Raw genomic sequence first — 113,968 nt, forward strand, 5'->3', positions numbered from 1 at the left:
CCGGTCACGTTCGATCCCGACTGGCTATTGATCCCCGGTGTCGCCTACCTGTGGCTGTTCACGCTTCTGACCTGCGTCTACGCGGCGCGGCATTACGTGTTCAGTCTCGACCGTCTGTTCAAGCCGCAGCACGCACCTTATCAGGCGGTTACCCATGGCGAATGGCCGCGGCTCACGGTGTTCGTCGCCGCGCACAACGAAGAAGCCGTCGTCGTCGATTGCCTGATGGCGCTGCTCGCGACGACCTATCCGCACGACCGGCTGACGATCATTCCGGTCAACGACCGCTCGACCGACAACACGCGCGCGCTGATCGACGAGGTGCAGGCGCTGGCGCCCGAGCTCATCAAGCCGTTTCACCGCGAGAGCGGCAAGCCGGGCAAGGCGGCCGCGCTGAAGGACGCGCTGCGCTTCATCCGCGGCGACATCATGGTGGTGTTCGATGCCGACTACCTGCCGCGTCCCGGGTTGTTGAAGGAACTCGTCGCGCCGTTCTTCGATCCGGAAGTCGGCGCGGTAATGGGCCGCGTCGTGCCGCAGAACGCCGACAGCAACCTGCTCGCGCGGCTGCTCGATCTCGAGCGCGCGGGCGGCTATCAGGTCAACCAGCAGGCGCGCAACAACCTGAACCTGGTGCCGCAGTACGGCGGCACGGTCGGCGGCATCCGCAAGGGTGCGCTCGATGCGGTCGGCGGATGGTGCGACGACATGCTCGCCGAGGATACCGACATGACCTATCGCCTGTTGCTGAGCGACTGGCGCACGGTCTACCTGAATCACGCCGAATGCTATGAGGAAGTGCCCGAGCGCTGGGCAGTGCGCGCGCGGCAACTGACGCGCTGGGCGAAGGGGCACAACCAGACGCTGCTGCGCTATTTCGGTCCGGTGTTGCGCAATCCGCTGATCTCGCGGCGCTGCCGGCTGGACGGCGTGCTGCTGCTCGGCGTGTTCCTGATGCCCGCGCTGCTCGCGATCGCGTGGGGCACCGCGATCACGCTTTATCTGCTCAATGGCGTCAACTCGACCGCGCTCGGCCTGCTCGTGTCGTTGTTCGCGCTGTTCGCGTTCAGCACCTTCGGCAACTTCGGCGTGTTCTTCGAGATCGTCGTCGCCGCGCGGCTCGACGGTCGCGCGACGCGCCTGCGGCTCGTGCCGGTCAACGTGGTCGGTTTTTGCGTGACGATCGCGGCCGTGGTCTCCGCGCTATGGGGGCTCGTGCTCGATGCCGCGTTGCGGCGCGAACTGAAATGGGACAAGACCGAGCGTTTTCGCCGGCAACTGAAACCGGGGCGGTGAACGATGACGACCTTCAATGTGATGGTGCCGGTGGCAGGCGTGCTGAGCCTGCCGTTCCTGCCGCTGCTGCACGAGCTGATCCGGCGCAGCGACGTGGCGGCACTGCCGATCGGCGACGGGCCGTTCGTCGACCAGGCGCTGCTCGCCGCGCGCTGGCGCGATGCGCTGCGCGTGCATGTGGGCGGTGCGCGGCCGGCCGATTCGTCCGTGACGGCGCCGTGGCACGCGCTCGGGCTCCTGGTCCGGCATGACGACGAGATCCGCGTCGTGCACGACGAGCATTGCGAGGACGTGCTCTACGCCGATCGCGCGATCACGCTCGACCGCGGCGCGCGGGCCACGTATGCGTTCGCCGAGCAGCGCATCGACGTTCATGCCGGCGCGACGATCGGCATGCTCGCACACGCGCCGCATATCGACGTCGATAGCGCGGTGCTGCGCGGCGTCGTGGTGGGCGGGACGGTATACCTGCATGGTGCCGGCGGCTTCGCGTGCCTGTACGGCGAGCCGATCGTCTTCGGCAAGGTGTCGGTGCTACCGGCCGACGATACGGCCGTCGCGCCGCGCCGTGCGGTCTCGCTGACGCGCCACTTTTCCAGGCTGCCGCATCGCTACGTGCACGGCCGCTACCTGCTCTCCTGCGACGTGCGTCTGCCCGCACATACGGTCGTGCAGGGCAACCTCGTCGTGGAGGGCACGCTGGTGCTCGGTGACGGCTGCGTGCTGCGCGGCAGCGTCAAGGCGCATCGCGTCGAGCTCGAGCGCCATGCATTCCTGCACGGCTCGGTGTTCGCGCGGGACGACGTGCTGCTCGCCAGCGGCAGCTGCATCGACGGCGTCGTGTCGGCTGGTGGGCTGCTGCGTCTGACCGGCGCGCGCATCGGCGTCACCGGTCATCCTGTCAGCGCCTGTGCGCGCGACGTCTCGGTCGTCGGCCATGCATGCGTGCACGGCGACCTCGTCGCATGCCGCAGCGGCTGGTTCCATGCATCCCGTTAAGGAGCACCTCCATGTCCGATCGATCCCGCCGTCGCCGCTCGCGCGCACCGGTCGCCGCACTGGCGGTGCTGTGCGGCGTTGCCGTCGGCCCGCTGCCGGTGCTCGCGGCGCAGCCGGATGATGCCGGCGCGCCGGCACCCGCGCAGTCGCCCGACGCCGCCGTGCCCGTCATCGTGCCGCGCATGCTCGACACGCCCGCGTTCGTGCGCGTGTCCGCCGATGGCCTGCCGGACGGCACGTCGCTCGCGGAATTCTCGCCTGACGATACGAACCGGCCGCCGTTGCCAGACGCCGTGATCGCGCACGTGCAGGCGCCGAGCGAACGGCATGCCGAGATGTCGCTCGGCGTGTCCAGCGCACACCTGACGCACGGGTATGGCGACTGGTACGGCGTGCACGTGCGCGGCGTCTATCAGGACGGTGGTCGCACGATACTCGGCGAGCTGGCGCAGCTGCATCGCTTCGGCGAGAGCACGCAGCTGGGCGCATTGACGTATGTGCAGGACCTCGGACCGGACTGGTTCGGCGGCATCGGTTTTTCCGGCACCACGTCCGGGACGATCCTGCCGAGCGCGCGCGTCGACCTCTCGATCAACCGCAAGCTGCTGTCCAACCGGTCGCTGATCGTGTCGCTGGGCGCGGGCTATGCATGGAACCGCAGCGGCCACAGGGATCAGCTGTATCACGCGGGCCTGATCTGGTATGCGCTGCCGAAGTGGATCTTCGAGGCGGGTACCAACTACACGGTCGATTCGCCGGGGTCGGTGAAGGCGCCGCAATACTACGGCGCGGTCACCTACGGCGAGGTCGGCAAGAGCGTGATCGTGCTGCGTGGCGGGTTCGGGCGCGAGGCTTACCAGGTCACCGGATCCGGTTCGCAGATCGCCGATTTCCGCAGTCATGAAGTGAGCGCGAAATGGCGCTACTGGTTCACGCGCAAGTGGGGTACGCAAGTCGAGTTCGACTACTACCATAACCCCTACTATTCACGGATCGGCGGCGAGCTGAGCGTGTTCTATCGCTGGTAGCGGGAGCGGACGCCATGCAGACGCATCCCGTCCGTCCTTCCGTCGACCGTTCGCTGCGGATCCACCCGCATCCGCAGCGCTGGCTGATGTCGATCGTGCTGCTGACCCCGACGCTCTATGCGTTGCTGTGGCTCGGTCTGCCGTTCGCGTGGCGCTACTGGCGCGCGGTCATGACGTGGGGGGCGCACGAGATCGATCCGGCATTGCACGTGATCGTGATCGGCTACCCGCCCGATGCGCCGCGCGTACTGCTGCTGTCGATCGATCTCGCCGCGCGAATGCCGAGCGGCACGCAGCTTGCCGTGACCGCCGTGCTATGCGCGATCGGCTTCGGCGCGTCGTTCTTCCGGCGTGCGAACTGGTTGCCCGTTGCATATCTGTTACGTATCGCGAGCTTCACGCAGCTGCTGATCTGCGCGTATTTCTGGTTCGCACCGGGCGCGTTCCCGTATGTGCCGATGCTGCATCTGCGTGACATGTTCGTGCTGCACGGCGCGGCGATCACGCTGATTCCGCTGGTGATGGCGGCGCTGTACTATCCGCTCGATTTCACGCCGCTGCAGAAGATCGCCGCATCGCTTCTCGTGGTCGGCTACTTCGTGTTTGCGCTGCCGTTCGTGATGCTGCTGCACGCGGTCGTCATCCACCATGGCTCGTTGCTGTTCCTGCCGTTCTGCTATTTCCTCCTCGGCGGCCCGCTGCTGATCGGCCTGCTCGTCACGCTCTACACCTACTGCGCGAGCTGGCCCGGCTCGCTGACGAATCCGTCCGATGATTCGCGCTGATGGGGCGTGAAAACGCCGCCGTATCAGTGGTGAAACGAATCGGCCGCGTTTTTTGCCGCACCGCACGGCACGCGACGCACGGAGCGAGCACGACAGGGCTTCCGGAGCCAATGGCACGTTGTTCGCTTCTCTTCCTGCGTCGCATCGATTCGTTTCCAACGGAAAAGACGGCTCGGCCGCCGATGGCCGACGTCTCTCGATGTTCGACGAACTGGGCAACCGCACACATCTACCGGGCAAGGTGGGCCGAGCTGGCGGCACGCTCATCGCTGCTGTGGCGCCACCCATTCCTTGAGCGAGGAGCACACCATGTTGGCAAAGTCAGGCAAGTTCTTGCGGATACTATTCGCGCTGTTCGCGCTGGCGTTCGCGTTCGGTCCGGGCGGCGTTCGGGCGGCCACCAACCAGCTTCTCCTGTTGGTGCCCGACACGCTGACGCTGCCTGATCCTCGCGTGTCCGCGTGGCTCGATACCGCGCAGGAGGAAGGGTTGCAGATCAAGGTGATGACCGACAGCCAGTTCATGGCCGCCGGGTCGTCGCTGTCGCAGTATCCCGGCCTGATCCTGCCGGACCAGGTTCATACGACGGCCGACGACACGCTCGTGACGGCGATCCAGAACTACGCGCTGAACGGCGGCAAGGTGATGCTCGTCTACGATTTCGGCGTACTGAATTCGGCCGGATTCTACGTGAGCCCGAAGTCTCGTTTCAGCAACATGGTCGGCGTCGACTACGTGTTGTATGACCAATACGGCGGCAACATGATCGGCCTCGGCAACGTGACCGGCATGAGCAGCTGGCTGCGCACGCTGCAGGTGCCCCCCGGCAAGTCGATGGCATGGACGACGACGAATTCGGCGACCACGGCCGCCAGCCCCACGACGTCGTTCGCATCGACGAGCAGCTCCGGCTCGTCGAAGACGTCTGCGTCGACGTCGGGCACCAACGCGCTGTTCCTGCCCGCCAGCCCGTCGAACCCGGGCGGCCTCGCCAATTACAACCACCAGGCATGGTTCCAGTACACGACGCCGCCCACCGGCAGCGGCGTGCTGACCCAGACGCTGCCGAAGCTGACCGGCACCGTGACCGGCAAGCTGAAGAAGACCACCACGTATAGCGCCGGTTCGCTGCTGAGCACCTCGACCGGCACGACGTCGACCGCGCTTGCGTCCACGCTGGCCACCACCGACACGCTCGAAGGCATCTCCGGCTACGTGTACGGCTTTCTGACCTATCCGAGCTTCGTGACGCAGGGCACGTATTCGGGCACGACGATCCTGACGTCGCCGAACTTCGGGCTGGTGTCCGGCTACAACCCGTACGGCAACGGCGGCGTGCTGTTCGTCAACCTTCCGCTCGCCTACCTCGACGGCCAGACCGACGGGATGCTGATCCACGGTTACCTGCATTATTTCGGCACGCAGATGCTGAACCTGCCGTCGCTGTCGCCGCTGCCGAAGGCGCAGGCCGGGCTCGTGTTCAACTGGCACTTCTGCGCGGGCGACCAGATCCAGCCGGCGCTCTATCTGAAGAGCCTCGGCGTGTGGAACAACGGACCGTTCTCGATCGTGGTCACTGCCGGGCCCGACGAAGCGACTTTCGGCGACGGCGACGGCATCAATCTCGCCAACAACCCGACGGCGCAGAATCTCCTCAAGTACTTCACCAGCAGGGGGCATCGCGTCGGCAGCCACGGCGGCTGGATTCACGACTACTGGGGGGCGAATGCGAGCGAAACGAACGCGAGCACGTTCACGCAGTACCTCGTGATGAACCACCAGGCCGTTCAGGCCGCGACGGCCCTGCCCGATGTCGAGTACGCGGCGCCGGAAGGCAACACGCCGACCTGGTCGGTGAACTGGCTCGAAAGCAATGGCTTCAACGGGTACTACTTCACCGGTCACACCGGTTCGGCACCGACCCGCGCATATCGCAACGGTGCGCTGCTGAACCCGGGCCTGTGGGCTTACCCCGTGATGCCGTTCGGCAAGTACGCGACGTTCGAGGAATTCCAGCAGTACGCGGTGCCGACGACCGACGTGAACAACTGGTACGCCGCGCTGATGAACTTCGTCGTCGCGAACCACACGAGCCGGCTGATCTATGCGCACCCGTACGGCGCGTCGTTCTACCCGTCGACGTTGTCCGCGATCTTCACGCAAGCCAATATGCTGAAGCTCGCGGGACAGTTCCGCTGGTACACGATGAGCGACATTACGATCTTCGACCGGGCGCGCCTGAACGTCACGTGGTCGGCCACCGACACGGGCAGCGGCTGGGCATTCTCGGCCAGCCACCCGACGAGCCTGACGAACATGACGTGGCTGCTGCCGAAGGCTGCGTATGCGTTACCGATCATCACGCAAGGTAGCGGCAGCGTGAATATCACCGACTCGACGTACTGGCTCGTGACGGCGAATAGCGGCACCAGCCTCAAGTTCACCAGCGCCAAGGTGCACTGAGCCGCAACATCGATACACTCGCCGGCGCGCGACGCGGCCAACGCCGCGCCCGGCGAATTGCGCAGGACTACCGCGCAGGAGCCCCCCCATCATGAACCGGCCCGCGCTTTTCCCGGCCGCACGCGCGTGCGTGGCGGCCTTCGTCAGGCAGTGCCATGCGTGGCGCGTTGCCTGTTGCGTCGCCGCGTGCTGCTCCGTGCTGCACGCCGGCGCCGCCGAACTTCAGCTGAACGGGCTGTATCAACGCCCGGACGGTGCGATCACCGTGCGCCTGAACGGCGCCGGCATCGATCCATATTTCGCGGCGAAGGCGCTGCTTGCCGCCGCCGACACCCGCATGGATGCCCGCCAGGCGGCACTCGCATGGATCGCATGGGTGTTGCCACGCCAGCGTCTGGACGGGGGATTCGACCGCTTCTGCGTGAAGAGCGGACTGACCAGCCCGTGCGCGGAAGCCGACGCGGACGACGCGATGATGGCGACCTGGATCGAGCTGCTCGCGCGCTTTGCGCCGCCCGACGGGATGCCGGCGGCCTGGGAACTCAGCCTGAACCGCGCGGGCGCGCACCTGGACACGCTGCTCGACAAGGCGAGCGGCGTCTATCAGATTTCGTCGTCGCTGCATGTCGCGCTGCTGATGGATAACGTCGAGGTGCACAGCGCGTTCCAGGCACTCGCCGCGTATTACGTGCGCCGCGCCGATTACGTGCATGCGGGGCCGTGGAGCCAGCGTGCCGACCGGCTGTCGTCCGCGATCGTCAAGGTGTTCTGGCGCGGCACGCAATCCGGCTTTCGCGCGAGCACGCAGAAGATCAGCGACACGAGCTTCTATCCGGCGAAAGTCGCGCAGATCTTTCCTATCCTGTCCGGCATCCAGGTGCCTGACCAGTCGAACGAGACGATCTATGCGCAGTGGATGCAGAAGTACGGCAAGACCTGGATGCAACTCGCCGGCTCCGATTTTCCGTGGGGGCTGATCGCGCTGGTCGCCTACAAGATGAACGACTGGAGCACCGTCGCCTGCTGGTATGCGCGCTCGGGCCCGTACCGTCATGGCGCGCACTGGAACGTACTGGAGGAAGCGCTGTACCTGGCATTCGAAAGCCGGATGACCGATCCGCTCGCACCCGCCAAATGCGGGTTCACGACGGCGGAGGTAACGGTGACCGGATCGCGCTGACACGACGGCGCACGGTCGATGAACGGAAACAGGGAAGGAGACGTGTCATGTGTGGCATCGTCGGCGCGGTCGCGCAACGGAACATCGTTCCGATTCTGATTGAAGGTTTGCGCCGCCTCGAATATCGCGGCTACGATTCATGCGGCGTGGCGACCGTCGTCGACGGGCAGGCGCGCCGAGAGCGCAGCGTGTCGCGCGTCGCCGATCTCGACGCGCACGTGCGCAGCGCCGGGCTGTCCGGCAGCACCGGCATCGCGCACACCCGGTGGGCGACGCATGGCGCGCCCGCGACCTGCAATGCGCATCCGATCTTCTCGCGCGACGAAATCGCGCTCGTGCACAACGGCATCATCGAGAATCATGAAACGTTGCGCAGGCAACTGTCTGACGAGAACTACCAGTTCGATGGCCAGACCGATACGGAGGTCGTTGCCCATCTGATCCACAGCAAGTATCGCGGCGATCTGCTCGCCGCCGTGCGCGATGCGACGTCGCAACTGCACGGCGCCTACGCGATCGCGGTGTTCAGCAAGCATGAGCCGCAGCGGCTGATCGGCGCGCGGGTGGGATCGCCGCTCGTCGTCGGTCTGAAGGATGACGAATGCTTTCTCGCGTCCGACGCGCTCGCGCTCGCCGGCATCACCGATCGCTTCATCTTTCTCGAGGAAGGCGACATCGTCGAACTGACGCCGGGCGGTGTGCGAATCCTCGAGCGCGGCGGCACGCCGGTCGATCGCCCGATCCAGACCGTCTCGTCGGCGCAGGCCGCGGTCGAGCTCGGGCCGTACCGGCATTTCATGCAGAAGGAAATTTTCGAGCAACCTCAGGCCGTGGCCGCGACGATTCCCGATGCGGGGCTGTTCGATCCGGCGATATTCGGCCCGGATGCCGCGCGCGCGTTCGAACAGATCGACAACGTGCTGATTCTCGCGTGCGGCACGAGTCACTATTCCGGCTTGACCGCGCGCCGCTGGCTCGAGACGATCGCGCGGCTGCCCGCGCAGGTCGAGATCGCGAGCGAATACCGTTACAGCGACGCGCTCGCGCTGCCGAATACGCTGGTGGTCAGCGTGTCGCAATCCGGCGAGACTGCCGACACGCTCGCCGCGCTCAAGTATGCGCAGGCGCTCGGCCACATCGATACGCTGGCGATCTGCAACGTGCCGACCAGCGCGATGATGCGTCAGACCGGCCTGCGGTTCCTCACGCGCGCGGGCCCGGAAATCGGCGTCGCGTCGACCAAGGCGTTCACGACGCAGCTCGTCGCGCTGTTCATACTCGCGGTGACGCTCGGTCGGCTGCGCGGCTACGTCGACGATGCGCAGCTCGCGCGTTATACGACGCAGTTGAGACGGCTGCCGAGCGCGCTCGAGGATGTGCTCACGCTCGAACAGCAAATCGAGCGCTGGGCCGCGGAATTCTCGCGGCACGAGAACGCGTTGTTCCTCGGGCGTGGGCTGCATTACCCGATTGCGCTCGAAGGGGCGCTGAAGCTGAAGGAGATTTCGTACATCCACGCGGAAGCGTATCCGGCCGGCGAGCTGAAGCACGGGCCGCTTGCGCTCGTGACGCACGCAATGCCGGTCGCGACGATTGCGCCGAACGACGCGCTGCTCGAGAAGCTCAAGTCGAACATGCAGGAAGTGCGGGCGAGGGGCGGGCAGCTTTACGTATTCGCCGATGCCGATACGCGGATCGATAACAGCGAAGGCGTGTCGGTGCTGCGAATGCCGGATTACTACGGGCTGCTGTCGCCGATCCTGCACGTCGTGCCGCTTCAGCTGCTCGCGTATCACGCCGCTTGCCTGCGCGGCGCGGATATCGACAAGCCGAGGAACCTGGCGAAATCGGTGACGGTGGAGTAGCGGGCGGTGCGACGTCGACGAGACTGCTGAGTTGCATCAATTTCGGTTACGGGGCCTCGTTTCGGTTTCGGTTACAGAGGCTCCTGCCTGGCGATGAGCGTTGCCCGACAAGGCGTAACCAGAACTAATGTCAACGGGTTAGCCAGCGACGTCGCTGGCGAAGGCCCAACCGTCAAGGTGCGGTTCACAAAGAAACAAGGCGCTCCCGTACGCGTTGTTTCAGGCGATGCATCCCGATGCGGCGGCAGCCATTCGCGAAGGCGACTTTCAGAAGAAATACTACCTAAGTCATCAACACGTGGCAGAGAATCTAAAGCTTGCCGCCCCAAAAGTGTAAGGCTCTACGGGACTACGTCGATGTGGATCCGAACCCGGCAAACATGCTGGTGTTCGAGTGTGGTAGTCAGCGACATCCGAGGTACTCGGACAATGCGTTACGCAAGCTGCAGGAAGCGAATACAGCAGAAAGCGTCGAAAACGCTTGGCACAAAAAAAGCGATAGTCAGCCACCTCGGCGGACGGCAATCCGTTGCACTCTCCTTTACACCTTACTGGCAAAGGGGTTTGGCCCGAATTGACGGACAGGACAACGCGCGATCGGGAAGGCAACAAGACATCTCTTGGGCGCTGATGCTGCCGATTTCCGCCCGAGAAGAGAACCGATGTCAAGCGTCGGAACTCACATCACGACGGGCGCACTCGAAAGATCATCGAGCCGCGGGCCGTGACGTGGAAAGTGTTTTTGCAGCAGCTCGGTCACCTGCTCGATACCTCGCAGAACACCGGACCGATAACGGCCTTGCCGGAAGTGCGCCTCCATGGCCTGGCAAATCGCTTCCCATTCGCGGCCATCCACCTTGGCGTGGATGCCTCGGTCCGCGACGATTTCGACGTCGCGGTCCGCAAGAAGCAGGTAGATAAGAATGCCGTTGTTGTGCTCGGTGTCCCAAACCCGGAGGTCCGAGAAAACCTCGATGGCACGGTCCCTCGCAGATGTGCCCTTCAACAATGCGCGGATGTGCAGCGCACCCTCTACAGCAAACCTGACTTGACCTACGTGCGCGCGATGACTCATACGTACAGCCTCTTCAATAGCGATAAGCTCCCGCCGTGAGAATGCGCTGTTGACCCGCCAGTGGGTCGTGAAAAGATGCCGAAACAGGCGTTTCAGGTCCATGCTCACCACCGTCCCGATGCGCCACCGCCGCCGAAGCCTCCGCCGCCTCCGCGAAAAATGTCGCGATTCGAATCACGACCGAAACGGCCACCGCTACCGCCAATGAAGCGCCCACCCGCCGCTCCCATCCCGCCGCCCAGCAACGTGAAGAGCAGCGCCATCAGTCCTGCCGCGATGGCGATAAAGAGCGCCCCCGATAAAACCCATGCGAGCACTCCGACGACTCCGCCCGTAACGGCTGCACCCGGCAGTCTCCCGAGCATGGCGCGCAGAAGGCCGCCCGCCATGACCGTCAGGAGGAAGAGGACCGGAAGCAACCGTCCGGCGCCGTCGCTCGTCTGATGTCGCCGCTGCGGCGGAGGTAACTGCTCGCCGCTGGTGACGCGCATCATGTCGTCGACGCCGGCAGTGATGCCGCCGTAGAAATCTCCGTTTCGGAACCGCGGAACTATCGCCTCGTTGATGATGCGATTGCTCGTCGCGTCGGTGAGCACGCCTTCGAGGCCGTATCCGACCTCGATTCGAAGCGTTCGGTCGTTCTTGGCGACAATCAGGAGCGCGCCGTCGTCGACATTCTTGCGCCCAAGCTTCCATTGCTCGACGACTCGCATCGAATACTGTTCGATGGTTTCGGGCTCCGTGGTCGGAACGACGAGAACTGAAATCTGCGCTCCTCTTTTCGCCTCGAACTCTCTCAACGTCTTCTCAAGGCTGGCCATCTGGTCGCTGGTCAGGGTTCCAGTCTCGTCGGTTACTCTCGATGTCAGCGGCGGGACAACGACGTCGGCATGGGCGCAGGCAGCCCCCAAGACAAAGAAAGCCAAGACGACGGCCGTCGCCAGCCGGAACACGTTCAATTGGAACCCCTGCCTGCAGATGCCGGCGTCGAACCGAAGTCGACCCGCGGCGGTTTGGAAATCTCGGCTTCGTTGCTCACCGAGAAGTTGGGACGTTCCAGATAGCCGAATGCCTTTGCAGTCAAATTGTTCGGGAAGGAGCGTACCGTCGTGTTGTACGTCTGGACGGCGCGAATGTATCGATTGCGGGCCACGGCAATGCGATTTTCCGTACCCTCGAGCTGCGCCTGCAGGTCGCGGAAGTTCGCATCCGACTTCAATTGCGGATAGTTCTCCGATACCGCCAGCAGACGTGACAGAGACGACGTGAGCTGCCCCTGTGCCGCTTCAAACTTTGCGAAAGCCTGCGGGTCGGCAATGAGTTCGGGCGTGGCGCGAATCGAACCCACTTGCGCCCGGGCCTCAGTCACACGGACCAGCACTTCCTTTTCCTGGTCCGCGTACCCCTTCACTGTGTTGACGAGGTTGGGAACAAGGTCGGCACGCCGTTGATACTGATTTAGAACTTCTGACCAACTGGCCTTCACCTGTTCGTCTTCGCTCTGGATGGCGTTATAGCCACACCCTGAGAGAGACAGCAGGCTCAGCGCCAATGCGCCTGTCAGAAGTGCGCGGGCCAGACGGCGCCGTGTGGAGATTGCTGCGAAATTTGTCGACATGGACGCGCCTCTGTCCTGTATTCCCCGGCATTCCGCCGCTCACCGGTGCACTGCCTATCGTATGTAGCTCGGCGGTCGCAGGGTTGATGCACGTCAATGCTGCATTGTCGAGCGTGCCCGGAGTGATGCACCGTCTCGGTCGCATGTCGGCTCCACGGCCCCGATACATATGAAGAATTCGGTGCGTGATCCGTTGAGCCACGTCAAGCCATCGAAGGGGCGTCGGCATAGAGTGATTCTAGGGTTCGACCAGCGCTCGAGAACCATGCTCGCGGAGAACAAGGCGGCATTCCCGCAAAAACTCGCAATTGCAATTGCGACCGTTAGCATGGTCAGTGCCGTTGCAATCGCTGGTACGCCGGCGGCTGCCGACGATGCCCATCATCCGAACAAAGCAGCCGAAAAAGCGCCGATCAAGTCAAACCGCGAAGCGGACGACCAAATGCAGGTCATGCGCGTCATGCACGAAAAGATGACGAACGCCAAGACGCCTCAAGAACGCGTTGCCCTGATGGACGAGCAAATGAAAGTCATGCAAAACGGCATGTGCATGATGGAAATGACGAGTGCTTACTCGTCCAGTATGCCGATGTCATCGCGGCAGGGGAGTATGGAAATGCGCATGGATATGATGCAGATGATGATGCCCGACACATTGCTCCGTCGTCGGTGGCACCCTCTGATGATTTGACAATATAGTACGCACTGTACGCAACCGAGGTACCGGCTAGCCTCGGTAAAGGTAACTCACGTCGTAGCACGGCCGTCACGTCAATATCGAACGCGCAGGGCGAAGAGCCTCGATGGAAGCGGAACGGGTGAGCAAAGGAGCGTCAAATGAGCGGCCAACCCGGCGAAGACAAGCTTGATCACCCACGGATTTCTGAGCACTTGTCATCGGGCGAGCATCACGCACGCGAGACGGACAAGCACGACCAATCCGCCGGCCACGGACACGACGCGCATGCGCCTCACCAACATGGCCAGGATGAGCACGTTCGACCCGCAGATTCGCTTCGCGACCCCGTCTGTGGAATGACGGTGGCCGATGAGTCAAGCTTGCGCTGCGAACACGATGGCAAGTGGTACGCGTTCTGCAGCCAGGCTTGCTTGACGAAATTCCAGGCTGCGCCGTCCAGGTACGTCGAGCCCTCGACCATTGAGCAGCCACGAGCAGTGCCTGAGGGCACCATCTACACGTGCCCGATGCACCCGGAAATTCGCCGGGACCATCCTGGGCAATGTCCGAAGTGCGGCATGACGCTGGAGCCGGTTCTGCCCGGTATCGACGAAGGCGAGAATCCGGAACTGGTCGATTTTCGACGCCGATTCTGGTGGACGTTGCCACTGACAGTCATCGTTTTCGTGCTGGCGATGTTTGGCCATCGCCTGCGATTGATGGGAGCCGGCACCGAAAGCTGGGTTGAGTTCCTCATCTCCACGCCAGTCGTCCTGTGGGCGGGCCTTCCGTTTTTCGAGCGGTGCATGCGCTCATTCGTGAACCGCAGCCCCAACATGTGGACGCTCATCGGGCTCGGGACGGGGGCGGCCTATATCTACAGTGTCATCGCCACCATCTTCCCCGGCGTGTTTCCTGAAACGTACCGTGCGCACGGCCGGGTCAGCGTGTATTTCGAAGCAGCGGCAGTCATCATTTCGTTGACGCTTCTCGGGCAGTTGCTCGAACTGAAGGCCCGCTCGCAAACATCCGCGGCCATCAAGGCGCTGCTCGGGCTCGCACCCAGGACGGCCCGACGCATCAACCCGGATGGTTCCGAGGAAGACATTCCGTTGTCCCATGTGCATGTGGGAGACCTGCTTCGCGTGCGGCCAGGCGAGAAAGTCCCCGTGGACGGCGTGGTGACGGATGGCTCGAGTTCGCTCGACGAGTCCATGATTACCGGCGAACCCATTCCCGTCACGAAGCGCGTTGGCGACCACGTCATCGGCGCAACGATGAACGCGACAGGCAGTCTCGTCATTCGCTCGGAAAAGGTCGGCTCCCAGACTGTCCTGTCGCAAATCGTGCAGATGGTCGCGCAGGCGCAGCGGTCCCGTGCCCCGCTGCAGCGTATGGCCGACAAGGTGGCCGGCGTGTTTGTCGTCGGCGTCGTCAGTGCCGCTCTTCTGACATTCTTCGTGTGGGGCATCTTTGGGCCGGAGCCCAGCTGGGTGTTCGGTCTCATCAATGCGGTGGCGGTGCTCATCATTGCTTGCCCCTGCGCGCTGGGGCTTGCGACGCCAATGTCCATCATGGTAGCAAGCGGCAAAGGAGCCACAACCGGGATTCTCTTTCGAGATGCGGCCGCGATCGAAAATCTGCGCAAGGTCGATGTGCTCATCGTCGACAAGACGGGGACGTTGACAGAGGGGCGTCCAGCGTTCGAGCGAGCCGTGGGCACAAACGGATACACAACCGACGAAGTACTTCGTCTGGCGGCGAGTCTCGACCAAGGTAGTGAGCATCCGCTTGCTGCGGCCATCGTTGCGGCTGCCCGTGAGAAGAAGCTGACTTTGGACCGCACGGAAAATTTTGAATCCGCTACGGGTATCGGCGTGAGGGGACTTGTCGCCGGCAGGAAACTTGCGCTTGGCAACACCGCGCTGATGCAGACTGACGCGGTATCCGTCGAATCGCTGGCGAGGGAGGCGGACGGCATGCGCGCGCAAGGCGCCAGTGTCATGTACTTGGCGGTCGATGGCAGTTTGGCCGGACTGCTGGCAGTCGCGGACCCGATAAAGACGACAACGCCAGAAGCGCTTTTGACGTTGAAGGAAAACGGCATTCGAGTCGTGATGGCGACCGGTGATGGTGTAGTCACTGCCAAGGCCGTGGCCGGGAAGCTCGGCATCGACGAATTCCATGGCGAGGTGAAGCCTGCAGACAAGCTCAACCTGGTGACACGGCTTCAGCAAGCCCGGCACGTTGTCGCAATGGCCGGAGACGGCATCAACGACGCCCCCGCGCTTGCCAAGGCCGATGTCGGCGTGGCCATGGGAACAGGCACGGATGTGGCGATGAGCAGCGCTCAGGTGACCCTCGTCAAGGGCGACTTGCGCGGTATCGCGCGTGCTCGAGAGCTGTCCGAGGCAACCGTCGCGAACATGAAGCAAAATCTTGGCTTCGCGTTCGTATACAACGCACTTGGGGTTCCGCTGGCGGCAGGGGTACTTTATCCATTCACCGGTTTGCTGCTTTCGCCGATGATTGCCGCACTTGCAATGAGTCTAAGCTCCGCTTCGGTCATTTCGAACGCACTGCGACTGCGCAACGCGAAGATTTAGCTTGTCACGCAGCTTGCGGCGGTCGCATAACGACAGCACACCTTTCGTCGCAGTGGGCTGCCCGCGCAGTTCCCACTAGTATCGTATGCAACCCGAACTATTGGAAAAGCGAGTGTTCGGATGTTCGCGGTGCACACGCAAGCATGCGTTGGATTGGACGTCTTCGGGCCCGGTCACGCAGGTCATTGATTTGCCTAGAGCGCTCGGGCGCAATCAGAACCAGCGGTGACGCGTAACCAGAATTAATGTACCTCGGGAGATCACTCGGCGCGAGGCTGAGCGGTCCCGTGACGGCAGCGGCGAACGAAGGCGATTCATGCGCGATCGCCCGCGCCGTTACGATTCCGGGTTGAAGGCAGACGTGTCGCCGTCGATCCGGAACACAATCGGATCGCGTGGATAGTGCTTGATGTCCGGAGAGAAATCGTACTTGCCCTCGGTCCAGTAGTACGCGAAGGAGACGAGCAGAATCGCCAGCGAAAATGGCAGCGACAGGCGCCCCCATGTCCAGAAGGCACTCAGCCCGAGTGCGGCGACGACCGCAAAATAGATCATGGCCGGGCGTCGCGCCTTTGCGAGCGGCTGCCACGTTTCGGGATGAATTCCGGCGGCAATGAATGCGCTCGGATTGAAACGCAACCCCTGATGTGCGAGGCCGCACAGCAGTGCGACAAGCAATTCGTGACGATTCTTGAAGCGAACGCAGCGAATGGCGTCGTCGGCGTCGTAATCCATGAGGCTCGTGCGCAGTGTGTATCGCTTCGCCGGTTCGCGCTTCCCACTTTGTCGCCAGAACTGGAAGTTCGCCGGGCTCATGGTCACTCGGGAAGGCGGGTTGAAGTCAACGTCGCAGCACATGTCCTCGTTCCGCACGACTTCACGCCATTCGATGCACCGTTCCTGCTGCAGGGCCGCCTGGTCCGAGTGCTTGCCGACGCCATATCGGAAGCCGGTTGCGTCGACTTGAAACCAGCCGCCGATATTCATCGTCGCGCGAATCACGATCACTACCGCCCAGGCGAGGCAGGCCAGAATGCAAAGCCATAGAACGAAACCGATGAACCCGACACGCGAGGAGGACGCATCGTCGAACGGCGCAACGAGCAATCCAGCGAACATCGTGCCGAAAAACAGCATGAAACCGATATTCAGCAGATAGGTATTGAACCGATCTGGAATTCCTTTGCATGTCGGTATCTGTCGAAGGTGTGCAGGCAGCGTGATGACTCGCGGTTTTGCGCTTGTGTCCGGGGCGGATTGCTTCGACGCGTCGTCAGTGCGGGGCGGCAACGCGTCGTCTGAGCGGGTAGTCATGGCGCGTGGCCCCTTGTTCGTAGGATGTGTTTTGGAAATCGGCGAATCGTTCGGATGGTAATCGATCTGGCGGAACGGCTCGCACCGGAATCAGGGTTCCCTGCACGAATGCAAAAGAATCCGGCCGATTGTTTTCTTCCGTGTCGGAAATCCGGAAAGTCGACGGCGTTCGTAGTGACGGCGGAACCCCAATGCTCGACCGGTACGCTCGGGGCGGCCCGAACCGACACCGCCATACCCACGCCTTCGTGCGAAGATTGAGCGATATTCCACCCGCATTCCATCGAGACCGTCGTGATCCGATCGAACCCCGAGGGCAACCCGCAAGCCGGCCATCCGCCGTGGATGGCCGTCGCACTGGCCGAGCTGGGCATTCGCCGCTTCCCGCCCGGCAGCATCAATCCGCGCATCGTCGAGTACAACAACCACACGAACCTCGTCGGCTACGACGACAAGATTTCGTGGTGCTCGTCGTTCGTCAACTGGTGCATGACGCATGCCGGCATCCGCGGCACGGGGTCGGCGCTCGCGCGTTCGTGGCTCGAATGGGGGCGGCCGCTGGAGCGCCCGGTGTACGGTTGCATCGCGATTCTGACGCGCGACGACCCGTTGAGCTGGAAGGGGCACGTCGGATTCTATCTGCGTCACGACGACGAGCGTGTCCACCTGTTCGGCGGCAATCAGCTCGAAGAGGTGCGCGAACTTGCGTATCCGGTGAGCGAGGTGATCGGTTACCGGTGGCCGGACGCGGGCTGATCGCGCCGCACGCCCGGCCTCCCGCGCACGGACGACGGCGCCGGCGTCGCACGGCGGCCGTGGTCAATCCTGCGCGGCGGTGGCGGCCACGGCCTGCGCTTCACCCGCCGCCTCGTTCCTGCTCCACCCGCCGCCGAGCGATCGATACAACGCGACCGCCGCCAGCGCATGCTCTCGCCGGACCTGATTGAGTGCATCCGAATCCCGCAGATACACTTCCTGCGCCGACAGCACGTCCAGAAAATCCGTCGCGCCGCCCTTATAGAGCTGGTTCGCCAGCCCGAGCGCCTTGTCCGACGCCGAGAGCGCGCTGTCGAGGCGCCGCGTCGCTTCATCGCTGCTGACGAGGTTCGCACGCGCGTCCTCGACTTCCCGCAGCGCCTGCAGCATCGTCTGCCGCAACCCGAGTTCCGACTCGCGCATTCGGCTTTCGCTTTGCGTGATGTCGGCGGTGATTCGCCCCGCGTTGAAGATCGGGCTCGTCGCGCTCAACGCCGCGCTGAACAGGTTATCGGTCAGCGTCGGCAACCCGAGATACGACGCGGCCAGAATCCCGTCCGTCAGGTTCAGCGAGAACTTCGGATACCGCTCGGCCTTCGCGACACCGACCTGCGCCGCGCGCCGCTCGACCTGTGCGTAGGCGGTGAGCACGTCCGGCCGGCGCAGCAGCGCCTGCGATGGCAGCGTGGCGGGCGACCCGGCAGGCGGCGCCGGAATCGCGCCGGCCTGCGCGAGCATGATCCGGTCGTTCGACTCGGGCGTGCGGCCCGAATACACGGCAATCAGGTTGAGCTGATGCGCGATCTGCGCGCGCGTCGGCGGAATCCGCGCTTCGAGCGCATCGAGCTGGTTCTGCGCGCGCGTGACGTCGAGCTCCGTCGACAGCCCGAACGCCTGCCGCTTGCGCGTGAGTTCTAGCGCATGCCGGCGGATCGCCGCGTTGTCCTGAAGGATCTTCAGTTCCTGCTGCGCCCAGCGCAGGTCGACATAGGCCGAGGCCGCATCGGCCGCGAGCGCGAGCCGCATCGCGTCTTCCGCGTGCTTTTGCCCGACCAGCTCGGCCTGCGCGGCCAGCAGGTCGAGCCGTTCGCCGCCGAACACGTCCGGCGACCAGCTCAGCGCGAGTCCCGCGCCGGCCTGCCGCACGTAACCGAGCGGCGGCGGCGTGTTCTGGCGCGCGTCGGCCGCACGCGCGGTCGCGTCGAGTTCGGGCAGCAGCACCGCGCGCTTCTGCACGGTCAGCGCCTGCGCCTGCTTCACGCGTTCGGCCGCGGCCTGCAGATCGAGGTTGCCGTCGAGCACGGTCGCGATCAGCCGGTCGAGCACGGGATCGTTGAACTGCGCCCACCATGCGGCGGCGTCGATGTCCGCACGCGGCACGTCGGTGTCCCACGCGGCGGGCGCGAGCGATTGCACGGAATCGTGCAGCGCCGGGTGCTGCGCGGGCTGCACCGCACACCCCGCGGCGAATGCGCTGACGGCCAGCGCGACGAGTAGCTTTTTCATGATGACGACCTTGGCTTCAGTGCGCGTCCGGCGGCGGCGCGTTCAGGGTGATGGGACGGGAAAACGCGACGGCAACCAGAGCGACCACGAAGCACAGCGACAGCGCGTAGTACGCATCCGCATAGGTGAGCGTCAGCGCTTCGCGATAGATCAGGCGATGCAGGTTCGCGAGGCCGGCCTGCGCGGTATCGAGCGTGTTGCCGGCCACCGAGGTCCAGTACGCGGCCTGGCGGTCGAGCAGCGACGCGACCTGCGGCTCGCCCGCGCTCACGTGTTCGTTCAGGCGCAGGTAGTGGAAGTTGAGCCGGTCGTTGAGCATCGTCGCGCTCACCGCGATGCCGATCGCACCGCCGAGGTTGCGCATCAGGTTGAACAGGCCGCTCGCCGACTTCAGCCGCGACTGCGGCAGCGAGCCCAGTGCCATCGTGACGATCGGCGGCACGCTGAATTGCTGGCCGATGCCGCGCAGCGCCTGCGGCAGCAGCAGCTCCCGCCAGCCCCAGTCATGCGTGATCGGCGTATACAGGTAGCAGCCGAGGCCGAAGCAGATCAGCCCGAACACGAGCAGCACGCGCATGCTGAGGTAGCGTGCGGCGAATGCATACGCGCAGAGCGCGAGCAGCTGGAACGCACCGACCGACAGCAGCGCGATGCCGATCTGCAGCGAACTGAACGCGCGCACCTGCGCGAGAAACAGCGGTGTCAGGAACACCGTGACGAAGATCCCGATGCCCGTCACGAACGACAGCAGGCTGCCGATCCCGAAGTTGCGCACGGCGAGCGCGCGCAGGTCGACGATCGGGTCTTCCGCGGTCAGTGCGTGCACGATGAACAGGAGGCCGCAGATGCCGGAGATCCACGCGCAGATGACGATCGCATCGTCGCTGAACCAGTTCTTGCGCGGGCCTTCTTCCAGCACGTATTCGAGGCAGCCGAGGAAGCCCGACATCAGTGCGATGCCGAGATAGTCGCCGCGCTTGATGAGGCTGAAATCGGGTTCGTCGATATGCACGTAGCGCGGCACCAGCGCGGCCACCGCGATGCCCGGCACGAGATTCAGGTAGAACAGCCAGTGCCACGACCATTGATCGGTGATCCAGCCGCCGATCACCGGCCCGATCGCCGGCGCGAGCGACGCGAGCGCGCCGATCGTCGTCGACGCGATCAGCCGCTGCTTGCCCGGAAACAGCACGAACGCGGTCGTGAACACGGTCGGGATCATCGCGGCGCCGAGCGCGCCCTGCAGCCCGCGGAACAGGATCATCGAGTTGATGTCCCACGCGAGCCCGCACAGCATGCTCGTGATCGTGAAGCCGACGGCCGACGCAACGAACAGCCAGCGCGTCGACATCACCCTCGACAGCCAGCCCGACATCGGGATCACGATGATTTCGGCGATCAGGTAGGCCGTCTGCACCCAGGACAACTCGTCCTGGCTCGCGGACAGGCCGCCGCCGATGTCGCGCAGCGACGACGCGACGATCTGGATGTCGAGCGTCGCCATGAAGAAGCCGACGCACATCAGCGCGAACGCGAAGACGCGCTGCTTCGTCGGTTGCGACGCGGGGTCGCCGGAAAAGGCGGTGGTCATCGCAGGCTCCCGTTCAGTTCGCGTGGTCGGTATGCACGGTCACGACCGCGGAGAGGCCTGGACGCAGCACATGCTCGATGCCCGGCTGCGGATCGAGATGCACGCGTACCGGCACGCGCTGGACGATCTTCGTGAAGTTGCCGGTCGCGTTCTCGGGCGGCAGCACGCTGAAGGTCGCACCGGTCGCGGGCGCCAGGCTGTCGACGCGGCCGTGCAGACGCGTGCCCGACGCGTCGAGCGCGACGTCGACGCGATCGCCGGCGCGCATCTTGCGCAGCTGGTCTTCCTTGAAGTTCGCGTCGATCCACAGCCCGGACACGGGCACGACCGTCAGCAGCGGCACGCCGACGTTCGCGAGCATCCCGACGCGGCCCGTGCGGTTGCCGACGTAACCGTCGACGGGCGAGCGGATCGTCGTGTACTCGACGTTGAGCGCCGCGACCCGTTGCGCGGCGAGTGCCGTGTTCACGCGGGCCCGCGCATCGACGAGCTGCGCGCCGAGCACGTCCAGCTGCCGCTTCGATGCGAGCAGCGCGGCGTCGCTGCGCGCGACGGCCGCATCCGCCTTCGAATAATCGGCGTCCGCGCGTTCGACGATCTGATTCGACACCGCATCGGATTTCACGAGCTCGCGGTAGCGCACACGGTCGGACGACGCACGCGTGAGCTCTGCCGACGACGCATTCCTGTCCGCGGCATGCTGGCCGATCACCGCGTATTGAAGTTGTTGCTTCGCTTCGAGTTCGGCCACCGCGGCGCGCGCGCTGTCGACTTCGGCAGTCGCCTGCGCGAGCTTCGCATCGTAGTCGCGCGCATCGAGCTGCACGAGCACGTCGCCGGCCTTCACGCGCTGGTTGTCGGTCACGAGAATCCTGTCGACGAAGCCGTTTACCTTCGGCGCGAGCACGGTGACGTCGCCGCCGACGTACGCATCGTCGGTGCTTTCCTGGAAGCGCAGCACGAACAGCCAGTCGAGCGTCGCGGCCGCGACCGCGACGACGACGGCGGCCACCGCGATGCGCATCCACGGCACGCGGCGCTGCTGCCTTGCCGGCCGGTCGGTTGTGGCTGCCTCGCGGGAGGCGGCGGCTTGGGTCGTTTCCATCGAATCACCTATGTATATGCACTTACTGAAGCGACCGACGATGCGTCGCCGATCGGGGAGGGGGTTAGCGTTCCGGGAGGTTGTGCGTGATCCGGAACAATTCGTCTCTGAGGCGGGCGGCCTGCGCCGACCCGAACCGCTGCTCGAACGCCTCCTGCGCGGCGAGCCAGTGCACCTGCGCTTCGGCGATCTTCGTTTCGCCTTGCGCGGTCAGCGCGAACGTCTGGCGGCGGCAACGCGGCTCGATCCTGCCGGTGACCAGCGCCGCGCCGACCAGCGGCTTGAGCGCGCGCAACAGCGCGGTGCGCTCGATCACCAGCACCGCCGACAGCATCGCCATCGTTACGCCCGGGCGCTCCCTCAGCAGCGCGAGAATGCTGTACTGCGACGGCGTGACGCCCGCCCGCGACAGGTAGCGCTCGTAGAACTGCGAGATCCGCCGGGCGGCTTGACGGACCGCGAAGCAATCGTCATCGGTAAGCGTGGTCTTGTGCATGTGCACATGTTAGGTGGCAGAGCGGGCGGAAGCGAGTGGCGGTGCGGGATCAGATTGGTGCCGTGGCTGTACCAATCGACGATGGAACGGCGCGTTTTTGCGCCGGATCAGGCAGCGGCCGGAACAATCCCGCCTTGGCGGTCGCAGTACGCGGCCGTGTAGTCGATGAACGCCTTGACCTTCGCCGGCAGCAGCGCGCGGTTCGCGTAAGCGAGCTTGATTTCGACGAACGCGTCGACGAGGTCGGCATCGTCGAGCAACTGCACGAGCGCGCCCGACGCGAGCTCTGCTTCGACGAGCGTTCTCGGCACGACGCCGATACCGAAGTCGTGCATCACCATTTCGCGGTTGAAGACGGGGCTGTTCGACGAGATGTCGAAGCTCAACGGCACGACCAGCGTGTCACCGTCGACGCGGAACGACAGCGCGGGCCGGCGCAGCGACGGCGACATCGGGATGAACGCATGACCGGCGAGGTCGGTCGGCGTTTCGGGACGCGGATGCGTGCGCAGATACGCGGGCGTCGCGACGATCACGACGGGTATGCGTTCGACCAGCCGCACGACGGTCGTCTCGCTCGTCAGCATGTACGGCACGACGATGCCTATGTCGTAGCCTTCGCCGACGAGGTCGACCGGGCGCTCGGTCAGCGTGACGTCGAGGCGCACCTTCGGATGCGCGGCCTTGAAGCCGGCGATCAGCGGCACGAGCCGGTTGAGCGCGGCCGTCGTGTGCGCGACGAGGCGCAGCAGCCCCTCGGGCTCGCGCGTGTGCGACTGCGCCTGCGCTTCCAGCGAATCGAGTTCGTCGAGCACGGCCGCGCAGCGTTCGTAGATGCGCTCGGCGGTCTCGGTCAGCGAGACCTGGCGCGTGGTCCGGTGCAGCAGGCGACTGCCGAAGCGCGCCTCCAGATCCGCGACCGCCCGCGACACGACCGGCCGCGCGAGGCCGTGCATGTCGGCGGCGCGCGTGAAGCTGCGCATTTCCACCACCGACCGGAAGATCCGCAGCTTGTCGATGTAGTCCATGTCCGTCTCCTCGAGGCGATGGCGGGGCGCCTGATGCACGCGGCCGGCCCGGCCATGTTACGGCGGAGTGTACATTGACTTTATGCATATGCACATATAAATTGCCGTTCATGAACGATATCCAGATCGCCCAGGCCTGCAATTGCCTCGCGCTGCGTCAGGCGGCGCGCTTCGTCACGCAACTTTACGAGCGACATCTGGCCCCGGTCGGCGTCACGCCCGCGCAGTTCTCGATCATGGCGAATCTGTCGCACCGACCCGGTCTGGTGATGAGCGAACTCGCCGACACGCTGGTGATGGATCGCACGACGCTGTTGCGCGCGCTGAAGCCGCTGCAGCGCGACGGCTTCGTTGCCGCGGCCGCATCCGAGCATGACGCGCGCGCGCACGCGCTCAGCCTGACGAAGCTCGGCGAGCGCACCTACGCGCAGGCGAAAGTCGCGTGGCAGGCCGCGCAGGACGAGTTCGAGACGCAGTTCGGCCGCGGCCGCGCCAAGGCGCTGCGCGACGAGCTGTTCAGCCTGACGGCGCAGCGATAGGCGCAACGCGCGCGGTAGTATGACAAAAGCGATCCGGATCCACCGGACGAGACACGAGGAGTCCCCCATGCTGCAGTTGAGCGAGCGCGACGACGCGATGTTGCGCGGCGCATTCGGCGACGGCGTCGCGCGCGCGATGCGGATCGTCGCGCGCACGGCCGACGTCATGTCGGCGCCGCACCTGATCGACATCACGTCCGCGCATATCGACGGCTGTCTTTACCACGGCCAGACCAGCCTCGACTTCGTCGAATATTTCGTCGACACGGGCGCGCGGGTCGCGGTGCCGACCACGCTGAACGTCGGGTCGCTGGACCTGATCCATCCCGAGCTGTATCACGGCGACCGCACGATCCAGCGCGACGCGCAACGCCTGATGGACGCGCATCTCCAGCTCGGCTGCGAGTCGAGCTTCACGTGCGCGCCGTATCAACTGAAGAATCGTCCGCGCCTGGGCGAGCAGATCGCGTGGGCCGAATCCAATGCGATCGTGTTCGCCAACTCGGTGCTCGGCGCGCGCACCAGCCGCTACGGCGACTTTCTCGATCTGGCCGCCGCGATCACCGGGCGCGCGCCGTATGCGGGGCTGCACGTCGAATCGAATCGCGCGGCACGGATCGTGTTCAACGCGCCGGACTTCGGCAACCGGCCGTCGCGCGACATCTACTTCGCGGCGCTCGGATTGCTGATCGGCCGGATCGCCGGTGCAACCGTGCCGGCGATCGTCGGGCTGCCGGCCGACACCACCGAAGACGAACTCAAGGCGCTCGGCGCGGCCGCCGCATCGAGCGGCGCGGTCGCGCTGTTCCATGCGGTGGGCGTCACGCCCGAGGCGCCGACGCTCGACGCCGCGCTGCACGGGCAGGCGTCGCAGCGGACCGTCGATGTCGCGATGGCCGATCTCGACGAGATCCGCCGCACGCTGAACCACGGTGCGGCCGGCGATGCGCTCGTCGCGGTCGCGCTCGGCACGCCGCACTTCTCGCTGGCCGAATTCCGCACGCTCGACGCGCTGCTCGACCAGTTCGACGGCAAGCCGAAGTGCGATTTCTACGTGAACACCAGCCGCTTCATCCTGTGGGAACTGGACGAGCTCGGGCTTGCCGGCAAGTTCGACGCGCGCGGCATCCAGATCGTCGTCGACACCTGCACGTACATCACGCCGGTGATGAAACAGCTGTCGGGCCTGGTGATGACGAACTCGGGGAAGTGGGCGTCGTACGCGCCCGCGAACATTGGCGTCACGGTGGCGTACGGCAGCATGCGCGAGTGCGTGCGCTCCGCGTTCGAGGGAAAGGTGCGATTCGATGACTGAAGCAATGGTTCGGAAACTGACGGGCGATACGCTCGTGCCGGGCAGCGCATGCGCGAAGCCGATCGTGCTCGACAAGCCGCTCAGCTTCTGGGGCGGCTACGACTCGGGCGCGGGGCGGATCGTCGATCGCGGGCATCCGCAGGCGGGCGCCAGCCTGGCCGGCCGGATCATGGTGATGCCGCACGCGAAGGGATCGAGTTCGAGCAGCAGCGTGCTCGCGGAAGCGGTGCGCAATGGCACGGGGCCGGTCGGGATCGTGCTGAAGGAGCGCGACCTGATCATCTCGATCGGCGCGATCGTCGCCGCCGAACTGTATGCGATCGCGGTGCCGGTGGTGTGCGTGACCGATGCGGTGTACGACGCGATCGTCGCCGCGACGGGCGACGTGCGGATCGAGGCAGGCGAGGGTGACGGCTGCGCGCGGATCGACGTCGGCAGCTGACGCGTCACGCGCTCGCCGGCTTGGAGGAAGCGGGTGTGCGGCGTGTCTTCCCGCACGAGCGACAGCGCATTTCTTGCCGGCCGGTCGTGCGGGCCGCCGGATTTCGGACCATACAATCAGGCTGAACGCTGAACGCCGAACGCAGGATCGTGCTCGGCACGAAGCGGCCGATTGCCGTTCGACCGAACGATGAAATCCCGACCGGGCGCGTGGTGCCGCCTGCGTTCGCCGGTCATTCGCGCGTGGTCGCGGCGGCGGCTTCCCGATAGGCGCTCGGCGTCTGCCCGGCCCAGCGCCGGAATGCCCGCGTGAAATTCGCCGGATCGGTGAACTGCAGCCGCTCGGCGATCGTCTTCAGGTCGAGATCCGACGCGGACAGCAACTGCTTCGCGTCGCGAAACCGCGCTTCGTCGAGCAGTTGCCGGTAGCTCGACCCGGCTTCCTCGAGCCGGCGCCGCAACGTGCGCGTCGACACGAGCAGCGCGTCGGCGAGCGCCTCCGGACTTGAATAGTTGCCGGCCGTTCGGGCCAGTTCCGCGCGCACGCGCCCGACGAGATCGCCTTCCTCCTGACGCACCTGCGCATACTCGCGCTCGACCTGCACGAGCGCTTGCCGGTGCGCGACTTCGTCGGCGAGCGGCAGCGGCCAGTCGAGTACGTCGCGGGCGATCCACAGCGCGTTCGCCGCACAGCCGAATTCGACCGGCGGCAGCTGGTCGCGATAGCGTGCGAAGTAATCGGGCTGCGGCCATGCGAAGCGCAGCGCGATCGGCGGCGATGCGCGCCCGGACCACTGCGAGATGTTCTGCGCGAGCCCCGTCAGCACGAACTCGAACATCACGTGATGTTGCAGCACCGGGCTTGCCTGCACGCCGTGCAGTTCGAGCGTCGCGCCGTGTTCGTCCTCCGCATAGGTCAGCCGATACTGGCGGTTGCGCATCCGGAAGTAGCGCTGCGTGACGACCAGCGCTTCGCGGATGTCCCGCGCGGTCAGCGTCGCATAACCGAGGAAGCCGTGCACGGTCGGCTTCAGCAGCAGCCCGAACGCGAGCCCGATGCCCGGATCGCCGCCGATCTCGATCGCGTTGAGCACGAGCCGGCCCCATTGCGACGGCGCGACGCGCGCGTCCGGTTCGGCCAGCACGGCGTCGCGCAGCCCGGTTCCCGCGCGCACGGCGGCCGGATCGACGCCGCGCTCGGCGAGCGCCTGCAGCAGCAGGCGCGTATAGGCGACCGGAATCGTCGGCCGGCGTAGCCCGAGGTGGTCCTTGCGTGACGGGGAGGTCATGTCGATTTGGCCGGAAATGACAAGCATTATGGCTGTTTGCCCCCTCACGTTCAAGGCGGCGCGCGGCCTACGATGGCACGTATCGATTATTGGCAGACTCACCATGACGACTTCCTTTCCCCACCTGCTCGCGCCGCTCGACCTCGGCTTCACCACGCTGAAGAATCGGGTGCTGATGGGCTCGATGCACACGGGCCTCGAGGACAGCCGCAAGACGCTGCCGCGGCTCGCCGACTATTTCGCCGAACGCGCGCGCGGCGGCGTCGGCCTGATCGTGACCGGCGGCTTCGCGCCGAACGTGGCCGGCTGGACCAAGCCGTTCGGCGGCACGCTGATGACGTCGGCCGGCGCGCGGCGCCATCGCGTGATCACCGATGCCGTGCATGCGGACGACGGCAAGATCGCGCTGCAGATCCTGCATACCGGCCGCTACGGCTACCACCCGTTCGCGGTCGCGCCGTCGAAGATCAAGTCGCCGATCTCGCCGTTCGCGCCGCACGAACTCAGCGCGCGCGGCGTGGAGCGGCAGATCCGCGCGTTCGTCCGCTGCGCGCAGCTTGCGCGCGAGGGCGGCTACGACGGCGTCGAGATCATGGGCTCCGAGGGCTACCTGATCAACCAGTTCATCTCGATGCATACGAACAAGCGCAGCGACCAGTGGGGCGGTTCGTACGAGAACCGGATCCGGTTGCCGATCGAGATCGTCGAGCGCACGCGCGAGGCGGTCGGCCGCGACTTCATCCTGATCTACCGGCTGTCGATGCTCGACCTGATTCCGGACGGCAGCGACTGGAGCGAGACCGTGCAGCTCGCGAAGGCCGTCGAGCGCGCGGGCGCGACCATCATCAATACCGGGATCGGCTGGCACGAGGCGCGCGTGCCGACGATCGCGACCTCCGTGCCGCGCGGCGCGTTCGCGTGGGTGACGAAGAAGATGAAGGGCGAGGTCGGCATTCCGCTCGTGACGACCAACCGGATCAACCGGCCCGAGGTGGCCGAGCAGATTCTCGCGGACGGCTGCGCGGACATGGTGTCGATGGCGCGCCCGCTGCTCGCCGATGCCGAGTTCGTCGTCAAGGCTGCGCAAGGCCGGGCAGACGAGATCAACACCTGCATCGGCTGCAACCAGGCGTGCCTCGATCACGCGTTCAAGAACAAGATCGCGTCATGCCTGCTGAACCCGCGCGCATGCCACGAGACCGAGCTGGTTTATACGCGCGTGCAGCAGCCCAAGCGTATCGCGGTGGTCGGCGCCGGGCCGGCCGGGCTCGCGTGCTCGACCGTGCTCGCGCAGCGCGGCCACCACGTCGATCTGTTCGACGCGGCGCCGGAGATCGGCGGCCAGTTCAACATGGCGAAGCGGATTCCGGGCAAGGAGGAGTTCGACGAAGCGCTGCGTTACTTCGGCCGTCAGGTCGAGCTGACCGGCGTGAACCTGCATCTGAATCGCCGCGTCGACGCGCGCGACCTGATCGCCGGCGGCTACGACGAGATCGTGCTCGCGACCGGCGTGGCGCCGCGCGACCCGAAGATTCCCGGCCAGGATGGGCCGAACGTGCTCAGCTACATCGACGTGCTGGCCGGCGGGCAGCCGGTCGGCCGGCGTGTCGCGGTGGTCGGCGCCGGCGGCATCGGCTTCGACGTCGCCGAATATCTGGTGCAAGGCGGCGAGTCGCCGACGCTCGATCTGGAAGAGTGGAAAGCGGAGTGGGGCGTGACCGATCCGGCCGCGACGCGCGGCGGCGTGACGCGCGCGCAGGTCGCGGCGCCGGCTCGCGAAGTGACGCTGCTGCAGCGCAAGGCCGCGCCGCTCGGCAAGGGGCTCGGCAAGACGACCGGCTGGATTCACCGCGCGACGCTGAAGATGAAGCAGGTGAAGATGATCGGCGGCGTGAACTACGAACTGATCGATGCGCGCGGGCTGCACGTGTCGTACGGCGAGCAGCGCACCGATCATGAACTGATCGAAGCCGACACGATCGTGCTGTGCACGGGGCAGGAACCGCAGCGCGCGCTGCTTGCGCCGTTGCAGGCGGCCGGACGCTCGGTGCATCTGATCGGTGGTGCGGAACTGGCCGCCGAGCTCGATGCGAAGCGGGCGATCGATCAGGGCTCGCGGCTCGCGGCGCGGCTGTAACGGGTGTCGTTCCGGGTTGCGAAGCGGCGGAGTGCGTCACGCGGCGATGGCCCGCCTGCGCGACGCCTCGCGACTTCCCGCGCGGTGATTCATTCGACGTGCCGGGGCATGCGGACGACCTGGAAAGGATGCACCGCGTCGCCATGCAACGTGGCGACGCGATTCTGGCAGAACACCATTCGCCACTGGCCGGCGGACGTCAGGCCGCTTCGGCCCGCTCTTCCTCTTCCGCTTCCAGCATCGCCTTGACGATCAGGTAGACGGCCGGCAGGTCGTCATCGTCGCGACGCCAGTCGACCGGCTCCTCGACATCCGCTGCGACCAGCCGGCTATCGCGTAGGCGGATGAACGCATCGACGACGGTCGGATCGTTGCGGCTCAGGAAACCGGTATTCGAGAACGCGAGTTCCTCGACGTTCAGCAGCGCCTGCCAGCTCATTGTGCGGACGGCGGCCGGATGCGTGCGGCGTCGCAGGCCGAGCGCGCGTTGCGCGGGCCCGCCGACGACACGCTGCAGGTCGACGACTGCCCGCTGCGCGGCACGCTCGAAGTGCGCGGGGTTGAAGCCGGGTTGCTCGGGATCGAATGCGGATGACTGGAACATGGTCGCCTCACAAAAGTCCGTCCGTCATGGATGACGGAATTCGGGTCAAATGGTGCAAAAGCACTGTAAATATATACAGTGTTCGAGGCGGTTTCAAGTCCTGAATGCATGTCTGTTTGGCGGCACGGGGGCGAGCGCGGCGGCGACGCTGCCCGACGCGCGTACCGCGCGGCTTTCGCGAACGATTTACACCGACGCCGCGATCGTCTCCCGCAACCACCGATGAGCGGGATCGCGATGCACGCGCTCGTGCCAGAGCATCGACATTTCGTAGCCGGGCACCTCGACCGGCGCTTCCACCACGCGCAGCGCGGGCACGTCGCGGACCAGCCGCTCGGGCAGCATCGCGACGAGATCCGTGCTGGCGACGGCCGACATCACGAACAGGAAATGCGGAACGGACAGCACGACACGCCGTGCGGCGCCCGCCTTCGCGAGCGTTTCGTCGGTCACGCCGAAGAAGCCGCCCCCGTCGGGCGACACGATCACGTGTTCCAGTGCGCCGAACTGCGCGAGCGTGGGGCGCCGCTTCAGCTTCGGATGACCGGCGCGTCCGACGAGCACGTAGCGCTCGACGAACAGCGGCAGGCGCCGCATCCCCTCCGGCGAACCTTCTGTCGTGTGGAAGGCCAGGTCGATGCCGTTTCGCTCCGCGTCCTGCTCGATGCGCGGCGGCACGAGTTCGACGACGGCGAGTCGCGTCGCGGGGGCGGCCGATCGCAGCGTGTTCAGCGCGGGCAGGACGATCGTCGATTCGCCATAGTCGGTCGCGGCCACGCGCCACGTGTTCGTCGCGGTCGCGGGATCGAACGGCGTGGCCGTCAGCACCGCGCGTTCGACGGCTTCGAGTGCATCCCGTAGCGGCGCGCGCAGCGTTTCCGCGCGCGCGGTCGGCCGCATCCCGCGCGGCCCCGGCAGCAGCAGCGGATCGCCGAACAGATCGCGCAGTTTCTGCAACTGCACGCTGACCGACGGCTGCGACATGTTCAGTTTCTTGGCCGCTCGCGTGACGTTGTGCTCGGCGAGCAGCACGTCGAGCGTGACCAGCAGGTTCAGATCCAGTCGTCTGAGATTGTTCATGGCTATACCTGGAATATCGGGAATTCATTTCTAATATACCGTCGGCGACGGCATCCTGCAGTCATTCAATCAACGGAGTGACGAACATGAATGTGCTGATCGTTTATGCCCATCCGGAACCGCGTTCGCTGAACGGCGCGTTGCGCGACTTCGCGGTCGAGCATCTCGAAGCCGCGGGCCATGCCGTGCAGGTGACCGATCTGTACGCGATGAACTGGAAGGCCGCGTTCGATGCGCATGACGTGACCGACCGTGCGCCCGACGCGCGCTTCGATCCCGCGCTCGATTCGAAGCGCGCGTTCGAAACGGGCACGCAGCGCGACGACATCGCGCGCGAACAGGCCAAGCTGAAGTGGGCCGACGCGGTGATCCTGCAGTTTCCGCTGTGGTGGTTCTCGATGCCGGCGATCATGAAGGGCTGGGTCGAGCGGGTGTATGCGTATGGTTTTGCATACGGCGTCGGCGAGCATTCCGACCAGCATTGGGGCGACCGTTACGGCGAGGGCTCGCTGGCGGGCAAGCGGGCGATGGTGATCGTCACGACGGGCGGCTGGGAGTCGCACTACAGCGCACGCGGCATCAACGGGCCGATCGACGACGTGCTGTTTCCGATCCAGCACGGGATCCTGTATTACCCGGGATTCGACGTGCTGCCGCCGTTCGTGATTTACCGGACGGGGCGGATGAACGACGTGCGCTTCGACGAAACGCGTGCTGCGCTCGGCAAGCGTCTGGACGAACTGTGGACTGCGCAGCCGATTCCGTTCCGGCGGCAGAATGCGGGCGACTACGAGATTCCGGCGCTGACGCTGAAGGCGGAGATCGCGCCGGGTAAAGAGGGATTTGCCGCTCATCTTGCGCACGCGTATTGATTGCGCTTGAGAGGCCGTCGCGGGAAGTGCGGTGTGGGCATATCGACACCTGCAGTCAAATCGAGTAGTTTCCGGAGATCGACGCGATTCGTCTGCACAATAGGCCCGCACGGGCCGCGCAGCGAATCCGTCTCGACGGAGAACAACAATCATGACTTTCGAACAAGCGGGCGGGACGGAACCGACTGGAAACGACGCTCTCGCCAGCCTGCTGATGGCACTCGAAGCCGGCGGCTATCTGACGGAGGAACAGGCGGCGCGTGTCGCGCAGCGCCTGAAGGACGCACCGGCCGAGCTTCCCGACACGAACTACGCCCGTACGCTGCTCGACTGGTTGATCGCCGAGGGCTACACGACACGGGAAGCAGAGACGAAGGCGACGCAGGAGCTGCTGGATGGTCACTTCGCCGACATCCGCGCGAAACTCGTGCTGATGCAAATGCTGAAGACACTCGATCCGTTGCGATTCGAACGGCGTCTGAGCGAAACGGTCGCATCGATCCAGCGCGAACACAAGAAGAAGCAGATGCTGATCGGCTTCGGTGGCCTGGCCGCCGCGCTGGCGGTGGGCACTTACCTGTTGTGGCCCGCGCAGGCGCCCGCGTGCACCGCGTCGAGCACGATCAAAACACTGAATTCGTTGATGTTCGATGCGCGCATGGACATGATGCGCAAGAATCCGATGCAGATGCTTGAACAGGGCAACACGTCCTTTCCGACCGTCAGCAACCATCGCGAAGTCGGTTACGACGAGGCGACTCGCGCGCGTGGCTGCCTGGCGGACCTGAGTGTCGCCGACGAGCACACGACGCTCGGCTATGTGATCCGTCGCGACGACAAGGACAAGAGCGATTTCGTCGTGCAGACGCTACCCTCCGAATACGTGGCGGCCCGCTATAGCATACGGGGCCTCGATCCGAAGCTCGGCGCGCCGCTCGGGCGGGACGTCATCGGCACGACATTCATGGCGGGTGTCGCGCAGATCGACAAGAACGTGTCGGCGCGCTCGCCCAGTCAGGACTGGGCGCCTCCTGGTGACGACGACCCGACGAAGCTGACGAACGGCGTGTTGGGTGTGATGCCGGCCGCCGATTGCAAGCAGCTGGGCGGCGACCGTGTGTCGTGCCCGTTGCTGATCGACTATCGCGATCCGTTGCTCGGCGCGATCGGCGCACCGTCGATGCTGCAGCTGAAGGGTGACTTCACGTTCGTCAAGGACGGCAGCGGCTGGAAAACCACCGACGATTTCACTGAAACGCTGCTGCAGGCGATCGTCGCGCGACGCATCGCGAAGGTGTATGGCGACAACGTCGCCGACAAGATGGGGGCGCAGAAGTAGCCGTGCGGCAACCTGATCCGACGCTGCGGATGCCGAAATGAAACGGGCGGCCCGCAATGCGATCGCAGGCCGCCCGTTTTGTCCGTGCTCGACCGCCTGGTTACCGATCATCCTCCCGCACCGAAGAAGGATGCCGGCACAGCGCCCGCACCTCCATCTCCATATACGGAAACAACGGCAGCTGGCTCAACAGGTCATGCAGCTGCTGCACGCTTTCCACATCGAAAATACTCACGTTCGCATACTGCCCCGCGATACGCCACAGATGCCGCCAGGTCCCTTCGTTCATGAGCCGCTGGCACATCGCCTTCTCTTCGGCCTTCAGCGTGGCCGCCTTGACCGGATCCATGTCCGTCGGCAGACGGACGGTCATTTCCACATGAAACAGCATCCTGTGCTCCTTGCGTTGTCGATTCGTCGAACGGGACGGCCGCTCAGGCCTGCGCCCGTGCCCGCGCGACTTCGCTCGCCGGCACGTCCTGCTTGTCCTTGAGCAGCGAGAAATCGAAGTCGATCAGCGCGAACGGCCCGTCGATGCCATACGGCTTGCCTTGCGCGCCCTCGGCCTGCTTGACCTTCGGGATCAGCCCTTCGCGGGTCGCGAATGCGAAGTCGTCCCAGATGTGCGGGTCGCCTTCGATGTTGATCTGCGTCGTCAGCTTACGATATCCGTCCGCGGAAACGAAGAAGTGGATGTGCGCCGGACGATGGCCGTGGCGGCCGAGCTGGTCGAGCAGCTGTTCGGTCTTGCTGCCCGGCGGCACGCTGTAGCCGACCGGCAGCACGCTGCGGAAGCTGTAGCGGCCCTCGGCATCGGTGCGGATCGAGCGGCGCAGGTTGAACGCCGGCTGCGACTGATCGAAGTACGAATAGTTGCCCAGATGGTTCGCGTGCCACACCTCGACGAGCGCATTCGGGATCGGCGCGCCGTCCTGACCGAGTACCTGACCGCGCATGATCAGCGTCTGGCCCGGATCGGTGCCGTCGTCGAGACGCGCATGGCCGACCGATTCCGGCGCGCCCGCGACGTACAGCGGCCCTTCGATCGTGCGCGGCGTGCCGCCCTGGAAGCCGGCCTTCTCCTCGGCCTCGTCCATCCGCACGTCGAGGAAGCGCTCGAGGCCGAGGCCCGCGGCGATCAGCCCGAATTCACGGCCGGCTTCGTTCAGGTAGTTGAGCGCGGTCCAGAACTCGCTCGGCTGCACGTCGAAGTCCTCGATCGTGTAGCAGATGTCCTTCACGATCCGGTTGACGATCGCGCGCACGCGCGGGTTGCCGGGCTTTTCCGCGGCGTCGTCGAAGGTTTTCAGCAGGGCGTCGATGGCTTGCTTGTTCATCTGTGTCTCCGGTTTCGGTTGTCGTGTCATGCGGGATCAGCGGGCGTCGCGTCGCATCCGTTCGATGCGGGCCCAGTCGAAGGTGATGCCGAGGCCGGGCGTCGCCGGCAGGTGCAGCTTGAAATCCTGGTAGCGCAGCGGCTCGACGAGGATTTCCTCGGTGAGCAGCAGCGGGCCGAACAGCTCGGTGCCCCATTTCAGCGAGCCGAACGTGCTGAACAGTTGCGCGGACGCCATCGTGCCGGCCGCGCCTTCGAGCATCGTGCCGCCGTACAGGTCGATGCCGGCGGCCGACGCGATCGATGCGACACTCGCCGCACCGAGCAGGCCGCCCGATTGCGCGATCTTCACCGCGAACACGTCGGCCGCGCGGTCCTGCGCGAGCGCGAATGCATCGACGGGGCCGTGCAGCGCCTCGTCGGCCATGATCGGAATCTGCGCGAGCTGCGTGAGGCGTTTCAGCCCCGCACGGTTGGTCGCCGCGATCGGTTGTTCGACGAGGCTCACGCCGGCCTCCGCAAGTCGGGCGCCCGCGCGGATCGCGTCGGTTTCGGTCCATGCCTGGTTCACGTCGACGCGCACGTCGCCGCGCTCGCCGAGCGCGCGCTTGATCGCGATCACGTGCGCGACGTCGTCGTCGACCGCGTTCGAGCCGATCTTCAGCTTGAACGCGCGATGGCGGCGCGCGTCGAGCATCGCCTCGGCTTCCGCGATGTCGCGCTGCGTGTCGCCGCTCGCGAGCGTCCACGCAACGTCGACCGCATCGGTCGTGCGGCCGCCGAACAGCTCGGACAGCGGCACGCCGAGGCGGCGCGCCTGCGCGTCGAACAGTGCGGTCTCGAGCGCGCATTTCGCGAACCGGTTGCCCTGGAACAGCTTGCGCGCACGCGCCATCGCGGCGCCGGGGCGCGTCGCGTCCATGCCCTGCAGCAGCGGCGCGAAGTAGGTGTCGATGTTGACCTTGATGCTCTCGGGGCTTTCCTCGCCATACGCGAGACCGCCGATCGTGGTCGCCTCGCCGACGCCCTCGATACCGTCCGTGCATCGAACGCGGACCAGCACGAGGGTCTGGCAATTCATCGTGGCGACCGACAGTTTGTGGGGCCTGATCGTCGGCACGTCGACGAGCAGCGTCTCGACGCGTTCGATGGTGGCGGTAGTTGCTATCATGCGATTCCTCCTGTTGGTGCACATGGTAGGAATTTCCGCCGAGCGGCGTCCAACACTCTTTCCGACTACTTCCATACCTTTGAGGCATGAAATGGAATTGCGCCAGCTCCGGTATTTCATCGCCGTCGCGGAGGAAATGAACATCACGCGGGCGGCGGAGCGCCTGCACATGACGCAGCCGCCGCTGAGCCGTCAGCTCCAGGCGATCGAGGACGAGGTCGGGCTGCCGCTGTTCGAGCGCGGCGCGCGGCCGCTGAAGCTGACCGACGCGGGCCGCGTATTCTATGCGCAGGCGACGCGCGTCGTCGAACAGGCCGACGAGCTCGGCCCGCTGACGCGGCGGCTCGCGCAGTTGTCGGAGCGGATCGTGATCGGCTTCGTGCCGTCTACGCTCTATGGCGCGCTGCCGGACGTGATCCGCGCGTTTCGCGAGGCGCACCCGGGCGTCGAGCTGTCGCTGATCGAAATGTTCACGCTCGAGCAGCTGGGGGCACTGAAGGGCGGGCGGATCGACGTCGGCTTCGGCCGCCTGCGCTTCGACGACGACCAGCTCGTGCGCGAGGCGCTGATCGAGGAAAAGCTGATCGCGGCGCTGCCGGTCGGGCATCCGCTCGCCGATCCGGGCCGGCCGTTGACGCTCGCGGACATCGCGAACGAGACGCTGATCGTCTATCCGAGCACGCCGCGGCCGAGCTTCGCGGACCAGCAGCTGTCCGCGCTGCGCGACGGCGCGCTCGTGCCGGCGGCCGTGCACGAGGTGCGCGAACTGCAGACGGCGCTCGGGCTCGTCGCCGCGCAGGTGGGCGTGTCGCTGGTGCCGGAGAGCGTGGAAGGCGTGCGCGTGAAGGGCGTCGTCTACCGGCGGCTGCCGGAACCCACGGCGACGTCGCCGATCATCATGAGCCGCCGGCTGCACGGCGAAAGCGCCGCGACGACCGCGTTCTGCGCGATCGCGCGGGAGATGATTGCGCCGGCAGCGTAGGGACGGTCGTTTCCGTATTGATTGCAACTAACGGTCAAATTCGGCGCGCCAAGGCGAATGCGGAGCGGGTGTCGCGATGCGATGTCATCTGCCGCTGATGCAGGCGGACAGCGAGCCGGCAAGCCGACCCGGCCGGCAACCTGCAACCCGGCGTCCCCGCTACCACTTGCCACTTACCGCTTCCCGTCGAGCGTCTCCGAGGGCGATTCGCCGAACTTCTCCCGGTACGCGATCGCGAATCGCCCGAGGTGCGTGAACCCGCAATCGAGCGCGATATCGGCGATCCGTCGCTCGGACACCGACCCGCGCAGCAACTCCCGCGCATGCTCGAGTCGCGTCGCGCGCAGGTATTGCATCGGGCTCATTCCGCGGAACTGCAGGAAGGCGTCACGCAGTGTCCGCTCCGGCACGTTGGCGGCCTGGACGATATCGATGAGCTGCAACGGCTGCGCGTAGTGTGCGTTCACGAACTCCTGCGCGCGCCGCACGAAGCCCGGCGCGGGATCCTGGCGCGCGCTCGGTACCGACGGCGGGTGGCCTTCGATCAGCAAATCGATCAGCAGATGCTCGAGCTGCGACGCGACGCGCGGGTTCGCGTTCGCCCGTTCGAGCAGCGCCGGCGAGCGGGCGACGAGCATCAGCTGCTGGCGCCACGCGGTGAGCGCGGCATCGCTGATGTGCAGCACGGGATCGAGCATCGCGCGCGGGTCGCCGGTCAGCGAACCGACGGTCGCGGCATCGATGCGCAGCACGAACTGCTCGCAATCGGCGGACAGCACCGCGTCGAAGCGCTCGCCGGGCGCGCACAGCACGCCGGTCTGCCCGTCGACGCCGAGCCGGCGCCCCATCGCGTGGACTTCCGCCTGCCCGGACAGGCAGAACATCAGCAGGTAATAACCGTCGACGGCGTCGACCTGCACGCGCATCGCGTCGCCGAACGCGATGGTGCCGATGCCGAGCCCGCCGAGCCGCACGAAATCCATATGCGATGCGCCTTGCACGCGGCCGCTCGGCAGCAGCGCGTGCGGCTGCATCACGCGCGAGATCCGCTCGCGCGTCTCGTCGAGATCGCGGGATTCGAACAGCCGGTGCGCACGCAGCGCAAGCGGCTCGAACGACGTTGGGGACATGGGCATCAGCCTTGGTATGAACGACGGGCGCTTCGATCCGACGAATGGGTCGGGATCGCGCTCGGGTCGCGTGTGTCGCCATGCTAGCGCAGAAATCCGCCGAAAGTGGATATTGCGCCGCCGCAATCGCACTTTCCGGATAGACGCCGAATTTTAGCTTTTCAAAAATCGGCTCCATGCAATCAACGAAACGGAACCAGAAGGAGTCCGACATGGAGCAGACAGAATCGCCCGTCGTATTCGCCGCGCGCGACGACGCGTCCGATGTGCGCTTTCCGCACGACGACGGCTCGCGCGTGCCGTACAAGGTGTTCAGCTCGCGCGCGGTCTACGATCGCGAGCAGGAACGCATCTTCCGCGGGCCGACATGGAACTTCGTCGCGCTGGAAGCGGAGATCCCGAACGCCGGCGACTTCAAGAGCACGTTCGTCGGCGACACGCCGGTCGTCGTCACGCGCACCGAGGACGGCACGCTGTCCGCATGGGTGAACCGCTGCGCGCACCGCGGCGCGCAGGTGTGCCGCAAGTCGCGCGGCAACGCGAGCTCGCACACGTGCGTCTATCACCAGTGGAGCTTCGACAACCAGGGCAACCTGCTCGGCGTGCCGTTCCGGCGCGGCCAGAAGGGGATGACCGGGATGCCGGCCGACTTCGACCCGAAGCAGCACGGGCTGCGCAAGCTGCGCGTCGACAGCTATCGCGGGCTCGTGTTCGCGACGTTCAGCGATGAAGTGGCGCCGCTGCCCGACTATCTCGGCGAGCAGATGCGTCCGTGGATCGACCGGATCTTCCACAAGCCGATCGAGTATCTCGGCTGCACGCGCCAGTATTCGAAGTCGAACTGGAAGCTGTACATGGAGAACGTGAAGGATCCGTATCACGCGAGCATGCTGCACCTGTTCCATACGACCTTCAACATCTTCCGCGTCGGGATGAAGGCGCGCTCGATTCCGGATGCGAACCACGGGCTGCACAGCATCATCACGGTGACGAAGACGAACGACGACACGTCGGCCGCGTACAAGCAGCAGAACATCCGCTCGTTCGACGAGGGCTTCCATCTGGAAGACGAATCGATCCTCGATCTCGTGTCGGAATACGACGAGGACTGCACGAACCATATCCAGCCGATCTTTCCGCAGCTCGTGATCCAGCAGATCCACAACACGCTGGTCGCGCGCCAGATCCTGCCGAAGGGGCCGGACAACTTCGAGCTGATCTTCCACTTCTTCGGCTACGCGGACGACACGCCCGAGCTGCGCGCGCTGCGCATCAAGCAGGCGAACCTGGTCGGGCCGGCCGGCTATATCTCGATGGAAGACACGGAAGCGACCGAGCTCGTGCAGCGCGGTACGGTGCGCGACGCCGACGCGACGTCGGTGATCGAGATGTCGCGCGGCAACCCGGATCAGCAGGACACGGTGATCACCGAAAGCCTGATCCGCAAGTTCTGGGTCGGGTACCAGAAGCTGATGGGCTATCGAAGCGGGAGCGCGCAATGATGGAAAACCTGACGGAAGACATGAAGACGTGGTTCGAGATTTACATGCTCCAGAACCGCTACATCGGCCACCTCGACAACGACCGGCTCGAACACTGGCCGGAAATGTTCACCGAGGACTGCACGTACGAGATCGTGCCGAAGGAGAACGCGGATCTCGGGCTGCCGGTCGGGATCGTCCACTGCACGAACCAGCGCATGCTGCGCGACCGCGTGGTGTCGCTGCGGCACGCGAACATCTTTGAAGAGCACACGTACCGGCACATGACGTCGGGGCTCACGATCGTTGCGGAGCGCGACGGCGAGATCGACACGGAGAGCAACTACGTGGTCGTGCAGACGCGAAGCAACGGCGAATCGAACGTGTACCAGGCCGGCAAGTACTACGACACGGTCGTGCGCACGCCCGACGGGCTGCGCTACAAGACCAAGCGCGTGATCTACGACACGTCGCGCGTGCAGACGCTGCTCGCCACCCCGATCTGACAGCCAAGGAAACGACATGACCGAAGCAACGCTCGCCGAATGGCATCCGCTGGGCGCATTCGACGAATTCTCCGAAGACGAACCGGCGGCGCGCGTCGCCGGCCAGAAGCCGATCGCGGTGTTCCGGATCGGCGACGAACTGTTCGCGATGCACGACCTCTGTTCGCATGGTCACGCGCGGCTGTCCGAAGGCTATGTGGAAGACGGTTGCGTCGAATGCCCGCTGCACCAGGGGCTGATCGACATTCGCACGGGTGCGCCGAAGTGCGCGCCGATCACCGAGCCGGTGCGGACTTATCCGATCCGGATCGTCGAAGGTCAGGTGGAAGTCAATGTCGGCTGACCCGTTCGTGATCGTCGGTGCCGGCCATGCGGCGCGGCGCACGGCCGAGGCGCTGCGCGCGCGCGACGCCGACGCACGCATCGTGATGATCGGCGCGGAGCGCGAACTGCCGTACGACCGGCCCGCGCTGTCGAAGGACGCGCTGCTGGGCGACGGCGGCGAGCAGCGTGCGTTCATCCGCGATGCGGCATGGTACGACGCGCAGCGCATCGAGCTGCGGCTCGGCACGCGCGTCGATGCGATCGAGCGCGATGCGCAGCGTGTGCGGCTCGACGACGGCGCGACGTTGCCGTTCGCCCGCCTCGTGCTCGCGACGGGTTCGCGCGTGCGTGCGTTCGGCGGGCCGGTCGACGAAGGCATCGTCCCGCATTACGTGCGCACCGTTGCCGACGCGCGTGCGTTGCGTGCGCAGCTCGCGCCGGGGCGCCGCGTGGCGGTGCTCGGCGGCGGCTTCATCGGCCTCGAGGTGGCGGCCGCGGCACGCCAGCTCGGTTGCGACGTGACGGTGATCGACCCGGCTGCGCGCTTGCTGCAGCGTGCGTTGCCGGAAGTCGTCGGCGCGTATGCGCGGCAACTGCATGACGCGCGCGGCGTGGTCTTCCAGATGGCGACGCTGCCGCGCGCGATTCGCCGCGCACCGGGCGGCGGCGCGATCGTCGAGACCGATCGCGGCGACGTTCAGGCCGATATCGTCGTGGTCGGCATCGGCGTCGTGCCCAACGTCGAACTCGCGCAGGCGGCCGGCCTCGAGGTCGACAACGGTATCCGTGTCGATGCGGGATGCCGTACGGCCGATCGCGCGATCTTCGCGGCGGGCGAGGTGACGATGCACTTCAATCCGCTGCTCGGGCGTCACGTGCGGATCGAGTCGTGGCAGGTCGCGGAGAATCAGCCGGCGGTCGCGGCCGCGAACCTGCTGGGTGCGGACGAAACGTATGCCGAGCTGCCCTGGCTGTGGTCCGATCAGTACGATTGCAACCTGCAGATGCTCGGGCTGTTCGGCGGCGAGCGAACGATCGTCGTGCGTGGCGATCCCGCGAGCGGGCCGTTCACGGTGTTCGGGCTCGACGAAAACGGGAAGATCGCTGCGGTGGCGGCGGCGAACCTGGGGCGCGACATCGGCGCATCGCGACGCCTGATCGCGGCGGGCGCCGTGCCGGATCCGGCGAAGCTCGCCGATCCGGCGGTGAACCTGAAGACCTTTCTCTGACGCAGCAGCGCGCGAACGCGGCCCGCGCGGCCGTGTTCGCGCCGGGTAGCTGAAACGTCGAGCGTGACCTGTTCCGGACAACCTTTCCGGCTCGGGCAACGCGCGCGGGTTTGTCGCAGGCCGGCGATCGGTGCATATTAGCGGCATTGCCGTTTCACCGGTCGCCCATGACGCCAGACAAAGCCCTCGAACTGAAACGCAGCAAGCGCCGCGCGCTATGGCTGCTGCTGGCCGCAGTCGCGGTATTCGTCACGACGATCCTGCTGCCGCGCGACCCGTGGGTCGACGGTTTCAAGGCGGTGGCCGAGGCCGCGATGGTTGGCGCGCTCGCCGACTGGTTCGCGGTCGTCGCGCTGTTTCGCCGCGTGCCGATTCCGTTCGTGTCGCGCCACACCGAAATCATCCCGAAGAACAAGGACAAGATCGCCGACAACCTCGCGGTGTTCGTGCGCGAGAAATTCCTCGGTCCCGACGCACTCGTCGCGCAGATCCGCCAGCACGATCCCGCACGGAAACTCGGCGCATGGCTCGGCGAGCCCGCGAACACCGACGCGCTCGGCGGCTACGTGACGAAGCTGATGAGCTTCGCGCTCGACATGACCGACGATGCGCGGATCCAGTCGTTCGTCCACGACGCGTTCCGCGCGGTGATCGACCGCATCGACCTGTCGCAATCGCTGGGCGCTATCCTCGACACGCTGACGAAGGACGGCCGCCACCAGGCGTTGCTCGACGATGCGATCGAGCAGGTGGTCGATGTGCTCGACAAGGAGGAGAACCGTGAAGTGATCGCGGGCTTCATCGTCGAATGGCTGAAGACGCAATACCCGAAGGTCGAGAAGATCATGCCGACGCAGTGGTTCGGCGAGAACGGCGCGCGCATGCTGGCGAGCGCGGTGAGCCGCGTGCTCGAGGGCGTGGCGGCCGATCCGGAGCACGAGTTGCGGCAGCGCTTCGACCGCACGGTCGTGCGGCTCACCGAGCGGCTGAAGCATGACCCTGCGTTCATCGCGAAGGGTGACGAGATCAAGCGCTACATTCGCGACGGCGACGCGTTCAATGACTATGTACGCGATCTGTGGGACCAGTTGCGCGCATGGCTGAAGGCCGATCTCGCGCGGCCCGATTCGACGCTGCACCGGCAGGCCGCGACGCTCGGCGGCTGGCTCGGCGCGCGGCTCGCGCAGAGCCCGGCGCTGCGTGCGTCGCTGAACGAGCACATCGAGAAGGCCGTGCACGAGATGGCGCCGGATTTCGCGGATTTCCTGATGCGTCACATCCGCGATACGGTGCGCAACTGGGATGCGCGCGAGATGTCGCGGCAGATCGAGTTGAACATCGGCAAGGACCTGCAGTACATCCGCATCAACGGCACGCTGGTCGGCGGGCTGATCGGGCTCGGGCTGTATCTGGTCTCGCTGGTGCCGCGCTGGGCGGCGGCGTGGCTGCATTGATGCGGACGCGGCCGGTCGGTTTTCCGGACGCTGAGCGTGGCGCACGGCAGGGCATGGGTCGCAGTATGTAAGCCATGGTTTACATGTTGGGTGAATGAAATCGGTGTGCCTCCGACAATACGGTACGGCCGCGCGCGCCGTTTGACGTCGAATTGGCCGTCAGGCCGATCCTTTCGCGCGGCCGGACCCGGCCATTCGGCCGAAGTCGGAATTCCGCGAATCCGTCTACAATCAAAAACGTCCTTGCCGCCCGTGCGTGCTTGCCGCGCGCGGGCGAATCCGTTTGTCCTCCTGCACAGGGAGGCGCCGCCGTGCGTTGCGCGGCGGGCAGTGCCGTGGTCAGTGTCCAGTAGGTAAAGCGTCCGCGTGCCGTAGGCCGGCGCGCGTTCTGAACGTCGCGCGCCCGTAAGCCGGGCAGGCGGCATCAACCGAGAGTCCCCCATGAAAGCATCGGATCTGTTCGTGAAGGCGCTGGAAGCCGAAGGTGTCGAGTACGTGTTCGGCATCCCCGGCGAGGAGAACCTCGATCTGCTCGAATCGCTGCGGCGATCGAAGATCAAGCTCGTGCTGACCCGGCACGAGCAGGCGGCCGGGTTCATGGCCGCCACCTACGGCCGCCTGACGGGCCGCACCGGCGTGTGTCTCGCGACGCTCGGGCCGGGCGCGACCAACTTCGTGACGGCTGCCGCCTATGCGCAGCTCGGCGGCATGCCGATGCTGATGATCACCGGGCAGAAGCCGATCAAGTCCAGCAAGCAGGGTCACTTCCAGATCGTCGACGTCGTCGGCATGATGCAGCCGCTCACGAAGTTCACGCGGCAGATCGTGTCGATCGGCAACATTCCGTCGGCGGTACGCGAGGCGTTCCGTCGCGCGGAGGAGGAGCGCCCGGGCGCCGCGCACCTCGAACTCCCGGAGGACATCGCGCACGAGGAGGGCGACGGCAAGCCGATTCCGCGCAGCTACAGCCGGCGGCCGGTGGCCGAGGAGAAGGCGGTCGCGCACGCGGTCGACGCGATCCAGGCCGCGCGCCACCCGCTGTTGATGATCGGCGCGGGCGGCAATCGCAAGACGACCTGCAAGATGCTGCTCGAATTCGTCGACAAGACGGGCATCCCGTTCTTCACGACCCAGATGGGCAAGGGCGTGATCGACGAAACGCATCCGCTGTGGCTCGGCAACGCGACGCTGTCCGACGGCGACTTCGTGCACCGCGCGATCGAGCATGCGGACTGCATCATCAACGTCGGCCACGACGTGATCGAGAAGCCGCCGTTCTTCATGCGCACGGACGACAAGACCGTGATCCACGTGAACTTCCTCGGTGCGCAGGTCGATCCCGTCTACTTCCCGCAGATCGAGGTGGTCGGCGACATCGCGAACGCGGTGTGGCAGATGAAGGAGGCGATCGCGCCGCAGCCGCATTGGGATTTCGCCCGCTTCGCGATGATCAAGGAGCATTTCGACGCGCATCTGGCGAAGGGCCAGCACGACCCGCGCTTCCCGATGTACCCGGTGCGGATCGTGAACGACCTGTACAACGCGCTGCCGACCGACGGGATCGTCTGCCTCGACAACGGGATGTACAAGATCTGGTTCGCGCGCTACTGGCGTGCGCACGAGCCGAACTCGCTGCTGCTCGACAACGCGCTCGCGTCGATGGGCGCGGGCCTGCCGTCGGCGATCGCGACGAAGATCGTGCATCCGCAGCGCAAGGTGATCGCCGTGTGCGGCGACGGCGGCTTCATGATGAATTCGCAGGAACTCGAAACCGCCGTGCGGCTGAAGCTCGACATCGTCGTGATGATTCTGCGCGACGATGCCTTCGGGATGATCCGCTGGAAGCAGGAGAACATGAACTTCCCCGATTTCGCGATGACGCTGCAGAACCCCGATTTCGTGTCGTATGCGCAAAGCTACGGCGCGCACGGGCATCGCGTCGAAGCGGCCGACGATCTCGAGCCGCTGCTGCGCGAGTGCTTCTCGTCGCCTGGCGTGCACGTGATCGACGTGCCGATCGACTATTCGGACAACGAGCGCGTGCTGAACCGCGAGATCAAGCGGTTGTCCGCGCAACTCTGAATTCCCCGTTCACAGGAAGGAGTCGTTCCATGCTGAAGGAAACCTATCCGTATTACCTCGCCAACGAAGCCGTCTACGCGAACACCGATCTGGAAGTGACCGACAAGTTCAGCGGCAAGGTCGCGACGCGCGTCGCGCTCGCCGACGCGAAGGCGATCGATGCGGCCATCGGCGCGGCGGTCGGCGCCGCGAAGCCGATGCGCGAGTTGCCGGCCTACAAGCGTCAGGCGGTGCTCGACCACTGCGTCGCGCGCTTTCGCGAGCGCTTCGACGAGCTGGCGGAGGCGCTGTGCATCGAGGCCGGCAAGCCGATCAACGATTCGAAGGGCGAGGTGACGCGGCTGATCGATACATTCCGCGTCGCGTCCGAGGAGTCGGTGCGCATCGACGGCGAGGTGATCAACCTCGAGATCTCGGCACGTGCGCAAGGCTACACCGGCTATACGCGGCGCGTGCCGATCGGCCCGTGCTCGTTCATCTCGCCGTTCAACTTCCCGCTGAACCTCGCCGCGCACAAGGTCGCACCCGCGCTGGCCGCAGGCTGTCCGTTCGTGCTGAAACCCGCGAGCCGCACGCCGATCGGCGCGCTGATCATCGGCGAGGTGCTCGCCGAAACCGACCTGCCGAAGGGGGCATTCTCGGTGCTGCCCGCACATCGCGACGGCGCGGACCTGTTCACGACCGACGAGCGCTTCAAGCTGCTGTCGTTCACGGGTTCGCCGGCCGTGGGCTGGGCGCTGAAGGAGAAGGCCGGGAAGAAGAAGGTCGTGCTGGAGCTCGGCGGCAACGCGGCGGCGATCGTCGACGCGGATCAGCGCGAGCAGCTCGACTACGTGGTCGAGCGTCTCGCGTTCGGCGCGTATTACCAGTCGGGCCAGAGCTGTATCGGCGTGCAGCGGATCCTCGTGCATGCGGATCTGTACGACGCGCTGCGCGACAAGCTGATCGCGAAGACGCGTTCGCTGAAGATGGGCGATCCGAAGGATCCGTCGACGTTCGTCGGCCCGATGATCTCCGAATCCGAATCGCGCCGGCTGTCCGGCTGGATGGAGGCGGCCGTCGCGGCGGGCGCGAAGATCGTCGCGGGCGGCAAGGTCGACGGCGCGATGTTCGAGGCGACGCTGCTGGAAAACGTCGGTCGCGAACAGGACCTGTACCGCAAGGAGGCATTCGGTCCCGTCGCGATCCTCGAGAAGTTCGAGCGCTTCGACGATGCGCTCGCGCGCGTCAACGACAGCGACTTCGGGCTGCAGGCCGGCGTGTTCACCGATTCGCTCGCGCATGCACAGCGCGCGTGGGACGAGCTGGAGGTGGGCGGCGTCGTGATCAACGACGTCCCGTCGTTCCGCGTCGACAACATGCCGTATGGCGGCGTGAAGGATTCGGGGCTCGGCCGGGAAGGGATCCGTTACGCGATCGAGGACATGACCGAGCCGCGCCTGATGGTCGTGAGGCGCCGCTAGCGCGAAGGGATGCGGCATGACGGCACGCGGGCAGGCGATCACGCAGGCCCGCGTGCCGTTTTCGTTTCGGCGCACACCGACGGGCGCGGCGCCGCCCGCGCGGTGCGCCATCGTGACGGCACCGCGTGCCGTGCTCGCCGAACGCGCTCGACTGCGCGCATCGCATCGTGATGTAATCGCGCGAATTGGCCAACCGGGGTACGACACCGGCTGGCGTGCGCATTCATTCTTCACGAGGTCGATTCATGTCCCCCGTCTCGGCATTCAAACTGGTTCTGTTGTCATTCCTCGCGATCGTCGCGCTCGAATGCATCGCCAAGCGGTTGCGATTGCCGCCCGCGGCCGCGCTGCTGATCGGCGGCATCGGCATCGCGTTCATTCCCGGCCTGCCGCCGATCAACCTCGATCCGGAACTCGTGCTGCTCGTGTTTCTGCCGCCGCTGCTGATGGACGGCGCGTATTTCTCTGTGTGGGAGGAGTTCAAGCACAACGTCGGCGGCATCCTGATGCTCGCGATCGGCGCGGTGGTGTTTACGACGTTCGCGGTCGGTTTCGCCGTGCACTGGGTCGTGCCGTCGCTGCCGTGGGCCGCGTGCTTCGCGCTCGGCGCGATCGTGTCGCCGCCCGACGCGGTGGCCGCGAAGGCGGTGCTCGAACGCGTCGCGCTGCCGCGCCGGCTGATGGTGCTGCTCGAAGGGGAAAGCCTGTTGAACGACGCGGCGGGCCTGGTGCTGTTCCGCTTCGCGGTCGCCGCCGCGCTGACGGGGGCGTTCAGCCTCGAGCACGCGGTCGTGCGCTTCGCGGAACTCGGGCTCGGCGGCGTCGTGGTCGGTTTCCTGGTGGGAAAGCTCGTCGTGTGGTTCCTGAAGCTGCTCGATGACGACTATCTGGTGATCACCGTCGCGGTGATCGCCGGCTGGATCGCGTACATCGCGGGCGAGATGGTCGAGGTGTCGGGCGTGATCGCGACGGTCACGGCCGGCATGATCGTCGGCTGGCATCAGCACGAGGTGTTCTCGGCGGCCGTGCGCACGCGCGGCACCGCGTTCTGGCAGGTCATCGTGTTCCTGCTCGAAGCGCTGGTGTTCGTGCTGATCGGGTTGTCGCTGCGCGGTGCGATCCACCGGCTCGGCGGCTTCGAGCAGGTGCTCGCGACGATGGTCCCGCCGGTGCTCGCGGTGCTGGTGGCGGTGGTCGTGTCGCGCTTCGTGTGGATCTATGCGGTCGAGGCGCTGAAGATGCCGGTGCGCGGGATCATTCGGCGTGGTGCCGCACCTGACTGGAAGGCCGCGACGATCATGAGCTGGGCCGGGATGCGCGGGGTCGTGACGCTGGCGATCGCGCTGTCATTGCCGGAGGCGATGCCGGGCCGCGACGTGATCCTGGTCGCGTCGTTCGCGGTGATCCTCGTCACCGTGCTCATGCAGGGCACGACCATCGGGCCGCTGATCCGGCTGCTGCGCCTGCCTCAGCGCGAAGAGCGCGCCGCGCATCACCTGACCGAGCCGCAGGCGTGGGCGCATATCGAGGCTGCGCAGCTCGCGGCGATCCAGCCGCTGGTGCGCGACGAGAGCGGCAAGGTGATTCACCCGCGCCTGCTGGAGCAATACACGTATCGCGCGGAACTGACCGAGCGGGCGAAGAACGAGCCTGCTTATCCGGCGGAGGTACGCATCGCGCACTACGACGTCGTGCTGGCCGCGATCAAGGCCGGGCGTGTGGAATTGTTGCGCCTGCATCGTTCTGGCCGCATTCACGACGAGATGCTGCACATGCTCGAGCGCGATCTCGACCTGCAGGAAGTGTCCGCGCAGCACGCGCGCGGGTAACCGGCCGCGCAAATCGGGTTCGGCGCGCGGTGCCGCGAGCCTTCGCGTCGCGCCGATCCGGTCGCGGCGCGCGATTTTCCCCCTCCATCTCTGCCGATTCCATCGCATCGGAATCCGGCCCCAAAACGTTCGATACGACGGCTTGCAGCGCATGCAAACCTCGCGGCGCCGGCTGCGCAAACGTTATCGTCTTTCGCGTCCGGAAATGATCTGATTTAACTGAATCCCGCTCTTTCACCATATTTGGCAAAACTAAACCGGAAGGAGATAGATGCTGTGTTCTAATTTCATTTAGAATCAGCCGGTTATCTTTATTGAGAGAAAGCGCGCGGAGGTAATGCGACCGTCGTCGGGGTGAAATCGGCGTTCGGATCCCCGCGAGGCAATGCCGACAGGCCAGATCGGCAGCAATAGGCGGATTTCTTCGCCGCCATATTTAAGATGGCGTCCAAGTCGGATAAACAACTCCTATGAAAGAATCAATTGGAGATTTGGCGTTTGAAACGGTATTTATGAAAGAATCCGGCGGTGAAAATGCGCTGGATTGTCTCGAGTCCGGGCTATCGGTTCTGCTCGTCGACGATCAGCCATTCGTCGGCGAGGTGATCCGCCGCGCGCTGCGCAGCGAGCACGATATCGACCTGCATGTGTGCACCGACGCACATCGGGCGATGGCGGTCGCGCGCGACGTGAAGCCGACGGTCATCCTGCAGGATCTCGTGATGCCGGAAATCGACGGCCTCGATCTCGTTCGCGCGTGGCGCGCGAACACCGAGACCGCACGCGTGCCGATCATCGTGCTGTCGGCGAAGGAGGAGCCGATCGTCAAGCGCGAGGCGTTCATCGCCGGCGCGAACGACTACCTCGTGAAGCTCCCGGACGCGATGGAGCTGACCGCGCGCATCCGCTATCACTCGAATTCGTACCTGATGTCGCGCCAGCGCGACGAAGCGCTGGATTTCCTGTCGCACGACATGCGTTCGCCGCAGACGTCGATCCTCGCGCTGCTCGAGGTCTACCGGACCGAGCACGGCGACATGCCGCCGATCATGGAGCGCATTGCCGGCCACGCACGGCGCGCGCTCGCGCTCGCGGACGGCTTCATCCACCTGACCCGCGCGCAGTCGGAACGCCGCGCGCACGAGGTCCTGAGTCTGAACGAGATCGTGCTCGACGCTGTCGACCAGCTGTGGGAGAAGGCGGCCGGATTCGGCAGCCGGGTCGTTGCCCACGTGCCCGACACCGAGTGCGTGACGATGGGCGACCGCATGATGCTCACGCGCGCGGTCGCAAACCTGATCGACAACGCGCTGAAGTACGGCCCGGCCGGCACGGACGTGCACTGCACGCTGAGCGACGACGACGGTGCGTGGCTGATCGGCGTCGAGGACGCCGGCTCCGGCATCGCGCCCGAGCAACGCACGGCCGCGACCGAGTCGTTCGTGCGGCTCGAATCCGTGCATGGCGCGGCGCGCAGCGGCTTCGGCCTCGGGCTTGCGTTCGTCCGCGCGACGGCCGCGCGGCATCGCGGCCAGATCCTGATGCGCAATACGGTGCGCGGCTTCATGGTCGCGCTTCGGCTGCCGGCGCAAGCGGACCGATGATTTCGCGGCGCGGCCCGGTGCCGCGCTGCCCGAGAGACCCCGATGCGCTCGTGGCGCGCCGTCCGGCGCGCGGGCGGGCGCGGTTTTTTTCAACGCTGATTTTAGAAAGCCCATAACGAACATGGCCACCGTGACGCCCCGCGCGACCAATGAAAGCCTGCACCCGACGATCGGCGCCGCCCGGCTGACGCTCGGCAACCGTATCCTGTTCAGCTTCGGCGTGCTGTTCGTGCTGATGCTGGTGACGGCCGGCGTGTCCTACGAGCGCCTGCGCGCGATCAACGCCGAGGCCGTCAGCATCGAACGCGACTCGCTGCCGGGCGTGTATCTGGCGGCGTCGCTGCGCGGGACGGTCAATGAATCGTTCGCGATGCTGCAGCAGGCGACGTTCGTCGATACCGATCCCGAACTCGTGCAGCGTGATTTCGCGAGGATCGGCGAGACGCTCAAGGAGGTCGAGTCGCTGTCGGTCGATTACCAGAACACGACGTTCCGCGATGACGACCGCCAGCGCTTCGCGGCGTTTCGCGGTGCCTTCGACCGCTATCTGCCGCTGCTGAACGACGCGGTGCAGAAGAGCCGCGTGTCGCGCGAGGAGGCCGTCGCCGCTTATGCGAAGGTGCAGCCTGCGTGGGCCGAGGTCGTGCGCAACGCGAATATCCTGGTGCAGGAAAACCGCAAGTTCGCCGACCAGTCGGCGAAATTGATCCGCCAATCCGGGCAGGACACCGAGATCGTCCTCGCGACCGCCCTGGCGATCGTGCTGCTGTCCGCGCTGGGGCTGGGCTACGGGCTGTACCGTTCCGTCACCGTGCCGATGGCGCGGCTCGTCGAGGTGCACGACGTGATGCGCACCGGCAACCTGACGCGCCGCCTCGACCTGCGCCGCCGCGATGAGTTCGGCACGCTCGAGTCGGGCTTCAACCGGATGGCCGACGAGCTGACCGAGCTGGTTGCGCGCGCGCAGCAGTCGTCGCTTCAGGTGACGACGTCGGTCGCCGAAATCGCGGCGACGTCGCGCGAGCAGCAGGCGACCGCGAACGAGACCGCGGCGACGACGACCGAGATCGGTGCGACCTCGCGCGAGATCTTCGCGACGTCGCGCGACCTGCTGCGCACGATGAACGAGGTGGCCGGCGTGGCCGAGCAGTCGGCGACGCTCGCGGGCGTGAGCCAGAGCGGCCTCACGCGGATGGGCGAGACGATGCGCAGCGTGATGGACGCGGCCGGTTCGGTGAACGCGAAGCTCGCGATCCTCAACGAGAAGGCGCTGAACATCAACCAGGTCGTCGCGACGATCACCAAGGTGGCCGATCAGACCAACCTGCTGTCGCTGAACGCGGCGATCGAGGCCGAGAAGGCCGGCGAGTACGGCCGCGGCTTCGCGGTCGTCGCGACCGAGATCCGCCGCCTCGCCGACCAGACGGCGGTGGCGACGTACGACATCGAGCAGACGGTGAAGGAGATCCAGTCGGCCGTGTCGGCGGGCGTGATGGGGATGGACAAGTTCTCGGAGGAAGTGCGCCGCGGGATGCTCGACGTGCAGCAGGTCGGCGGGCAGCTGTCGCAGATCATCGCCGAGGTGCAGACGCTCGCACCGCGCTTCCAGATGGTCAACGAAGGGATGCAGACCCAGGCGAACGGTGCCGAGCAGATCACGCAGGCGCTGTCGCAACTGTCGGAAGCCGCGCAGCAGACGGCCGAATCGCTGCGCCAGTCGTCGCAGGCGATCGACGACCTGACGCTCGTCGCGAACCAGTTGCGCACCAGCGTGTCGCGCTTCAAGGTCGACGCGTGATGCGCGCCGAGGCGCACGGCGGCGCGCACGCGCTGTTCCTGATGTTCGAGCTCGACGGCGAGCGCTATGCGCTGGATGCGGCCGACATCGACGAGGTGCTGCCGCTTGCGACCACCAAGGCTGTACCCGGCGCGCCCGAATGGATTGCCGGGTTGCTGATGCGCGGCGGTCAGCCCGTGCCCGTGATCGACGTGCCGATGCTGGCGCTCGGACGGCGCGCGCATGCGCTGCGCTCGACGCGGCTGGTGATGGCTCGCTATCGCGTCGGGCAGCTCGACCGCGATCGCGTGATCGGCCTGATCGTCGAACGCGCGACGCAGACGCTGCGGATCGACCGCACCGCGTTCCGCGCAAGCGGCGTATCGACCGCGCGCACGCGCTGGCTCGGGCGCGTCGCGAACACGCCCGACGGGATCGTGCAGCAGGTCTCGGTGTCCGACCTGATCGACGACGTGGCGCGCCTGTATCTGTTCGACGACCTGCCGGGCCACGGAGGGGCAACCGCATGAGAGAGTCCGATTCGCGATTTCGCGGCTGGCTGCTGCGCGAGACCGGCATCGACCCCGATTCGCTCGGCAACGATTTCCTGAGCCGCGCGCTGACGGAGCGCGTGCAGGCGCTGCAGGGCGACGGCGAGCGGCTGCCGTCGGCGGCGCGGCCGCCCGTCACGCCGGAAGCGCTCGACGCCTACTGGCAGCAGCTCAACGCGTCGGCCGACGAGCGGCGCGCGCTGATCGAACTGTTCATCGTGCCGGAGACGTGGTTCTTCCGCGATCGCGAGGCGTTCGGGACGCTCGCGCGGCTCGCGGCCGAGCGGCTTGCCGCGATGCCCGGGCGCGTGATCCGCGTGCTGAGCGCCCCGTGCTCGACCGGCGAGGAACCGTATTCGGCGGCGATGGCGCTGCTCGACGCCGGGCTCGATCCGGCCAGCTTCACGATCGACGCGATCGACCTGAGCGCGCGCGCGATCGAACAGGCGCGGCTCGGCTGCTACGGGCGCAATGCGTTTCGCGGCACGACGACCGAGTTCCGCAGCCGCTACTTCACGCCGGTCGCCGACGGCTGGCTGCTCGACGAGCGCGTGCGCGCGTGCGTGCAGTTTCGCCAGGCGAACCTGGTCGAGCCGGGCTTCGACACGGGCATCCGCTACGACTTCGTGTTCTGCCGCAACGTGCTGATCTATTTCGACCGCGACGCCCAGGACCGCGTGATCGATTCGCTCGAAAGCTCGCTCGCCGACGACGGCATGCTGTTCGTCGGCCCCGCCGAAACGGGCGTCGCGATGCGGCACGGGATGCGCTCGGCGCGCGTGCCGCTGGCGTTCGCGTTTCATCGCGCGCGCGGTGGTGCCGCGGCGGACGGCTATGCGGCACCGATGCCCGCGATCGCGCCGTACTGGCGCGGCGAGCGCTTCGCTGTGGTGCCGCCGGCCGCGACGCGCCCGCTGCTGGCCGTCGTGCCGCCGACGTGGAGCGATGCCGCGCCGTCGCGCGCCGCGTTCGCGCCGGCCGAGCGCCCGACGGCGCCCGAGCCGCGGGCCGACTGGCGCGTCGACTCGCCGGCGCATGTGGCCAACGTGGCCGAGATGCCCGCGAAGGGGGCGCCGGTCGCCGACAGCGCCGCACCGACGCTCGAGGAAGCGCAGGCGCTGGCCAATGCGGGCGCATTCGACGAGGCCGAGCGCGTGCTCGCGCAGTTCTCCGCGCACGCCGGGCCGCACGCCGACGCGTTTTACCTGAACGGGCTGATCGCGGATGCGCGCGGGCGCGTCGCGGAAGCGGGCGACTTCTACCGGAAGGCGCTGTATCTGCGGCCGACGCACCACGAAGCGCTGACGCATCTCGCGACCTTGCTCGACGTCGGCGGCGACGGCGCGGGCGCGCGATGGCTGCTCGAGCGTGCGCGGCGCTCGGCCGGATAACGAGAATACGGGTTGGGAGCCGACATCGGGATGACCGAGGAAAGAATGAACCGCGACGCCGTTGCCACTGACGACACGACGATCGGCGTCGACGATTGCTGGAACCGGATTGGCACACGCGGCGATCGCTCGTGCGAGCGGCTGGCCGACTGCCTGCGCTGCCTGAACTGTCCGGTCTACGCGTATCACGCGGCGAAGCTGCTCGAACGCCCGCTCGCCATCGCCGAGATGGCCGACGCCACGCAGCGGATCAGCGCGTTCGACGCGACCCGCGCGCACGGCAAAGACGATACATGCCAGGCAGCGCTGGTGTTTCGCGTCGCCGACGAATGGCTCGCGCTGCCGATCGGTGTGCTGCGCGAGATCGCCGGCACGCGCCCGATCCATTCGCTGCCGTATCGCCGGCATTCGGCCGTGCGCGGCGTGGTCAACATTCGCGGCACGCTGCGCATCGCGATCGCGATCGGCGCGCTGCTCGGCCTTGACGCGGGCAAGGGGGGCAACGGCGGTGGCGACGGCCGTTTCACGCGGCTGCTGGTCGCCGCGCATCAGGGCGAGCCGGTCGTGTTTCCGGTCGACGAAGTCGAGGGCGTGCTGCGCTTCGGCGCATCCGAATGGGTGCCGGTGCCGGCGACGGTTGGGCGCGCGAGCGCCGGCCTGTCGCGCGGCGTGCTGTCGTGGCGTGGCAAGTCGGTAGGCCTGCTCGACGACGATCGGCTGTTCGACGCCGTGACACGGAGCATGCGATGAGCGGCGATGACGATCTGAGCCACCTGTCGCTGCTCGAGCTGTATCGCGAGGAGACGCGCACGCAGACCCAGGCGCTGTCGGAACGCCTGCTCGCGCTCGAATCGGGCGAGCCCGACTCCGTCGCGCTCGAGGCGTGCATGCGCGCCGCGCATTCGCTGAAGGGTGCCGCACGTATCGTCGGCGTGCCGCTCGGTGTCGACATCGCGGGGCGCATGGAAGAATGCTTCGTCGCCGCGCAGGCCGGCACGATCGCGCTGACGGCCACGCACATCGATGTGCTGCTCGCCGGCGTCGACCTGCTGGTGCGCGTCGCCGATCCGGAGGCGCAGCCCGTGTCGTCGACCGAGATCGAGGCGTTCGCGCTGGCGCTGACAGGTGCCGACGGCGCGCACGCGATGCCGGCCTCGGCCCCGGCGTTCGCGCCGCCGCCGGCACCGCCGTTCGTCGTGCCGCTTCGCGAGCACGACGGCGCCGCGAACGAATCCGTGGGGGCCGGCGCCGCGGTGCCGCCGCTCGCGGTGTCGGCGGCCGTGCCCGATCCGGTCCAGGCGGGCCGCGCGGCCGGCGCGGGCGCGATGCGCCGCGTGCGGGCCGATACGCTGAACCGGCTGCTGAGCCTGTCCGGCGAGTCGCTCGTCGAATCGCGCTGGCTCAAGCCGTTCGCGGAGTCGATGCTGCGCGTGAAGCGCGCGCAGCGCGATGCGGCCCGGTCGCTCGATCTGTTGTACGAACAGTTTGCCGACGATCTCGACGCGGGCGTGCTCGCGTCGGTGAACGAAGTGCGGCACATGCTCAACGACCTGCAGCGCTCGCTCGCCGAGCGCATGGACGAATTCGATCGCTTCGAGCGGCGCAGCACGCATATCGCCGAGCAGCTGTACGACGAGGCGCTGCAATGCCGGATGCGGCCGTTCGGCGACGCGACGCGCGCGTATCCGCGCATCGTGCGCGATCTCGCGCGCTCGCTCGGCAAGCAGGTGCGTTTCTCGATCGTCGGCGAAGGCACGCAGGTCGATCGCGACATCCTCGACCTGCTCGACGCGCCGCTCGGCCACCTGCTGCGCAACGCGATCGATCACGGCGTCGAATCGCCCGACGCGCGTCGGGCGCGCGGCAAGGCGGCCGAGGCGAGCGTCACCCTGGAGGCGCGCCACAGCGCCGGCTCGCTGCTCGTCAGCGTGATCGACGACGGGCCGGGCGTGGACATGGACGCGTTGCGCGCGGCGGTCGTGCGCCAGCGCCTGACCGACGACGAGACGGCCGCGCGGCTGTCCGATCCCGAACTGCTCGAATTCCTGCTGCTGCCGGGCTTCTCGATGCGCGATGCGGTGACCGACGTGTCGGGGCGCGGCGTCGGCCTCGACGCCGTGCAGGAAATGGTGCGCGGCGTGCGCGGCGCGGTGCGCATCTTCAACGAGCCCGGCGCGGGCATGCGCTTCGTGCTGCAGCTGCCGCTCACGCTGTCGGTGATCCGCAGCCTGCTGGTCGAGGTCGGCGGCGAGCCGTACGCGTTTCCGCTTGCGCACGTGCGCCGCACGCTCGAACTCGCGCACGACGATATCGACGTGCTCGAAGGGCAGCCGCATTTCCCGTTCGACGGCCGGCGCGCAGGCCTCGTCGCCGCACACCAGTTGCTCGACGCGGGCGAGCCCGACGTCGCCCGCACGAGCACGGCGGTCGTGGTCGTCGGCGGTGAACCCGAGCTGTATGGCGTCGCGGTCGACCGCTTCCTCGGGGAGCGGATGCTCGTCGTGCAGCCGCTCGACAGCCGCCTGCACAAGATCCAGAACATCGCGGCCGGCGCGCTGCTCGAGAACGGCGACCCGGTGCTGATCGTCGACGTCGAGGACCTGATCCGCTCGGTCGACAAGCTCGTGCGTGGCGGGCAGCTCGCGCGGCTCACGCGTGATCCGCAACTCGCGCTCGTCGATCGCCGCCGCCGCGTGCTCGTCGTCGACGATTCGCTGACGGTGCGCGAGCTCGAGCGCAAGCTGCTGGAAAAGCGCGGCTACGACGTGACGGTCGCGGTCGACGGGATGGAGGGCTGGAACGCGGTGCGCAGCGACGCGTTCGATCTCGTCGTCACCGACGTCGACATGCCGCGCATGGACGGTATCGAACTCGTCACGCTGATCAAGAACGACCCGATGCTCAAGCGCGTGCCGGTGATGATCGTGTCGTACAAGGATCGCGACGAGGATCGCCGGCGCGGGCTCGATGCCGGCGCCGATTACTACCTCGCGAAGAGCAGTTTCCACGACGAGGCGCTGCTCGATGCGGTGCACGACCTGATCGGGGACGCACGCGGATGAACATCGGCATCGTCAACGATCTGCCTCTGGCCGTCGAGGCGCTGCGCCGCGTGCTCGCGCTGCGCACGGACCACCGCGTGCTGTGGGTCGCGACCGACGGCGACGAGGCCGTGGATTTCTGCATTGCCCATCCGCCCGATCTCGTGCTGATGGATCTCGTGATGCCGAAGGTCGACGGCGTGGAGGCGACACGGCAGATCATGGCGCGCGCGCCGTGCGCGATCCTGATCGTGACGGTCAGCGTCAGCGCGAACACGTCGTCGGTCTACGAGGCGATGGGTGCCGGCGCGCTCGATGCGGTCGACACGCCGACGCTCGCGCTCGGGCTGTCGACCGACGCGTCGCCGCAGGCGCTGCTCGCGAAGATCGACCAGATCGGCCGGCTGCTCGAAAGCCGGACCGTGACGCTCGTGCCGCCCGGCCCGGCCCCCACGCGCGGCCTGCCGACGCTCGTCGCGATCGGCGCGTCGGCGGGCGGGCCGACCGCGCTCACCGCGCTGCTGCGTGCGCTGCCGGCCGATTTTCCGGCTGCACTCGTGATCGTGCAGCACGTCGACCAGGCGTTCGCGGTCGGCATGGCGGAGTGGCTCGACGGCTATACGCAGCTGCCCGTGCGTGTCGCGGGGGAGGGCAGTGTGCCGCGGGCGGGCGAGGTGCTGCTCGCGGCGACCAACGATCACCTGTACATGTCGCCGCGCGGCGTGCTCGGCTATACGCGGCATCCGGCCGAGACGCCGTACCGGCCGTCGATCGACGTGTTCTTCAACAGCGTCGCCGACGGCTGGCAGGGCGACGCGCTCGGCGTGCTGCTGACCGGAATGGGCCGCGACGGGGCGCTGGGGCTGAAGGCGATGCGCGCGAAGGGTTGCTACACGATCGCGCAGGACGAGGCGACGAGCGCCGTCTACGGGATGCCGAAGGCGGCCGCGGCGATCGGTGCCGCATCGGCGATCCTGCCGCTCGAGCGAATCGCGCCGCAGCTGATCTCGCGCGTGACGCGCATGCCGCGCGACTGACGGCGCGTGGCGGCCCCGGCGGGGCTGCATTGCGTGCGCCGCGCGGCGTCGCGTACAATTGCCGCCTGCGGAGATGGCATGCCTCCCTGCGGTCGATCCCGGCGCGTCGCGCGCGGCTCGGCCCTCAACCGCCGGTGACCCGGCTGATGATGCCTGCGTGTTCCTGGGTTGTCAGGAGGTCGCAGGCCGTCCATGCGGTATTCTGCCGCCCAGGTTTTGATGTCCCGTCGAATCTGGAAATCATGTTTTTCTCGACTTCTGCCGATTTTTTCGCGACCGTGCGCTACGTGTGCCGCTGGCTCGCGCTCTCTGCCCTGCTTGGTGCGCTGGCCGGCACGGCTTCCGCGTGGTTCCTGATCGCGCTCGAGTGGGCGACCGGCACGCGTGTCGCGCATCCGTGGCTGTTGTGGGGACTGCCGGCAGCCGGTTTCGCGACCGGCTGGGTCTACCACCGGTTCGGCCAGTCGGTCGCGCGCGGCAACAACCTGCTGATCGACGAAATTCACGACCCGAAGGCGCTCGTGCCGAAGCGGATGGCGCCGCTCGTGCTCGTCGCGACCGTCGTCACGCACCTGTTCGGCGGGTCGGCGGGCCGCGAGGGCACGGCCGTGCAGATGGGCGGCGCGCTCGCCGATCGCGTCACGCACCTGTTCCGGCTCGATCGCGAGCATCGGCGTGTGCTGCTGATGGGCGGCATCGCGGCCGGGTTCTCGTCGGTATTCGGCACGCCGCTCGCGGGCGCCGTGTTCGGGCTCGAGGTGCTCGCGATCGGCCGCGTGCGGTACGACGCGCTGCTGACCTGCGTCGCGTCGGCGATCGTCGCGGACATCGTGTGCCGCGCGTGGGGCGTGCATCACACCGTTTATGCGATTCCGTTCGTGCCGGCCGTGTCGGCCTCGGGGTTGATCGCGACGGTCGTCGCGGGTGTCGCGTTCGGCGTCGTCGGCCGGCTGTTCGCGTTCGCGACGCATGCGCTGAGCGCATGGTTTCGCCGCGTCGTGCGCTACGCGCCGCTGCAGCCGGTGCTCGGCGGCGCGCTGGTGGCGGTGGCCGCCACCGTGCTGAAGGTGCCGCAGTATCTCGGGCTCGGGATCCCGACGATCGAGGCCGCGTTTCACGGGTCGCTGCCGGCTTACGATTTCGCGGGCAAGTTCGCGTTTACCGTCGTCACGCTCGCGTCGGGATTCAAGGGCGGCGAAGTGACGCCGCTGTTCTATATCGGCGCGACGCTCGGCAACGCGCTCGGCCAGGTGCTCGCGCTGCCGGTGCCGGTGCTCGCGGGGCTCGGCTTCGTCGCGGTGTTCGCGGGCGCGGCCAACACGCCGGTCGCGTCGACGATCATGGCGATCGAACTGTTCGGCGCGGATATCGGCGTCTATGCGATCGTCGCCTGCGTGGTCGCCTATCTGTTTTCCGGACACGCGGGGATTTATCGATCGCAGCGGGTGGCGGTGGGGAAGGGGGCGCGGGTGGAGGCGGACTGACGGCGCGGGCGGGGCGGCCGACCTCGGTATGTCGACGGAAACGGACACCCGGTGATCGCGCCGATCACCGGGAACGGGGGGCGTCCGTCACGCCTTCGGCAGTTTCGCGACGTTGCGCGCGAGCAGTTCCTCGATGTCGATGCCTTTCTCCGCGAGCAAGGTCGTCACGACACCGGTCAGTTCCCCGAGCGTTTCCTTGACCGACTCCCGGATCGTATCCACGACGACCTGGGTGCTGCGCTCGATCTCGATATTGACCTTGTCGTTGACGCCTTTGGCGTCGAAGGTGGTCGCGCGTCGCGTTTCCGGAATCAGCCAGACTTCGAACCACCCTTCGTCGCGATTGACGTCCGATACGGTGAGGCTGCAGCCGTTGATCGCGATATAGCCCTTCGCAAACACATAGCGTTTGAAATCGGCCGGCACGCCGATGCGGATCATCCGGTTGTGTTCGGACGACGCGATATGCAGGATGGTCCCCATGAAGTCGACGTGACCGGACAGCGGATGCCCGCCGATTTCCGCGCCGTCCTTCGCGGCCCGTTCCACGTTGACCCGGGCGCCGGTCGTCAGGTCGGCGAGCGTGGTGATTCTCAGGCTCGGCAACATCACGTCGAAGTCGATCAGCAGCGGCGAGTGGATGGTCGTCACCGTCAGGCAGACGCCGTCGACCGAGACGCTCGCGCCGATCTCGATGTCGGTGGTGAACCGCTCGGGGAATTCGATGCTGAACGTTCTCAGTTCGCCGTGATCCTTGATGGTCTTGATGACGCCAACACCCTGAACAATGCCTGTAAACATGATCCGCCTTTGGTCGCAAATTGCCTGGCCGGTATGATAAGTGATCGCGGAGGGCGGCGTCGGGGCCGGAAGCGCGGCGGCAGTGCATCGCACGTCCGGCCGCAACCGGGTTGCCATCAAGCCTCCGCCGGCTGCCCCCGCGGGCCGGCATCGCCGTTGACCGTGCGCTGCGGCGAATCGATCAGGCCCTTCGCCAGCTCCAGCGCCTGCCGCTCGAACAACCGGCGATAAATCCCGCCGTCGATGCGGATCAGCGCGTCGTGGTTGCCTTCCTCGATCACCTTGCCGCGATCGAGCACGAGCAGGCGGTCGAGCGAGCGCACCGTCGACAGCCGGTGCGCGACGACGAGCGTCGTGCGGCCGACCATCAGCCGCTCCATCGCCTGCTGGATCAGCACCTCGCTTTCGCTGTCGAGGCTCGACGTCGCTTCGTCGAGGATCAGGATCGGTGCATCCGCGAGGAACGCGCGCGCGATCGCGACGCGCTGGCGTTCGCCGCCGGACAGCTTGATCCCGCGCTCGCCGACGAGCGTGTCATAGCCGTCCGGCAGCGCGACGATGAAGTCGTGCGCGCTGGCGAGACGCGCGGCGCGCTCGATCTCCGCACGGCTCGCGTCGGGGCGCGCATACGCGATGTTCTCCGCCAGCGTGCGGTGGAACAGCACGGGCTCCTGCTGGACGATCGCGATCTGGCTGCGCAGCGAATCCTGCCGCACCTGCGCGATATCCTGGCCGTCGATCGTGATGCGGCCGCCCGACACGTCGTACAGACGCTGGATCAGCTTGATGAACGTCGTCTTGCCCGACCCGGAATGGCCGACGAGGCCGACCCGCTCGCCGGGCGCGATGCGCATCGAGAAGTCGTCGTACAGCGGCACGGGATGGTTGCCGTAACGGAACGTCACATGCTCGAAGCGGATCTCGCCTTGCCCGATCCGGATCGCCGGCGCGCCGGGACGATCGTCGATGCCGAGCGGCTGGCGCTCGAGCGCGACGAGCTCTTCCATGTCGTTGACCGAGCGCTGCAGGTTGCGGATGTGCATGCCGACGTCGCGCAGGTAGCCCTGAAGCATGAAGAACATCGTCAGCGAAAACGCGATGTCGCCGACGCTCGCTTCGTCGTTCGCCCACAGCCGCAGCGCCACGCCGATCATCGCCGCCTGCATCGCGACGAGCATCGCACCCTGCAGCCCGCCGTTGAGCGTGCCGCGTACCCACGTGCGGCGCGTGCGCTGGCGCCACTTGCCGATCACGCGCGCGAGCCGCGCTTCCTCGCGCGTTTCCGCGCCGAACGCCTTGACGACCGCGTTGCAGCTCACCGCGTCCGCGAGTGCGCCGCCCATGCGCGTGTCCCACATGTTGCCGAGCCGCGCGGCCGGCGCGACGATGCCGAGCGACACGGTGACCGTCACCGAGATGTACAGCAGCGAACCCGCGCCGACGACGAACCCCATCACCGGCCAGTGCGTGCCGAGCAGCACCGTCGCCCCGACGAGCATCGTGACCGACGGCAGCAGTGCGATCAGCACGGTGTCGTTCAACAGGTCGAGCGCCCAGATCCCGCGCGTGATCTTGCGCACGGTCGACCCCGCGAAGCTGTTCGCGTGCCAGTCGGTCGAGAAACGCTGCACGCGATGGAATGACGCGGCGGCGATCTCGCTCATCATCTTCAGCGTAAGCGTAATGATGTTCAGATAGACGCCCTGCCGCAGCAGCGTCGCGCCGATGCCGAGCGCGGCGAGCGTGCCGAACGCGACGACGGCCGAATGCCACGCGGCGGCGCGGTCGGTCAGGCCGATCGACAGCGCATCGACGAGGCGGCCGGCGAACAGCGGCGTGAGCACGTCGGCAAGCGCGCCGAGCAGCGCCAAGGTCGTGATCGTCGCGATGCGTACCGGCTGCTTGCGCCAGTAGCGGAACGTGAAGCCGAAGACGGCCTGGAATGCCTGGCCGCCCTGATGGGTGGTTTTTCTGGTCATGTATCGTTGCCCGGCGCATCGCGCGACGGGACTTTCCGGTTCGGAGAACGTCGAAAACGCAACAGTCCGGCCGCGCGGACGACGCGGGCGAAACGAAACGGGCTGTCGGAAAATGCGCTGGCCGTCGAGTTAGCGGAGCACTCGGGAGCCGGCGCGGACGACGGGCTGGATCAGCCGCGCCGTGGGACCACGTTCGGGAAGGCTGCTGGCATTCGGAACATCTGCACCTCCCTGAAGTGAACGGTTGAAAGGACGCCGAAAAGACGTGAAGGGATTTTATCAGCAGTGCCGGAGTCGCCGCAACGTCTGACGAATGCCGCGTTGCAGCGTCGATACGGTTAGTATTCGGGGTTTCGGCCCTTTTTCGTGCGGATTCCGCGGTGCGGTGCCGCACGGGTCGGCGGGCCGCATCGATTACACTTTGCCGTTGCGCGCCGGCCGCTGCGGCCCCGCGGATTCACCCCGATACATTCCTGAGGAAACGATGAGCGACGTTCAGCAAGGCATCCTGGCTCCGATCGACACGGCGGCCCGATACCTCACTTTCACGATTTCGAACAACGGCAACGTGGCAGCGGCGCTGAGGGCTTTGCGCGAGCTCGTCGACGGACGCGACACGGTCGTGGGCTTCGGACAGGCGCTGGCCGCACACCTCGGGCGTCCGGTCCCGGGCCTCACCGAATATCCGGCGTTCGCGGTGAACGACCGCACGCTGCCGATCACGCCGGCCGACGTCTGGGTCTGGCTGCGCGGCGACGATCGCGGCGAGCTCGTGCTGCGTGCACGGACGATCGAACGGGCGCTTGCGCCGGCGTTCGCGCTGCAGGACGCGGTCGACGGGTTCCGCTATTCGAACGATCGCGACCTGTCGGGTTATGAGGACGGCACCGAGAACCCGAGCGGCGACGACGCGCTGGCCGCGGCGATCGTCACGGGGCAGGGCGCGGGTCTCGACGGTTCGAGCTTCGTCGCGGTTCAGCAATGGCTGCACGACTTCGACCAGATGGAGCGCATTGCGTCCGGCGACATGGATCACATCATCGGTCGCCGCCGCTCGGACAACGAGGAACTCGATGATGCGCCCGAGTTCGCGCACGTGAAGCGCACCGCGCAGGAGAGCTTCGAGCCGGAGGCGTTCATGCTGCGCCGTTCGTCGCCGTGGTCCGACGCGCGCCGCGCGGGGCTCTACTTCGTCGCGTTCGGCCGTTCGTTCCGCGCGTTCGACGTGCAGATGCGCCGGATGAGCGGCGCGGACGACGGCATCGTCGACGGCCTGTTCCGTTTCACGCGACCGCTGACGGGCGCGTATTTCTGGTGCCCGCCGGTGAAGGAAGGCAAGCTGGACCTGTCCGCGCTCGGACTGTAAACGCCGGACGACATCCGCAAACGGGCGGGCCGCGCATCGTGCGCGGCCCGCCCGTTTTACTTGTTGCGTATCGATCGTGTGCGGCGCGGTGCGTCGTCCCGTCAGTTCAGCGTCGTTTCGATGCGCGTGCCGCGCTTGATGAACAGCGTCACCGGCGTCTTCTCGCAGATTTCCGCGAGCCGCTGGCGCTGCGCATCGTCGAGCGGGCCGTCGAGCGTCACGACGCGGCGCACGTATTGCTGCCCTTCGCGATCGGCGTGCAGTTCGGTGCGCACGTCGATGCGCACGGCCGGCCACGTCTTGCGCTGCATGTACATGCGCAGCGTCGCGGCCGTGCATTGCGCGAGGCCGGCCAGCACGAACTCGAACGGCGCCGGCCCGAGGCCCTGTCCGCCTTCGCGCGGCGCTTCGTCGCCGGTCAGCGCGTGCGTGCCGGCCTGCAGCTGGACGACGTAGTCGGGTGCGTCGGCGGCGAGGGTGGCGGCAGCATGGATGAGCGGCATGGCAAGAACTCCGGCAAGCGGGGAAAGAGGCGGCCGCGACGATGCGGCGTACGAGCCGCCAGCATACCGTCTCGCGGAAAATCGTGGGCGCTGCGCGCGTCGGTGGGGCTCGCCAGGATCAGCCGGCGACGCCGGCACTCCGGCGCACGAGCATGGCGACGCGTTCGCGCACCCACTGGTGCGCGCGGTCGGTTTCGCGCGACTCGTGCCAGTACGCGAGCAGCGGAAACGGCTTGAGCCGTAGCGGCAGCGGCTGCACGGCGATCGGCAGCATCGCCGCCATGCGCAGCGCATACGTGCGCGGCAGCGTCAGCAGCAGGTCGCCCGTCGCGGCGATCTGGCAGGCGGCGAAGTAATGCTGGCAAACGAGCTGGATGTGACGGAGGCGTCCGTCGTTGCCGAGCAGCACGTCGAGCGATTGCGGTTCGCCGAGCGACGACACCGCGACATGCCCTGCGGCGAAATAGTCGCCGCGCCGCAGCGGACCGCCAGTCAACGGATGATCGTGCCGCATCGCGACGACGAGCGAATCGTCGAGCAGGTGTTCGGTCGCGATGCGCGGACCGGTCTGCACGCGTCGATCGACGACCAGATCGAGATTGCCTGACGCGAGTTCGCGTTCGATGTCGTGCACCGCGATGCGGCGGCTCACGAATCGCAGGCCCGGCGCTTCGTCGGCGAACGCGGCGACGATCTGCGGCAGCGCGATCGATTCGAGCACGTCGCGAATGCCGACGGCGATGCTCAGGTCGAGCGTCGCCGGGTCGAATGCCGACGGGGCGCGCACGGCGCGTTGCAGGCCGGCGAGGTGAAGCTGCACGTCCGCGATGATCGTGCGCGTGCGCTCGGTCGGCACGACGCGGTTGCCCTGGCGGACGAACAGCGGGTCGTCGAAATGCGCGCGCAGACGGTTGAGCGCATGCGTGACCGCCGGCTGCGTCAGGTGCAGCGCACGGGCGGCCGCGCCGATGCCGCCGTGCACGTAGACGGCATCGAGCACGCGGAACAGGTTCAGGTCGAGACGATGATCGGCGGGCACGGACGAAGTCGGCGTGGTGGACGGTGGAGCGATTCTACGGGATGCGCGAACAACGGAACGCGGGTGCGTGCATCAGAGCGACGATCGATGCCGTTCGATGCGTGTCGATGACGATCGAGCCGATACGTGCCCGCGCGCATCCGATGCGCGACGCGAATCATGCGCGCGATGCGAGCCTGCCCATCGGCATGCGCATTTCCGCGCGGCCGCACCAGCGGTCGGCGACAGCCTGTTGAAATCCGCCATCATGCTGTCCCGGTCTGCCATTTCATGCCAAAGACACGACCCGTTCGGCTAAGATGCCGTCGCTTCATATTTCGAAATAGCCGTCGCTGTCGCACGAGTTCAAACCAAATATAAGCCTGACAGTTCGACGGTATTACAAGAAGTCGAAAAAGTCCGGGGGCTTGGCAGTGGAAGCAGCAGATCAGAGGTGGGTCGTAATCTATTTGAGTACGGGGTTTTCCTTGGCGCAGGCCGCGCGCCTTAGCGAGGCCTTCAACCTGGCGAATCGCCTGCACGCGTTCAGTGCGGATTACGAGTTGAAGTACGTATCGGAAAGCGGGGGGTTGCTGCAGTCGTCGTCGGGCGTGCAGATCGCCGCCGATCCGCTCGGCGACGAGCACGGCCCTCGTGCACTCGCGTTCATTCATCTTCATGGCGACCGCGCGTCGATCAACTGGAACGATGCATTGCGGCGTCGCCTGAGCGACATCCGCCGGCATGCGCGATGGATCGTCGATGCGATGGATCTGTCGACGCTCGCGGCGTCGCAGCGGCAGACGGATGCCGGTCACGCGCGAACCGGTCGCGCGCGCGGCGCGGCGGCCACGATCGAACTGCAGGCAGGCGAGGCCGACGTGTTCGCGGCCGTGCTCGACATGTTCCGCGCCGATCTCGGCGACAGCGCCGCGCAGGAGATCGCCAGCAACCTGATGCGGCCGGTCGAGCAGCGCTACGCGCAGTCGATGTGGGCGTTTCGCGAGCTGAGCGCGAGCCCGTCGATCAGGATGTCGGCGCAACGGCTGCGCGCGCAGAGCGCGAACCGCATTTCGATCGCGGAAGTCGCCCAGACGGCCGCGATGAGCGAGCGCAATTTCCTGCGGCGCTTCAAGAAGGAAATCGGCGTGACGCCGACCGAGTTCGTGCAGCACGTGCGGCTCGAGCGCGCATGCCACATGCTGATCCACACGACGCTGCCGGCCGACAAGGTCGCGCGGCGCACGGGCTTCGGCAGCGGCGAGCGTCTGGCGAAGCTGTTTCGCCAGCGCCTGCGGGTGTCGCCGACCGAATTTCGCGTCGCCGAGCGCGAGCGGATCCTGACGAACGGCGCCGGCGCGGCCGATCCGCAACTCGTGCCGCGGCCCGCGAAATCCGGCGGCGAGCGGGCGAGCCGGGGCGCGCGTGTCGATGCGCGGGAGAAAACGGGGCGGATGACCGTAAAATCACCGTGTCGCGATCACGATCCCCGGTTTCCATGCCCTTGCTCCCCACTACCGCCACCGCCCCCTTCTGCCCGTCGGAAGTAAAGGGCAGCATCACGATCGACGCCGGCGCGTCGCGCTGGATGAAGCTCAAGCGCTTCTTCGGCCCGGGCCTGCTGGTCGCGATCGGCTACATGGATCCCGGCAACTGGGCCACCGACATTCAGGCCGGGTCGCAATTCGGCTATTCGCTGCTGTGGGTCGTGGCGTTCTCGAGCCTCGCCGCGATCTTTCTGCAGATGCTCGCCGCGCGGCTCGGCCTCGTCGCGGGCAAGGATCTCGCGCAGGCCAGCTACGACCGCTATGGCCGCTTCGGCCGCATCGTGCAGTGGGTGACCGCCGAGGTGTCGATCATCGCGTGCGACATCGCCGAAGTGCTCGGCTGCGCGCTCGCGTTCAAGCTGCTGCTCGGCGTGCCGCTCGCGTGGGGAATCGTGCTCACCGCGCTCGACACGGTGATCGTCCTCGGGCTGCAGGGCAAGGGCGTCCGGCAGATCGAGGCGATCGTGCTCGGGCTGATCGCGACGATGGCGTTCTGCTTCGTCGCGCAGGTCGCGATCACGCCTCCCGACTGGCATGCGGTCGCGGCGGGGCTCGTGCCGGGCGATCCGGGCCATGACCGCAAGGACGCGATCGTGCTCGCGCTCGGCATCGTCGGCGCGACGATCATGCCGCACAACCTGTATCTGCATTCGTCGGTCGTGCAGACGCGTCATGTCGTCGGCGGCGCGCGCGGCCTGATCCGCGACACGCTCGCGCTGGTGCGGATCGACACCTGCGTGTCGCTGTTCGTCGCGATGCTCGTCAATGCGGCGATCCTGGTCGTCGCGGGTGCGGCGTTCCATGCGACCGGCCAGCACGACGTGACCGACATCGAACAGGCGTACCGGCTGATCACGCCGATCGCGGGCGGCGCGGCCGCGCTGCTGTTCGGCATCGCGCTGCTCGCGTCGGGGCAAAGCTCGACGCTGACCGGCACGATCGCCGGCCAGGTGATCATGGACGGCTTCCTGCACACGAAAATCCCGTGCTACCAGCGCCGGCTGATCACGCGCGGGCTCGCGCTGATGCCCGCGCTGATCGGCGTGCTGTGGCTTGGCGAGAACTCGGTCGGGCAACTGCTCGTCTGGAGCCAGGTGCTGTTGAGCCTGCAGTTGCCGTTCGCGATGTGGCCGCTGATCCGCTCGGTGAGCGATCGCGACACGATGGGCGAGCATGCGATCGGCCGCAGGATGCAGGTCGCCGCGTGGACGCTGTTCGCCGTCATCACCGGCACGAACCTGCTGCTGATTACGGGTGTCGCGAGTTGATACAGCCTGTCACAGGCTGAAACAGGCGCGTGGCGCGCGTGCGTTAAACTGCGCGTTTTGCCAGCCGTTCGACGTCCGTTATGTGGAGTGAAATCAGCAACATCGGCGACGCCGCGCTGACCCTGCCGGTCGCGCTGACCTGCGCGGTCTGGCTCGCGTTGTCCGACTGGCGGCTCGCGGTGCGCTGGATCGTGCTGCTCGCGGCCGGCATGAGCCTGGTCGGGGCGACCAAGATTCTCTATGCGGGCTGCGGTGTCGAAATCCCGCAGTTCGACTTCCGCGTGATCAGCGGCCATACGATGCTGTCGACGTCCGTGTGGACCGTCGCGCTGTCGATGCTGTGGCAGGCCTTCCGTGCCGACAAGGTGCCGGGTGTGGCGGCGGGCCTCGCTGTCGGCGCGGTGACGGCCGTCGCGCGCGTCTTCGACCATTCGCACACGATTCCCGAAGTCGTCGTCGGCTGGCTGCTCGGCGCGCTGGTCGCGCTGGTGTTCCTGCGGATCTACGACCGGTCGCACAAGCGCTCGGTCTCGCCGCGCATCGCAGCCGTCTGCCTGCTCCTCGTGTCCGGCATCGCGTACGGGAATCGCGCACCGTTCCAGCAGATGATCGATACGCATTCCCCGCAGTTCTGCGCATTCATGCACACGTCCGGCAACGGGTCCTGATGGCCGTTCTTTCCGGGGCGTCAGCGCCCCCGGTGTCACGGTGTCAGGTGAGGTGGTCACCCGCGGTGGCTGCACCTCCGACTCTCATCCCGTTCTTTCCTCGTCATTGTCAAAATCCGGCGTTCTGCCTTCATTGAATCGATATTCGCGGTGATCCGGCGCGCGGAACAGGCTCGTCCCGTCGCCCGGCGATACGCAGGTCATGAATCGCGTCTATGACCGGGCATTACGAATATTCATTTCATCGATCGCCGGCAATCGCGTACGCTGGCGTTCGTTCGATCGTGGCCGCAGCGGCGGCTTGCCCGATTTGTCCGGCGCGGTGCGGCCGGCTCGCTATACTCGCGCAAACCATGCGGCCGTCGGCCGGCGCACGGCAACCGCCGTCGCGGCACCGGTCCGCCTCGACGATTCACGATAGGAGCAGGTTCCATGACAGTCGTTTCCCCGCGCCTCGCAGGCAAGTGCGCGTACATCACTGGCGCCGCCGGTGGCCTGGGCCGCGCGATCGCGCGCCGGATGGTCGAGCAGGGCGCGCGCGTGTTCCTGACCGACATCGCCGACGCGGCGGTGCTCGACGCGTTCGCGCATGAACTCAACACGGGGCACGCGGCGCCGGTCGCGTTCGCGGCCACCCAGGACGTGCGCGACGAGGCGCGCTGGCAGGCGCTGCTCGCGCAGGCGAACGAAGCGATGGGCGGGGTGTCGGTGCTCGTCAACAATGCCGGCGTCGGGTCGATCGGCGCGCCCGCGCAGATCCAGCTCGACGAATGGCGGCGCGTGATGGCGATCAACGTCGAGAGCATCGTGCTCGGCTGCAAGCACGCGCTGCCGTACCTGGGCGCAAGCCACCCGGCGTCGATCATCAACATCTCGTCGGTGGCCGCGTTCAAGGTCGAGCCGGATTTCACGGCGTACAACGCGTCGAAGGCCGCGGTTGCGTCGCTGACGAAGTCGGTCGCGATCGACTGCGCGCGCCGCGAGCTCGACGTGCGCTGCAACTCGATTCACCCGGCATTCATTCGCACGGGCATCGTCGAGCCGCTGTTCCAGTCGCTCGGCGAACGCGATGCGACGCGCAAGCTCGCACGCGGCATTCCACTGCGCCGGCTCGGCGATCCGGACGACGTCGCGCATGCGGCCGTCTATCTGGCATCCGACGAAAGCCGCTTCGTGACGGCCGCCGAACTCGTGATCGACGGCGGCATGTGCGCGGTCTGACGCGCATCGACGACAACAACCGGAGGAGAACATCATGTCGACACCCGTGAACCGCCAGCTGCTTCTGAAGACGCGCCCGGAAGGGCGGGTCGGCCGCGAACACTTTTCGCTCGTCGAAACACCGGTGCCGGCGCTCGCCGACGGCGAAGTGCTCGTGCGTGTGCTGTATCTGTCGATGGATCCGACCAACCGCGTATGGATGAGCGACGTGCCGCAATACCTGCCGCCCGTCGCGATCGGCGAAGTGATGCGCGCGCTCGGCATCGGGCGCGTGGTCGCATCGCGCCATGCGGGTTTCGCGCCAGGCGATCTCGTACAGGGGCTGGTCGGCTGGCAGGACTATGCGGTCGTGCCGGCCGACCAGGCCGCGCAGCTCGTGAAGCTGCCCGCGCAGTCGGGCCTGCCGCTGCCGACGCTGCTCGGCGCGTGCGGGATGAGCGGCCTGACCGCGTATTACGGGCTGACCGACATCGCGCCGGTGCAGCCCGGCGAGACGCTCGTCGTGTCGGCGGCGGCCGGCTCGGTCGGTTCGATCGCCGGCCAGATCGGCAAGATCCACGGCGCGCGCGTGGTGGGGATCGCGGGCGGCGCGGACAAGTGCCGCTACCTGACCGAGACGCTCGGCTTCGACGCGGCCGTCGACTACAAGGCCGACGATTTTCGTCAGCAGCTGAAGGCAGCGACGCCGGACGGCGTGCATGTGAACTTCGAGAACGTCGGCGGCGAGGTGATGCGCGCGGTGCTGTCGCGGATGGTGATCGGCGGTCGCGTGGCGCTGTGCGGCGTGATCTCGAACTACAACAGCGGCCGCGCAGCGGACGACGTCGGCGTGCTGATCTCGAAGCGGATCACGATGCGCGGCTTCCTGATCCTCGACTACCGCAAGAGCCGCGAAGCCGTGCAGACGCTCGCCGGATGGCTGCGCGACGGCCGGCTCAAGGCCGAGGAAACCGTCGCCGACGGGCTCGAGAATGCGCCCGACGTGCTGAATCGCCTGTTTGACGGCGAACATCGCGGCAAGCTCGTGCTGCGCGTCGATCCGGACGCATGAGCTGCCGCGCTCGCGCGGGTTGAGTCTGCATAGTCCGGGATCAATTTAGGACGTATCCCATATATCGTTCCGGCCGCTCTCCTTAAAGTAATTGCCAGCAAACGGCGGCGTGACATGCGCGTCACGCCGCCGTTTTTCATTTGCACGGCAAAAACGGGAGGCGAAACATGCAAGCGAAGACGGGGCAGGCAGCACCGGCGGCGGTGCGCGATCGAACGAAGCGGTGCATCGGCGCCAGACTGCGGAGCGTCGCAGCCGGGTTCGGCATCGCATTCGCGATGTCGGGCGCGGGTGCGGCTGAGCCGGTGCACGCGAATGGCATCGTGCGATTCAGCGGAGCGCTCGTCGATCTGTACGACGTGAGATTCGACGCGCCGTCGATCGGGGCGTCAAGCAGTGCGACCGCGGCGACACTCCGGTTCGATGCGCATGGCCGGCGCCTGCCCGGCGCGCTTGTGGCGCTCGTGGAACTGGATGGCCAGCCGCTTTCGCGCCCCGCGGGAGCGGAGGTTCGCGCGACATGGCGCGATGCGCGCGACGATCGAATCGTGCCGCTGGATTCGGGGCGCGCGTATCGTGTCGGCCCGTATGGCGGCGTGCTGACGGTCGCGGGGCCGGACATGGAAACGGGCGCCGTGGCGCCCGTCGTGATCAGGATTCGACATCCGTGACGCGCCGCGTCATTCGCCCTGTTCGGCTCGCGCGTAAATATCCCAGCTCGCCATGAACAGCGCGGCGACGAGCGGTCCGATCACGAAGCCGTTGATGCCGAACAGCGCCATCCCGCCGAGCGTCGAGATCAGCACGACCCAGTCGGGCATCTTCGTGTCCTTGCCGACGAGGATCGGGCGCAGCAGGTTGTCGACGAGGCCGATCACGCCGACGCAGAACGCGACGAGGATCACGCATTTCCAGATCGCGCCGATCGCGAGGAAGTAGAGCGCGGCGGGCACCCACACGAGGCTCGCGCCGATCGCCGGCAGCAGCGACAGGAACGCCATCAGCGCGCCCCACAGCACGACGCCCTCGATCCCGAGGATCCAGAAAATCAGGCCGCCGAGCGCGCCCTGCACGAGCGCGACCGCGATGTTGCCCTTCACGGTTGCGCGTACCACCGTCGTGAACTTCGCGAGCAGCAGGTTCTTGTGCTCTTCGTCGAGCGGCATCGCGCGGCGCACGCGGCGGCCGATCTCGCCGCCGTCGCGCAGCAGGAAGAACACCATGTACAGCATCACGCCGAAGCTGACGACGAACTGGAACGTGTTCTGGCCGATGCTGAGCGCCTGGGTTGCCGCGAACTGGCTGATCTGCGCGGCACCGTCGGTCAGCTTCTTCTGGATGCCCGGGATGTTGGTCAGCCCGTATTTCTGCAGCAGGTTCTGAATCGACGTCGGCAGCGCGTGAATGATGTCATGGAAGTACTGCGAATAATTCGGTTGCGCGCTCTTCAGCTCCTGGTACACGTACGCGATTTCCTGCACGAGCGTCGCCGTGACGAACACGAGCGGCAGGATCACGATCAGAATGATCAGCGACATCGTCACGAGCGCGGCGAGGTTGCGCCGCTTGCCGAAGCGCGCGGCAAGCCAGCGCTGCACCGGCTGGAACAGGATCGCGAGAATGGTGCCCCAGAAGACGGCGCCGGAGAACGGCGCGAGTATCCAGCACAGTCCGACGGTGACCGCGAACAGCAGGAAATAGAAGAATTTTTGGTGATCGTGTCCGCTTTCCATGGATGGTTCGCGCAGATTGATGCCTGGTTTGATTGAATCTCGTTGCCTCGGGCGCGATCGGCTCGCGAACGTCACGGGTTCGCGGCGAAGCGCGCGCAGGGCGGCCCGATGGGCAGTATGCCCGCAAAGGTGCCGCCATCATAGCCGCCGCGCGCGGCGCACGCGAAAACGCCGCGACCGGAGTCGCGGCGTTGCCGGGAAGCAAATCGGCCCTGGGGCCGTGTCGACGCGTCAGATGTGGAGCCGGGTGATCTTGGTGCCGTTGACCGACAGGTCGCCCATCAGGCCCGCGTTGGTCAGGATAAGCACCTCGACTGGAGCGGTGGCCGTATTGGAGTCGACCGCACCGTTCGCGCCGACCTTCACGACCGCGACGGAGGCGTCGGCGCCGGCCGACCAGCCTTCGGACTTGCGGAACGAGTCGAGCGCATCCTGCGTCATGAACAGGAACACGATGGCCTTCGATTGCGCGCCGGCCTGCAGGCCCACCGACAGCGACGACGTGTTGTAGTAGCCGACGGTGCTGCCGCCGACACGCAGCGCACCGTTGCCGGACTGGCCGCCGACGATGAAGCCGGCCTGCAGCACGTTCGGGAACACGAGCACGCCGCGCGATTTCGCAACGAGCTCACGCGAGCCCGGCACCGTCGAATAGAGGCGCGACAGCGTCGCGTTCACGCTCGCATCGATCGACTCGCGTTTCGACGCGCTGGCCGATGCGTTGTCGGGTTTGTCGGGCGTGGTGGTGCAACCGGCAAGGGCGAGACTGCCGAGCATGACGGCGGCGGCGGCTTTCAGGGCGAGAGACTTCTGCATGGCGTTTCTCCTTCGTTGTCGGGTTGAGAACGGATGGGCGGCCAGCCCCGTTCAACGGCGGGCAAGCAGCAGGCCCGCGACGAACGCGAGGCCCGCGACGACGCCCGCCGTCTGCCATGGGTTGTCGTGCACGGCTTGCGACACGCGCTCGGCCGAATCGCGCAGCCGGGCGGCCGCTGAGCCCGACGCGTAGTCGAGCGTGCTGCGCGCTTCGTCGAGCCGTGACTGCACGCGCTTGCGCAGCGCGGCGATATCGCCGTCGCCGTCGTTCTTCAGCAGGTCTTCCAGTTCATCGACCAGCCCGCGCAGATCGTCCGATACGTCCGCATGCAGATCGCGGGCGGCCGAGCGCGCCGAGCGTCCCACGCGCCGGCCGGTACGACGGATATCGGACAGGCCGCGGTCCAGCTTGTGTTCGATCGAGTCAGTGAGCGCCATGATGTTTATCCTCCTTGGATTTGATTTGCAGGCCGGACTTGCAGGCCAATTTGAAGATAAGACCAATCCCAGCAACCAATGTGATTCACATCAGCCAATTGAGTTTCGAGACAAATTTTCAATTCGTCGGCAAGTTTCCCGGGAAGCCCCGCGCGACGGGGCGGGGCAGTGGTTGAAAAAATTTCGCGCATCGGGCAAAACGGCGTAGCGAGCCGTTGCGCGACATGAAAGTCCGGTAAATATGGCGTCGCGCGATGCGTCAGGTAAATAGTGCCGTTGCATCTGCCAGACCCATGCAATTGCACTAGTCGTCCATTTCTTCGTGGAGCAGGGTTTGTGCCCGCGACGGCTCAGGCGGCACTGTCGTCCAGCGCCAGGTCGATGACGACTGGATTCGAGCGCGCGCAGCGGAGACGACGAGCGAGGCGGCAAGCATGAGCGGCGGCAGGCGTGACAAGGCGCGCTCCACCAGAAGAAAATTCGAAGGTTCGTGCAAGCATCCTGACGGCAACATCGCGTGTTGTGATCGAATTGGCCATCAGGCCAGTGCCGAACGGCCAACGATGACGGCAGGGCCGGCCAAGGCTGCTACGCTTCGCATCTGACACGTTGTCCCGGCCTGCGATCCGAACGCTTGCGCGCACGGCCCCCACAGGAGAATTCCATGTCCTACATGCTGTTGATTGTCGAACCGACCGGCCAGCGCGCCGAACGCACGCTCGAAGACGGGCAGGCGCTGTACGCGCGAATGGTCGATTTCGCGGAGACGCTGAAAGCGCGCGGCGTGCTGCGCGGCGTCGAGTCGCTGGAGCGCTCCGAACGCGCGACGCGCGTGCAGGTGCGCGAAGGCGAGACGCGCCTCGTCGACGGCCCGTTTGCCGAGGCGAAGGAAATGGTCGGCGGCTTCTTCATCGTCGACGTCGACACGCGCGACGAAGCGATTGAGATCGCGCGCCAGTGTCCGGCCGCGCAGTGGTGCACGGTCGAAGTGCGCGCGGTCGGCCCGTGCTTCCTGTGACAGCTGCGTCTCGGTATTTACCCTGATTCGTCGCGCGGCACGTCGATCCGGCGGTCTGCCGCCCGTCGTCCGGATAAGGCGCCGATGAGCGGACGCCCTTTTCACCGATGACAAGGAGCGAGCGATGCGATTCATGATCATGATCCGGGCGAACGCCGTCAGCGAATCCGATGCGTTGCCGGACAACCGGCTGGTCGAGGCGATGACGGTCTACCACGAGGAACTGGCCAGGGCCGGCGTGCTGCTCGATGCGAACGGCTTGCGGCCGAGCGCGCGCGGCTGGCGCGTGCGGTACACCGGCGGCAAGGGCACGGTAGTCGACGGCCCGTTCGCGGAGACGAAGGAATTGATTGCCGGCTACACGTTGATCCAGGTGCGCTCGCGCGACGAGGCGCTCGAGTGGACGCGCCGGTTTCCCGCGCCGTTCGGTGCCGAAATGGATTGCGAGATCGAGGTGCGGCCGTTGTTCGAGCTCGACGACCTCACACCGAGCGACGCGGTCGAGCGGTTTCGCGATCTCCACGTCGGCCGCACCCAAGCCTGATTCTGCGCGAATCCAATCTCACCGGAGCATCCGTCATGCACAAGATGGTTTTCATCAACTTGCCCGTGGCCGACCTGCCGCGCTCGAAGGCGTTCTACCAGGCACTCGGCTTCGAGGTCGTGCCGGCCTATACCAACGAACAGGCCGCCTGCATCAAGATCAGCGACACGATTTTCGCGATGCTGCTCGTGCGGCCGTTTTTCCAGACCTTCACCGGCAAGACCATCGTCGATCCGGCGACGCAGGTGCAGGTGCTGTCGTGCCTGTCGTGCGACAGCCGCGCCGAGGTCGACGCGATCGTCGCGAAGGCGCTCGCGGCCGGCGGGTCCGCGCCGCAAGCGCCGCGCGAGTATCCGAACATGTACGGCCACGGATTCGACGATCCGGACGGTCACGCATGGGAGCTGATGGCCATGCCGCTGGATGCGTCCGCCCAGGGGCAGGCGTCGTGACGCGTGAGGCGACTCACCGTGCGATCGAAGCGGTCTGGCGGATCGAGGCGCCGAAGATCATTGCCCGCGCCGCGCGCGTGGTGCGCGACGTCGGCGTGGCCGAGGAGCTCGCGCAGGACACGCTCGTCGCGGCGCTCGAGCACTGGCCCGTCGACGGTGTGCCCGACAACCCGGCCGCGTGGCTGATGACGGCCGTGAAGCGGCGCGCGCTCGACCGGGTCCGGCAGGAGTCGCTGCATGCGGCGAAGCGCGACCAGCTCGGGCATGAAATGGACGCGCTCGAAGCGCATGTCGTCCCCGACATCGCGGACGCACTCGCCGATGCGAGCGCCGACGATATCGGCGACGACCTGCTGCGGCTGATCTTCACGTCGTGCCATCCGGTGCTGTCGACCGACGCGCGCGTTGCGCTGACGTTGCGGCTGCTCGGCGGGTTGACCACGAGCGAGATCGCGCGCGCGTTCCTGTCGCCCGAGCCGACGATCGCGCAGCGCATCGTGCGCGCGAAGCGCACGCTCGCGGCGGCGCGCGTGCCGTTCGAGGTACCGGCCGCCGATGCGCGGCCCGCGCGGCTCGCGTCGGTGCTCGAAGTGATCTACCTGGTGTTCAACGAAGGCCATGCGGCGACCACGGGCGACGACTGGACGCGCCCGGCGCTGTGCGACGAGGCGCTGCGTCTCGGCCGCGTCCTGGCGGGGCTCGTGCCGGATGAAAGCGAAGTGCTCGGGCTCGTCGCGCTGATGGAACTGCAGGCGTCGCGCATGCACGCGCGGACCGATGCGCAGGGGCGGCCCGTGCTGCTGCTCGACCAGGACCGCAGCCGCTGGGATCCGCTGCTGATCCGGCGCGGCCTCGCCGCGCTCGAGCGGGCGACGAAGCTCGGGGGCATGCGTGGCCCGTACGCGCTGCAGGCCGCGCTGGCGGCGTGCCATGCGCGCGCGCGGCACGCGTCGGAAACGGACTGGGCGCAAATCGTCGCGCTCTACGACGCGCTTGCGGAAGTCGCACCGTCGCCGGTCGTCGAGCTGAACCGCGCGGTGGCGGTGGGGATGGCGTTCGGGCCCGCCGCGGCACTGGAAATCGTCGACGTGCTGCGCGACGATCCGGCGCTCGCCCGCTATCACTGGTTGCCGAGCGTGCGCGGCGACCTGCTCGCGAAGCTCGGCCGCGCCGACGAAGCGAAGGTCGAGTTCCGTCGTGCGGCGGAATTGACCCGGAACGAACGCGAAAGGGAATTGCTGCTGAAGCGTGCGACGGATGCGTGACGCATGACGAGCGACGCCGGTGCGAGTGCACCGGCCGTGGCGCCGGAAGCCCGGAAGCCGAATCTCGAGCGAAACGCCGACCCACCCGGCGACGCGCCCGCCAACTTGTCCCTTATTCCCGCCCTCCGCTATCGCGCGGATTGAAAAAGCCTATTGGGGGATGCGAACGCCAGCGCCTAGATTAAAAGGCACGAAGCGTGCGCGTCCGGCATACGCTTCGTGCCCCACATACATCATCGGCCAGGCTTCGCACGCGGCCGCGCCGGCTCGAACGGAGGCACACATGGCTCAACTCAAGGGCAGCAAGACCGAAGAGAATCTGAAGGCCGCATTCGCGGGCGAATCGCAAGCGAACCGGCGCTATCTGTATTTCGCTTCGAAGGCCGACGTCGAAGGCCAGAACGACGTCGCCGCGCTGTTCCGCTCGACTGCCGAAGGCGAAACGGGCCACGCGCACGGCCACCTCGAATACCTGGAGGCAGTCGGCGATCCGGCGACGGGGCTGCCGTTCGGCTCGTCGCGGCTGAACCTCGAATCGGCGATCGCCGGCGAGACGCACGAATACACCGACATGTATCCGGGCATGGCGAAGACGGCGCGCGACGAAGGCTTCGACGAAATCGCGAACTGGTTCGAGACGCTCGCGAAGGCAGAACGCAGCCACGCCAACCGCTATACGAAGGCGCTCGACGCACTCGTCGACTGACGCGGGTCCGGCAGCAAGGCAGCACGGCCCGGCCGGACATCCTGCGGCCGGCCGTGCGTCGATCGCTGCCCGCATCACGCGGGCGGCGAGTCCGCGCGCATGCGCGCTACGCTGGAGCGCCCCATGCCACACAAGGAAGGCAGTCTCGAAGCCCCGACGCGGCATCCGCTCGACTGGCAGTCCGAAGCGTTCTACGACCAGGCCGCGATCGATGCGGAAATGACGCGCGTGTTCGACATCTGCGCCGGGTGCCGGCGCTGCGTGTCGTTGTGCGGCGCGTTTCCCACGCTGTTCGATCTCGTCGACGAAACGCCGATGGGCGACATCGAGGAAGTGCCGAAGGATGCGTTCGGCAAGGTCGTCGACCAGTGCTACCTGTGCGACCTCTGCTACATGACGAAATGCCCGTACGTGCCGCCGCACGCATGGAACGTCGACTTCCCGCACCTGATGCTGCGCGGCAAGGCAGCGCGCTACAAGCGCGGAGAGGCGCCGCTGCGCGACAAGGTGCTGTCGAACACCGACGCGCTCGGGCATTTCGCGGGCATTCCGATCGTCACGCAGACGGTGAACGCGGTGAATCGTACGCCGCCGGCGCGCCACGCGCTCGAGGCGGCGCTCGGCGTCGATCGCAACGCATGGCTGCCGGAGTTCGCACCGCGCAAGTTTCGGCGTGCCGCGAAGCGCTCGGACGGGCTGCCGGTACGTGACGGCGAACGCACGCCCGGCAAGGTCGCGATCTACGCGACGTGCTACGTGAACTTCAACGAGCCGGGGATCGGCCACGACCTGCTGGCGATCCTCGCGCACAACGAGATCCCGTACGAGCTCGTCACGCGCGAAGCGTGCTGCGGGATGCCGCTCCTCGAGCAGGGCAACCTTGCGGGCGTCGCCGCGAAGAAGGCCGTGAACATTCCGGTGCTGGAGCGTTATGCGCGCGAAGGCTATGCGCTGATCGGCGCCATCCCGAGCTGCGTGCTGATGTACAAGAGCGAACTGCCGCTGATGTTTCCCGGCGACGACGCCGTGCGCGCGGTGGCCGATGCATTCTGGGATCCGTTCGAATACGTGATCGCGCGACATCGCGACGGTTTGCTGAAGACCGACTTCAAGCAGGGCCTCGGCACCGTGTCGTATCACGTGCCGTGCCATGCGCGTGTGCAGAACATCGGCCGCAAGACGGCCGACACGCTGTCGCTCGTGCCCGATACGCGCGTGAACGTCGTCGAGCGCTGCTCGGGGCATGCGGGCACGTTCGGCGTGAAAAAGGCCTTCCATGCGGACGCGATGCGGATCGGTGCGCCGGTGTTCAAGGCGATGGCCGAGCCGAAGCCGGATGTCGTGTCGTCGGACTGCGCGCTCGCCGGGCATCACATCGTGCAGGGCATCGACGAGAAAGGGTTGCCCGCCGCGCCGCTCGCGCATCCGCTGACGCTGCTGCGCCGCGCGTACGGTATCTGAACCGGCCGCGCCACGAAGACATCGACGCTATCCAAGGACACGCCATGACGCTGACCCGCGACTCGCTGCTGACGCTCGAAGCGTACGCGAAGATCCGCAAAACCGAACACGCGCGGCTCGTCGCGTACAAGCGCCGCCGCGCGGTGGCGCTGGGCAACCATCTGCGTTTGCTGTTCGAGGACGAGACCACGATCCGCTACCAGATCCAGGAAATGCTGCACATCGAGAAGATCTTCGACGAGGCCGGCATCGAAGGTGAACTGGAAGCCTATCTGCCGCTCGTGCCCGACGGCACCAACCTGAAGGCAACGCTGCAGATCGAATACGAGCACGAGGCCGAACGGCGGGCGGCGCTCGCGCGGCTGATCGGCGTCGAGGATCGCGTGTACCTGCGGGTCGACGGGCACCCCGACGTCTATGCGATCGCCGACGAGGATCTGGACCGCGACAACGCGGAGAAGACCTCGGCCGTGCATTTCGTGCGCTTCGAACTGGGCGAGCCGATGCGCGCGGCGCTCAAGGGCGGCGCGACGCTGTCGATCGGCTGCGATCACCCGGCCTACACGGTGCAGCCGCAACGGGTGGACGCGGACGTCGCCGCGTCGCTGGCCGGCGATCTGCGCTGATGCGTGCGGCCGGGTGCCGCTTTCCGTATCGCGCGGATTCCCCATCGTTCCGACCCGGAACGCGGCGCCCGATCGTTGCGCCCGCCACTGTCGGCTGTCTGCTACGCCGAGGATGTAACAGACCCGCCGACGCTTGCATGCCGGGAAACGATGTGCATCGACCGGCGGCCGCTTTCACTACTCGCAGAGAAACAATAAAAAGATTGTGCACGGGGAAAATTCAGTTCAATCGAGTTTGAACGATTTACCGATCCGTGAATATCTTGTTACGAATTTTCCCCTGATTTACCGATTTTCGGCGGCAATTCCCGGAATTGTTTCAGGCAAGGGTCGGAACAAGTCCGGCGGCCTGCCGGTCGGGCCGCATCCGCACCCCGCAGAGCCCCGCCAGACGGGGCTTTCCAGCACCCCGCATAACGATCGCGTAAAAAAATTCAAGCGTAAATGGATTGCGCATCCATGGCAGGTTGTTTCAGTGCGTAACATTAAGTCATTGTCATATTGAGATAAACCCTGAGGATGGTATGCTTCGTGCACAAAAATTCCCACATTGGAGTGAGACCGTAGTTTGTGCGCCATTGCCGTGAATGGCGGCACCGTGAAAGTGCGGTGTCGCACCGGCATGCACAACGACCGGATAACCATAATGTGCAACCGGGCCGCCCCGTGACGCGATGCGTGACGACGGCGCCGACAATCGCAGCCCCGGCCTGGCTGCGTGGAGAAATCGACTATGTTCTTCGATGAGCTTAACGATGAAGAGTGGTTTCGACTTTCAACGCTGATCGCCGATGAACCCATTCGGCTGAACCGTCGAGGCCGTCCGCGAGCCGAACCGCGCGTTGTCGCCAACGCGGTTCTCTGGATCCTGACGACCGGTGAAGCGTGGTCCAAACTGCCCGGACGCTATCCGTCCGGGCCGACGTGCCGCCGCCGCTACGAGGAGTGGCTCGCGAACGGCACGCTGCTGCAGATGATCGACGTGCTGACCCAGTTCAGCGGGCGCACGTTCGCGTACGTGCCGCCGCCGCCGGTGCCGGTCGCACCGGCATGCCGCGCGGAGCCCGTGCCCGACAACGACCGTCTGCGCGGCGTGTTCTGGCAGAACCCCGAGTCGTGGCAACTGCCGGTCGCTCAGGCAAACGTTTGGGATGGCGAGGGCGCGACGCTGACCGCGATGCCGAACGCCGCCGACGACGCGTCGCGCGGTGCATCGTTCGCGGTGCCGGGCGCGCAGCCCGCGGGGCTGCGTCACGGGCGTCCGTCCGCCGCGAGCTTCGCCGCGGCCGAGCCGCAAGTCGACGAATATCGTGGCTATACGATCTGCGGCAGCGCGCAACCGGTGCAGAACCTGATGTACCGCGCGTGGGCCGAGATCACGCAGGACGACCGGCGCGTCGAGCGCTCGGGCCTGATCGGCCCGCGTTTCACCGATCCGGAGGAAGCGGAGCAGTACGCGCTCGACTGGGCGCGTCAGTGGATCGATCGCCACGGGGCGAGCGACGAACCGGTGCGTGCGCCGCAAAGCGAGGTGCTGGCCGGCCTGTCCGAGCTGGCACGTGCCGAGTCGGACATCAAGCGCTTCATCGCCGAGCGTCGTGCGGGCGCGTTGTCCGAGAGCCGCAACGATCCCGTGCAGGCGGACCGCCGCGAATACGCGTATCGCGTAGGTTGATCGTCGTCCGAACGAAAACGCGCGGGTCGTCGTCCGTCACGACGCCCGCGCGTTTTTTTGTCTTCGGCATGCCCGTGATGCCGGGCGCACCGTCGAGGCGGCGCGCCCGGCAGGCGTGGCATCACTGGCGACCGTAGGTATCGTCGAAGCGGACGATGTCGTCCTCGCCGAGATACGCGCCCGACTGCACTTCGATCAGCTCGAGCGGCATCTTGCCCGGGTTCTCGAGACGGTGCGACACGCCGAGCGGGATGTACGTCGATTCGTTTTCCGACAGCAGGAAGGTTTCGTCGCCGCGCGTGATGCGCGCGGTGCCGCGCACGACTATCCAGTGTTCGGCGCGGTGATGGTGCATCTGCAGCGACAGTCGTGCGCCCGGCTTCACGACGATGCGTTTCACCTGGAAGCGCTCGCCCATGTCGACCGAGTCGTAATGACCCCACGGGCGATGGACCTTGCGATGATCGGTCGCTTCCGCGCCGCGTTCGGCCTTGATGCGCCCGACGATCTTCTTCACGTCCTGCACGCAGGATTTGTCGGCGACGAGCACGGCGTCCGGCGTTTCGACGACGACGAGATTGCGCGTGCCGACACACGCGATAAGCCGGCTTTCCGAATGCGCGAAAGTCGATTCGGCGTTTTCGAACAGCACGTGGCCGCGGCCGACGTTCTCGGCTTCGTCCTTCGGCAGGATCTGCCAGATCGCGTCCCACGAACCGACGTCCGACCAACCCGCGTCGAGCGGCACGACGACGCCTTCGCACAGCTGCGGCAGGTTCACGAGCCGCTCCATCACCGCGTAGTCGATCGAGTTCGACGGCGACGCGGCGAACGCGTCGCGGTCGACGCGGAAGAAGTCGCCGTCGTCCTTGCCGCCTGCGACGGCCTGCTCGCAGGCTGCGAGGATCTCCGGTTCGAGCTGGCGGATCGCGTTCAGCCACACCGACGCGCGCACGATGAAGATCCCGCTGTTCCACCAGTATTCGCCGGACGCGACGTACTGCTGCGCGAGTTCGAGATGCGGCTTCTCGACGAAGCGGTCGAGACGGCGCACGTCGAGGTTGCCGGTAGCGGCGTCGCCGAGCGGCGCGCCGACGCGGATGTAGCCGTAGCCCGTTTCGGCACGGCCCGGCACGATGCCCATCGTCGCGATCTTGCCCTGGGCGGCGCAGTGCACGCCGGCCGCGACGGCCGCATGAAAGCGCGGCTGGTCGGCCACCGCGTGGTCGGCCGGCATCACGGTCATCACGGCATCGCCGCCGCCGGCGACGATCCGCAGCGCGGCGAGCGTCAGCGCGGGCGCGGTGTCGCGGCCGAGCGGCTCGAGCATGATCGATGCACGCTTGCCGGTCAGGCGCAGTTGCTCGGCAGTCGTGAAGCGGTGATCCTCACCGCACACAATCAGCACGTCGTCGTTCAGCGGATGACCGGTCGCGAGGCCGTCGAGCCTCAGCGCGGTGGATTGCAGCAGCGAATGATCGCCGAGCAGGCCGATCAGCTGTTTCGGATAGTGTTCGCGCGACATCGGCCACAGACGCGTGCCCGAACCGCCTGCAAGGATCACCGGCTGCACCGCGACCCGCGTCGCGGCGTCGGTTGCGGCGGAAGAAGAAGGGCGCGTATCGGCTGCCACGGCCGGAGCATTCATGATGACACTCTCCTCGATTGAAGTCAGTGCCTGTTTGTAGCATGAAGTAAATCGACAATAAAACCGGGGCGATTTGCGCGATATTCGACGCGCACGTATCAGGAAAATTTTTCTTCGATGGCACGCGATGCAAATAAAAAAATAAAAAATAATTCGACGAATCGGGCTGGAGCCCCGTCCTGAAAAGGGTTCGTTGGAACCGTAAAGTTCTCGAAAAAATCCCGATTCACGATCGATTCGGGAAAACGTGCCGATTTAATTCGGAAATGTCGCGGCAAGAATTTCCGATTATTTTTCGAAATACTTGAGCGCTTGAGGAGCGATTTTCTTGTCGCTTCAATAGCGTCATGCAACGTTTGAATCGAAGGTGCGGCACGGGCTGCACGAGGAGCTGTTCGGCAAACGCCTGTTCAAAGAGGAAGCAGACATGTTGAGCGTGCTGGCGAGAGTCATCGATATTGCGATGGTCGTGTTGGGGGCGTTGATCGCCGCCGCGCTGCACGGCGGCAGCATCTGGCTCAACGACCTGCAGCGCACGACGGTGCTGTTCGACTGCCTGCTGGTCGTCGTGTTCTTTCCGGCCATCGGCATTTACCAGTCGTGGCGCGGCAAGCGTCTCGTCGGTCTGGTGGGGCGCGTCGCGTTCGCGTGGCTGGTGGTCGAGCTCGCGGGCATCCTGATGAGTTTCAGCTTCCACCAGTCGGGCGACCTGTCGCGACTGTGGCTCGGTTACTGGGCGGTGGTGACGATGGCGCTGCTCGCCGGCTCCAAGGCTTGCGTGCACGTCGTGCTCCGGCAACTGCGCCGCGGCGGCTACAACCTGAAGGCAGTGGCGATCGTCGGCGGCACGCCGGCGGCGCGGCGGCTGATCGCACAGATGCGGGCGCGTCCGGAAGCGGGCTTCAACCCGGTGTGCGTGTACGACGAAAGCGAAGTACCGGGCGAAGTCGCGCTCGACGACGTGCGCATCGAGCGGCAGTTCGAATCGCTGGTGTGGCTGGTGCGCAGCCGCGCGATCAGCGAGCTGTGGCTCACGCTGCCGATCACGGAGGAGCGCCGGATTCACCAGATCGTGACGGTGTTCCGCCACGACTTCGTGAACATCCGTTTCATTCCGGACGTGCGCACGCTGTCGTTCTTCAACCAGGAAGTGGTCGAGGTGCTCGGCGTGCCGGCGATCAACCTCGCGGCGTCGCCGATCACCGACGTGCGGATCCTGCCGAAGTTCGTGTTCGACCGGCTGTTCGCACTGGCGGCGCTTACCGCGCTCGCGCCGGTGATGCTGCTGATCGCATGTCTGATCAAGCTCACGTCGCGCGGGCCGGTGTTCTTCCGCCAGAAGCGCAAGGGCATCGATGGCCACGAGTTCGAGATCTACAAGTTCCGCTCGATGAAGGTGCATCAGGAAGTCGCGGGGCAGGTCACGCAGGCCACCAAGAACGACACGCGTGTGACGCCGGTCGGCCGCTTCCTGCGCCGCACGAGCCTCGACGAACTGCCGCAGTTCATCAACGTGCTGAAGGGCGAGATGTCGGTCGTCGGTCCGCGGCCTCACGCGCTTGCGCACGACGACATCTACAAGGATCTGGTGAAGGGCTACATGTTCCGCTACCGGATCAAACCGGGCATCACCGGCTGGGCGCAGATCAACGGCTTTCGCGGCGAGACCGACCAGATCGAGAAGATGATGGGACGCGTGAAGCTCGATCTGTACTACATGCAGAACTGGTCGTTCTGGCTCGACATCAAGATCGTCGTGCTGACGCTCTGGAAAGGCTTCACCGGCAGCAACGCTTACTGACGCGGTTTCGTCCCGCGCAGACACTCCGGTTTCACGAATTTCGAATCATTGGTCACGAGGTCCGACACATCATGAATCTGACTATCATCGGCAGCGGTTACGTAGGTCTTGTCACCGGCGCCTGTCTCGCCGACATCGGGCACGACGTGTTCTGTCTCGACGTCGATCAGGCAAAGATCGACGTCCTGAACAACGGCGGCGTGCCGATCCACGAGCCGGGCCTCAAGGAAGTCATCGCGCGCAACCGCGCGGCCGGCCGCCTGCGCTTCTCGACCGACATCGAGGCCGCGGTCGCGCACGGCGACGTGCAGTTCATCGCGGTCGGCACGCCGCCCGACGAGGACGGCTCGGCCGACCTGCAGTACGTGCTCGCGGCGGCGCGCAACATCGGCCGCTACATGAAGGGCTTCAAGGTGATCGTCGACAAGTCGACGGTGCCGGTCGGCACGGCCGAGCGCGTGCGCGCGGCGGTGGCCGAGGAACTTTCGAAGCGCGGCGGCGACGCCCCGATGTTCTCCGTCGTGTCGAATCCGGAATTCCTCAAGGAAGGCGCGGCGGTCGACGATTTCACGCGGCCGGACCGCATCGTGATCGGCTGCGACGACGACGTGCCGGGCGAGCGCGCGCGCGAGCTGATGAAGAAGCTCTACGCCCCGTTCAACCGCAACCACGAACGCACGCTGTACATGGACGTGCGCTCGGCCGAATTCACGAAATACGCGGCGAACGCGATGCTCGCGACGCGCATCTCGTTCATGAACGAACTGGCGAACCTGGCCGACCGCTTCGGCGCGGACATCGAGGCCGTGCGCCGCGGGATCGGTTCCGATCCGCGCATCGGCTATCACTTCCTGTATGCGGGCTGCGGCTACGGCGGCTCGTGCTTCCCGAAGGACGTCGAGGCGCTGATCCGCACGGCCGACGAGCACGGCCAGTCGCTGCAGATCCTGAAGGCCGTGTCGTCGGTCAACGCGACGCAAAAGCGCGTGCTTGCCGACAAGATCGTCGCGCGCTTCGGCGAGGACCTGACGGGCCGCACGTTCGCCATCTGGGGGCTCGCGTTCAAGCCGAATACCGACGACATGCGCGAGGCACCGAGCCGCGAGCTGATCGCCGAGCTGCTGTCGCGCGGCGCGCGCATCGCGGCGTACGACCCGGTCGCGCAGCAGGAAGCGCGCCGCGTGCTCGCGCTCGATCTCGCGGATCACCCGAGCTGGCTCGAGCGTCTCACGTTCGTCGACGACGAGGCGCAGGCCGCGCGCGATGCCGACGCGCTCGTGATCGTCACCGAATGGAAGGCGTTCAAGAGCCCGGATTTCGTCGCGCTCGGCCGTCAATGGAAATCGCCGGTGATCTTCGACGGCCGCAACCTGTACGAGCCGGAGACGATGAGCGAGCAGGGCATCGAATACCACCCGATCGGCCGCCCCGGCTCGCGTCAGGCCGTCGCCGCCCGCGTGCCGGGCGCCGCGCGCGCGAACGCGTGACCCGCGCGTCGCCGTTACCCGTAACCCGAATCGAGACGCCATGTTCCGGAACATCCTGATCGTCTGTCATGCGAACGTCTGCCGCAGCCCGGCGGCGGAACTGCTGTTCAAGTCGCACGCGGCGTCGCGCGGCGGCCCGCGCGTGACGTTCCACTCCGCCGGCGTGCGTGCGAACGACGGCGACGGCATCGATCCGGTAATGCGGCAACTGCTCGCCGAGCGCGGCGTCGATGCGACGACACACCGGTCGCGGCGGCTGTCGCGCCGGATCGTGCGCGACGCCGACCTGATTCTCGTCAGCGAGCGCGAACAGATCAAGGCCGTCGAATCGGTCGATCCGTTCGCGCGCGGCAAGGTTCACCTGCTGGGCAAGTGGGAGGACGCCGAGATCGCGGATCCGCATGGCGGCCCCGAGGCCGACTATCGCGAGAGCTACTCATTGATCGAACGTCTGGTTCAAGGATGGCTGCAAAAACTATGCTGAAACGTCCCATGCGCCCGCTGGCGCTCGCCGTCGCGATGACGACCTTCCTGTCGGCCTGCGCGACTGCGCCCGGCAACTATCTCGACTCGTCGAACCTGAAGGACGAAGGCCGGCAAGGTCAGGCCGAAACCTATCCGGTTCATTACATCGACGCGAAGCTGGTGATGGATCAGCTGCAGAAGCAGCAGGTCGAACACCCGCTGCCGCCGGGCCGTTACACCGATCCGTCGCAGTACGTTTACCGCATCGGCCCGCAGGACATTCTCGGCGTCACCGTGTGGGACCACCCCGAGCTGACGACGCCGCAGGGCCAGTCGTTCTCGAGCGGCGGCAACACGACGCAGACGATCGCGGGCGCGCTGCAGCAGCCGTATTCGTCGTCGCTGCCGGGCCAGGCCGATCCGTACGGCCAGACCGTGGCCGCCGACGGCACGATCTTCTTCCCGTTCGTCGGCCGCATCCACGTGGCGGGCAAGACGATCGCGCAGACGCGCGACGAGTTGGCCACGCGCCTTGCGCGCTACGTGAAGAATCCGCAGCTCGATGTGCGCGTGCTGTCGTTCCGCAGCCAGAAGGTGCAGGTGACGGGCGAGGTGAAGACGCCCGGCCCGCTCGCGATGAGCGACGTGCCGCTGACGCTCGTCGACGCGATCTCGCGCTCGGGCGGCTCGACCGCCGAGGCCGACCTGCAGCGCGTGCGCCTGACGCGCGACGGCAAGCTCTACACGCTCGACGCGAACGGCGTGCTCGACCGCGGCGAAGTGAAGCAGAACGTGATGCTGCAGCAGGGCGACATCGTCAACGTGCCGGACCGCAGCGACAGCCGCGTGTTCATCATGGGCGAGGTCAAGACGCCGGTCACGGTGCCGATGCTCAAGGGCAGGCTGACCATCGCCGACGCGCTGACGGCCGGCGGCGGCATCCTCGACACCGATGCGAACCCGCGCAAGATCTACGTGATGCGCGGGATGCGTGACAACCCGACGAAGCCGGAAGTGTTCCGTCTCGACATGACGCAGCCGGATGCGCTGATGCTGTCGAGCCGCTTCCCGCTCCAGCCGCTTGACGTCGTTTACGTCAGCACGGCCAGCTCGGTGCAGTTCAACCGTGTGCTGCAGCAGGTGCTGCCGACGATCCAGACGATCTTCTACATGCGGCAAATCACGCGCTGATAGCCCGCCGGGGTGGCGTCTGCCCCCCGGCACCACTCAAGCGGGAACGAATGGTGAACACGCAAGCAAAACACGCCTACGCGGATCTGACCGCGAAAACCGAGGAAGAGGACGTCGTCCTCGGCCAGCTGCTCCAGGTGCTGATGGACGACATCTGGCTGCTGCTCGGCATCGCGGTGACCGTCATCGCGCTCGCCGGCCTCTACTGCTACATCGCGAAACCGGTGTATCAGGCGGATGTGCACGTGCGGGTCGAGAGCAACGACAACACGTCGCAGGCGCTCACGCAGACGCAGACGGGTGCGACGATCAACAGCGGCCCGCAGCAAGCGCAGACCGACGCGGAAATCGAGATCATCAAGAGCCGCGGCGTCGTCACGCCGGTCGTCGAGCAGTTCAAGCTGAACTTCTCGGTCGTGCCGAAGACGATTCCGCTGCTCGGCAGCCTGTCCGCGCGCGTCGCGACGCCCGGCGAGCCTTCGCGCGCCTGGTTCGGCCTGCGGTCGTACGCATGGGGCGGCGAAGTCGCCGACATCGACACGATCAACGTCGTGCCCGCGCTCGAAGGCAAGAAGCTGACGCTGACGGCCGGTCCGAACGGCACCTACACGCTCGTCGACGCGAACGGCAGCCGCCTGCTGTCGGGCCGTGTCGGCGAATCGGAGCAGGGCGGCGGCGTGACGCTGCTTGTGCAGAAGCTGGTCGCGCGTCCGGGCACGCAATTCACGGTGGTCCGCTACAACGATCTCGACGCGATCACCGGCTTCCAGTCGGGCATCCAGGTGTCCGAGCAGGGCAAGCAGACGGGCGTCGTGCAGATTTCGCTCGAAGGCAAGGACCCGGACCAGACCGCCGCGATCGCGAACGCGCTCGCGCAGTCGTACCTGAACCAGCACGTGATCGCGAAGCAGGCCGAAGCGACCAAGATGCTCGACTTCCTGAAGGGCGAGGAGCCGCGCCTGAAGTCCGATCTCGAGCGGGCGGAAGCCGCGCTGACGCAGTATCAGCGCACGTCCGGCTCGATCAACGCGAGCGACGAGGCGAAGGTCTACCTCGAAGGCAGCGTGCAGTACGAGCAGCAGATCGCGGCCCAGCGCCTGCAGCTCGCATCGCTCGCGCAGCGCTTCACCGATTCGCACCCGATGGTGATCGCCGCGAAGCAGCAGCTCGCGGAACTGCAGGGCGAGAAGGACAAGTTCAGCAACCGCTTCCGCAGCCTGCCGGCGACCGAAGTGAAGGCCGTCCAGCTCCAGCGCGACGCGAAGGTCGCCGAGGACATCTACGTGCTGCTGCTGAACCGCGTGCAGGAGCTGTCGGTGCAGAAGGCCGGCACGGGCGGCAACATCCACCTCGTCGATTCCGCGCTGCGCCCGGGCGATCCGGTCAAGCCGAAGAAGGTGCTGATCTTGTCGGCCGCGGTATTCCTCGGGCTGATCCTCGGCACCGGCGTCGTGTTCCTGCGCCGCAACCTGTTCCAGGGCATCGAGGATCCGGATCGCGTCGAGCGCACGTTCAACCTGCCGCTTTACGGACTGGTGCCGCAAAGCACCGAGCAGGTGAAGCTCGACGCCATGGCCGAGAAGGGCGGCGGCCGCGCGCGGCCGATCCTCGCGAGCCTGCGTCCGAAGGACCTGAGCGTCGAAAGCATGCGCAGCCTGCGCACCGCGATGCAGTTCGCGATGATGGATGCGAAGAACCGCGTGATCGTGCTGACCGGCCCGACGCCGGGCATCGGCAAGAGCTTCCTGACGGTCAACCTCGCGGTGCTGCTCGCGCATTCGGGCAAGCGCGTGCTGTTGATCGACGCCGACATGCGTCGCGGCATGCTCGACCGCTACTTCGGCCTCACCGCGCAGCCGGGTCTGTCCGAACTGCTGAGCGATCAGTCGCCGCTCGAGGAGGCGATCCGCGAGACGCCGGTGCAGGGCCTGTCGTTCATCTCGGCCGGCACGCGCCCGCCGAACCCGTCGGAGCTGCTGATGTCGACGCGCCTGCCGCAATACCTCGAAGGGCTCGGCAAGCGCTACGACGTCGTGCTGATCGACTCGCCGCCGGTGCTGGCGGTGACCGACGCGACCATCATCGGCCGCATGGCCGGCGCGACCTTCCTGGTGCTGCGCTCGGGCATGCATACCGAAGGCGAGATCGCCGACGCGATCAAGCGCCTGCGTACCGCGGGCGTCGATCTGGAAGGCGGGATCTTCAACGGCGTGCCGCCGAAGGCGCGCGGCTACGGCCGCGGCTATGCGGCCGTCCACGAATACCTGAGCGCCTGACGGCATTGCACGAAACCGGGCCGGCGTGCGCAGCGCCGGCCCGGCCGACTGGAGAACCCTCGATGAAAATTTCCGTGCTCGTTCCGACCTACAGGCGTCCCGCCGACCTCGCGCGCTGCCTGCTGGCGCTGCAGCGCCAGCAGCGGCTGCCCGACGAGGTGATCGTCGTCGCGCGCCCGGAGGACGATGCCACGCACGAGCGCCTCGCCGATCCAGCGGTCGGCGGCATGCTGCCGCTGCGGATCGTGCCGGTGGACGTGCCGGGGCAGGTCGCCGCGCTGAACAAGGGGCTCGACTCGGCGAGCGGCGACATCGTCGCGATCACCGACGACGACGCGGCGCCGCGCGCCGACTGGCTCGCGCGCGTCGAAGCCGTGTTCCTGGCCGATCCGCGCGTCGGTGCGGTCGGCGGCCGCGACTGGGTGCACGAGAAGGGCCGCGTGCTCGACGAGTCGCGCGAGCTCGTCGGCCAGCTCACGCTGTCCGGCAAGATCGTCGGCAACCATCATCTGGGCGTCGGCGGCGCGCGCGAAGTCGACATGCTCAAGGGCGCGAACATGAGCTACCGCCGCGCCGCGATCGAACGTCTGCGCTTCGACACGCGGCTGCGCGGCGCCGGCGCGCAGGTGCACAACGACATGGGTTTCAGCATGCAGGTGCAGCGTGACGGCTGGAAACTCGTCTACGACCCGGCGATCGCGGTCGATCATTTTCCGGCCGAGCGTTTCGACGACGACCGGCGCGATGCGGCATCGCTGAATGCGATCAGCAATGGCGCGTACAACCTGCACCTGATCCTGCGCGAGCATCTGCCGCCGGTGCGGCGCGAAATCGCTTGGTGGTGGTGGACGCTGATCGGCACGCGCGTCTATCCGGGCTTCGCGCATGTGCTGCTGTCGCTGCATACCGCGCGGCGCGATCGTGTGCGCGAGCACTGGCGCGCCGTGCGCCGCGGCGCACGCGATGCGCGCCGGGCCGACCTTGCCCCCCATCGTGCGGCGATGCCGCCGGTGACGTCTTGAACGGGCTGCGCGCACGACGCGCGGCCATCCCCGGAGGGCTTGCATGAATTCCACGAAGGTTCACGTCCACCTGTTCTACGGCGCCGATCCGCGTACTTACCGGAAAGGCGAGAACATCGGCTGCCTGTACGGCTATCACCACGCGGAATCCGACGAATTCCGGCTGACCTATTCGCAGGACCGGCGCGAGAACCGCGTCGCGAGCCTCGTGCGCCGTGCGCTGAAGGCGGCGCTTGGCTTCGACGTCGTGCATGCGTGGCGCAATCGCGCGGCGTTGTTGGGCACCGACGTGATCTGGACGCACACCGAGCAGGAGCATCTCGCCGCCGCGCTGATCCTGAAGCTCGCCGGCGCACAAGGCAAGCGCCCGCTGCTGCTCGCGCAGAGCGTGTGGCTGTTCGACAAGTGGAACACGTTCGGCGGCCCGCGCCGCTGGCTGTACCGCAAGCTGCTCGCGCGCGCCGACGCGCTGACGACGCTCGCCCGCGACAACGCCGAGCTGTGCCGCCGCTTTCTCGGGCGCGAGGCCGAGTTCGTCTACTACGGGCTGAACACGCAGGACTTCCCGCTCACCGAGCCGCAGCAGTGGCAGCCGAACCGGCCGCTGCGGATCGCCGCGATCGGCAACGACCGCGATCGCGACTGGCGCACGTTCCTCGCCGCGTTCGGCGGCGACGAGCGCTACGACGTGCGGCTCGCGACGCGGCGCCGCGTGCCGCGCGAGTGGCATGCACCGAACGTGAAGATCGGCTCGGCGTCGGGCCTCGCGAAGCAGCACGAACTGTACGCGTGGGCCGACGTGATCGTCGTGCCGCTGCGGCCGAACTTCCACGCGTCGGGCATCACCGTGATGCTCGAGGCGGCGGCGGTCGGCAAGCCGATGATCGTGTCCGACGTCGGCGGGCTCAGCGACTACTTCCCGCACGATACGGCCGCCTACGTGCCGGCGTTCGACGCAGCGGCGATGCGCCAGGCCGCCGATCGCTTCGTGGCCGATCCGGCCGCCGCGCTCGAATGCGCGCGTGCCGCGGCCGCGTGCCTGCGCGAGCGCGACCTGACCACGCAGGCATTCGCCGAACAGCACGTGCGGATCACGCGCGACATGCTGCGCCGGCGTCGCACGCCGGCGGCGGCTGGTCTCGCGATGCCGCTCGCGGATTCGCGCCCGTCGTCGCGGTGAGAACGGATCGATGAGTACGATTGCCGCCGAACGCGCACCGTCGCGCAGCCGCAGCCGGTTGCCCGAACCGAAGCACTGGGTCGGGCAGGCGGGGCTATGGACGTTTACCGCCGCGCTGATCGCCATTCACCAGGGCAAGGTGCTGACGCTCGCGTTTCCGGTGCTGGCCATCGCGGTCGGCATCTGGCTGTATTTCAAGAGCCCGGCGCGCTACGTCGGCTTCATGTGGTGGGTGTGGTTCCTGAGCCCTGAAGTTCGACGTCTCGCCGACTGGTCGAAGGGCGCGTTCACGCCGACGAGCCTGATCCAGGTCGCGCCGCTCGCGGTGACGATGATCGCCGGGTTCGGGCTGCTCAGGCATTACCGCGTGCTTGCGCAGCGGCGCGGGATTCCCGTGCTGCTGATGCTGTTCGGGCTGACGTATGCATATCTGGTCGGGATCGTGTCGAGCGGCGTGATGGCCGCGACCTACGACCTCGCGAACTGGGTGTACCCGGTGCTGATCGGCTTTCACATCATGGTCAACTCGCGCGATTATCCCGAGTACCGCGACGTGCTGCTGTCCACGTTCATGTGGGGCATGCTCGTGATGGGCGTGTACGGCGTCGTGCAGTACTTCGTGATGCCGCAGTGGGACGTGCTGTGGATGATCGGGTCGGACATGGGTTCGCAGGGCGAGCCGGTGCCGTACGGTGTCCGCGTCTTCAGCACGATGAACTCGTCGGGGCCGTTCGCGTTCGCGATCATGGGCGCGCTGGTGTTCGTGTTCGCCGCGCCGCAGAAGGTCCGCTGGTTCGCAGGCGCCGCCGGCTTCGTATCGTTCGCGCTGTGTCTCGTGCGCTCGACGTGGGGCGGCTGGGTGATCGCGCTCGCGATCCAGCTCGTGCAGTCGAGCAACCGCGTGCGGATGCGGATCCTGATCAGCGGTGTCGTGCTGGTCGGGCTATGCGTGCCGCTGCTGACCGTCGGGCCGGTGGCCGACCGCCTCGGCGCGCGCCTGCAATCGATCACGAACCTGAAGGACGACCGCAGCTACGACGACCGCAACAAGTTCTACGCGACCTTCGCGCAAACGGCGTTCACCGACGTCGCCGGCGAGGGGATGGGCGCGACCGGCGCGTCCACCAAGCTGTCGAGCGACAGCGGCGAGCTCGGCAAGTACGGCAGCTTCGACAGCGGCGTGATGAACGTGCCGTTCGTGCTCGGCTGGCCCGGCACGCTGCTGTACCTGTCGGGCGTCGTGATGCTGCTCGCCCGCACCCTGCGCGCGGCGTTCAAGCTGCGCAAGGACAAGTTCGTCGGTGCATGCCTGAGCCTGTGCCTGTCGGTGTTCGCGATGCTCGTGTTCACGAACTCGCTGATCGGCACGGGCGGCCTGCTGCTGTTCACGGCCATTTTTTCAATACTATCCGCGGCGCACTGGCAGAAGGCACAGCGCCTGCTGGCCGCCGCGCGTTCACGGGGAGGCGACCATTGAGAATCGCGATCGTTACGCACGTCGTGCGACATAACGACGGGCAGGGCCGCGTCAATTACGAAATCGCGCGCGCGGCGCTGGCCGAGAACTACGAGGTCACGCTGGTCGCGTCGCATGTCGCGCCCGAGCTGCTTGCCGACCCGCGCGTGCGCTGGGTGCCGGTGAAGGTCGGCGGCTTCTGGCCGTCGAATCTCGTCAAGCAGCAGGTGTTCGCGCTGAAGAGCGCGTGGTGGCTGCGCGCGCATCGCAGCGAGTACGACGTGCTGCACGTAAACGGCTTCATTTCGTGGATCAAGGCCGACGTGAATACCGCGCACTTCGTGCACGGCGGCTGGTTCAAGAGCCCGTATTACCCGTTCGGGCTGACGAAGGGGCTGTGGTCGGCCTACCAGTACGTCTACACGCGCGTGAATACGGCGCTCGAGCGCTGGGCGTACCGGCGTTCGCGCGCGATCACGGCCGTGTCGCAGAAGGTGGCCGACGAGATCGCCGGGCTCGGCATCGACAGCGGCAAGATCAGCGTGATCTACAACGGCGTCGACGGCAGCGCGTTCGCGGGCGCGCAGGCCGATCGCGCGGCGTTCAAGCTGCCGGACGATGCGTTCCTGCTGCTGTTCGTCGGCGACCTGCGCACGCCGCGCAAGAACCTCGGCACCGTGCTGAAGGCGCTGACGAAGCTGCCGGCGAACGTCCATCTCGCGGTGGCGGGTTATCTGCCCGGCAGCCCGTATCCGGACGAGGCGCGCGCGCTCGGCATCGATTCGCGCGTGCATTTCCTCGGTCTCGTGAAGAACATGCCGACGCTGATGCGCTCGGTCGACGCCTACGTGTTTCCGTCGCGCTACGAAGCGATGAGCCTGTCGCTGCTCGAAGCAATGGCGGCCGGGTTGCCGGTCGTCACCGCGCGCACCGCCGGCGGCGCGGAAATCATTACGCGCGACTGCGGGATCGTGCTGGAGGACCCCGACGATCCGGCCGCGCTCGCGCAGGCGATCGGCTCGCTCGCGGCGTCGCGCGACACCTGTCGCGCGATGGGCGACGCGGCCCGCGAACTGATGACCCGTTTCGGCTGGGCCCACATGGGCGCCCAGTATGTCGCGCTCTACCGGCGCATCGGCCAACCCTCGCAGCCGTCCGCCTTCGAGCGGGTCGAGCATGCGGTTACGCAGGAGCAGTCGTAATGTCCCAATCTTCCCGGCCGATCAAATCGTTGCAGATTGGCATGCACTGGTTCCCCGAACGCGCGGGCGGCCTCGACCGGATGTACTACTCGCTCGTCGGCGCGCTGCCCGGTGCGGGCGTCGAGGTGCGCGGGCTCGTTGCCGGCTCGCCGAAGGTCGCCGACGACACGGGCGGTGCGATCCAGGGCTTCGGACCCGCGTCGCAGCCGCTTGCGCGCCGCATGCTCGCCGCGCGCCGCGCGTTGCGCGACGAGATCCGCAGCGAGCGTCCGGACGTGATTTCGTCGCACTTCGCGCTGTACACGTTCCCGGGCCTCGACGTGACGCGCGGGATTCCGCAGGTGTCGCATTTCCAGGGCCCGTGGGCCGACGAAAGCCAGGTCGAGGGCGCCGCGTCGCTCGGGCAGCGCGCGAAACGCTATCTCGAACAGGCCGTCTATACGCGCTCGTCGCGCCTGATCGTGCTGTCGCAGGCATTCGGCCAGATCCTGACGAACCGCTACGGCATCGATCCGTCGCGCGTGCGCGTGATTCCCGGCTGCGTCGATACCGCGCAGTTCGATACGCCGCTCACGCCGGCCGAGGCGCGGCACAAGCTGCAACTGCCGCAGGACCGGCCGATCGTGCTGGCCGTGCGCCGGCTCGTGCGGCGCATGGGGCTGGAAGACCTGATCGACGCGATCGGTCTCGTCAAGCACCGTCACCCGGACGTGCTGCTGCTGATCGCCGGCAAAGGCAAGATCGGCGAGGAACTGCAGCAGCGCATCGACGACGCGGGGCTGCAGGACAACGTGAAGCTGCTCGGGTTCGTGCCCGACCATCATCTCGCGGCGCTGTACCGCGCGGCGACGGTCAGCGTCGTGCCGACGGTCGCGCTCGAAGGCTTCGGGCTGATCACGGTCGAATCGCTGGCGTCCGGCACGCCGGTGCTGGTGACGCCGGTCGGCGGGCTGCCGGAGGCGGTGGCCGGGTTGTCCGACGATCTCGTGCTGCCGTCGACGGGCGCGGATGCGATCGCGGAAGGGCTCGGCGGCGCGCTGTCGGGCGCGATCACGCTGCCGGACGAGGCCGCGTGCAAGCGCTACGCGCGCGACCATTTCGACAACGCGGTGATCGCGCGACGCGTCGCCGGCGTGTACGAAGAGGCGATCCAGGCGGCGGGGTAAGCGAATGCGGCACGCCGCCGCGACGGTCGGGCCGGCGCACGCGCATGCGTCCGGTCCGCATGCCGGCCGCTCGATCCGGGCGAGCCGGTTTTTTTCGTTCCGTGCGAGGCAGGCCGCGGTTCGCGCTCGGTGTTCGACACTTCGACACGCGTCATGCACGCCGGAGCGTCACGGCCCATACGGCGAATGCACCCACGCTGACCGCCGCCCCGAGCCCGCAGACGCCGACCCATCCGGCGTGCGCATACATCATCGTCGACGCAATCGCGCCGAGCCCGCTACCGACTGAATAGAACAGCATGTAGCACCCGACAAGGCGTGCATGCGCATCGGGCCGCGCGCCGAGGATCATGCTCTGGTTCACGACGTGGACGGCCTGCCCACCGACGTCGAGCAGCACGATGCCGACGACCAGCAGCGCGATCGACGTACCGGCGAACGCGAGCGGCAGCCACGAGAGCGCGAGCAGTGCGAGCGCGGTGCCGGTCGCGGCTTCGCCAAGGCCGCGATCCGCAAGCCGGCCGGCGCGCGCGGCGGCTGCCGCACCCAGCGCGCCGACCAGACCGAACGCGCCGATCTGCGTATGCGACATCGCATGCGGCGGTGCGCTCAGCGGCAGCACGAGCGCGCTCCAGAAGATGCTGAACGCCGCGAACAGCAGCAGTGCGATCGCTCCGCGCACACGCAGCACACGCTCGTCGCGCAGCAGCGTGACCATCGAACCGAGCAGCGCCGCGTAGCCGATGCGCTCGCGCGGCGCGTCCGCATCGGGCAACAGCCGCGCCAGCACGACCAGCATCGCGATCGCGAGCGCGCCCGACACCAGATAAACCGCACGCCAGCCGGCGACATCCGTGACGACGCCCGCGAGCGCGCGCGCGGCGAGCAGGCCGATCACGACGCCGCCCTGCGCCGCGCCGACCACGCGGCCGCGCTCGCTGGCGCCTGCAAGCGCGGCCGAGCAGGCGATCAGCCCTTGCGTCATCGCGGTGCCGAGCAGCCCGACCGCGACCATGCCCGCCAGCAATGCGATGCGCGTCGGCGAGGCGGCCACGCCGATGCATGCCGCCGTCAGCAGCAGAAGTTGAACGGTGATCAGGCGTTTGCGGTTCAGCAGGTCGCCGAGCGGCACGACGAACAGCAGCGCGAGCGCGCAGCCGAGCTGCGTCGCGGTGATGACGCCGCCGACCGCCGCCTGCGATACGCCGAAGTCATGTGCGATCGAGTCGAGCAGCGGCTGTGCGTAGTACACGTTCGCGACGCTCGCCGCGCAGCAGACGGCGAGCAGCACGACGCGCGCGGTCGACACCCGCGAGACGGCGATCGGACGAGCGGTGCGCGACGTCGCGTTCGACGCGACCGTTCCTGAACAGGGTGATTCCATGGGGTGTCTCACGCTCACTCAGGTAGTTGCAATTTGAAACTGGTGTGAGTGTAGGAAAAGTAGTTTTAAAATGCAACCTGTGTGACGGCGGGCGATGGGCCCGCGCACGGACAGCCGGCGGCCCGCGAAGGCGTCGGCGCGACAGCGGAGAGCAATATGGCCAGGCAGAAAAGTCTCGCGGATTCGCCGTGCCCGGTGGCGCGGGCGACCGATATCGTCGGCGATCGCTGGGCGTTGCTGATCGTGCGCGATGCGTTCGACGGCGTGCGCCGGTTCGGCGATTTCCGCGCGAGCCTCGGCGTCGCGAGCAACATCCTGTCGGACCGGCTCAGGATGCTGGTGGACGCAGGCGTATTCGAAGTCGTGCCCGCGTCGGACGGCAGCGCATATCAGGAGTACGCGTTGACGAAGAAGGGCGAGGGACTGTTTCCGGTGATCGTGATGTTGCGGCAGTGGGGCGAGGCAAACCTGTTCGAGCGCGGCGAGCCGCATTCGGTGCTGGTCGAGCGCAAGACGGGCCGGGCGATCCGCAAGCTCGCGCTTCGGCACGACGACGGCCGGCCGCTGAAGGCGGCGGAGACGGTCGTGCGGAAGGTGGGCGACGAGGGGGGCGGGACGCGGGCGTGAGTGTTCGTTCGCCACGCGATACCGTCGCGATGTGGCCGGCTTGCCGGCCGCCGCGCGACAGGGGAACGGAGGCCGTGAGGCTAAGCGAGCCGTGACACGGTTTTCCGGCACGCCGGGCGACGCGCGCGAGCGCTCAGTGCCGCTCGCCGCGCCAGCGCCCCGGTGCGATGCCGAAGCGCTTCGTGAAAGCGTGCGTGAAGGTGCTCTGGTCGGCGAAGCCGACCATGCCGGCGATGTCGACGAGCGGATGGCGGCCGTCCGCCAGCAGCACGACGGCGGCGTCGAGCCGCAGCCGCTGCAGGTAGCGATGCGGGGTTTCGCCGAACGCGTCGACGAACAGTTGATGAAAGCGGCGCATTCCGTAACCACAGTGCGCGGCGAGATCGGCGATGCGCAGTGGTTCCGCGAGCCGCGCGCGCAGCCAGCGGTCGATACGCGCGAAATCCAGGCCCGCCGCGGGCGCGGCGAGGCCGGCATCGTCGAGCAGCGCGTCGCACAGACGCGCGGCGGCCTGCCACTGGAAGCGATGCGCGCGCTGCGTGTCGCCGGCTGTCCCGTCGAATTGCGCGGCCGCCGCCGCGACCTGCGCGACGAGCGACGTGAGCGCCGGGTCGATCGACACGGCACGCGCGCTGTCGAACAGCCGCTGGGGCACCGCGAGCGACGCGGCGGGCAAGTCGAGCACGAGCTGGCGATTCTCGCCGAGGCCCGAGTAATCGTGGCGCGCGCCGGCCGGAATCAGCCACGCCGCGTGCCGGTCGATGCGCTGGCCGACGCCGTCCACAGCCATCACCATCGCGCCGTCGACGCCGATCACGACCTGATGAAAGTCGTGCACGTCGGATGCTTCGCACGTGTCGTAACGGCGCAGCGCGATGGCGGGAGACGGGATGCGTTCCATCGGAAGGACGTCGGCCGACGGCGTCGTCAGACGGCGAGCAGTTCGACTTCGAACACGAGCGTCGCGTTCGGGGGGATCACGCCGCCTGCGCCGCGCGGGCCGTAGCCGAGTTGCGGCGGGATCGTCAGGCGACGCACGCCGCCGACCTTCATGCCCTGCACGCCTTCGTCCCAGCCCTTGATGACCATGCCGCCGCCGAGCACGAACGCGAACGGGTCGTTGCGATCCTTGCTCGAATCGAATTTCTGACCGTCGGTCAGCCAGCCCGTGTAGTGGACGCTGACGGTCTGGCCGGCTTGCGCTTCCGCGCCGCTGCCTTCGGTCAGGTCTTCGATTTTGAGGCCCGATGCGGTCGTGGTGACAGACATGACTTCTCCTGAAAGGGGTTGGGTAAAACCGCTATTGTAGGCGAGCGGGCAGGGGGCCGCCTTACGCGACAAGCGCCCCGCGGCATGCCGATCGCGCGCCGGCCGCGGTGGTGGTCTTGCATTCCGCCTGAAACGCGAATGGAACGCGCGTTTGAATTTTTCGCGAACCGGATCGACGGGGTTGCGCCGCGCGAACGGGGCGCGCGTATGAATCGGTGCCACCCGGCTGCTCGGCGTCACGTCGGGCGGCACCGCGTGATCCCGCGAAACGCCCGTCGCGCGGGGTGTGTGTGCCGATTTCGGCGCGTGCGTGCGCCGTCTGGCTGCCGGTCGCGTACCGGCGTGCGCGTTCGAATCCCGGCGCGCCAGAATGCCGCTCGAACCTCGTTTTTTCCGCGCTGCCGACCGTGCGCTGTTTGGAAGCGCGCGTCTACCGCACGGCTTGCGCGCGGCGCCGGCCGGCGCCTATCTTTACAGTTATCGATGTCAAGATTTCGGCGTTGCGCGATGCGCTGCCCGGGCCCGCGCCGACAAGGCCGCGACGGCTGGCGGGCCGCCCGAAAACCAGGAGAACGACGAACATGAAGTCAGCCGCTTCAGCCATTGCAGCCGAGGTGATGCCAGTGCGCCGCGACTTGCGCTTCGACCTGCCGGTCGAGCGCGCGAAGGACTGGCATGGGCTCGGCCCGCACGTGACCCACTTCTTCAACGCGCTGTCGCTGCTGTTTCCGGCCGGCGAACGCTTTTTCATGGATTCGGTGCGCAATTATCGCGACCGGATCGACGACCCGGTGCTCAAGCGGCAGGTGCTCGGCTTCATCGGCCAGGAGGCGATGCATACGCGCGAGCATGTCGAATACAACGAGCTGATGCAGGCCAACCGCCTGCCCGCGCGCAAGCTCGACAAGCGAGTATGGACGGTGCTCGGCTTCATGAAGCGCACGCTGCCGCATTCGGTGCAGCTCGCGCACACGGTCGCCGCCGAACACTACACGGCGATGCTCGCGGACTGGCTCCTGCGCGACCCGACGCGCCTGGACGGCTCGGTCGAAGGCTACCGGCAGATGTGGCTGTGGCATGCGCTCGAGGAAACCGAGCACAAGGCCGTGTCCTACGACGTGTGGAACGCCGTGATGAAACCGGGCCTGCGCCGCTACCTGATCCGCGTCGGCGTGTACCTGGTGACGACGCTGACGTTCTGGCCGACGGTGTTCCTGATGCACGTGACGCTGCTGTCGCGCGATCGCGACATCAGGCATCGTGTGCGCGGCATGCTGCGCATGATTGCATTCCTGTACGGGCCGCGCCGCGGGCTGTTCCCGCGCATCGCGGGTGAATGGCTGAGCTTTTTCCGGCCCGGCTTCCATCCGTGGGACCACGACAATCGCCTCCACCTCGCGCGCGTCGACACGCTCGCCGCCGCCTACGGAGAACACGACGGCGCGTCGGCCGGACGCGGCCGCGCTCACGCACTCGCGCCGCTCGCATCGGGGCGCTGACGCCGCCACGCCGCGCGGTACGTGTTGCGTTCGTGCATCATCCCCACTTCTTCTGACGATTGACCGGCGTCAAGCGGAAAACGGTTGCGCGAGCGCGTGCCGGCGCGGCCGCCGGGGCCGCGCCGGCGCCTGCCGCCGGGCCGATTCCACGTGCCCGGCGCCGCGCGCCGCACCCGCGCGCCCGCACCGGCGCGGCTTCGCGCGCCCGATATCCGTACGGCCATGTTTCCGCACCCGCCTCGCCACCGGGATATCACCCATCTAGCCGCGCACCGGCGGCGCCGATATACCGTTCATGAAAGGATCCGCCCGGCGCGCGATTATTGCCCGGGGGGATTTTATTCGGACGGAAATGCGGCCAATATGTCGGTTCGATCGAGGTCCTTCGGATGCGGCGGCGAGCCGGCGCACGATACCAACGCCAAGCGGGGAACAACGATGGTTGCAAGGTCACCCGACGCAAGCGGGACGGCGGCGTCCGAGATGCCGCCCGTGTCCGTTACCGCTCCCGAGGCTGGGCGCAAGCTGTTCGTCATCATGCGTTCGCCGGACGAGCCGTTGCTGGCACAACTGCGGGAGTTCGGCTGGGACATCTCGGTCGCGAAGACGGCCGGCGCCGCGCAGAACATGACGTCCGGCGTGAATGTCGCAGCCGGGCTCGTCGATTTCTCGGGCTTCACGTCGCGCGACTATCCCGCGCTGAAAGCGTGCCTGAGCCAGCCGGCGATCGGCTGGATTTCCGTCGCGCAGGCCGGTGTCACGATCGGCGTTGCCGTGCGCGAACTCATCCGCAGCTATTGTTTCGATTACGTGACGCTGCCGTTGCCGTACGAATGGATTTCGCACGTGCTCGGCCATGCGCGCGGGATGGCCGCGCTCGATCGCGTCGACGGCGCGGCGTACGCGGCGTCGATCGGCGAGCACGGGATGATCGGCAACTGCGAAGCGATGCAGCAGCTGTTCAGCACGATCCGCAAGGTCGCGAAGACCGACGCGAGCGTGTTCATCTCCGGCGAGTCGGGCACCGGCAAGGAGCTGACGGCGCTCGCGATCCACGAGCGCTCGGTGCGTGGCAAGGGGCCGTTCGTCGCGATCAACTGCGGCGCGATTCCGCATCACCTGCTGCAGTCGGAACTGTTCGGCTACGAGCGCGGCGCATTCACCGGGGCGAACCAGCGGCGCGCAGGCCGGATCGAATCCGCGAACGGCGGCACGCTGTTTCTCGACGAAATCGGCGACATGCCGATCGAAAGCCAGGCGAGCCTGCTGCGCTTCCTGCAGGAAGGGAAGATCGAGCGGCTCGGCGGCCAGGAGTCGATTCCGGTCGACGTGCGGATCATCTCGGCGACGCACGTGGATCTCGACGGCGCGGTCGAAGCCGGACGCTTTCGCGCGGACCTCTATCACCGGCTCTGCGTGCTGCGCATTCACGAGCCGCCGCTGCGTGCGCGCGGCAAGGACATCGACATCCTCGCGCATTACGTGCTGCAGAAATACAAGGCCGACAGCGGCCGCAAGATCAGCGGCTTCACCTCGGCCGCGCTCGACGCGATGCGCCGCTACGAGTGGCCCGGCAACGTGCGCGAGTTGATCAACCGGGTGCGCCGCGCGATCGTGATGGCCGAGAGCCGGCTGCTGACACCGCACGACCTCGGGCTCGAGGTCCCGGGCGAAACGGAGCCCGTGACGCTCGAGCAGGCGCGTTCGCTCGCCGAGCGCACCGCGATCGAAAACGCGCTGCTGCGCAACGATCACCGGATCAACAAGGCCGCCGCCGAACTCGGCATCTCGCGCGTCACGCTTTACCGGATGATGATCGAGCACGGGCTCAACGACCACGACAACAACGGCGGAAAGGACGGCGTGCCGCCCGACGACGCCGACCATCAGCGAGTCGGCTGAACGACGGCGGGAAGCGTCTGCGGCCGTCCCGTGCGCGGGCGTCCGGCGCCATGTAAAGAGCGTGAAACGTTTCGTGCCGGCGGCCACCCGGATCGACCCGGCAAACGTGCGCGGCGGCGTGCCGCCCGTGCCGGGAAAATATTCCGGATCGTCCGTGCGCCTTGTCCGGCAAGGCACCGCCGCCACACGGGCGCGCCCGCCCGCGCCACGCATGTTTCAGTTTCGCAACGTCCTGCCTGCCCCGCCCGTTCCGGTCGCGGGCTTGTCCGATGAAAGCCTTGTGCGGCCGGCCCGGAACGAAGCTGGCCCGCTCCTTGCGGAGTTTGAGGTGCGAAAGTCGATGACGTGGCGTCCGGCTGGTCTGGCAGCGAATCATGCGAGGACCGGCAAGGACGCAGTCCACGGGGATGACCGGACGGACGGGCAGCATAGCCCTGCTCCGAACGGCATGGGCCGTTATCGACGGATCGTCGGGGCGCCGGCTGTGTCCGGTTGCCGGTACAAGCTACGGATCGAATACGGGGTAGAAAAATGACGAACGATCGCCACACGCAGCGGCCGGCAGGCCGCGATCGCAGTGATTCGACCCATCGCCGGTCGACCGCGCATCTTGCTGCCGGCCGGCATGCGTCGACAGGCCACCTCTCCGCGCCCGGTGCGAGGCGGATCCGGCTGATACCCGGTCATCCGCGCCGGGCCGGCGCTTTCTCGCTCGCCAACCCGATCCGCATGGGGATGTGCACGCGGGCACCGGTTCCCCGGCGCCCGATCTTCGCCTATTGACGACGTCGAGCGCCTGCTGTCGCCAGAGCAGGTGATCCGTTTGCAATGCGAATGACGTGCGGCGTCCGGATGCGCGATACGGACGATGAACCAGCGCGACGGCGAACGTCAGGGAGGCGTCGCCGTCCGGCGAGCAGGGGAGGGGCGGTCAGACCGCGCGCGACGGGTATCGCACCCGTCCGCGCGCGGCGCCGCTTCAGCCGCCGTAGATGTCGAAGTCGAAGTACTTCGACGCGAGGCGCTTGTACGTGCCGTCCTTGACCATGTCGAGGATCGCGCGATCGATCTTCGCCTTCAGGTCGGTGTCTTCCTTGCGCAGCCCGATGCCGGCGCCGATGCCGAGCACCTTCTCGTCGACGAGTTCGGGCCCGACGAACTGGTAGCCCGCGCCGCGCGGCGACTTCAGGAACCCGATCGCGGCCTGCACCTCGTCCTGCAGTGCGGCGTCGAGGCGGCCCGACGTCAGGTCCGCATACACGCCGTCCTGGTTCTGGTACGACACGACGTTCGCACCCTGCTTCGCCCAGTACGCCTTCGCATACGCTTCCTGCGTCGTGCCCTGTTCGACGCCGATCGACTTGCCTTTCAGCGATTCGGCCGTCGGCAGCAGCGGCGAACCCTTCTTCACGACGAGCCGCGTCGGCTGGTTGTAGATCTTCGTCGTGAAGCCGATCTGTTCCGCGCGCTGCGGCGTGATCGACATCGACGACAGCACCGCGTCGAACTTCTTCGCCTTCAGCGCCGGGATCATCCCGTCGAAATCGTTCTCGAGCCACACGCACTTCGCCTTCAGCCGTGCGCAGATCTCGTTGCCGAGGTCGATGTCGAAGCCGACGAGCTTGCCGTCGGGCGCCTTCGATTCGAACGGCGCGTAGCTGGCATCGGTGCCGAAGCGCAGCGTGGTCCAGTCCTTCGCGACGGCGGGGCCTGCCGATACCGCGAGCAGGGCGATCGAAACGGCGGCAATCAGTCTCTTCATGGTGGTTCCTTGGCGTGGTCTATCCGGTTCTGGGCGACACGGTTGCTGCGGGGGGACGCTCCGCGTCCCGGTGCGCTGTCCGCACGGTCATTAACGCAGAAAATAAAATAACAGTCCAGAATGGACAAAAAATATCGATCCTTCGGACGGAATGCCGACGCCTTGGGGGGCGACCCTTGCAAAAATGCGAAAATGGACTAATCTTGTTAGTAAATTCGTTTCGAGACTAACGATCATGTCACAGCCCGCTTTCGATTCGCATTCCGCCCCGCGGCAGGCCTCGGTCGCGCGGATGTCGGCGGCCGGCCTGCGTGCGTTCTTCAACATCGCGCGCGACTGGGAGCTGACGATCGACGAACAGATCGTGCTACTCGGGTCGCCCGGCCGCTCGACGTTCTTCAAGTGGAAGGCCGCGCCTGAATCGGCCCGCCTGCCGCGCGATACGCTCGAGCGGCTATCGCTGCTGCTCGGCATCTACAAGGCGCTGCAGATCCTGCTGCCGCAGCCGGCCGCGGCCGACACCTGGGTCAAGCGGCCCAACGACGCCGCACCGTTCGGCGGCAAGCGCGCGCTCGACCGCATGCTCGCCGGCAACGTCGGCGACCTGGTTGCCGTCCGTCAATATCTCGACGCGATGCGGGGTGGCTGGGCGTGACGATGCCGATTGAAGAAGTACAACACTGGCCCACGACCGTCGTCGACTGGGCACCTGCCTATCGCGTGATTCCCACCCGTTTTCCGGCCATCAACCTGTTCGACCGCGTGGCGGCCGCCGAGGATTTCGACGCGCTCTATGCGCTGGAATCGCTGACCAACGACCGCATCCGCAACGAAGTCGGCACGCTCGACCTCGTGCCGCCGGCCGAGCGTTGCTACGGCCCGGGTTGGGGGCCGATCATGGCCGCGTTCACGCACCTGAATCCGCAGGGCAGCCGCTTTTCCGACGGCAGCTACGGCGTGTTCTACTGCGGACGGTCGCGCGATACGGCGATCGCCGAGACGCGCTATCACAGCGGGCTGTTCCTGGCCGCGACGAAGGAGGCGCCGATGCGCCAGCAGATGCGGCTGTACACGGTGTACGCGCAGGGCGACGTCGCCGACGTGCGCACGTGGCCGCAGCGCAGCCAGGGGCTGCTCGATCCGCTCGACTACAGCGCCGGGCAGGCGCTCGGTCGCGCGGTGCTCAATGCGGGCGGCGCGGGGATCGTCTATCCGTCGGTGCGCGACCTGCGCGGCGAGTGTCTCGCGGCGTTCCGCACGACGTTGCTGCGCGACTGCCATCACGCGGCGTATCTCGAATACAACTGGAACGGTTCCGCGATCGATGCGGTGTTCGAACTGAACCAGGTCGGCTAGCCAGCGCGTTGGGCATGCCATGAACGCTGCCTGCCCCAAGCCCCGTCATTGGCGTGATCAGGCCTTAAGGCAGCGGCAGGTCGCCCGCATGACGTGCGCGCGCGTCGGCCTGGGTGAGCGACCACGTCTCGCCCGTGCACGGCTCGACGATCGTCAGGCGTCCGGACGGTGCGAACGCGCCGGTGTCGATGAACCATTGCGCGCCGATGCGCTGCGGCGCGCGCACGGGCGTGTGGCCGGTGCAGGTCAGCGACAGGCCGGCCTGCCGGGCCGGGTCGGCGAGCCCCTGCACCAGGTCGCGCCCCCAGATCAGCCGCTCGCGCACGTCCGGCGAATAGCTGCCCGTGTCGAGTTCGGCGTCCGAACCGAAGAATTCCGCATGCAGCACGTTGAAGCGCGCAGGGCCGTCGCCGATCACGCGCACGAGCGGCAGCGCGTCGACGCGTGCCGCATGCACGTGCAGCCGTTCCGGCGGAAGATCGGCGCCCCAGTCGCCGCCGATTCCGCGCCACGCGTCGGGCGACAGCTTGCCGCGCGACACGAGGCTCAGCACTTCTTCGTGATTGCCGCGCACCACGTGGCACCACGGGCGGTCGAGCAGCTCGAGCGCGGTTTCGGACGCGGGGCCGCGATCGACGAGATCGCCGACCGAGAACAGCCGGTCGCGAGCCGGGTCGAAGCCGATGTCGTGCAGCAGCGCGCGCAGCACATCCACGCAACCGTGCAGATCGCCGACGACGAAGTCGCGGCCGGCCGCGTTCGCGGGATGATGGCAGAGGACGGGAGTCATCCCGATATCTTAGGCGCTCACGCCCATCGCAACGTCATGCAGGAATGGCGATAATCGGGGCGGTACCGCCCGGCACGGCGCAGCGGGCCGTTCGCACGCCGGCTGAACCCTTTCCATCCGCTTTCGGAATCGTACGATGACGCTTTATCCGCAGGTGTTACGCAATCGGCCGCGCATGGTCGCCGCCTTCGCCGCCGGCGTGCTGTGCGCGGTGCTGCTGCCGTGGCAGTTGAGGCCGACCGCGCGCGCGCTGATCGGCTGGGATTGCACGATCTGGCTGTATCTCGTGCTGATGTGGGTGCGCATGGTCACCGCGCATCATCACCAGGTGCGCGAGATCGCGATCCGCGAGGACGAGAGCGCGACGACCGTGCTGACGGTCATCTGCATCGCGACGGTCGCGAGCGTCGCCGCGATCGCGATCGAACTCGCGACCGCGAAGAACGTGGGCTTTCGCGCCGGGCTCGGCCATTACGCGGTCACGGGCGCGACGCTGTTCGGCGCATGGTTCCTGATTCCGACGATCTTCACGCTGCACTATGCTCGGCTCTATTACGGCTCGCCGAGCGGCGATCGCGCGCTGCGGTTCCCCGACCGCAACCCCGAGCCCGATTACTGGGATTTCCTGTATTTCGCGTTTACGCTCGCGGTCGCGTCGCAGACGGCCGACGTGTCGCTCGCGAACCGTTCCGCTCGGCGCGCGGTGCTCGCGCAGTCCATCCTGTCGTTCTACTTCAACATGGCCGTGCTCGGGCTGTCGATCAACGTCGCGGCAGGGTTGTTGAGCTGACGCGGGTGACTTGAGCCGTTCGTACGCACGGCCACGCTCGAGCGTGCGGCGGTCGGCGGGCCGCGCGAGGATCGCTTCGAGAAAGCGCGCGATTGCCGTGTGCGTGCCGCCTCGTGCCGTTTCTCGTGGTCACGCGCCGCGCCGCATCGCGATCCACGCCCCCCAGAACAGGCTCGAGAAAAAGCGCAGCGGCGCATCGAAGCCCGCATCGTGCAGCAACGCGAACACGGCTTCCTCGGCAGCCGGCGGATCGGCGCCCTGCAGGATTTTCGCCAGCTGCGCACGCACGGCGTCGGGCGTCGCGCCCTTCATCCGCCAGCGCTGTTGCCACGCGTCGAGCAGGCGAGGGTGGTCCGCATAGCGGCGATAGTTGCCCGCGATCACGAGCGGTGCGCCGGGCTCCAGGCGACGCGCGATCGCATCCAGCAGCGCGGCCTTCGCCGCGTCGCCGGGGACGTGATGCAGCACGCCGATCAGCGTCGCGCCGTCGAAGGCCGGCGCATCGGGCAGCGCATCGACGCCGGCCTCGACGAATTGCGTGCGTGCGGCGAACCCCGCCGCTTCGACGTTGGCACGCGCGAGCGCGAGCATCGGCGCGGACGGATCGACGGCCGTGAACTGCCAGCCGGGTTCCAGGGCCGCGGGTACGCAGATTTCCTGCCCGGTGCCGCCTGCTCCCACGACGAGGAGCCGCGCCTGCGGCACACCGATCGCCGATGCGAGCATGCACGCGGCCAGCTCGTGGCACGCGTCGTAGCCGGCGAGCGCGATGCGGGATTGTTCGGCGTATTCGTGCGCGCGTGCCGGATCGAACTTCGCGGCGCTGGCGGGGAGCGACATGGCGGATTCCTCGGGTTCGGGCGCGGACGGGGTGCCCACGCGCATCGCACGGAGCGTAAGCGCGGGTCGGCCGCGCAACAAGGCGAGCGGCCATTCCGGTATGCGGACTACCCGACTCGGCGCGCCACATGCGCAACCATTGACGGGGTCGATTCGCATTAAAAAATGTGAGGAGTCGATGCATCGCGGCCGTGAAACCGGCGCATACTTTTCTTCCCCCCTGCCTGGCCGTCGCATGCCGGGCCCCGATGCGCCGCGCCGACCGCGCGGCCATGCCGCTCGGCACGCACGAGGAGCGCATGATGTCAGATTGTCCGCACGATCCGTATGCGCATCACTACATTCACTGCCTGCCGTCCGGCGCGCAGCCCTGCGGCGCGCTCGGCACGTCGCCGCGCACGCATTTCCGCGTATGGGCACCGGGCAGCACGCATGTTCAGCTCGAACTCGATACCGGTATGGGCCCGACGCTCGTCCCGATGACGGCGGCCGGTCCGCACTGGTTCGAGGCGTTCGTCGAATGCGGTGCGGGCGCGCGTTACCGCTATCGGCTCGACGACGTTACGTCGATTCCGGATCCCGCATCTCGTTCGCAACCCGACGGGCTCAACGGCCCGAGCGAGGTCGTCGATCCGCGCGCATTCACGTGGCACAACACGTTCTGGCGCGGACGTCCGTGGGAGGGCATTGCGCTGTACGCGATTCGTCCGCACGCGGTCGGCGGCTTCGACGGCGTGCGCCGCCGGTTGCCTCAGCTTGCCCGTCTCGGCGTGACCGCGCTGGAGTTGCTCGCGTCGCCGCACGACAGCCTGCCATTCGCGCCGCTCGCGGCGGAGGGCGGCCCCGACGCACTGAAGGCGCTGATCGACGATGCGCACGGCTACGGTCTCGCGGTGCTGCTGGAGCTCGATTACGCGCGCTTCGGCAGCGGCACCGACGCGCTGCGTCATTACGCGGCACCGTTCTTTCATACGCGCGACGATCCGCTGCAGGTGCCGCCGCTCGCGCTCGACCATCCGGAAGTTTGCGACTTCTTCTGCGACAACGCGCTGTACTGGATCGACGAATACCGTTGCGACGGCTTGCGGCTGCGCGAGGCCGACCGGATCGGCACGTCGTGGCTGCGGGAGATCGCCGATCGCGTGCGCGCGGCCGTGCCGGCCGACCGGATGATCCACCTCGTGCTCGGCAGCGAGCGTCATCCGGTGCATCTGGCCGATACGCATTTCGATGCGCAGTTGAACGGTTGCGGAGAACGCGCGCTGCATCGGCTGACGGGGCGCGACGTGTCGGTGCACGAAGGGATTTCGCCGAATCAGTCGATCCACACGCTTGCTCGCGCGCTGACCGCGGCAGGCGCGGCATTCCAGCCGGCCACGGCGGGCGACGGTCCAGGCGCCGAAGGGTTGTCGCTCACGTCGCTGGTGCTCTCCGACGGCGCATGGCGCGAAAGCGGGCATGGCGACCACGAGCAAACTCCCGACCTCGCGGCGCTTGCGCTATCGCTGCTCACGCCGCAGATCCCGTTGATCTTCGACGAAACCGCGCGCGATGTCGATCGTGCGCATTTCGTGCAGTCGGCGCTCGCGGTGCGCGCGAAGCTGATTGCGCCACGGCTGTCCGATTGCCGGCCGCAGGACGCGCATGCGCTGAAGGCGAGCGGTGACGGGGACGCCGATGCGCTGCTTGCATCATGGCGGCTCGCCGATGACGAGACGCTGACCATCGCATTGAACCTGTCGCCCGACGCGGTGCCGTTCGATGCGCCGAGCGGGCAGGTCGTGTTCGAGACGCCGGCACGCGCACGCGACCGGGTCGATGAAGGGGAGTTGCCGCCGTATTCGCTCGTCGCGTGGCTGACGGGCGACGTCAACCGGTACGCGCTGACGCACGACGTGCGCCGGATCGACGGCAGCGCACGGCACGCAATGCGTCCCGTTCCGGGCGCATGATGCCTGCGGCCGGCCGGATGCTGGCGCACCCGGCCGCACTTACCAGAAGCTGCGAATGCCCGCGACGCCGTACGCGCCGTGGCGGCGCGCTTCGTCGAGATGCGCGCGTGTCATGCCGCCGAGCGCATAGACCGGCATCGCGGCCTGCGCGGCCAACGCGGCGAATCGCGTCCAGCCGAGCGTCGGCGCGCCGGGATGGCTGAGTGTCGGCAATACGGGCGACAGCGTGACGAAATCCACGCCCGCGCGCGCGGCCAGCGCGAGATCGTCGGCCGCGTGGCATGCGGCCGACATGAGGCGCGCGGCCGGCAGCGGCCGTTGGGCGACCGCACGCAGCGCGGCGCCGTCGAGGTGCCAGCCCGCGCCGTCGAGCTGCATCACGCCCGCCACATCGATCGGCCCGTTGAGCATCAGTTGCGCGCCGGCCGCTTCGCAGCGCGCGAGCGCATCGGCGGCCAGCCGCGCGAACGCGTCTGCATCGAACGACTTCACGCGCAACTGCACGAGCGTCTCGCCGCGCGCCAGCACGGCCGACAGCCTGTCGAGGAATGCGTGGCAATCGGCGGCCGACGCGGACGCCGGCTCCGGCGTGATCACGTAGCAGCGCGGCAACGTCGGACTCATCGCGCGCGGCGAGCGGCGGCCGTCATTCGTCCGCCTCCTTCGCGATCTTCGGGTAGACGCGCACCAGCACGATGCGCGGCCCGTTCATCTTCTTCACGACGACGTCGAAGCGATCGAACGACACGCGCTGCCCTTCGGTCGGCAAATCGCTGAGCGCCTGGATCACGAGGCCGCCGACCGATTCCGCGCGCCCTTCGTCGATGTCGATGCCGAGCGCCTGCTCGAGCGACACGACGGGCAGGCTACCCTTGCCCATCAGCGTGCCGTCGTCGAGGCGGCTCCAGTCCGCATCGCCCTGGCGGAACTCGTCGTGGATCTGGCCGACCAGCGCGCCGAGCAGGTTGTCGAGCGTCAGGAAGCCGATCGGCTTCTCGCCCTTGTTGCCGACCAGCGCGAAGTGCGGCGCGCCCTTGCGGAAGCGGCGGAACAGGTCGAGTGCCGGCGTGTCGGGTTTCACGTACTGCACAGGGCGCACGTAGTCGGACAGGTCCTCGAGCGCCGCCCCGGCATGACGCGCGAGCAGCAGGTCCTTCAGGTGGATCAGCCCGCTCACCTCTTCGCGCGACGCATCCTCGAACAGCGGATAGCGGCTGAAGCGATGCCGCGCGACGATCTCCATGTTGTCGGGCAGCGGCAGGTCGCGGCGCAGGCCGATCATTTCATGGGCCGGCCGCATCAGGTCCGATACCGTCATCGACGAGAAATCGAGCGAATGCGCGAGCGTGTTCCACTCGTCGTTGGAGTACGTGCCGCGGGCCGGCTGAGCCGTGTTGCCCGCGCTGCGGCGGCTGCGCAGGATCAGCTTCAGCTCGTCGGTCGAGTAGTGCGCATCGCCGCCGTGGTCGGCCGACAGCCCCGCGAGCTTCAGCACCGCATTCGCGCTGCTGTTGAGCACCCAGATCGCCGGATACATCGCCCAGTAGAACGCGTAGAGCGGCAGCGCGACCCACAGGCCGACCTTTTCCGACTGGCGGATCGCCATCGATTTCGGGGCGAGCTCGCCAACCACGATGTGCAGGAACGAGATCAGCGAAAACGCGAACACGAGCGAGATCAGGTGCACGATGCGTTCGGACTGCACGCCGATCAGGTCGAGCAGCGGGCCGATCAGTTCCGCGAACGCCGGCTCGCCGACCCAGCCGAGGCCGAGCGACGCGAGCGTGATGCCGAGCTGGCAGGCGGACAGATAGGCGTCGAGCCGGCCGTGCACGATGGCGAGGATGCGCCCGCGCAGGCCGTGCTTGCGGGCAAGTGTCTTGACGCGCGTCGCGCGCAGTTTGACGAGGCCGAATTCGGCTGCGACGAAAAACCCGTTCAGGGCCACCAGGAACAACGCGCCGATGAGCGCGAAGATCTGTAACAAAGAATCGCTCCAGTCATGAAAGGCCCATCAGTATAGGGCCTGAAAGTGAAGTGTAATGATTCGGGCTGCCGATCGCTTACACCTGCGCCTCGCAGGGGACGCAGAGCGAGAGGGTGACGGCGGAGTTGTCGGCGAACGGGGTGTGGGTGAAGGTGCCGCCGTGCGCGAGGGCGACACGCTGGCACAGCGCGAGCGCCCCGGCGACGCGCTTCGCGTCGCGCGCGCGCAGCATCTCGTGGCGGGCGAACGGTTCGAATGCGTGCGGCAGCGCGGGGTCGGCGAGGGCGTCGGCGTTCACGTCGCAGGTGACGTGCGTGACGCACAGCGCGCCGTCGCGCGTGCATGTGAGGGTCACGCGACTACCGGCGGCGCTGGCTTCGACGGCCGTCGTCAGCATCGTCCAGAACACCTGCGCGATGCGTTCGCGATCGGCGGTCAGCGACGGTTCGCCGTCGGGCAGCGTCGCGTCGATGGTCACCCGCCGCGCGTCGGCGAGCGCGAAGCGCACCAGCGCAAGCGTGTCGTCGAGCAGCGGGCGCAGCGCGAACGGCTGCACGGCGATCGCGAGTGTGCGCGTTGCGGCGCGCGGCGCGTCGAGCACGTCGTCGATCAGCGCGACCTGCTGGTCGATCCCTGCGCGGATGCCTGCGAGCGCGCGTTGCAGGTTCGGGTCGGCACCGGCGAGCTGGCGCTCGAGCACGTACGCCCAGCTGTGCATCGCGTTCAGCGGGCTGCGCAGGTCGTGCGATGCGGTGGACAGCGCCTGGTCGCGCAGGAACAGCGCGGCCTCGGCGGCATAGTGCGCTGCGCGTTCGCGCAGGAGGTCGGCGGCGGGATCGACGGAATTGGACGTCACGGAGCTGGCCTGTCGGAAGCGGTTGGCATGAAAAACACGCGAACCGCCATTATAGGGATCGCGCGTGTCACGCCGGCAGCGCGTCCTCGTCCTTTTTCCGGGCGTCGCCGTTCGGCAGCAGCTGGCAGGCGAGCAGGCCGGCCAGCATGAGCGCGCAGCCGACCAGCGCGCGCAGCGTCAGCGTCTCGCCGAGCGCGGCCCAGCCCGCGATGGCCGCGAACACGCCTTCCATGCTGAAGATCACGGCCGCGTGCGCGGGCGCCGCATCGCGCTGCGCGACGACCTGAAGCGTATAGCCGACGCCGACCGACAGCAGCCCGCCGTACAGCAGCGTCGGCAGCGCGCTGCGCAGCATCGCGACGCTGACCGGCTCGATCACGAGGCCGGCCGCGAGGCACAGCGCGCCGCACGCGACGAACTGCAGGAACGCGAGCACGAGCGGATCGTGCCGCTTCGCGAAATGGCCGACGGCCATCACGTGCGCGGCGATGATCACGGCGCCCGCGAGCTGGAACCAGTCGCCGTAGAGCACCGAGAAATGCTCGTCGATGCTGAGGAAGTACAGGCCGATCGCCGCGAGCAGCGCGCCGAACCACGTGCCGGCGCCGATCCGGTGGCGCGCGAACACACCCATCAGCGGCACGATCACGACGTACAGCGAGCTGATGAAGCCCGCGTTCGCGACTCGCGTGTACTGCAGGCCGAACTGCTGCAGCGAGATCGATACGGCGAGCAGCCCGCCGAGCGCGAGGCCCGGAGCGAGCAGCGCCGGCTCGCGCCGAATCGCCGCGAGCTGCGCGCGCGAGCCCGCGTTGCACGTCAGCAGCGGGATCAACACCAGTGCGCCGAGCAGGAAGCGCAGCCCCGTAAACAGAAACGGCCCGATCACGTCGAGGCTCAGCCGTTGCGCGACGAACGCCGAGCCCCAGATCGCGGCGGCGGCGAGCATCAGCAGGTTGGCACGGAGGTGCTTGCGGGCTTCGGGCTTCATCGGAATTCTTCGGAAGATTGCGAACGGCGGAACCG

At 66.9% G+C, this 113,968-nt stretch carries 101 protein-coding genes and 1 riboswitch (1 of these 102 cut by a window edge); of the genes, 67 read left to right on the forward strand and 34 right to left on the reverse strand.

Annotated features, from left to right (window positions below; translation table 11 throughout):
• The 7 genes from DIE11_RS01280 to glmS form a co-directional block, all read left to right on the forward strand.
• Positions 1–1,296, forward strand: partial view of a glycosyltransferase family 2 protein gene (locus DIE11_RS01280; RefSeq protein WP_124621004.1) — the 3' portion only. The gene continues 240 nt to the left of window position 1, outside the view; only the last 1,296 of its 1,536 coding nucleotides appear in the window; its start codon lies off the left edge, out of view; the stop codon is at positions 1,294–1,296.
• Between the two features lie 3 nt (positions 1,297–1,299).
• Entirely contained in the window at positions 1,300–2,295 is a 996-nt protein-coding gene (locus tag DIE11_RS01285; RefSeq protein WP_124621006.1) for a polymer-forming cytoskeletal protein, read from the forward strand.
• 11 nt (positions 2,296–2,306) lie between these two features.
• A complete protein-coding gene (locus tag DIE11_RS01290) occupies positions 2,307–3,323 on the forward strand; it encodes a YaiO family outer membrane beta-barrel protein (protein WP_124621008.1) in 1,017 nt (338 codons plus the stop codon).
• A 14-nt stretch (positions 3,324–3,337) separates the two neighbouring features.
• Positions 3,338–4,108 carry a hypothetical protein gene (locus DIE11_RS01295; RefSeq protein WP_124621010.1) on the forward strand — a complete coding sequence of 257 codons (771 nt, stop codon included), beginning with the start codon at positions 3,338–3,340 and terminating at the stop codon, positions 4,106–4,108.
• A gap of 309 nt (positions 4,109–4,417) precedes the next feature.
• Positions 4,418–6,571: a hypothetical protein gene (locus DIE11_RS01300; protein ID WP_124621012.1), complete on the forward strand. Its 2,154-nt coding sequence runs from the start codon at positions 4,418–4,420 to the stop codon at positions 6,569–6,571.
• A gap of 91 nt (positions 6,572–6,662) precedes the next feature.
• On the forward strand, positions 6,663–7,751 hold the full coding sequence (locus DIE11_RS01305; protein WP_124621014.1) for a hypothetical protein: 1,089 nt from the start codon (positions 6,663–6,665) through the stop codon (positions 7,749–7,751).
• A 47-nt stretch (positions 7,752–7,798) separates the two neighbouring features.
• Positions 7,799–9,616: a glutamine--fructose-6-phosphate transaminase (isomerizing) gene (gene glmS / locus DIE11_RS01310; RefSeq protein WP_124621016.1), complete on the forward strand. Its 1,818-nt coding sequence runs from the start codon at positions 7,799–7,801 to the stop codon at positions 9,614–9,616.
• Between the two features lie 679 nt (positions 9,617–10,295).
• On the opposite strand, the gene DIE11_RS01315 is transcribed toward glmS, so the two are convergent.
• From DIE11_RS01315 to DIE11_RS01325, 3 genes are read right to left on the reverse strand one after another with little or no spacing between them, the layout of a single operon-like run.
• Complete coding sequence (locus DIE11_RS01315) at positions 10,296–10,793, reverse strand: TPM domain-containing protein (protein ID WP_124621018.1); 498 nt, start codon at positions 10,791–10,793, stop codon at positions 10,296–10,298.
• Between the two features lie 2 nt (positions 10,794–10,795).
• Positions 10,796–11,650, reverse strand: a complete 855-nt coding sequence (locus DIE11_RS01320) for a YgcG family protein (RefSeq protein ID WP_124621020.1) — start codon at positions 11,648–11,650, stop codon at positions 10,796–10,798.
• Positions 11,647–12,309, reverse strand: coding sequence for a LemA family protein (locus DIE11_RS01325; protein ID WP_226114809.1), 663 nt, complete (start codon positions 12,307–12,309; stop codon positions 11,647–11,649). Before DIE11_RS01325 ends, DIE11_RS01320 begins: the two co-directional genes overlap by 4 nt.
• A gap of 169 nt (positions 12,310–12,478) precedes the next feature.
• Here DIE11_RS01325 and DIE11_RS01330 point away from each other — a divergent pair, with 169 nt between their 5' ends.
• Positions 12,479–13,000, forward strand: coding sequence for a hypothetical protein (locus DIE11_RS01330; protein WP_124621023.1), 522 nt, complete (start codon positions 12,479–12,481; stop codon positions 12,998–13,000).
• A 146-nt stretch (positions 13,001–13,146) separates the two neighbouring features.
• Complete coding sequence (locus DIE11_RS01335; RefSeq protein ID WP_260437059.1) at positions 13,147–15,594, forward strand: heavy metal translocating P-type ATPase; 2,448 nt, start codon at positions 13,147–13,149, stop codon at positions 15,592–15,594.
• Positions 15,595–15,930: 336 nt separating this feature from the next.
• Here DIE11_RS01335 and DIE11_RS01340 read toward each other — a convergent pair whose 3' ends face one another.
• Positions 15,931–16,908 carry a hypothetical protein gene (locus DIE11_RS01340; RefSeq protein ID WP_124621025.1) on the reverse strand — a complete coding sequence of 326 codons (978 nt, stop codon included), beginning with the start codon at positions 16,906–16,908 and terminating at the stop codon, positions 15,931–15,933.
• A 345-nt stretch (positions 16,909–17,253) separates the two neighbouring features.
• Here DIE11_RS01340 and DIE11_RS01345 point away from each other — a divergent pair, with 345 nt between their 5' ends.
• Positions 17,254–17,664 (forward strand): TIGR02594 family protein, encoded by a 411-nt coding sequence (locus tag DIE11_RS01345; RefSeq protein WP_124621239.1) that lies wholly within the window; start codon positions 17,254–17,256, stop codon positions 17,662–17,664.
• 63 nt (positions 17,665–17,727) lie between these two features.
• Here DIE11_RS01345 and DIE11_RS01350 read toward each other — a convergent pair whose 3' ends face one another.
• The 5 genes from DIE11_RS01350 to DIE11_RS01370 form a co-directional block, all read right to left on the reverse strand.
• A complete protein-coding gene (locus tag DIE11_RS01350) occupies positions 17,728–19,170 on the reverse strand; it encodes an efflux transporter outer membrane subunit (protein ID WP_124621026.1) in 1,443 nt (480 codons plus the stop codon).
• A 16-nt stretch (positions 19,171–19,186) separates the two neighbouring features.
• On the reverse strand, positions 19,187–20,761 hold the full coding sequence (locus DIE11_RS01355; protein WP_124621028.1) for a DHA2 family efflux MFS transporter permease subunit: 1,575 nt from the start codon (positions 20,759–20,761) through the stop codon (positions 19,187–19,189).
• A gap of 13 nt (positions 20,762–20,774) precedes the next feature.
• The gene (locus tag DIE11_RS01360) at positions 20,775–21,866 is read right to left on the reverse strand and encodes an HlyD family secretion protein (protein WP_124621030.1); all 1,092 of its coding nucleotides are present in this window, start codon (positions 21,864–21,866) and stop codon (positions 20,775–20,777) included.
• A 64-nt stretch (positions 21,867–21,930) separates the two neighbouring features.
• Entirely contained in the window at positions 21,931–22,362 is a 432-nt protein-coding gene (locus DIE11_RS01365; protein WP_059601511.1) for a MarR family winged helix-turn-helix transcriptional regulator, read from the reverse strand.
• Between the two features lie 107 nt (positions 22,363–22,469).
• Entirely contained in the window at positions 22,470–23,390 is a 921-nt protein-coding gene (locus DIE11_RS01370; protein ID WP_124621032.1) for a LysR family transcriptional regulator, read from the reverse strand.
• Between the two features lie 110 nt (positions 23,391–23,500).
• Here DIE11_RS01370 and DIE11_RS01375 point away from each other — a divergent pair, with 110 nt between their 5' ends.
• From DIE11_RS01375 to DIE11_RS01385, 3 genes are all read left to right on the forward strand, one after another.
• Complete coding sequence (locus DIE11_RS01375) at positions 23,501–23,929, forward strand: MarR family winged helix-turn-helix transcriptional regulator (protein WP_059601516.1); 429 nt, start codon at positions 23,501–23,503, stop codon at positions 23,927–23,929.
• A 67-nt stretch (positions 23,930–23,996) separates the two neighbouring features.
• The gene (locus DIE11_RS01380; protein ID WP_124621034.1) at positions 23,997–25,244 is read left to right on the forward strand and encodes an aconitase X; all 1,248 of its coding nucleotides are present in this window, start codon (positions 23,997–23,999) and stop codon (positions 25,242–25,244) included.
• The gene (locus tag DIE11_RS01385) at positions 25,237–25,686 is read left to right on the forward strand and encodes an aconitase X swivel domain-containing protein (protein ID WP_124621037.1); all 450 of its coding nucleotides are present in this window, start codon (positions 25,237–25,239) and stop codon (positions 25,684–25,686) included. Before DIE11_RS01380 ends, DIE11_RS01385 begins: the two co-directional genes overlap by 8 nt.
• 232 nt (positions 25,687–25,918) lie before the next feature.
• On the opposite strand, the gene DIE11_RS01390 is transcribed toward DIE11_RS01385, so the two are convergent.
• Positions 25,919–27,001: an AraC family transcriptional regulator gene (locus DIE11_RS01390; RefSeq protein ID WP_059601524.1), complete on the reverse strand. Its 1,083-nt coding sequence runs from the start codon at positions 26,999–27,001 to the stop codon at positions 25,919–25,921.
• 76 nt (positions 27,002–27,077) lie between these two features.
• On the opposite strand from DIE11_RS01390, the gene DIE11_RS01395 reads away from it, so the two are divergent.
• On the forward strand, positions 27,078–29,111 hold the full coding sequence (locus tag DIE11_RS01395) for an NADPH-dependent 2,4-dienoyl-CoA reductase (protein WP_124621039.1): 2,034 nt from the start codon (positions 27,078–27,080) through the stop codon (positions 29,109–29,111).
• Positions 29,112–29,310: 199 nt separating this feature from the next.
• Here the strand turns inward: DIE11_RS01395 and DIE11_RS01400 are convergent, their stop codons facing one another.
• Together DIE11_RS01400 and DIE11_RS01405 are read right to left on the reverse strand one after the other, a co-directional pair.
• Entirely contained in the window at positions 29,311–29,715 is a 405-nt protein-coding gene (locus DIE11_RS01400) for a DUF2471 family protein (RefSeq protein WP_059601528.1), read from the reverse strand.
• Between the two features lie 186 nt (positions 29,716–29,901).
• Positions 29,902–30,795 carry a LysR family transcriptional regulator gene (locus tag DIE11_RS01405; protein ID WP_124621041.1) on the reverse strand — a complete coding sequence of 298 codons (894 nt, stop codon included), beginning with the start codon at positions 30,793–30,795 and terminating at the stop codon, positions 29,902–29,904.
• 86 nt (positions 30,796–30,881) lie between these two features.
• Between DIE11_RS01405 and DIE11_RS01410 the strand changes: the two genes are divergently transcribed.
• On the forward strand, positions 30,882–31,667 hold the full coding sequence (locus tag DIE11_RS01410) for an NAD(P)H-dependent oxidoreductase (protein ID WP_059678886.1): 786 nt from the start codon (positions 30,882–30,884) through the stop codon (positions 31,665–31,667).
• Positions 31,668–31,818: 151 nt separating this feature from the next.
• On the forward strand, positions 31,819–33,006 hold the full coding sequence (locus tag DIE11_RS01415) for a hypothetical protein (RefSeq protein WP_124621043.1): 1,188 nt from the start codon (positions 31,819–31,821) through the stop codon (positions 33,004–33,006).
• Between the two features lie 100 nt (positions 33,007–33,106).
• On the opposite strand, the gene catC is transcribed toward DIE11_RS01415, so the two are convergent.
• Genes catC through DIE11_RS01430 form a run of 3 tightly spaced genes read right to left on the reverse strand, consistent with a single transcriptional unit; the run spans position 33,107 to position 35,513 of the window.
• Positions 33,107–33,397: a muconolactone Delta-isomerase gene (gene catC / locus DIE11_RS01420; protein ID WP_011355923.1), complete on the reverse strand. Its 291-nt coding sequence runs from the start codon at positions 33,395–33,397 to the stop codon at positions 33,107–33,109.
• A gap of 43 nt (positions 33,398–33,440) precedes the next feature.
• Positions 33,441–34,343: a catechol 1,2-dioxygenase gene (gene catA, locus DIE11_RS01425; RefSeq protein WP_124621045.1), complete on the reverse strand. Its 903-nt coding sequence runs from the start codon at positions 34,341–34,343 to the stop codon at positions 33,441–33,443.
• A gap of 36 nt (positions 34,344–34,379) precedes the next feature.
• The gene (locus tag DIE11_RS01430) at positions 34,380–35,513 is read right to left on the reverse strand and encodes a muconate/chloromuconate family cycloisomerase (protein WP_059601568.1); all 1,134 of its coding nucleotides are present in this window, start codon (positions 35,511–35,513) and stop codon (positions 34,380–34,382) included.
• 91 nt (positions 35,514–35,604) lie between these two features.
• Between DIE11_RS01430 and DIE11_RS01435 the strand changes: the two genes are divergently transcribed.
• Positions 35,605–36,495, forward strand: coding sequence for a LysR family transcriptional regulator (locus tag DIE11_RS01435; RefSeq protein WP_059601570.1), 891 nt, complete (start codon positions 35,605–35,607; stop codon positions 36,493–36,495).
• A 173-nt stretch (positions 36,496–36,668) separates the two neighbouring features.
• On the opposite strand, the gene andR is transcribed toward DIE11_RS01435, so the two are convergent.
• Positions 36,669–37,625, reverse strand: coding sequence for an anthranilate 1,2-dioxygenase regulatory protein AndR (gene andR / locus DIE11_RS01440; protein WP_059601572.1), 957 nt, complete (start codon positions 37,623–37,625; stop codon positions 36,669–36,671).
• A gap of 212 nt (positions 37,626–37,837) precedes the next feature.
• Here andR and andAc point away from each other — a divergent pair, with 212 nt between their 5' ends.
• The 16 genes from andAc to DIE11_RS01530 all read left to right on the forward strand — a co-directional run bounded on the left by andAc (position 37,838) and on the right by DIE11_RS01530 (position 58,878).
• The gene (gene andAc / locus DIE11_RS01445; protein WP_124621047.1) at positions 37,838–39,127 is read left to right on the forward strand and encodes an anthranilate 1,2-dioxygenase large subunit AndAc; all 1,290 of its coding nucleotides are present in this window, start codon (positions 37,838–37,840) and stop codon (positions 39,125–39,127) included.
• Positions 39,124–39,612: an anthranilate 1,2-dioxygenase small subunit AndAd gene (gene andAd / locus DIE11_RS01450; protein ID WP_059601577.1), complete on the forward strand. Its 489-nt coding sequence runs from the start codon at positions 39,124–39,126 to the stop codon at positions 39,610–39,612. Before andAc ends, andAd begins: the two co-directional genes overlap by 4 nt.
• 16 nt (positions 39,613–39,628) lie before the next feature.
• Complete coding sequence (gene andAb, locus DIE11_RS01455) at positions 39,629–39,955, forward strand: anthranilate 1,2-dioxygenase ferredoxin subunit AndAb (RefSeq protein ID WP_124621049.1); 327 nt, start codon at positions 39,629–39,631, stop codon at positions 39,953–39,955.
• Complete coding sequence (gene andAa, locus DIE11_RS01460; RefSeq protein WP_124621051.1) at positions 39,945–41,165, forward strand: anthranilate 1,2-dioxygenase system ferredoxin--NAD(+) reductase; 1,221 nt, start codon at positions 39,945–39,947, stop codon at positions 41,163–41,165. Before andAb ends, andAa begins: the two co-directional genes overlap by 11 nt.
• A gap of 167 nt (positions 41,166–41,332) precedes the next feature.
• Entirely contained in the window at positions 41,333–42,619 is a 1,287-nt protein-coding gene (locus DIE11_RS01465) for a DUF445 domain-containing protein (RefSeq protein WP_124621052.1), read from the forward strand.
• A 441-nt stretch (positions 42,620–43,060) separates the two neighbouring features.
• Positions 43,061–44,701, forward strand: coding sequence for an acetolactate synthase large subunit (locus tag DIE11_RS01475; RefSeq protein WP_059601583.1), 1,641 nt, complete (start codon positions 43,061–43,063; stop codon positions 44,699–44,701).
• Between the two features lie 29 nt (positions 44,702–44,730).
• Entirely contained in the window at positions 44,731–46,164 is a 1,434-nt protein-coding gene (locus DIE11_RS01480; protein ID WP_124621054.1) for an aldehyde dehydrogenase family protein, read from the forward strand.
• A gap of 245 nt (positions 46,165–46,409) precedes the next feature.
• Positions 46,410–47,993: a Na+/H+ antiporter gene (locus DIE11_RS01485; RefSeq protein WP_124621056.1), complete on the forward strand. Its 1,584-nt coding sequence runs from the start codon at positions 46,410–46,412 to the stop codon at positions 47,991–47,993.
• 470 nt (positions 47,994–48,463) lie between these two features.
• Positions 48,464–49,597 (forward strand): hybrid sensor histidine kinase/response regulator, encoded by a 1,134-nt coding sequence (locus DIE11_RS01490; protein ID WP_059601589.1) that lies wholly within the window; start codon positions 48,464–48,466, stop codon positions 49,595–49,597.
• Between the two features lie 121 nt (positions 49,598–49,718).
• On the forward strand, positions 49,719–51,395 hold the full coding sequence (locus tag DIE11_RS01500; RefSeq protein WP_124621060.1) for a methyl-accepting chemotaxis protein: 1,677 nt from the start codon (positions 49,719–49,721) through the stop codon (positions 51,393–51,395).
• Positions 51,395–51,904, forward strand: a complete 510-nt coding sequence (locus DIE11_RS01505) for a chemotaxis protein CheW (protein ID WP_409364559.1) — start codon at positions 51,395–51,397, stop codon at positions 51,902–51,904. Before DIE11_RS01500 ends, DIE11_RS01505 begins: the two co-directional genes overlap by 1 nt.
• On the forward strand, positions 51,901–53,316 hold the full coding sequence (locus DIE11_RS01510; RefSeq protein WP_124621064.1) for a CheR family methyltransferase: 1,416 nt from the start codon (positions 51,901–51,903) through the stop codon (positions 53,314–53,316). Before DIE11_RS01505 ends, DIE11_RS01510 begins: the two co-directional genes overlap by 4 nt.
• A 45-nt stretch (positions 53,317–53,361) precedes the next feature.
• The gene (locus DIE11_RS01515; RefSeq protein WP_124621241.1) at positions 53,362–54,066 is read left to right on the forward strand and encodes a chemotaxis protein CheW; all 705 of its coding nucleotides are present in this window, start codon (positions 53,362–53,364) and stop codon (positions 54,064–54,066) included.
• Positions 54,063–56,378, forward strand: a complete 2,316-nt coding sequence (locus DIE11_RS01520; protein ID WP_059601599.1) for a hybrid sensor histidine kinase/response regulator — start codon at positions 54,063–54,065, stop codon at positions 56,376–56,378. The genes DIE11_RS01515 and DIE11_RS01520 overlap by 4 nt, the downstream gene beginning before the upstream one ends.
• Entirely contained in the window at positions 56,375–57,394 is a 1,020-nt protein-coding gene (locus DIE11_RS01525) for a chemotaxis response regulator protein-glutamate methylesterase (protein ID WP_124621066.1), read from the forward strand. The genes DIE11_RS01520 and DIE11_RS01525 overlap by 4 nt, the downstream gene beginning before the upstream one ends.
• Before the next feature lie 60 nt (positions 57,395–57,454).
• Positions 57,455–57,557: riboswitch (Fluoride riboswitch) on the forward strand.
• 79 nt (positions 57,558–57,636) lie between these two features.
• Positions 57,637–58,878 carry a voltage-gated chloride channel family protein gene (locus DIE11_RS01530; protein WP_124621068.1) on the forward strand — a complete coding sequence of 414 codons (1,242 nt, stop codon included), beginning with the start codon at positions 57,637–57,639 and terminating at the stop codon, positions 58,876–58,878.
• 87 nt (positions 58,879–58,965) lie between these two features.
• On the opposite strand, the gene DIE11_RS01535 is transcribed toward DIE11_RS01530, so the two are convergent.
• Together DIE11_RS01535 and DIE11_RS01540 are read right to left on the reverse strand one after the other, a co-directional pair.
• On the reverse strand, positions 58,966–59,679 hold the full coding sequence (locus DIE11_RS01535; protein WP_124621070.1) for a riboflavin synthase subunit alpha: 714 nt from the start codon (positions 59,677–59,679) through the stop codon (positions 58,966–58,968).
• Between the two features lie 116 nt (positions 59,680–59,795).
• Complete coding sequence (locus DIE11_RS01540) at positions 59,796–61,658, reverse strand: ABC transporter ATP-binding protein (RefSeq protein ID WP_124621072.1); 1,863 nt, start codon at positions 61,656–61,658, stop codon at positions 59,796–59,798.
• Positions 61,659–62,142: 484 nt separating this feature from the next.
• Between DIE11_RS01540 and DIE11_RS01550 the strand changes: the two genes are divergently transcribed.
• Positions 62,143–63,024, forward strand: a complete 882-nt coding sequence (locus DIE11_RS01550) for a Dyp-type peroxidase (RefSeq protein WP_124621074.1) — start codon at positions 62,143–62,145, stop codon at positions 63,022–63,024.
• 101 nt (positions 63,025–63,125) lie between these two features.
• Here DIE11_RS01550 and DIE11_RS01555 read toward each other — a convergent pair whose 3' ends face one another.
• Positions 63,126–63,527: an OsmC family protein gene (locus DIE11_RS01555; protein ID WP_059466564.1), complete on the reverse strand. Its 402-nt coding sequence runs from the start codon at positions 63,525–63,527 to the stop codon at positions 63,126–63,128.
• Between the two features lie 118 nt (positions 63,528–63,645).
• Positions 63,646–64,566 (reverse strand): LysR family transcriptional regulator, encoded by a 921-nt coding sequence (locus DIE11_RS01560; RefSeq protein ID WP_124621076.1) that lies wholly within the window; start codon positions 64,564–64,566, stop codon positions 63,646–63,648.
• Positions 64,567–65,033: 467 nt separating this feature from the next.
• Here DIE11_RS01560 and DIE11_RS01565 point away from each other — a divergent pair, with 467 nt between their 5' ends.
• From DIE11_RS01565 to DIE11_RS01590, 6 genes are all read left to right on the forward strand, one after another.
• Entirely contained in the window at positions 65,034–66,095 is a 1,062-nt protein-coding gene (locus tag DIE11_RS01565) for a helix-turn-helix domain-containing protein (RefSeq protein ID WP_124621078.1), read from the forward strand.
• The gene (locus DIE11_RS01570) at positions 66,044–67,360 is read left to right on the forward strand and encodes an Nramp family divalent metal transporter (RefSeq protein WP_124621080.1); all 1,317 of its coding nucleotides are present in this window, start codon (positions 66,044–66,046) and stop codon (positions 67,358–67,360) included. Before DIE11_RS01565 ends, DIE11_RS01570 begins: the two co-directional genes overlap by 52 nt.
• A gap of 80 nt (positions 67,361–67,440) precedes the next feature.
• On the forward strand, positions 67,441–68,028 hold the full coding sequence (locus DIE11_RS01575; RefSeq protein ID WP_124621082.1) for a phosphatase PAP2 family protein: 588 nt from the start codon (positions 67,441–67,443) through the stop codon (positions 68,026–68,028).
• A gap of 432 nt (positions 68,029–68,460) precedes the next feature.
• Positions 68,461–69,249, forward strand: a complete 789-nt coding sequence (locus DIE11_RS01580) for an SDR family oxidoreductase (protein WP_124621084.1) — start codon at positions 68,461–68,463, stop codon at positions 69,247–69,249.
• A gap of 34 nt (positions 69,250–69,283) precedes the next feature.
• Complete coding sequence (locus DIE11_RS01585) at positions 69,284–70,300, forward strand: NADP-dependent oxidoreductase (RefSeq protein ID WP_124621086.1); 1,017 nt, start codon at positions 69,284–69,286, stop codon at positions 70,298–70,300.
• A 167-nt stretch (positions 70,301–70,467) separates the two neighbouring features.
• A complete protein-coding gene (locus DIE11_RS01590) occupies positions 70,468–70,971 on the forward strand; it encodes a thioesterase (RefSeq protein ID WP_124621089.1) in 504 nt (167 codons plus the stop codon).
• 9 nt (positions 70,972–70,980) lie between these two features.
• Here DIE11_RS01590 and DIE11_RS01595 read toward each other — a convergent pair whose 3' ends face one another.
• The 3 genes from DIE11_RS01595 to DIE11_RS01605 form a co-directional block, all read right to left on the reverse strand.
• Complete coding sequence (locus DIE11_RS01595; RefSeq protein WP_124621091.1) at positions 70,981–72,033, reverse strand: AI-2E family transporter; 1,053 nt, start codon at positions 72,031–72,033, stop codon at positions 70,981–70,983.
• A gap of 231 nt (positions 72,034–72,264) precedes the next feature.
• On the reverse strand, positions 72,265–72,849 hold the full coding sequence (locus DIE11_RS01600) for a YSC84-related protein (RefSeq protein ID WP_059601628.1): 585 nt from the start codon (positions 72,847–72,849) through the stop codon (positions 72,265–72,267).
• A 51-nt stretch (positions 72,850–72,900) separates the two neighbouring features.
• A complete protein-coding gene (locus DIE11_RS01605; RefSeq protein ID WP_059531622.1) occupies positions 72,901–73,287 on the reverse strand; it encodes a YqjD family protein in 387 nt (128 codons plus the stop codon).
• Here DIE11_RS01605 and DIE11_RS01610 point away from each other — a divergent pair.
• The 9 genes from DIE11_RS01610 to DIE11_RS01655 all read left to right on the forward strand — a co-directional run bounded on the left by DIE11_RS01610 (position 73,286) and on the right by DIE11_RS01655 (position 81,034).
• A complete protein-coding gene (locus tag DIE11_RS01610; protein ID WP_124621093.1) occupies positions 73,286–73,495 on the forward strand; it encodes a hypothetical protein in 210 nt (69 codons plus the stop codon). The two genes, DIE11_RS01605 and DIE11_RS01610, sit on opposite strands and share 2 nt — an antisense overlap.
• 456 nt (positions 73,496–73,951) lie before the next feature.
• Positions 73,952–74,305 carry a YciI family protein gene (locus DIE11_RS01615; protein WP_059466554.1) on the forward strand — a complete coding sequence of 118 codons (354 nt, stop codon included), beginning with the start codon at positions 73,952–73,954 and terminating at the stop codon, positions 74,303–74,305.
• Positions 74,306–74,429: 124 nt separating this feature from the next.
• On the forward strand, positions 74,430–74,849 hold the full coding sequence (locus tag DIE11_RS01620) for a YciI family protein (protein WP_059818737.1): 420 nt from the start codon (positions 74,430–74,432) through the stop codon (positions 74,847–74,849).
• Between the two features lie 35 nt (positions 74,850–74,884).
• Positions 74,885–75,301, forward strand: a complete 417-nt coding sequence (locus tag DIE11_RS01625) for a VOC family protein (protein ID WP_124621095.1) — start codon at positions 74,885–74,887, stop codon at positions 75,299–75,301.
• On the forward strand, positions 75,298–76,566 hold the full coding sequence (locus DIE11_RS01630) for an RNA polymerase sigma factor (protein WP_124621098.1): 1,269 nt from the start codon (positions 75,298–75,300) through the stop codon (positions 76,564–76,566). Before DIE11_RS01625 ends, DIE11_RS01630 begins: the two co-directional genes overlap by 4 nt.
• 283 nt (positions 76,567–76,849) lie before the next feature.
• Complete coding sequence (locus DIE11_RS01635; protein WP_059466550.1) at positions 76,850–77,272, forward strand: rubrerythrin family protein; 423 nt, start codon at positions 76,850–76,852, stop codon at positions 77,270–77,272.
• Positions 77,273–77,395: 123 nt separating this feature from the next.
• Positions 77,396–78,733 (forward strand): heterodisulfide reductase-related iron-sulfur binding cluster, encoded by a 1,338-nt coding sequence (locus DIE11_RS01640; RefSeq protein ID WP_059601848.1) that lies wholly within the window; start codon positions 77,396–77,398, stop codon positions 78,731–78,733.
• Positions 78,734–78,777: 44 nt separating this feature from the next.
• Positions 78,778–79,359, forward strand: a complete 582-nt coding sequence (locus DIE11_RS01645) for a DUF3501 family protein (RefSeq protein WP_124621100.1) — start codon at positions 78,778–78,780, stop codon at positions 79,357–79,359.
• A 733-nt stretch (positions 79,360–80,092) separates the two neighbouring features.
• The gene (locus DIE11_RS01655) at positions 80,093–81,034 is read left to right on the forward strand and encodes a transposase (protein WP_124621104.1); all 942 of its coding nucleotides are present in this window, start codon (positions 80,093–80,095) and stop codon (positions 81,032–81,034) included.
• A 121-nt stretch (positions 81,035–81,155) separates the two neighbouring features.
• Here DIE11_RS01655 and DIE11_RS01660 read toward each other — a convergent pair whose 3' ends face one another.
• Complete coding sequence (locus tag DIE11_RS01660; protein ID WP_124621106.1) at positions 81,156–82,682, reverse strand: mannose-1-phosphate guanylyltransferase/mannose-6-phosphate isomerase; 1,527 nt, start codon at positions 82,680–82,682, stop codon at positions 81,156–81,158.
• 427 nt (positions 82,683–83,109) lie between these two features.
• Between DIE11_RS01660 and DIE11_RS01665 the strand changes: the two genes are divergently transcribed.
• The 10 genes from DIE11_RS01665 to DIE11_RS01710 all read left to right on the forward strand — a co-directional run bounded on the left by DIE11_RS01665 (position 83,110) and on the right by DIE11_RS01710 (position 95,928).
• On the forward strand, positions 83,110–84,483 hold the full coding sequence (locus tag DIE11_RS01665) for an undecaprenyl-phosphate glucose phosphotransferase (protein ID WP_124621107.1): 1,374 nt from the start codon (positions 83,110–83,112) through the stop codon (positions 84,481–84,483).
• A gap of 71 nt (positions 84,484–84,554) precedes the next feature.
• Positions 84,555–85,970, forward strand: coding sequence for a UDP-glucose/GDP-mannose dehydrogenase family protein (locus DIE11_RS01670; RefSeq protein WP_059531601.1), 1,416 nt, complete (start codon positions 84,555–84,557; stop codon positions 85,968–85,970).
• A gap of 40 nt (positions 85,971–86,010) precedes the next feature.
• On the forward strand, positions 86,011–86,454 hold the full coding sequence (locus DIE11_RS01675) for a low molecular weight protein-tyrosine-phosphatase (protein WP_059531598.1): 444 nt from the start codon (positions 86,011–86,013) through the stop codon (positions 86,452–86,454).
• Positions 86,448–87,626 carry a polysaccharide biosynthesis/export family protein gene (locus tag DIE11_RS01680; RefSeq protein ID WP_124621109.1) on the forward strand — a complete coding sequence of 393 codons (1,179 nt, stop codon included), beginning with the start codon at positions 86,448–86,450 and terminating at the stop codon, positions 87,624–87,626. The genes DIE11_RS01675 and DIE11_RS01680 overlap by 7 nt, the downstream gene beginning before the upstream one ends.
• A 50-nt stretch (positions 87,627–87,676) precedes the next feature.
• The gene (locus DIE11_RS01685) at positions 87,677–89,902 is read left to right on the forward strand and encodes a polysaccharide biosynthesis tyrosine autokinase (protein ID WP_124621111.1); all 2,226 of its coding nucleotides are present in this window, start codon (positions 87,677–87,679) and stop codon (positions 89,900–89,902) included.
• A 62-nt stretch (positions 89,903–89,964) separates the two neighbouring features.
• Positions 89,965–90,924 carry a glycosyltransferase family 2 protein gene (locus tag DIE11_RS01690; RefSeq protein WP_124621113.1) on the forward strand — a complete coding sequence of 320 codons (960 nt, stop codon included), beginning with the start codon at positions 89,965–89,967 and terminating at the stop codon, positions 90,922–90,924.
• Positions 90,925–90,967: 43 nt separating this feature from the next.
• The gene (locus DIE11_RS01695) at positions 90,968–92,104 is read left to right on the forward strand and encodes a glycosyltransferase family 4 protein (protein WP_059601642.1); all 1,137 of its coding nucleotides are present in this window, start codon (positions 90,968–90,970) and stop codon (positions 92,102–92,104) included.
• A gap of 10 nt (positions 92,105–92,114) precedes the next feature.
• Complete coding sequence (locus tag DIE11_RS01700) at positions 92,115–93,581, forward strand: O-antigen ligase (protein ID WP_059531583.1); 1,467 nt, start codon at positions 92,115–92,117, stop codon at positions 93,579–93,581.
• Positions 93,578–94,762, forward strand: a complete 1,185-nt coding sequence (locus DIE11_RS01705) for a glycosyltransferase family 4 protein (protein ID WP_124621115.1) — start codon at positions 93,578–93,580, stop codon at positions 94,760–94,762. Before DIE11_RS01700 ends, DIE11_RS01705 begins: the two co-directional genes overlap by 4 nt.
• Positions 94,762–95,928: a glycosyltransferase family 4 protein gene (locus tag DIE11_RS01710; protein WP_124621117.1), complete on the forward strand. Its 1,167-nt coding sequence runs from the start codon at positions 94,762–94,764 to the stop codon at positions 95,926–95,928. The genes DIE11_RS01705 and DIE11_RS01710 overlap by 1 nt, the downstream gene beginning before the upstream one ends.
• Before the next feature lie 151 nt (positions 95,929–96,079).
• Here the strand turns inward: DIE11_RS01710 and DIE11_RS01715 are convergent, their stop codons facing one another.
• Positions 96,080–97,312 (reverse strand): MFS transporter, encoded by a 1,233-nt coding sequence (locus DIE11_RS01715; protein WP_124621119.1) that lies wholly within the window; start codon positions 97,310–97,312, stop codon positions 96,080–96,082.
• Positions 97,313–97,468: 156 nt separating this feature from the next.
• Between DIE11_RS01715 and DIE11_RS01720 the strand changes: the two genes are divergently transcribed.
• Positions 97,469–97,939: a helix-turn-helix domain-containing protein gene (locus DIE11_RS01720; RefSeq protein ID WP_059532386.1), complete on the forward strand. Its 471-nt coding sequence runs from the start codon at positions 97,469–97,471 to the stop codon at positions 97,937–97,939.
• 133 nt (positions 97,940–98,072) lie between these two features.
• Here the strand turns inward: DIE11_RS01720 and DIE11_RS01725 are convergent, their stop codons facing one another.
• A complete protein-coding gene (locus DIE11_RS01725) occupies positions 98,073–98,840 on the reverse strand; it encodes an AraC family transcriptional regulator (RefSeq protein ID WP_124621121.1) in 768 nt (255 codons plus the stop codon).
• 26 nt (positions 98,841–98,866) lie between these two features.
• Positions 98,867–99,208, reverse strand: a complete 342-nt coding sequence (locus tag DIE11_RS01730) for an FKBP-type peptidyl-prolyl cis-trans isomerase (RefSeq protein ID WP_059601657.1) — start codon at positions 99,206–99,208, stop codon at positions 98,867–98,869.
• A gap of 581 nt (positions 99,209–99,789) precedes the next feature.
• Here DIE11_RS01730 and DIE11_RS01735 point away from each other — a divergent pair.
• From DIE11_RS01735 to DIE11_RS01750, 3 genes are all read left to right on the forward strand, one after another.
• Complete coding sequence (locus tag DIE11_RS01735) at positions 99,790–100,707, forward strand: metal-dependent hydrolase (protein ID WP_124621123.1); 918 nt, start codon at positions 99,790–99,792, stop codon at positions 100,705–100,707.
• Positions 100,708–101,145: 438 nt separating this feature from the next.
• Positions 101,146–102,609, forward strand: a complete 1,464-nt coding sequence (locus DIE11_RS01745; RefSeq protein ID WP_124621126.1) for a sigma-54 dependent transcriptional regulator — start codon at positions 101,146–101,148, stop codon at positions 102,607–102,609.
• A gap of 61 nt (positions 102,610–102,670) precedes the next feature.
• Positions 102,671–103,144 (forward strand): hypothetical protein, encoded by a 474-nt coding sequence (locus tag DIE11_RS01750; protein WP_124621128.1) that lies wholly within the window; start codon positions 102,671–102,673, stop codon positions 103,142–103,144.
• 444 nt (positions 103,145–103,588) lie between these two features.
• On the opposite strand, the gene DIE11_RS01760 is transcribed toward DIE11_RS01750, so the two are convergent.
• The gene (locus DIE11_RS01760; protein ID WP_059466532.1) at positions 103,589–104,371 is read right to left on the reverse strand and encodes an ABC transporter substrate-binding protein; all 783 of its coding nucleotides are present in this window, start codon (positions 104,369–104,371) and stop codon (positions 103,589–103,591) included.
• Positions 104,372–104,606: 235 nt separating this feature from the next.
• On the opposite strand from DIE11_RS01760, the gene DIE11_RS01765 reads away from it, so the two are divergent.
• Positions 104,607–105,026 carry an MbcA/ParS/Xre antitoxin family protein gene (locus DIE11_RS01765; protein WP_059601665.1) on the forward strand — a complete coding sequence of 140 codons (420 nt, stop codon included), beginning with the start codon at positions 104,607–104,609 and terminating at the stop codon, positions 105,024–105,026.
• Positions 105,027–105,028: 2 nt separating this feature from the next.
• Positions 105,029–105,727, forward strand: coding sequence for an RES family NAD+ phosphorylase (locus DIE11_RS01770; RefSeq protein ID WP_124621130.1), 699 nt, complete (start codon positions 105,029–105,031; stop codon positions 105,725–105,727).
• Positions 105,728–105,791: 64 nt separating this feature from the next.
• Here DIE11_RS01770 and DIE11_RS01775 read toward each other — a convergent pair whose 3' ends face one another.
• Complete coding sequence (locus tag DIE11_RS01775; RefSeq protein ID WP_124621132.1) at positions 105,792–106,517, reverse strand: metallophosphoesterase; 726 nt, start codon at positions 106,515–106,517, stop codon at positions 105,792–105,794.
• 136 nt (positions 106,518–106,653) lie between these two features.
• Here DIE11_RS01775 and DIE11_RS01780 point away from each other — a divergent pair, with 136 nt between their 5' ends.
• Entirely contained in the window at positions 106,654–107,307 is a 654-nt protein-coding gene (locus tag DIE11_RS01780) for a DUF1345 domain-containing protein (RefSeq protein WP_059601672.1), read from the forward strand.
• Between the two features lie 129 nt (positions 107,308–107,436).
• On the opposite strand, the gene DIE11_RS01790 is transcribed toward DIE11_RS01780, so the two are convergent.
• The gene (locus DIE11_RS01790) at positions 107,437–108,147 is read right to left on the reverse strand and encodes a class I SAM-dependent methyltransferase (RefSeq protein ID WP_124621134.1); all 711 of its coding nucleotides are present in this window, start codon (positions 108,145–108,147) and stop codon (positions 107,437–107,439) included.
• 302 nt (positions 108,148–108,449) lie between these two features.
• On the opposite strand from DIE11_RS01790, the gene DIE11_RS01795 reads away from it, so the two are divergent.
• The gene (locus tag DIE11_RS01795) at positions 108,450–110,099 is read left to right on the forward strand and encodes a DUF3459 domain-containing protein (protein ID WP_124621244.1); all 1,650 of its coding nucleotides are present in this window, start codon (positions 108,450–108,452) and stop codon (positions 110,097–110,099) included.
• 39 nt (positions 110,100–110,138) lie between these two features.
• On the opposite strand, the gene DIE11_RS01800 is transcribed toward DIE11_RS01795, so the two are convergent.
• The 4 genes from DIE11_RS01800 to DIE11_RS01815 form a co-directional block, all read right to left on the reverse strand.
• Positions 110,139–110,723: a thiamine phosphate synthase gene (locus DIE11_RS01800; RefSeq protein WP_124621136.1), complete on the reverse strand. Its 585-nt coding sequence runs from the start codon at positions 110,721–110,723 to the stop codon at positions 110,139–110,141.
• Between the two features lie 22 nt (positions 110,724–110,745).
• Complete coding sequence (locus DIE11_RS01805; protein ID WP_124621138.1) at positions 110,746–112,086, reverse strand: hemolysin family protein; 1,341 nt, start codon at positions 112,084–112,086, stop codon at positions 110,746–110,748.
• Between the two features lie 76 nt (positions 112,087–112,162).
• Positions 112,163–112,942 carry a sensor histidine kinase KdpD gene (locus DIE11_RS01810; protein ID WP_124621140.1) on the reverse strand — a complete coding sequence of 260 codons (780 nt, stop codon included), beginning with the start codon at positions 112,940–112,942 and terminating at the stop codon, positions 112,163–112,165.
• Positions 112,943–113,009: 67 nt separating this feature from the next.
• The gene (locus tag DIE11_RS01815; RefSeq protein ID WP_124621142.1) at positions 113,010–113,933 is read right to left on the reverse strand and encodes a DMT family transporter; all 924 of its coding nucleotides are present in this window, start codon (positions 113,931–113,933) and stop codon (positions 113,010–113,012) included.
• Between the last annotated feature and the right edge of the window lie 35 nt (positions 113,934–113,968).

It is taken from the genome of Burkholderia sp. Bp9012 (genome assembly GCF_003853825.1).
GTDB lineage: Bacteria > Pseudomonadota > Gammaproteobacteria > Burkholderiales > Burkholderiaceae > Burkholderia > Burkholderia diffusa.

Coding starts and splice junctions, on each gene's coding strand:
- DIE11_RS01285 (WP_124621006.1), top strand. CDS start 1,300: ATGACGACCTTCAATGTGATGGTGCCGGTGGCAGGCGTGCTGAGCCTG.
- DIE11_RS01290 (WP_124621008.1), top strand. CDS start 2,307: ATGTCCGATCGATCCCGCCGTCGCCGCTCGCGCGCACCGGTCGCCGCA.
- DIE11_RS01295 (WP_124621010.1), top strand. CDS start 3,338: ATGCAGACGCATCCCGTCCGTCCTTCCGTCGACCGTTCGCTGCGGATC.
- DIE11_RS01300 (WP_124621012.1), top strand. CDS start 4,418: ATGTTGGCAAAGTCAGGCAAGTTCTTGCGGATACTATTCGCGCTGTTC.
- DIE11_RS01305 (WP_124621014.1), top strand. CDS start 6,663: ATGAACCGGCCCGCGCTTTTCCCGGCCGCACGCGCGTGCGTGGCGGCC.
- glmS (WP_124621016.1), top strand. CDS start 7,799: ATGTGTGGCATCGTCGGCGCGGTCGCGCAACGGAACATCGTTCCGATT.
- DIE11_RS01315 (WP_124621018.1), bottom strand. CDS start 10,793: ATGGACCTGAAACGCCTGTTTCGGCATCTTTTCACGACCCACTGGCGG.
- DIE11_RS01325 (WP_226114809.1), bottom strand. CDS start 12,309: ATGTCGACAAATTTCGCAGCAATCTCCACACGGCGCCGTCTGGCCCGC.
- DIE11_RS01330 (WP_124621023.1), top strand. CDS start 12,479: ATGAAGAATTCGGTGCGTGATCCGTTGAGCCACGTCAAGCCATCGAAG.
- DIE11_RS01335 (WP_260437059.1), top strand. CDS start 13,147: ATGAGCGGCCAACCCGGCGAAGACAAGCTTGATCACCCACGGATTTCT.
- DIE11_RS01340 (WP_124621025.1), bottom strand. CDS start 16,908: ATGACTACCCGCTCAGACGACGCGTTGCCGCCCCGCACTGACGACGCG.
- DIE11_RS01345 (WP_124621239.1), top strand. CDS start 17,254: ATGGCCGTCGCACTGGCCGAGCTGGGCATTCGCCGCTTCCCGCCCGGC.
- DIE11_RS01350 (WP_124621026.1), bottom strand. CDS start 19,170: ATGAAAAAGCTACTCGTCGCGCTGGCCGTCAGCGCATTCGCCGCGGGG.
- DIE11_RS01355 (WP_124621028.1), bottom strand. CDS start 20,761: ATGACCACCGCCTTTTCCGGCGACCCCGCGTCGCAACCGACGAAGCAG.
- DIE11_RS01360 (WP_124621030.1), bottom strand. CDS start 21,866: ATGGAAACGACCCAAGCCGCCGCCTCCCGCGAGGCAGCCACAACCGAC.
- DIE11_RS01365 (WP_059601511.1), bottom strand. CDS start 22,362: ATGCACAAGACCACGCTTACCGATGACGATTGCTTCGCGGTCCGTCAA.
- DIE11_RS01370 (WP_124621032.1), bottom strand. CDS start 23,390: ATGGACTACATCGACAAGCTGCGGATCTTCCGGTCGGTGGTGGAAATG.
- DIE11_RS01375 (WP_059601516.1), top strand. CDS start 23,501: ATGAACGATATCCAGATCGCCCAGGCCTGCAATTGCCTCGCGCTGCGT.
- DIE11_RS01380 (WP_124621034.1), top strand. CDS start 23,997: ATGCTGCAGTTGAGCGAGCGCGACGACGCGATGTTGCGCGGCGCATTC.
- DIE11_RS01385 (WP_124621037.1), top strand. CDS start 25,237: ATGACTGAAGCAATGGTTCGGAAACTGACGGGCGATACGCTCGTGCCG.
- DIE11_RS01390 (WP_059601524.1), bottom strand. CDS start 27,001: ATGCTTGTCATTTCCGGCCAAATCGACATGACCTCCCCGTCACGCAAG.
- DIE11_RS01395 (WP_124621039.1), top strand. CDS start 27,078: ATGACGACTTCCTTTCCCCACCTGCTCGCGCCGCTCGACCTCGGCTTC.
- DIE11_RS01400 (WP_059601528.1), bottom strand. CDS start 29,715: ATGTTCCAGTCATCCGCATTCGATCCCGAGCAACCCGGCTTCAACCCC.
- DIE11_RS01405 (WP_124621041.1), bottom strand. CDS start 30,795: ATGAACAATCTCAGACGACTGGATCTGAACCTGCTGGTCACGCTCGAC.
- DIE11_RS01410 (WP_059678886.1), top strand. CDS start 30,882: ATGAATGTGCTGATCGTTTATGCCCATCCGGAACCGCGTTCGCTGAAC.
- DIE11_RS01415 (WP_124621043.1), top strand. CDS start 31,819: ATGACTTTCGAACAAGCGGGCGGGACGGAACCGACTGGAAACGACGCT.
- catC (WP_011355923.1), bottom strand. CDS start 33,397: ATGCTGTTTCATGTGGAAATGACCGTCCGTCTGCCGACGGACATGGAT.
- catA (WP_124621045.1), bottom strand. CDS start 34,343: ATGAACAAGCAAGCCATCGACGCCCTGCTGAAAACCTTCGACGACGCC.
- DIE11_RS01430 (WP_059601568.1), bottom strand. CDS start 35,513: ATGATAGCAACTACCGCCACCATCGAACGCGTCGAGACGCTGCTCGTC.
- DIE11_RS01435 (WP_059601570.1), top strand. CDS start 35,605: ATGGAATTGCGCCAGCTCCGGTATTTCATCGCCGTCGCGGAGGAAATG.
- andR (WP_059601572.1), bottom strand. CDS start 37,625: ATGTCCCCAACGTCGTTCGAGCCGCTTGCGCTGCGTGCGCACCGGCTG.
- andAc (WP_124621047.1), top strand. CDS start 37,838: ATGGAGCAGACAGAATCGCCCGTCGTATTCGCCGCGCGCGACGACGCG.
- andAd (WP_059601577.1), top strand. CDS start 39,124: ATGATGGAAAACCTGACGGAAGACATGAAGACGTGGTTCGAGATTTAC.
- andAb (WP_124621049.1), top strand. CDS start 39,629: ATGACCGAAGCAACGCTCGCCGAATGGCATCCGCTGGGCGCATTCGAC.
- andAa (WP_124621051.1), top strand. CDS start 39,945: ATGTCGGCTGACCCGTTCGTGATCGTCGGTGCCGGCCATGCGGCGCGG.
- DIE11_RS01465 (WP_124621052.1), top strand. CDS start 41,333: ATGACGCCAGACAAAGCCCTCGAACTGAAACGCAGCAAGCGCCGCGCG.
- DIE11_RS01475 (WP_059601583.1), top strand. CDS start 43,061: ATGAAAGCATCGGATCTGTTCGTGAAGGCGCTGGAAGCCGAAGGTGTC.
- DIE11_RS01480 (WP_124621054.1), top strand. CDS start 44,731: ATGCTGAAGGAAACCTATCCGTATTACCTCGCCAACGAAGCCGTCTAC.
- DIE11_RS01485 (WP_124621056.1), top strand. CDS start 46,410: ATGTCCCCCGTCTCGGCATTCAAACTGGTTCTGTTGTCATTCCTCGCG.
- DIE11_RS01490 (WP_059601589.1), top strand. CDS start 48,464: ATGAAAGAATCAATTGGAGATTTGGCGTTTGAAACGGTATTTATGAAA.
- DIE11_RS01500 (WP_124621060.1), top strand. CDS start 49,719: ATGGCCACCGTGACGCCCCGCGCGACCAATGAAAGCCTGCACCCGACG.
- DIE11_RS01505 (WP_409364559.1), top strand. CDS start 51,395: ATGCGCGCCGAGGCGCACGGCGGCGCGCACGCGCTGTTCCTGATGTTC.
- DIE11_RS01510 (WP_124621064.1), top strand. CDS start 51,901: ATGAGAGAGTCCGATTCGCGATTTCGCGGCTGGCTGCTGCGCGAGACC.
- DIE11_RS01515 (WP_124621241.1), top strand. CDS start 53,362: ATGAACCGCGACGCCGTTGCCACTGACGACACGACGATCGGCGTCGAC.
- DIE11_RS01520 (WP_059601599.1), top strand. CDS start 54,063: ATGAGCGGCGATGACGATCTGAGCCACCTGTCGCTGCTCGAGCTGTAT.
- DIE11_RS01525 (WP_124621066.1), top strand. CDS start 56,375: ATGAACATCGGCATCGTCAACGATCTGCCTCTGGCCGTCGAGGCGCTG.
- DIE11_RS01530 (WP_124621068.1), top strand. CDS start 57,637: ATGTTTTTCTCGACTTCTGCCGATTTTTTCGCGACCGTGCGCTACGTG.
- DIE11_RS01535 (WP_124621070.1), bottom strand. CDS start 59,679: ATGTTTACAGGCATTGTTCAGGGTGTTGGCGTCATCAAGACCATCAAG.
- DIE11_RS01540 (WP_124621072.1), bottom strand. CDS start 61,658: ATGACCAGAAAAACCACCCATCAGGGCGGCCAGGCATTCCAGGCCGTC.
- DIE11_RS01550 (WP_124621074.1), top strand. CDS start 62,143: ATGAGCGACGTTCAGCAAGGCATCCTGGCTCCGATCGACACGGCGGCC.
- DIE11_RS01555 (WP_059466564.1), bottom strand. CDS start 63,527: ATGCCGCTCATCCATGCTGCCGCCACCCTCGCCGCCGACGCACCCGAC.
- DIE11_RS01570 (WP_124621080.1), top strand. CDS start 66,044: ATGCCCTTGCTCCCCACTACCGCCACCGCCCCCTTCTGCCCGTCGGAA.
- DIE11_RS01575 (WP_124621082.1), top strand. CDS start 67,441: ATGTGGAGTGAAATCAGCAACATCGGCGACGCCGCGCTGACCCTGCCG.
- DIE11_RS01580 (WP_124621084.1), top strand. CDS start 68,461: ATGACAGTCGTTTCCCCGCGCCTCGCAGGCAAGTGCGCGTACATCACT.
- DIE11_RS01585 (WP_124621086.1), top strand. CDS start 69,284: ATGTCGACACCCGTGAACCGCCAGCTGCTTCTGAAGACGCGCCCGGAA.
- DIE11_RS01590 (WP_124621089.1), top strand. CDS start 70,468: ATGCAAGCGAAGACGGGGCAGGCAGCACCGGCGGCGGTGCGCGATCGA.
- DIE11_RS01595 (WP_124621091.1), bottom strand. CDS start 72,033: ATGGAAAGCGGACACGATCACCAAAAATTCTTCTATTTCCTGCTGTTC.
- DIE11_RS01600 (WP_059601628.1), bottom strand. CDS start 72,849: ATGCAGAAGTCTCTCGCCCTGAAAGCCGCCGCCGCCGTCATGCTCGGC.
- DIE11_RS01610 (WP_124621093.1), top strand. CDS start 73,286: ATGATGTTTATCCTCCTTGGATTTGATTTGCAGGCCGGACTTGCAGGC.
- DIE11_RS01605 (WP_059531622.1), bottom strand. CDS start 73,287: ATGGCGCTCACTGACTCGATCGAACACAAGCTGGACCGCGGCCTGTCC.
- DIE11_RS01615 (WP_059466554.1), top strand. CDS start 73,952: ATGTCCTACATGCTGTTGATTGTCGAACCGACCGGCCAGCGCGCCGAA.
- DIE11_RS01620 (WP_059818737.1), top strand. CDS start 74,430: ATGCGATTCATGATCATGATCCGGGCGAACGCCGTCAGCGAATCCGAT.
- DIE11_RS01625 (WP_124621095.1), top strand. CDS start 74,885: ATGCACAAGATGGTTTTCATCAACTTGCCCGTGGCCGACCTGCCGCGC.
- DIE11_RS01635 (WP_059466550.1), top strand. CDS start 76,850: ATGGCTCAACTCAAGGGCAGCAAGACCGAAGAGAATCTGAAGGCCGCA.
- DIE11_RS01640 (WP_059601848.1), top strand. CDS start 77,396: ATGCCACACAAGGAAGGCAGTCTCGAAGCCCCGACGCGGCATCCGCTC.
- DIE11_RS01645 (WP_124621100.1), top strand. CDS start 78,778: ATGACGCTGACCCGCGACTCGCTGCTGACGCTCGAAGCGTACGCGAAG.
- DIE11_RS01655 (WP_124621104.1), top strand. CDS start 80,093: ATGTTCTTCGATGAGCTTAACGATGAAGAGTGGTTTCGACTTTCAACG.
- DIE11_RS01660 (WP_124621106.1), bottom strand. CDS start 82,682: ATGAATGCTCCGGCCGTGGCAGCCGATACGCGCCCTTCTTCTTCCGCC.
- DIE11_RS01665 (WP_124621107.1), top strand. CDS start 83,110: ATGTTGAGCGTGCTGGCGAGAGTCATCGATATTGCGATGGTCGTGTTG.
- DIE11_RS01670 (WP_059531601.1), top strand. CDS start 84,555: ATGAATCTGACTATCATCGGCAGCGGTTACGTAGGTCTTGTCACCGGC.
- DIE11_RS01675 (WP_059531598.1), top strand. CDS start 86,011: ATGTTCCGGAACATCCTGATCGTCTGTCATGCGAACGTCTGCCGCAGC.
- DIE11_RS01680 (WP_124621109.1), top strand. CDS start 86,448: ATGCTGAAACGTCCCATGCGCCCGCTGGCGCTCGCCGTCGCGATGACG.
- DIE11_RS01685 (WP_124621111.1), top strand. CDS start 87,677: ATGGTGAACACGCAAGCAAAACACGCCTACGCGGATCTGACCGCGAAA.
- DIE11_RS01690 (WP_124621113.1), top strand. CDS start 89,965: ATGAAAATTTCCGTGCTCGTTCCGACCTACAGGCGTCCCGCCGACCTC.
- DIE11_RS01695 (WP_059601642.1), top strand. CDS start 90,968: ATGAATTCCACGAAGGTTCACGTCCACCTGTTCTACGGCGCCGATCCG.
- DIE11_RS01700 (WP_059531583.1), top strand. CDS start 92,115: ATGAGTACGATTGCCGCCGAACGCGCACCGTCGCGCAGCCGCAGCCGG.
- DIE11_RS01710 (WP_124621117.1), top strand. CDS start 94,762: ATGTCCCAATCTTCCCGGCCGATCAAATCGTTGCAGATTGGCATGCAC.
- DIE11_RS01715 (WP_124621119.1), bottom strand. CDS start 97,312: ATGGAATCACCCTGTTCAGGAACGGTCGCGTCGAACGCGACGTCGCGC.
- DIE11_RS01720 (WP_059532386.1), top strand. CDS start 97,469: ATGGCCAGGCAGAAAAGTCTCGCGGATTCGCCGTGCCCGGTGGCGCGG.
- DIE11_RS01725 (WP_124621121.1), bottom strand. CDS start 98,840: ATGGAACGCATCCCGTCTCCCGCCATCGCGCTGCGCCGTTACGACACG.
- DIE11_RS01730 (WP_059601657.1), bottom strand. CDS start 99,208: ATGTCTGTCACCACGACCGCATCGGGCCTCAAAATCGAAGACCTGACC.
- DIE11_RS01735 (WP_124621123.1), top strand. CDS start 99,790: ATGAAGTCAGCCGCTTCAGCCATTGCAGCCGAGGTGATGCCAGTGCGC.
- DIE11_RS01745 (WP_124621126.1), top strand. CDS start 101,146: ATGGTTGCAAGGTCACCCGACGCAAGCGGGACGGCGGCGTCCGAGATG.
- DIE11_RS01760 (WP_059466532.1), bottom strand. CDS start 104,371: ATGAAGAGACTGATTGCCGCCGTTTCGATCGCCCTGCTCGCGGTATCG.
- DIE11_RS01765 (WP_059601665.1), top strand. CDS start 104,607: ATGTCACAGCCCGCTTTCGATTCGCATTCCGCCCCGCGGCAGGCCTCG.
- DIE11_RS01770 (WP_124621130.1), top strand. CDS start 105,029: ATGCCGATTGAAGAAGTACAACACTGGCCCACGACCGTCGTCGACTGG.
- DIE11_RS01775 (WP_124621132.1), bottom strand. CDS start 106,517: ATGACTCCCGTCCTCTGCCATCATCCCGCGAACGCGGCCGGCCGCGAC.
- DIE11_RS01780 (WP_059601672.1), top strand. CDS start 106,654: ATGACGCTTTATCCGCAGGTGTTACGCAATCGGCCGCGCATGGTCGCC.
- DIE11_RS01790 (WP_124621134.1), bottom strand. CDS start 108,147: ATGTCGCTCCCCGCCAGCGCCGCGAAGTTCGATCCGGCACGCGCGCAC.
- DIE11_RS01795 (WP_124621244.1), top strand. CDS start 108,450: ATGTCAGATTGTCCGCACGATCCGTATGCGCATCACTACATTCACTGC.
- DIE11_RS01800 (WP_124621136.1), bottom strand. CDS start 110,723: ATGAGTCCGACGTTGCCGCGCTGCTACGTGATCACGCCGGAGCCGGCG.
- DIE11_RS01815 (WP_124621142.1), bottom strand. CDS start 113,933: ATGAAGCCCGAAGCCCGCAAGCACCTCCGTGCCAACCTGCTGATGCTC.